General features: G+C 68.9%; 102 protein-coding genes and 13 pseudogenes (1 of these 115 only partly in view). 64 read left to right on the top strand and 51 right to left on the bottom strand.

The features are described 5' to 3' along the window. A pseudogene (locus tag ABZ915_RS33600) lies at positions 1-521 on the top strand (hypothetical protein); the annotation flags it as partial. A gap of 387 nt (positions 522-908) precedes the next feature. Here ABZ915_RS33600 and ABZ915_RS33605 read toward each other — a convergent pair. From ABZ915_RS33605 to ABZ915_RS33635, 7 genes are all read right to left on the bottom strand, one after another. After that, positions 909-4,085 carry an amidohydrolase family protein gene (locus ABZ915_RS33605; protein ID WP_361811074.1) on the bottom strand — a complete coding sequence of 1,059 codons (3,177 nt, stop codon included), beginning with the start codon at positions 4,083-4,085 and terminating at the stop codon, positions 909-911. Between the two features lie 181 nt (positions 4,086-4,266). Further along, complete coding sequence (locus ABZ915_RS33610; protein WP_361811076.1) at positions 4,267-5,262, bottom strand: histidinol-phosphate transaminase; 996 nt, start codon at positions 5,260-5,262, stop codon at positions 4,267-4,269. 3 nt (positions 5,263-5,265) lie between these two features. After that, complete coding sequence (locus ABZ915_RS33615) at positions 5,266-6,285, bottom strand: ketoacyl-ACP synthase III family protein (protein ID WP_361811078.1); 1,020 nt, start codon at positions 6,283-6,285, stop codon at positions 5,266-5,268. Next, positions 6,282-6,935 carry an SRPBCC family protein gene (locus ABZ915_RS33620; RefSeq protein ID WP_361811080.1) on the bottom strand — a complete coding sequence of 218 codons (654 nt, stop codon included), beginning with the start codon at positions 6,933-6,935 and terminating at the stop codon, positions 6,282-6,284. Before ABZ915_RS33620 ends, ABZ915_RS33615 begins: the two co-directional genes overlap by 4 nt. Continuing rightward, positions 6,907-8,658: a thiamine pyrophosphate-binding protein gene (locus ABZ915_RS33625; RefSeq protein WP_361811082.1), complete on the bottom strand. Its 1,752-nt coding sequence runs from the start codon at positions 8,656-8,658 to the stop codon at positions 6,907-6,909. The genes ABZ915_RS33620 and ABZ915_RS33625 overlap by 29 nt, the downstream gene beginning before the upstream one ends. Further along, positions 8,655-9,734 (bottom strand): GlxA family transcriptional regulator, encoded by a 1,080-nt coding sequence (locus ABZ915_RS33630; protein ID WP_361811084.1) that lies wholly within the window; start codon positions 9,732-9,734, stop codon positions 8,655-8,657. The genes ABZ915_RS33625 and ABZ915_RS33630 overlap by 4 nt, the downstream gene beginning before the upstream one ends. A gap of 541 nt (positions 9,735-10,275) precedes the next feature. Continuing rightward, positions 10,276-11,142 carry an AraC family transcriptional regulator gene (locus ABZ915_RS33635; RefSeq protein WP_361811086.1) on the bottom strand — a complete coding sequence of 289 codons (867 nt, stop codon included), beginning with the start codon at positions 11,140-11,142 and terminating at the stop codon, positions 10,276-10,278. Positions 11,143-11,274: 132 nt separating this feature from the next. On the opposite strand from ABZ915_RS33635, the gene ABZ915_RS33640 reads away from it, so the two are divergent. From ABZ915_RS33640 to ABZ915_RS33650, 3 genes are all read left to right on the top strand, one after another. Continuing rightward, a complete protein-coding gene (locus ABZ915_RS33640) occupies positions 11,275-11,439 on the top strand; it encodes a VOC family protein (protein ID WP_361811087.1) in 165 nt (54 codons plus the stop codon). Positions 11,440-11,485: 46 nt separating this feature from the next. Further along, positions 11,486-11,911 carry an SRPBCC family protein gene (locus ABZ915_RS33645; protein ID WP_361811089.1) on the top strand — a complete coding sequence of 142 codons (426 nt, stop codon included), beginning with the start codon at positions 11,486-11,488 and terminating at the stop codon, positions 11,909-11,911. Positions 11,912-12,289: 378 nt separating this feature from the next. Beyond that, positions 12,290-12,712, top strand: a complete 423-nt coding sequence (locus tag ABZ915_RS33650) for a hypothetical protein (protein ID WP_361811091.1) — start codon at positions 12,290-12,292, stop codon at positions 12,710-12,712. A 915-nt stretch (positions 12,713-13,627) separates the two neighbouring features. Here ABZ915_RS33650 and ABZ915_RS33655 read toward each other — a convergent pair. Beyond that, complete coding sequence (locus ABZ915_RS33655) at positions 13,628-14,236, bottom strand: DUF2269 domain-containing protein (RefSeq protein WP_361811093.1); 609 nt, start codon at positions 14,234-14,236, stop codon at positions 13,628-13,630. Between the two features lie 465 nt (positions 14,237-14,701). Between ABZ915_RS33655 and ABZ915_RS33660 the strand changes: the two genes are divergently transcribed. Together ABZ915_RS33660 and ABZ915_RS33665 are read left to right on the top strand one after the other, a co-directional pair. Next, positions 14,702-14,881 (top strand): hypothetical protein, encoded by a 180-nt coding sequence (locus ABZ915_RS33660; RefSeq protein ID WP_361811095.1) that lies wholly within the window; start codon positions 14,702-14,704, stop codon positions 14,879-14,881. Between the two features lie 132 nt (positions 14,882-15,013). Next, on the top strand, positions 15,014-15,214 hold the full coding sequence (locus ABZ915_RS33665) for a hypothetical protein (RefSeq protein ID WP_361811097.1): 201 nt from the start codon (positions 15,014-15,016) through the stop codon (positions 15,212-15,214). Positions 15,215-15,247: 33 nt separating this feature from the next. On the opposite strand, the gene ABZ915_RS33670 is transcribed toward ABZ915_RS33665, so the two are convergent. Then, positions 15,248-15,583: a peptidase inhibitor family I36 protein gene (locus ABZ915_RS33670; RefSeq protein WP_361811099.1), complete on the bottom strand. Its 336-nt coding sequence runs from the start codon at positions 15,581-15,583 to the stop codon at positions 15,248-15,250. A gap of 435 nt (positions 15,584-16,018) precedes the next feature. On the opposite strand from ABZ915_RS33670, the gene ABZ915_RS33675 reads away from it, so the two are divergent. Both ABZ915_RS33675 and ABZ915_RS33680 read left to right on the top strand, forming a co-directional pair. After that, positions 16,019-18,220, top strand: coding sequence for a WD40 repeat domain-containing protein (locus ABZ915_RS33675; protein ID WP_361811101.1), 2,202 nt, complete (start codon positions 16,019-16,021; stop codon positions 18,218-18,220). A gap of 419 nt (positions 18,221-18,639) precedes the next feature. Next, on the top strand, positions 18,640-19,317 hold the full coding sequence (locus ABZ915_RS33680; protein WP_361811103.1) for a hypothetical protein: 678 nt from the start codon (positions 18,640-18,642) through the stop codon (positions 19,315-19,317). Here ABZ915_RS33680 and ABZ915_RS33685 read toward each other — a convergent pair. Beyond that, positions 19,295-19,966: a TetR/AcrR family transcriptional regulator gene (locus ABZ915_RS33685; protein ID WP_361811105.1), complete on the bottom strand. Its 672-nt coding sequence runs from the start codon at positions 19,964-19,966 to the stop codon at positions 19,295-19,297. The two genes, ABZ915_RS33680 and ABZ915_RS33685, sit on opposite strands and share 23 nt — an antisense overlap. A 233-nt stretch (positions 19,967-20,199) precedes the next feature. Between ABZ915_RS33685 and ABZ915_RS33690 the strand changes: the two are divergent. The 4 genes and pseudogenes from ABZ915_RS33690 to ABZ915_RS33705 all read left to right on the top strand — a co-directional run. Then, a pseudogene (locus ABZ915_RS33690) lies at positions 20,200-20,490 on the top strand (MFS transporter); the annotation flags it as partial. Between the two features lie 25 nt (positions 20,491-20,515). After that, positions 20,516-21,538 (top strand): annotated as a pseudogene (locus ABZ915_RS33695) (MFS transporter); the annotation flags it as partial. Continuing rightward, positions 21,535-23,100 carry an MFS transporter gene (locus ABZ915_RS33700; protein ID WP_361811107.1) on the top strand — a complete coding sequence of 522 codons (1,566 nt, stop codon included), beginning with the start codon at positions 21,535-21,537 and terminating at the stop codon, positions 23,098-23,100. The pseudogene ABZ915_RS33695 and the gene ABZ915_RS33700, both read left to right, overlap by 4 nt. Before the next feature lie 246 nt (positions 23,101-23,346). Next, complete coding sequence (locus tag ABZ915_RS33705) at positions 23,347-23,832, top strand: DUF2269 family protein (protein ID WP_361811109.1); 486 nt, start codon at positions 23,347-23,349, stop codon at positions 23,830-23,832. Positions 23,833-24,550: 718 nt separating this feature from the next. Here the strand turns inward: ABZ915_RS33705 and ABZ915_RS33710 are convergent. From ABZ915_RS33710 to ABZ915_RS33725, 4 genes are all read right to left on the bottom strand, one after another. Next, positions 24,551-26,047 (bottom strand): family 43 glycosylhydrolase, encoded by a 1,497-nt coding sequence (locus ABZ915_RS33710; RefSeq protein ID WP_361811111.1) that lies wholly within the window; start codon positions 26,045-26,047, stop codon positions 24,551-24,553. A 12-nt stretch (positions 26,048-26,059) separates the two neighbouring features. Then, positions 26,060-29,335 (bottom strand): discoidin domain-containing protein, encoded by a 3,276-nt coding sequence (locus tag ABZ915_RS33715; protein WP_361811113.1) that lies wholly within the window; start codon positions 29,333-29,335, stop codon positions 26,060-26,062. Further along, on the bottom strand, positions 29,332-29,493 hold the full coding sequence (locus ABZ915_RS33720) for a hypothetical protein (RefSeq protein WP_361811115.1): 162 nt from the start codon (positions 29,491-29,493) through the stop codon (positions 29,332-29,334). The genes ABZ915_RS33715 and ABZ915_RS33720 overlap by 4 nt, the downstream gene beginning before the upstream one ends. 267 nt (positions 29,494-29,760) lie before the next feature. Next, positions 29,761-30,789, bottom strand: a complete 1,029-nt coding sequence (locus tag ABZ915_RS33725) for a LacI family DNA-binding transcriptional regulator (RefSeq protein ID WP_361811117.1) — start codon at positions 30,787-30,789, stop codon at positions 29,761-29,763. Positions 30,790-31,071: 282 nt separating this feature from the next. On the opposite strand from ABZ915_RS33725, the gene ABZ915_RS33730 reads away from it, so the two are divergent. The 7 genes from ABZ915_RS33730 (at position 31,072) to ABZ915_RS33760 (ending at position 39,536) form a co-directional block, all read left to right on the top strand. Further along, positions 31,072-32,385 carry a sugar ABC transporter substrate-binding protein gene (locus ABZ915_RS33730; RefSeq protein ID WP_361811119.1) on the top strand — a complete coding sequence of 438 codons (1,314 nt, stop codon included), beginning with the start codon at positions 31,072-31,074 and terminating at the stop codon, positions 32,383-32,385. Positions 32,386-32,438: 53 nt separating this feature from the next. Further along, positions 32,439-33,401, top strand: coding sequence for a sugar ABC transporter permease (locus ABZ915_RS33735; RefSeq protein ID WP_361811121.1), 963 nt, complete (start codon positions 32,439-32,441; stop codon positions 33,399-33,401). Between the two features lie 28 nt (positions 33,402-33,429). Then, positions 33,430-34,251, top strand: coding sequence for a carbohydrate ABC transporter permease (locus ABZ915_RS33740; RefSeq protein ID WP_361811543.1), 822 nt, complete (start codon positions 33,430-33,432; stop codon positions 34,249-34,251). Positions 34,252-34,357: 106 nt separating this feature from the next. Next, on the top strand, positions 34,358-36,337 hold the full coding sequence (locus ABZ915_RS33745) for a beta-L-arabinofuranosidase domain-containing protein (protein ID WP_361811123.1): 1,980 nt from the start codon (positions 34,358-34,360) through the stop codon (positions 36,335-36,337). Between the two features lie 366 nt (positions 36,338-36,703). Beyond that, a complete protein-coding gene (locus tag ABZ915_RS33750; RefSeq protein WP_361811125.1) occupies positions 36,704-36,910 on the top strand; it encodes a beta-L-arabinofuranosidase domain-containing protein in 207 nt (68 codons plus the stop codon). A 186-nt stretch (positions 36,911-37,096) separates the two neighbouring features. Next, complete coding sequence (locus tag ABZ915_RS33755) at positions 37,097-38,209, top strand: IS110 family transposase (protein WP_361811127.1); 1,113 nt, start codon at positions 37,097-37,099, stop codon at positions 38,207-38,209. 22 nt (positions 38,210-38,231) lie between these two features. Then, positions 38,232-39,536: a beta-L-arabinofuranosidase domain-containing protein gene (locus ABZ915_RS33760; RefSeq protein ID WP_361811129.1), complete on the top strand. Its 1,305-nt coding sequence runs from the start codon at positions 38,232-38,234 to the stop codon at positions 39,534-39,536. A gap of 199 nt (positions 39,537-39,735) precedes the next feature. On the opposite strand, the pseudogene ABZ915_RS33765 reads toward ABZ915_RS33760, so the two are convergent. After that, positions 39,736-39,828: pseudogene (locus tag ABZ915_RS33765) on the bottom strand (IS5/IS1182 family transposase); the annotation flags it as partial. A 939-nt stretch (positions 39,829-40,767) separates the two neighbouring features. Between ABZ915_RS33765 and ABZ915_RS33770 the strand changes: the two are divergent. After that, positions 40,768-41,910, top strand: coding sequence for a globin domain-containing protein (locus ABZ915_RS33770; protein ID WP_361811131.1), 1,143 nt, complete (start codon positions 40,768-40,770; stop codon positions 41,908-41,910). Positions 41,911-42,017: 107 nt separating this feature from the next. Then, positions 42,018-43,172, top strand: a complete 1,155-nt coding sequence (locus ABZ915_RS33775; RefSeq protein ID WP_361811133.1) for a nitric oxide synthase oxygenase — start codon at positions 42,018-42,020, stop codon at positions 43,170-43,172. Here ABZ915_RS33775 and ABZ915_RS33780 read toward each other — a convergent pair. Together ABZ915_RS33780 and ABZ915_RS33785 are read right to left on the bottom strand one after the other, a co-directional pair. Further along, positions 43,064-43,450, bottom strand: a complete 387-nt coding sequence (locus tag ABZ915_RS33780) for a DUF4240 domain-containing protein (protein ID WP_361811546.1) — start codon at positions 43,448-43,450, stop codon at positions 43,064-43,066. The genes ABZ915_RS33775 and ABZ915_RS33780 overlap by 109 nt on opposite strands. Before the next feature lie 359 nt (positions 43,451-43,809). Then, positions 43,810-46,917, bottom strand: a complete 3,108-nt coding sequence (locus tag ABZ915_RS33785; protein WP_361811135.1) for a tetratricopeptide repeat protein — start codon at positions 46,915-46,917, stop codon at positions 43,810-43,812. A 316-nt stretch (positions 46,918-47,233) separates the two neighbouring features. On the opposite strand from ABZ915_RS33785, the gene ABZ915_RS33790 reads away from it, so the two are divergent. After that, positions 47,234-47,713: a hypothetical protein gene (locus ABZ915_RS33790; protein WP_361811137.1), complete on the top strand. Its 480-nt coding sequence runs from the start codon at positions 47,234-47,236 to the stop codon at positions 47,711-47,713. A 404-nt stretch (positions 47,714-48,117) separates the two neighbouring features. Here ABZ915_RS33790 and ABZ915_RS33795 read toward each other — a convergent pair whose 3' ends face one another. Beyond that, the gene (locus tag ABZ915_RS33795; protein ID WP_361811139.1) at positions 48,118-48,543 is read right to left on the bottom strand and encodes a hypothetical protein; all 426 of its coding nucleotides are present in this window, start codon (positions 48,541-48,543) and stop codon (positions 48,118-48,120) included. Positions 48,544-48,746: 203 nt separating this feature from the next. Next, positions 48,747-49,433 carry a hypothetical protein gene (locus ABZ915_RS33800; protein WP_361811141.1) on the bottom strand — a complete coding sequence of 229 codons (687 nt, stop codon included), beginning with the start codon at positions 49,431-49,433 and terminating at the stop codon, positions 48,747-48,749. A gap of 103 nt (positions 49,434-49,536) precedes the next feature. Here ABZ915_RS33800 and ABZ915_RS33805 point away from each other — a divergent pair, with 103 nt between their 5' ends. Both ABZ915_RS33805 and ABZ915_RS33810 read left to right on the top strand, forming a co-directional pair. Next, positions 49,537-49,779, top strand: coding sequence for a DUF6207 family protein (locus ABZ915_RS33805; RefSeq protein ID WP_361811143.1), 243 nt, complete (start codon positions 49,537-49,539; stop codon positions 49,777-49,779). Beyond that, positions 49,713-50,451: pseudogene (locus ABZ915_RS33810) on the top strand (phosphotransferase). The gene ABZ915_RS33805 and the pseudogene ABZ915_RS33810 overlap by 67 nt, the downstream one beginning before the upstream one ends. Positions 50,452-50,849: 398 nt before the next feature. Here ABZ915_RS33810 and ABZ915_RS33815 read toward each other — a convergent pair. Both ABZ915_RS33815 and ABZ915_RS33820 read right to left on the bottom strand, forming a co-directional pair. After that, complete coding sequence (locus ABZ915_RS33815) at positions 50,850-51,611, bottom strand: hypothetical protein (RefSeq protein ID WP_361811145.1); 762 nt, start codon at positions 51,609-51,611, stop codon at positions 50,850-50,852. Beyond that, positions 51,608-51,919, bottom strand: a complete 312-nt coding sequence (locus ABZ915_RS33820) for a helix-turn-helix transcriptional regulator (protein ID WP_361811147.1) — start codon at positions 51,917-51,919, stop codon at positions 51,608-51,610. Before ABZ915_RS33820 ends, ABZ915_RS33815 begins: the two co-directional genes overlap by 4 nt. 81 nt (positions 51,920-52,000) lie before the next feature. On the opposite strand from ABZ915_RS33820, the gene ABZ915_RS33825 reads away from it, so the two are divergent. The 3 genes from ABZ915_RS33825 to ABZ915_RS33835 all read left to right on the top strand — a co-directional run bounded on the left by ABZ915_RS33825 (position 52,001) and on the right by ABZ915_RS33835 (position 53,852). Next, on the top strand, positions 52,001-53,020 hold the full coding sequence (locus ABZ915_RS33825; RefSeq protein ID WP_361811149.1) for a hypothetical protein: 1,020 nt from the start codon (positions 52,001-52,003) through the stop codon (positions 53,018-53,020). Positions 53,021-53,031: 11 nt separating this feature from the next. After that, positions 53,032-53,466: an ATP-binding cassette domain-containing protein gene (locus tag ABZ915_RS33830; RefSeq protein WP_361811151.1), complete on the top strand. Its 435-nt coding sequence runs from the start codon at positions 53,032-53,034 to the stop codon at positions 53,464-53,466. Between the two features lie 146 nt (positions 53,467-53,612). After that, the gene (locus ABZ915_RS33835) at positions 53,613-53,852 is read left to right on the top strand and encodes a hypothetical protein (protein ID WP_361811153.1); all 240 of its coding nucleotides are present in this window, start codon (positions 53,613-53,615) and stop codon (positions 53,850-53,852) included. A 97-nt stretch (positions 53,853-53,949) separates the two neighbouring features. Here ABZ915_RS33835 and ABZ915_RS33840 read toward each other — a convergent pair whose 3' ends face one another. Then, positions 53,950-54,138, bottom strand: a complete 189-nt coding sequence (locus tag ABZ915_RS33840) for a hypothetical protein (RefSeq protein WP_361811155.1) — start codon at positions 54,136-54,138, stop codon at positions 53,950-53,952. A gap of 192 nt (positions 54,139-54,330) precedes the next feature. Here ABZ915_RS33840 and ABZ915_RS33845 point away from each other — a divergent pair, with 192 nt between their 5' ends. From ABZ915_RS33845 to ABZ915_RS33855, 3 genes are all read left to right on the top strand, one after another. Continuing rightward, complete coding sequence (locus tag ABZ915_RS33845) at positions 54,331-54,771, top strand: VOC family protein (protein ID WP_361811157.1); 441 nt, start codon at positions 54,331-54,333, stop codon at positions 54,769-54,771. 487 nt (positions 54,772-55,258) lie between these two features. Continuing rightward, on the top strand, positions 55,259-55,831 hold the full coding sequence (locus ABZ915_RS33850) for a dihydrofolate reductase family protein (RefSeq protein WP_361811159.1): 573 nt from the start codon (positions 55,259-55,261) through the stop codon (positions 55,829-55,831). A gap of 261 nt (positions 55,832-56,092) precedes the next feature. Beyond that, positions 56,093-56,620 (top strand): STM3941 family protein, encoded by a 528-nt coding sequence (locus ABZ915_RS33855; RefSeq protein WP_361811161.1) that lies wholly within the window; start codon positions 56,093-56,095, stop codon positions 56,618-56,620. Positions 56,621-56,923: 303 nt separating this feature from the next. Here ABZ915_RS33855 and ABZ915_RS33860 read toward each other — a convergent pair whose 3' ends face one another. The 4 genes from ABZ915_RS33860 to ABZ915_RS33875 form a co-directional block, all read right to left on the bottom strand. Next, positions 56,924-57,136 carry a cold-shock protein gene (locus ABZ915_RS33860; RefSeq protein WP_361811163.1) on the bottom strand — a complete coding sequence of 71 codons (213 nt, stop codon included), beginning with the start codon at positions 57,134-57,136 and terminating at the stop codon, positions 56,924-56,926. A gap of 269 nt (positions 57,137-57,405) precedes the next feature. Further along, positions 57,406-59,754 carry an FtsX-like permease family protein gene (locus tag ABZ915_RS33865; protein ID WP_361811165.1) on the bottom strand — a complete coding sequence of 783 codons (2,349 nt, stop codon included), beginning with the start codon at positions 59,752-59,754 and terminating at the stop codon, positions 57,406-57,408. Next, entirely contained in the window at positions 59,751-60,443 is a 693-nt protein-coding gene (locus tag ABZ915_RS33870; RefSeq protein WP_361811167.1) for an ABC transporter ATP-binding protein, read from the bottom strand. Before ABZ915_RS33870 ends, ABZ915_RS33865 begins: the two co-directional genes overlap by 4 nt. Further along, positions 60,440-60,964, bottom strand: a complete 525-nt coding sequence (locus tag ABZ915_RS33875; RefSeq protein ID WP_361811169.1) for a PadR family transcriptional regulator — start codon at positions 60,962-60,964, stop codon at positions 60,440-60,442. The genes ABZ915_RS33870 and ABZ915_RS33875 overlap by 4 nt, the downstream gene beginning before the upstream one ends. A 95-nt stretch (positions 60,965-61,059) precedes the next feature. On the opposite strand from ABZ915_RS33875, the gene ABZ915_RS33880 reads away from it, so the two are divergent. The 3 genes and pseudogenes from ABZ915_RS33880 to ABZ915_RS33890 all read left to right on the top strand — a co-directional run bounded on the left by ABZ915_RS33880 (position 61,060) and on the right by ABZ915_RS33890 (position 62,988). Then, positions 61,060-61,221, top strand: a complete 162-nt coding sequence (locus ABZ915_RS33880; protein WP_361811171.1) for a hypothetical protein — start codon at positions 61,060-61,062, stop codon at positions 61,219-61,221. Between the two features lie 69 nt (positions 61,222-61,290). Then, positions 61,291-61,635, top strand: a complete 345-nt coding sequence (locus ABZ915_RS33885; RefSeq protein ID WP_361811173.1) for a cupin domain-containing protein — start codon at positions 61,291-61,293, stop codon at positions 61,633-61,635. A 104-nt stretch (positions 61,636-61,739) separates the two neighbouring features. Beyond that, positions 61,740-62,988, top strand: a pseudogene (locus ABZ915_RS33890) (MFS transporter). Between the two features lie 341 nt (positions 62,989-63,329). Here ABZ915_RS33890 and ABZ915_RS33895 read toward each other — a convergent pair. After that, complete coding sequence (locus ABZ915_RS33895) at positions 63,330-65,684, bottom strand: MMPL family transporter (RefSeq protein WP_361811175.1); 2,355 nt, start codon at positions 65,682-65,684, stop codon at positions 63,330-63,332. Between the two features lie 152 nt (positions 65,685-65,836). Between ABZ915_RS33895 and ABZ915_RS33900 the strand changes: the two genes are divergently transcribed. The 8 genes and pseudogenes from ABZ915_RS33900 to ABZ915_RS33935 form a co-directional block, all read left to right on the top strand. Beyond that, the gene (locus ABZ915_RS33900) at positions 65,837-66,475 is read left to right on the top strand and encodes a TetR/AcrR family transcriptional regulator (protein WP_361811177.1); all 639 of its coding nucleotides are present in this window, start codon (positions 65,837-65,839) and stop codon (positions 66,473-66,475) included. A gap of 642 nt (positions 66,476-67,117) precedes the next feature. After that, positions 67,118-67,626 (top strand): annotated as a pseudogene (locus ABZ915_RS33905) (sugar-binding domain-containing protein). 1,211 nt (positions 67,627-68,837) lie between these two features. Beyond that, on the top strand, positions 68,838-69,884 hold the full coding sequence (locus ABZ915_RS33910) for a glycosyl hydrolase 53 family protein (RefSeq protein ID WP_361811179.1): 1,047 nt from the start codon (positions 68,838-68,840) through the stop codon (positions 69,882-69,884). A 107-nt stretch (positions 69,885-69,991) separates the two neighbouring features. After that, positions 69,992-71,323, top strand: coding sequence for a right-handed parallel beta-helix repeat-containing protein (locus ABZ915_RS33915; RefSeq protein ID WP_361811181.1), 1,332 nt, complete (start codon positions 69,992-69,994; stop codon positions 71,321-71,323). A 50-nt stretch (positions 71,324-71,373) separates the two neighbouring features. Continuing rightward, complete coding sequence (locus ABZ915_RS33920) at positions 71,374-71,721, top strand: hypothetical protein (RefSeq protein WP_361811183.1); 348 nt, start codon at positions 71,374-71,376, stop codon at positions 71,719-71,721. Between the two features lie 1,370 nt (positions 71,722-73,091). Beyond that, positions 73,092-73,780: pseudogene (locus tag ABZ915_RS33925) on the top strand (universal stress protein). 690 nt (positions 73,781-74,470) lie between these two features. Next, positions 74,471-74,962: a DUF4396 domain-containing protein gene (locus ABZ915_RS33930; protein ID WP_361811185.1), complete on the top strand. Its 492-nt coding sequence runs from the start codon at positions 74,471-74,473 to the stop codon at positions 74,960-74,962. Positions 74,963-75,086: 124 nt separating this feature from the next. Then, positions 75,087-75,215 (top strand): annotated as a pseudogene (locus tag ABZ915_RS33935) (four-helix bundle copper-binding protein); the annotation flags it as partial. A gap of 56 nt (positions 75,216-75,271) precedes the next feature. Here the strand turns inward: ABZ915_RS33935 and ABZ915_RS33940 are convergent. From ABZ915_RS33940 to ABZ915_RS33960, 5 genes are all read right to left on the bottom strand, one after another. Beyond that, the gene (locus tag ABZ915_RS33940; protein WP_361811187.1) at positions 75,272-75,913 is read right to left on the bottom strand and encodes a class I SAM-dependent methyltransferase; all 642 of its coding nucleotides are present in this window, start codon (positions 75,911-75,913) and stop codon (positions 75,272-75,274) included. Between the two features lie 171 nt (positions 75,914-76,084). Further along, the gene (locus ABZ915_RS33945; RefSeq protein ID WP_361811189.1) at positions 76,085-77,707 is read right to left on the bottom strand and encodes a multicopper oxidase family protein; all 1,623 of its coding nucleotides are present in this window, start codon (positions 77,705-77,707) and stop codon (positions 76,085-76,087) included. Between the two features lie 559 nt (positions 77,708-78,266). Further along, on the bottom strand, positions 78,267-78,554 hold the full coding sequence (locus ABZ915_RS33950) for a hypothetical protein (RefSeq protein WP_361811191.1): 288 nt from the start codon (positions 78,552-78,554) through the stop codon (positions 78,267-78,269). Then, entirely contained in the window at positions 78,551-78,772 is a 222-nt protein-coding gene (locus tag ABZ915_RS33955; protein ID WP_361811193.1) for a cytochrome b N-terminal domain-containing protein, read from the bottom strand. The genes ABZ915_RS33950 and ABZ915_RS33955 overlap by 4 nt, the downstream gene beginning before the upstream one ends. Before the next feature lie 319 nt (positions 78,773-79,091). Next, entirely contained in the window at positions 79,092-80,084 is a 993-nt protein-coding gene (locus ABZ915_RS33960; RefSeq protein WP_361811195.1) for a 4,5-dihydroxyphthalate decarboxylase, read from the bottom strand. Between the two features lie 123 nt (positions 80,085-80,207). Between ABZ915_RS33960 and ABZ915_RS33965 the strand changes: the two genes are divergently transcribed. The 5 genes from ABZ915_RS33965 to ABZ915_RS33985 all read left to right on the top strand — a co-directional run bounded on the left by ABZ915_RS33965 (position 80,208) and on the right by ABZ915_RS33985 (position 83,901). Next, entirely contained in the window at positions 80,208-80,825 is a 618-nt protein-coding gene (locus ABZ915_RS33965) for a helix-turn-helix domain-containing protein (RefSeq protein ID WP_361811197.1), read from the top strand. Between the two features lie 404 nt (positions 80,826-81,229). Continuing rightward, a complete protein-coding gene (locus ABZ915_RS33970; RefSeq protein WP_361811199.1) occupies positions 81,230-82,180 on the top strand; it encodes a BtrH N-terminal domain-containing protein in 951 nt (316 codons plus the stop codon). A 138-nt stretch (positions 82,181-82,318) separates the two neighbouring features. Then, positions 82,319-82,468 (top strand): hypothetical protein, encoded by a 150-nt coding sequence (locus tag ABZ915_RS33975; protein ID WP_361811201.1) that lies wholly within the window; start codon positions 82,319-82,321, stop codon positions 82,466-82,468. Positions 82,469-83,194: 726 nt separating this feature from the next. Beyond that, on the top strand, positions 83,195-83,680 hold the full coding sequence (locus ABZ915_RS33980) for a DUF2975 domain-containing protein (protein ID WP_361811203.1): 486 nt from the start codon (positions 83,195-83,197) through the stop codon (positions 83,678-83,680). After that, positions 83,680-83,901, top strand: a complete 222-nt coding sequence (locus ABZ915_RS33985; RefSeq protein ID WP_361811205.1) for a helix-turn-helix transcriptional regulator — start codon at positions 83,680-83,682, stop codon at positions 83,899-83,901. The genes ABZ915_RS33980 and ABZ915_RS33985 overlap by 1 nt, the downstream gene beginning before the upstream one ends. Positions 83,902-84,201: 300 nt before the next feature. On the opposite strand, the gene ABZ915_RS33990 is transcribed toward ABZ915_RS33985, so the two are convergent. From ABZ915_RS33990 to ABZ915_RS34010, 5 genes and pseudogenes are all read right to left on the bottom strand, one after another. Beyond that, positions 84,202-84,597 carry a hypothetical protein gene (locus ABZ915_RS33990; RefSeq protein ID WP_361811207.1) on the bottom strand — a complete coding sequence of 132 codons (396 nt, stop codon included), beginning with the start codon at positions 84,595-84,597 and terminating at the stop codon, positions 84,202-84,204. Between the two features lie 73 nt (positions 84,598-84,670). Continuing rightward, a complete protein-coding gene (locus ABZ915_RS33995) occupies positions 84,671-85,666 on the bottom strand; it encodes an RNA polymerase subunit sigma-70 (protein WP_361811209.1) in 996 nt (331 codons plus the stop codon). A 9-nt stretch (positions 85,667-85,675) separates the two neighbouring features. Then, positions 85,676-86,062 carry an EthD family reductase gene (locus ABZ915_RS34000; protein WP_361811211.1) on the bottom strand — a complete coding sequence of 129 codons (387 nt, stop codon included), beginning with the start codon at positions 86,060-86,062 and terminating at the stop codon, positions 85,676-85,678. A gap of 67 nt (positions 86,063-86,129) precedes the next feature. After that, positions 86,130-87,122, bottom strand: a complete 993-nt coding sequence (locus ABZ915_RS34005; protein WP_361811213.1) for a zinc-binding dehydrogenase — start codon at positions 87,120-87,122, stop codon at positions 86,130-86,132. Between the two features lie 127 nt (positions 87,123-87,249). After that, a pseudogene (locus tag ABZ915_RS34010) lies at positions 87,250-87,354 on the bottom strand (IS30 family transposase); the annotation flags it as partial. Between the two features lie 47 nt (positions 87,355-87,401). On the opposite strand from ABZ915_RS34010, the gene ABZ915_RS34015 reads away from it, so the two are divergent. Beyond that, the gene (locus tag ABZ915_RS34015; RefSeq protein WP_361811215.1) at positions 87,402-87,551 is read left to right on the top strand and encodes a hypothetical protein; all 150 of its coding nucleotides are present in this window, start codon (positions 87,402-87,404) and stop codon (positions 87,549-87,551) included. A gap of 320 nt (positions 87,552-87,871) precedes the next feature. Here ABZ915_RS34015 and ABZ915_RS34020 read toward each other — a convergent pair. Then, positions 87,872-87,967 (bottom strand): annotated as a pseudogene (locus ABZ915_RS34020) (IS5/IS1182 family transposase); the annotation flags it as partial. 152 nt (positions 87,968-88,119) lie between these two features. Continuing rightward, positions 88,120-88,698: a TetR/AcrR family transcriptional regulator gene (locus tag ABZ915_RS34025; RefSeq protein ID WP_361811217.1), complete on the bottom strand. Its 579-nt coding sequence runs from the start codon at positions 88,696-88,698 to the stop codon at positions 88,120-88,122. Between the two features lie 91 nt (positions 88,699-88,789). Here ABZ915_RS34025 and ABZ915_RS34030 point away from each other — a divergent pair, with 91 nt between their 5' ends. The 3 genes from ABZ915_RS34030 to ABZ915_RS34040 all read left to right on the top strand — a co-directional run bounded on the left by ABZ915_RS34030 (position 88,790) and on the right by ABZ915_RS34040 (position 90,925). Then, positions 88,790-89,233, top strand: a complete 444-nt coding sequence (locus ABZ915_RS34030; protein WP_361811219.1) for a DUF1772 domain-containing protein — start codon at positions 88,790-88,792, stop codon at positions 89,231-89,233. Positions 89,234-89,495: 262 nt separating this feature from the next. Continuing rightward, positions 89,496-89,921, top strand: coding sequence for a DUF4267 domain-containing protein (locus ABZ915_RS34035; protein WP_361811221.1), 426 nt, complete (start codon positions 89,496-89,498; stop codon positions 89,919-89,921). 170 nt (positions 89,922-90,091) lie between these two features. After that, positions 90,092-90,925 (top strand): hypothetical protein, encoded by an 834-nt coding sequence (locus ABZ915_RS34040; protein ID WP_361811223.1) that lies wholly within the window; start codon positions 90,092-90,094, stop codon positions 90,923-90,925. A gap of 281 nt (positions 90,926-91,206) precedes the next feature. Here ABZ915_RS34040 and ABZ915_RS34045 read toward each other — a convergent pair. After that, positions 91,207-91,434 (bottom strand): annotated as a pseudogene (locus ABZ915_RS34045) (winged helix-turn-helix transcriptional regulator); the annotation flags it as partial. Between the two features lie 340 nt (positions 91,435-91,774). On the opposite strand from ABZ915_RS34045, the gene ABZ915_RS34050 reads away from it, so the two are divergent. The 3 genes from ABZ915_RS34050 to ABZ915_RS34060 are packed head-to-tail and all read left to right on the top strand — an operon-like array spanning position 91,775 to position 93,437. Next, on the top strand, positions 91,775-92,068 hold the full coding sequence (locus ABZ915_RS34050; RefSeq protein ID WP_361811549.1) for a hypothetical protein: 294 nt from the start codon (positions 91,775-91,777) through the stop codon (positions 92,066-92,068). Continuing rightward, positions 92,068-92,445 carry a PaaI family thioesterase gene (locus ABZ915_RS34055; protein ID WP_361811552.1) on the top strand — a complete coding sequence of 126 codons (378 nt, stop codon included), beginning with the start codon at positions 92,068-92,070 and terminating at the stop codon, positions 92,443-92,445. Before ABZ915_RS34050 ends, ABZ915_RS34055 begins: the two co-directional genes overlap by 1 nt. Further along, positions 92,442-93,437: an MBL fold metallo-hydrolase gene (locus tag ABZ915_RS34060; protein ID WP_361811225.1), complete on the top strand. Its 996-nt coding sequence runs from the start codon at positions 92,442-92,444 to the stop codon at positions 93,435-93,437. Before ABZ915_RS34055 ends, ABZ915_RS34060 begins: the two co-directional genes overlap by 4 nt. 35 nt (positions 93,438-93,472) lie before the next feature. Here the strand turns inward: ABZ915_RS34060 and ABZ915_RS34065 are convergent, their stop codons facing one another. Continuing rightward, positions 93,473-93,949 (bottom strand): Lrp/AsnC family transcriptional regulator, encoded by a 477-nt coding sequence (locus ABZ915_RS34065; RefSeq protein WP_361811227.1) that lies wholly within the window; start codon positions 93,947-93,949, stop codon positions 93,473-93,475. A 79-nt stretch (positions 93,950-94,028) separates the two neighbouring features. Between ABZ915_RS34065 and ABZ915_RS34070 the strand changes: the two genes are divergently transcribed. Together ABZ915_RS34070 and ABZ915_RS34075 are read left to right on the top strand one after the other, a co-directional pair. Continuing rightward, positions 94,029-95,090: a Glu/Leu/Phe/Val dehydrogenase dimerization domain-containing protein gene (locus ABZ915_RS34070; protein ID WP_361811229.1), complete on the top strand. Its 1,062-nt coding sequence runs from the start codon at positions 94,029-94,031 to the stop codon at positions 95,088-95,090. Further along, positions 95,087-96,706 carry an acetolactate synthase large subunit gene (locus ABZ915_RS34075; protein WP_361811231.1) on the top strand — a complete coding sequence of 540 codons (1,620 nt, stop codon included), beginning with the start codon at positions 95,087-95,089 and terminating at the stop codon, positions 96,704-96,706. The genes ABZ915_RS34070 and ABZ915_RS34075 overlap by 4 nt, the downstream gene beginning before the upstream one ends. A gap of 69 nt (positions 96,707-96,775) precedes the next feature. Here the strand turns inward: ABZ915_RS34075 and ABZ915_RS34080 are convergent, their stop codons facing one another. Continuing rightward, complete coding sequence (locus ABZ915_RS34080; protein ID WP_361811232.1) at positions 96,776-97,642, bottom strand: PhzF family phenazine biosynthesis protein; 867 nt, start codon at positions 97,640-97,642, stop codon at positions 96,776-96,778. Positions 97,643-98,177: 535 nt separating this feature from the next. Further along, positions 98,178-98,963: a hypothetical protein gene (locus ABZ915_RS34085; protein WP_361811234.1), complete on the bottom strand. Its 786-nt coding sequence runs from the start codon at positions 98,961-98,963 to the stop codon at positions 98,178-98,180. A gap of 137 nt (positions 98,964-99,100) precedes the next feature. On the opposite strand from ABZ915_RS34085, the gene ABZ915_RS34090 reads away from it, so the two are divergent. Together ABZ915_RS34090 and ABZ915_RS34095 are read left to right on the top strand one after the other, a co-directional pair. Continuing rightward, positions 99,101-99,382 carry a hypothetical protein gene (locus tag ABZ915_RS34090; RefSeq protein WP_361811236.1) on the top strand — a complete coding sequence of 94 codons (282 nt, stop codon included), beginning with the start codon at positions 99,101-99,103 and terminating at the stop codon, positions 99,380-99,382. A 339-nt stretch (positions 99,383-99,721) separates the two neighbouring features. Next, entirely contained in the window at positions 99,722-100,366 is a 645-nt protein-coding gene (locus ABZ915_RS34095; protein ID WP_361811238.1) for a hypothetical protein, read from the top strand. Between the two features lie 61 nt (positions 100,367-100,427). Here the strand turns inward: ABZ915_RS34095 and ABZ915_RS34100 are convergent, their stop codons facing one another. From ABZ915_RS34100 to ABZ915_RS34110, 3 genes are all read right to left on the bottom strand, one after another. Continuing rightward, complete coding sequence (locus ABZ915_RS34100) at positions 100,428-100,568, bottom strand: hypothetical protein (protein WP_361811240.1); 141 nt, start codon at positions 100,566-100,568, stop codon at positions 100,428-100,430. Positions 100,569-100,989: 421 nt separating this feature from the next. Next, on the bottom strand, positions 100,990-101,955 hold the full coding sequence (locus tag ABZ915_RS34105) for a hypothetical protein (RefSeq protein WP_361811242.1): 966 nt from the start codon (positions 101,953-101,955) through the stop codon (positions 100,990-100,992). Positions 101,956-102,128: 173 nt separating this feature from the next. Then, entirely contained in the window at positions 102,129-103,043 is a 915-nt protein-coding gene (locus tag ABZ915_RS34110; protein ID WP_361811244.1) for a helix-turn-helix transcriptional regulator, read from the bottom strand. Positions 103,044-103,184: 141 nt separating this feature from the next. Here ABZ915_RS34110 and ABZ915_RS34115 point away from each other — a divergent pair, with 141 nt between their 5' ends. Beyond that, positions 103,185-103,688 (top strand): SRPBCC family protein, encoded by a 504-nt coding sequence (locus ABZ915_RS34115; protein WP_361811246.1) that lies wholly within the window; start codon positions 103,185-103,187, stop codon positions 103,686-103,688. Positions 103,689-104,107: 419 nt separating this feature from the next. Here ABZ915_RS34115 and ABZ915_RS34120 read toward each other — a convergent pair. Next, positions 104,108-104,524: pseudogene (locus tag ABZ915_RS34120) on the bottom strand (LuxR family transcriptional regulator); the annotation flags it as partial. 175 nt (positions 104,525-104,699) lie between these two features. On the opposite strand from ABZ915_RS34120, the gene ABZ915_RS34125 reads away from it, so the two are divergent. Beyond that, on the top strand, positions 104,700-105,533 hold the full coding sequence (locus ABZ915_RS34125) for a PIG-L family deacetylase (protein WP_361811248.1): 834 nt from the start codon (positions 104,700-104,702) through the stop codon (positions 105,531-105,533). Positions 105,534-105,676: 143 nt separating this feature from the next. Here the strand turns inward: ABZ915_RS34125 and ABZ915_RS34130 are convergent, their stop codons facing one another. Next, positions 105,677-106,879 (bottom strand): Ig-like domain-containing protein, encoded by a 1,203-nt coding sequence (locus ABZ915_RS34130; RefSeq protein ID WP_361811250.1) that lies wholly within the window; start codon positions 106,877-106,879, stop codon positions 105,677-105,679. Positions 106,880-107,465: 586 nt separating this feature from the next. On the opposite strand from ABZ915_RS34130, the gene ABZ915_RS34135 reads away from it, so the two are divergent. Next, the gene (locus ABZ915_RS34135; protein WP_361811252.1) at positions 107,466-108,095 is read left to right on the top strand and encodes a hypothetical protein; all 630 of its coding nucleotides are present in this window, start codon (positions 107,466-107,468) and stop codon (positions 108,093-108,095) included. Here ABZ915_RS34135 and ABZ915_RS34140 read toward each other — a convergent pair whose 3' ends face one another. Next, positions 108,096-108,254: a hypothetical protein gene (locus ABZ915_RS34140; RefSeq protein WP_361811254.1), complete on the bottom strand. Its 159-nt coding sequence runs from the start codon at positions 108,252-108,254 to the stop codon at positions 108,096-108,098. Positions 108,255-108,274: 20 nt separating this feature from the next. On the opposite strand from ABZ915_RS34140, the gene ABZ915_RS34145 reads away from it, so the two are divergent. Continuing rightward, positions 108,275-109,124 (top strand): IS5 family transposase gene (locus tag ABZ915_RS34145; RefSeq protein WP_361811256.1). Its coding sequence is split into 2 segments (ribosomal slippage): positions 108,275-108,627 and positions 108,626-109,124, totalling 852 coding nucleotides; the frame shifts between segments, so codons are not numbered across the junction. A 20-nt stretch (positions 109,125-109,144) separates the two neighbouring features. Here the strand turns inward: ABZ915_RS34145 and ABZ915_RS34150 are convergent. Further along, the gene (locus tag ABZ915_RS34150; RefSeq protein WP_361811258.1) at positions 109,145-109,558 is read right to left on the bottom strand and encodes a helix-turn-helix domain-containing protein; all 414 of its coding nucleotides are present in this window, start codon (positions 109,556-109,558) and stop codon (positions 109,145-109,147) included. A gap of 103 nt (positions 109,559-109,661) precedes the next feature. Between ABZ915_RS34150 and ABZ915_RS34155 the strand changes: the two genes are divergently transcribed. Beyond that, complete coding sequence (locus ABZ915_RS34155; RefSeq protein ID WP_361811260.1) at positions 109,662-110,513, top strand: alpha/beta hydrolase; 852 nt, start codon at positions 109,662-109,664, stop codon at positions 110,511-110,513. A 24-nt stretch (positions 110,514-110,537) separates the two neighbouring features. Here the strand turns inward: ABZ915_RS34155 and ABZ915_RS34160 are convergent, their stop codons facing one another. Continuing rightward, positions 110,538-111,119, bottom strand: coding sequence for a helix-turn-helix domain-containing protein (locus ABZ915_RS34160; RefSeq protein ID WP_361811262.1), 582 nt, complete (start codon positions 111,117-111,119; stop codon positions 110,538-110,540). Positions 111,120-111,155: 36 nt separating this feature from the next. On the opposite strand from ABZ915_RS34160, the gene ABZ915_RS34165 reads away from it, so the two are divergent. Next, positions 111,156-112,418: an alpha/beta fold hydrolase gene (locus ABZ915_RS34165; RefSeq protein WP_361811263.1), complete on the top strand. Its 1,263-nt coding sequence runs from the start codon at positions 111,156-111,158 to the stop codon at positions 112,416-112,418. Positions 112,419-112,742: 324 nt separating this feature from the next. Then, a protein-coding gene (locus tag ABZ915_RS34170; protein ID WP_361811265.1) for an inositol monophosphatase family protein crosses the window boundary here: on the top strand, positions 112,743-113,175 show its 5' portion. The gene runs 416 nt beyond the window's last position; 433 of the gene's 849 nt are visible here — the first part of the coding sequence; its start codon is at positions 112,743-112,745; its stop codon lies beyond the right edge, outside the window.

The raw sequence follows: 113,175 nt of genomic DNA on the forward strand, positions 1-113,175 counted from the left end.
CCACCGGAGGTGAGCTGATCTGGATCACCGGTGAGTACCGCGGCCGTCGCTACCTGCCCGCGGACGCCACCCACCTGAGCGTCACCACCGACTACGGCCGCAACGACCACCGTTGGTCGATCCGGGTTGCCCCGCTGTCGGCCGCGACCGCTCTCACCCCCGAACACCGTGGCCACGGTGACGAGGTGCTCCGCTACAACGGCGGCCCGGCGGTACTCACCGTCCAGTTCCAGACCGCCATCAAGTGGCAGGTCCGCTACGTATGCGGCCAGTGCCTGCGGTCCTGGCCCGACTGCGATTGCCGCCCACCCACCTGGCCCAGGAACACCCCCGGTAACGACTGGAGCGATCTCAAGTTCGGCGTGGGCGAGGGGCGCCATACACTGCGTCTGCCCCGCCCTGGCTTCCTGATCATCCAAGAAGACCGCGGCGGCGGCTCCTGGAACCTGACCACCCAGCCGGTGGACATCCCGCCGTCCGCGCTGTTCTGGCTGCTCGGACGGTTCGGGCGGCGCCGGTGACCCGGCACGGCCAGAGCGGCGCAGCGGGAGTCCGCCCCGGCGTGGCAACCGTCGGAAAAGCGGGGAACACGCGGACGCGGTCGAAGAAGCCTTATCTCCCTCGCGCATCGGCGGCTGCCCCACGGCACGCCTGGCGGGGGGGTGTTCAGTGGTCATGCGCGCCGTGCGGGCTGACTTGGCACATCAACGGTTCGTCGTGAGCACTGGTGCGGCGAGCACGAGGGCCGGGGTGATCCGGCGGGACAGGACGGCCTGTGCCGCCAGCGCCCCGGCCAGCGACAGCGCGCCGCCGGCCGCGATCGCCGCAGCGAACCCGTCGGTGAAGGCGGCCGGTCCCGCGTAGCTCTTGGTCCAAGACCGCCGAACCGGCGAACCATCTCGGCAGCACTAGTGACCGTCGCAGCAACCGTCCCTGCGCATCAGCCGCCCTACCCTGAGCCAGTCCTTCCCGGCCGTGGTCGTGCGCTGGGTTGTGGGTTCGAAGGCTGCCGTCAATTCCTCGGTGGTGTACGGCACTCCGCCCCTGAGCACCGCCTCGGTACGCACCAGGGTGGCGAAGTCGGTGAACGGGTCGCCGTCCACAACGGTCAGGTCGGCGAGCTTGCCCTCCTCGAGGGTGCCGAGGTCGCGGTCGGCACCGAAGAGGCGGGCGGGCAGAACGGTGGCGGTGCGCAGGGCTTGAGCCGGGGACAGGCCGCCTTGGTGCAGGGCGCGCAGGCCGAGGTGGAGGGAGAGGCCGACGGGGACGAGCGGCTGGTCCGTGCCGAGTGCGAGGAGTCCGCCCGCGGCCAGGATTCGCCGGTATATGTCGGTCTCCGTTCGCAGGGTGGCCAGTTGGGCCGGAGTGGGCGGCGTGCCGGCCGCCTGCCGGACGGTGGCCGTGTCCCACGGGGGCATCACCACGGTGACCCGGGGGTCGTCGGCGAGGTCCGGGTCCGCGCCGAGGAGGGGCAGGGCGGTGAAGGGGGTGGCGATCAGCGAGAAGCGCATACCGCGCGCGGTATAGATCTCCACGAGGTCCTGGTAGGCGCGGCCCGTTGCGGTGACGGAGTGACCGAACTCGGCCCGCTGAGTGGCCTGTAGATGGGTCGTCAGGTCCTGACCGAGCTGGACGCCGGGCGAGAGCAGATGGCCTCCGGTGCGCACACCGAGGCAGTCGTGGGCGAAACGGGCGGCCTCCTCCATCACCCAGCCGGGCGCTCGGACATACGTCTTGACGAAGTCCCAGTCCAGCGCCGCACCTCGCTCCAGTGAGCGGCGCAGGCCCTGCCTGGTTCGGTGCGCGCGGCCCATGCTGTAGGCGACGCGGGCCCCGTCGAGGAGTTCGCCGGTGGTCAGCAGCCGGGGCCCGGCGAGCTGTCCGGTGTCCGCCGCCTCGCGAATGCGGGCCTGTTCGTAAGCGAATCCGCCCAGGGAGACGGTTGTGGTGATGCCGTAGGTGAGCTGGCCGACGGTCTGGCGCCCGCCGTAGGTGCTCTGCCAGGGGTGGGTGTGGGTGTCCCACAGACCTGGGATCACGGTGCGTCTGGAGGCATCGATACGGCGCAGGGCCTCCCGCCGCCCGGAGCGGTGAGGTTCGATCGCCGTGACGCGTCCGTCCCGTACGACGATGTCGGCGTCGTCACGGGTCGTCTCGCCGGTGCCGTCCCACAGGCGTCCGGCGTGCACCACCAGGTCGGCGGGCGTGGGTCTCGGGGCGTCGAGGGGGACGCGGACCGTGCGGACAGAGCCGCCGTCGACGCCGATGAGGCGCAGTCGGCCGGCGCAGAGGTAGAGCAAGGTCGTGGAGTCGGCGGACCACGAGGGGTGGTCGGCCGGTTCATCGGTGAGGGGGCGCAGGTCGCCACGCGGGGTGCCGTCGGCGTCGACCGGCAGCAGGCACAGCGTCGACTCGACGACCACCGCCATCCAGCGGCCGTCGGGCGACCAGACGGGTCCGGAGTCGTAGCGGTCGGCGATCGAGGTGTGGGGCGCCACGGCGTGCAGGCGGGCGGTGCCGGTCGTGGTGTCCACGATGCGGATGAGGTTGTAGCCCTCTCGGAAACGGGAGTTGAGACGGTTGCGGTCGCACAGGGCGAGGTGGCGGCCGTCGGGTGACCAGCTGGGACGGCCCGGCAGTCCGCCACCGCCGAGAGGCGCGGCCAGGACGTGTTCCTCCGAGGAAGCCAGGTCGCGGACGAGGAGCCGGCCGGTCAGGTCGAGGCAGGCGAGCCGCTGCCCGTCGGGTGACAGCCCCGGATGCACTCGCCCGCCGGTCGCGAGCGCGGTCTCCGCGCCGGTGGCGAGATCGTGCCGGTACACGCCGAGGAGCCCGTCGCGGTCGTCGGCGTAGACGAGGGACCGCCCGTCGGGTGCCCAGGTGGGGGCGAGTAGATAGCGGGTGGGCGCGGCCTTGTGCAGCCGCCGCGGCGGACGTCCACCCGAACTTGGGGCGAGCCACAGCGAGTTGAGGGCAGCGAACGCGATCTGTCGGCCGTCCGGCGAGAGCGCGGGCAGATGGATCCCGCGCACCGGACGGGTGCGGGCCTGCCCCAGGTCGTACTTCTTGGTCCGGTACCGGGGCCGCTCCACCGGAAGCACGCCCTCGAAGGGGATGGTCTCCGGCTGCTCCGGACTCTCCGGTCGTACGAGGGTGAAGGCGCCGTCGAGCGTCAGCAGGAGCTGCCCGGCCGGTGTCCAGCGCGGGGGCACCGGCGCGATGTCGCCGGTGACCGGAACGGGGCGGCCGTCGACGACGAGGGCGCAGGAGCCGTTCGGGGCGGCGGTGGTGCGCAGGTGGGCCAGGCGGCCGTCGGGGGCGACGGCGGGGGTCATGACCTGCGCGGCCTCGGTCTCGGTGTGCCGGACGGTGACCGGGCCGGTGCCGTCGGCGGGCACCGATGCGATCGTACGGGCCTCCACACTCAGGCCCAGGGCGGTGCTGACCGCCTTCGCGCGGACGAACAGGATGTGCGCGCCGTCCGGTGACCAGGTGGGGTCGAAGTCCTCCCACGGGCCGTCCTGTAGGGGGCCGTCCTGGCCGGGCAGGCCGGTGACGCAGGTGATACGGCAGGTGCGCAGGTCCAGGACGTGGACGCGGTACGGGCTGCCGTCGACGCCGTCGCCGCCGCGTTCGGAGGAGAAGGCGAGCCGGGTGCCGTCGGGTGCCCATGCCGGGCCGCGGTCGTCCCAGGGTCCCTCGGTGCGTCGCCGCAGGCCGGAGCCGTCGGGGCGCACTGTCCAGAGGTGGAAGCCGCCGTCCCGGTAGGCACAGAAGGCGATGAGCTCGCCGTCCGGGGAGTACGTGGGGCGGTTGGGCTCGAGGTCGGCCGGGGTCAGGGGGCGGGCCGCTCCGCCGGTGCGGCGCAGGGACCACAGGGTGCCCTGCACCTCGGCGACCAGGCGGTCACCGACCGGGGCGAGGCTGGCGGAGCCGTTGGTGGCACGGGTGAAGGCCAGGGAGAGAGCGCTGGTGCGGGCCGACGCCGCCACCGCGGGGGCAACGCCCACGAGGGGAACGGCGCCGGCTACGGCGAGGAGTTGCCGGCGGGTCGGCCAAGAGGTGCTGCTCCGGTCGCGGTCCATGGCCGTACACACTGGCGCACCAGCAGTCCCTTGCTCAACGACATCCACCCTCGATCGGTACGGATTCAGCCACAGAGGGTGACCGAGAAATTTGGGGAGTGGGCGAGCAGTACGACGTGGTCCAGCCCCAGGTGGTCCAAGAGGGCCACGATGTCGACGCATGACGGCCGGACGCCTCCTGTCAGCCCACTCCCGCCAGCGCGGCAAGCACGGCGTCATTGGCCTGTCTGCTGCCGACGGTGAGCCGGAGTCCCTCGCCGGGGTAGTGGCGCGCTTGGACACCGGCGTCAGTGAGTGCCGCGGCGCCTTCATCGATCGGATCGGGCGCGGCGAGCCAGACCGAATTGGCGTGGCCCGGGCGTACGTGCCAGCCGAGGCCGAGGAGTTCATGTCGGAGCCGCTCGCGTTCGGCGACGACGGTGTCGACGCGTGAGCGCAGCTCGCCGTCGGCTCGCAATGAGGCCTTCACGGCCGCCGCTGCCACCGCGTTGATCCCGAAAGGCAGCTGGTTCCGGCGGATCCGCGCCACCAGGTCGGAGCCGCCCAGTCCGTAGCCGACCCGTAGGGCGGCGAGGCCATAGGCTTTGGAGAAGGTGCGCAGGACCAGCAGGTTGGGGTGTGCGCCCAGGAGCATGGACGTATCCGGCAGGCTGGTGCTGCGGGCGAACTCCACATACGCCTCGTCGAGAAGCACGGTGACGTGTCGGGGGACCTGGTGCAGGAACGCCGACAGGGCGTCGGCGGTGACCAGACTTCCGGTGGGATTGTGCGGGCTGCACAGCACCACGACACGTGTGCGGTGGTCGAGCATGGCCAGCAGGGCGCCCAGGTCCTGGTGACCCTCCGGCGACAGAGGTACGGGAACGGGGCGAGCGCCCACCATGTCGGCCAGCAGGGGATACGCGTCGAAGGTGCGCCAGGAGTAGGCCATGGCGTCGCCGCGCTCGACGACCGCCCGAAGCAACTGCAGTGCCACGCCCACCGATCCATTGCCCACCACGACGTGGTCGGGAGGCACCCGGCACCACGCTGCGATCCGCTCGGTGAGGTCGTCGGGGTAGAACTGCGGGTACCGGTGAGCCTCGGCGACGGCCCGTTGCATCGCCTTGCGCACCGAGGGCAGTGGCGGGTACGGGCTTTCGTTCAGGGCCAGTCGGTGCAGCACGGGAATGCTCATCGGTCATCCCCGCCCGCTGTGCCACCGGACGGCGACGGCACCGGCGAAGTCGCCGGCGTGGGCGAACCCTCCGAGGACCACCAGATCGCCGTCCTCCACCTGCCGTGAGCGAACGGCCCGGTCCAGGGTGACCGGGATCGCCGCTCCGAACAGGTTCCCGCACTCTTCGAAGGTGTTCAGGTGCCGTTCGGCCGGCAGTTGCAGCGCCTCTCGCCAGTTCCGCAGGAAGGTGCGGTTGGGCTGATTGGTGATGAGGACGTCGATGGCGGTGGTCGCCACGCCGAGCCGTCGGCACAGGTCCGTGACCACTTCGGGGACGAGGCGGTTCCCGCGCGCCAGAACCTTGGCGATGCTGGAATCGGTGAACCCGATCCGCAACTGGGACTCTCCCGGCTCCCAGTACTTGCGTCCGTCGTCGACCGCCACGGTCATGTCCCCGGCGTACTCGCCGATGTGCCGGGTCTCCACGTCAAGGACCGGCGCGTCGGCCGACGTCGTCACATATCCCACGCCGCAGCCGTCGCCCGGGATCGCCGCCTGGGCGAGCCTGCGCACCTCGGACTGGGTGAAGCACTGACCCGCGGCACTCTGGGCGTTGCAGATCAGCGCCGTCCTCGCATCGGTGGTGGTGAGGATCTGCCGGGCCATCTTGAGCATGTACACGAAGGATGCACAGCCCGCATTGGCCACGTCGACGAGCCACTCCGGGTTCAGCCCCAGCCGGCGCGCCACCTCTGTGCCGGCGCCCGTGAACGGCAGGTCCGGCAGTTGGCTGTGCACCAACAGCACGTCGACGCCTCGTATCTCGTCCCTGCCGTGCCGCTCGATCAAGGGCTGCACGGCGCGTTCGACCATGTCCGCGTTGGTCTCGTTCGGGGCCACGTGGTGCCGTGACCGGGGGACCTTGAACATCGGGTGGTTGCGGAGCTTGTCCTCGGCGCCGGGGTACTCGGTGTAGAACTCGGCGGGGACCGGCTCGCCGGGGAGGTAGCTCGCGACGTCGGTGAGGCTGACCGTGGTCACCGCGCCACCGCCTTCGCCGGGACCACGCCGACCGGCCGGCCATTGCGGTGGCGGTGCTCCAGGATCGCCTTGAGGTTGTTCATCTCGACGGTGTGCCCCGCGTAAAAGAGTTCCCAGTAGTCGCCCACCCAGGGCCGGTCCGGGCGGGGAGCCGTGTCGGGGTGCGGGTTGGCGTCGTAGTAGGGGTGTCGGCAGTTGGTCCAGGTGATCACCGATCCCGGCTTGTCGAGCACCACGCGGGCCGGCACGATGCGCATCAGGTAGATCATCCACAGCTTCTCGCCCTGGTCCCAGGAGCAGTGGTAGTCCACGGTCATGGCTTCGGGGTTGGCGACGACCTTGCAGTAGATCCTGGTGTCCTCCTCGAGCCGGTCGTACCCGACCCACACCCCAGGCGTGCCGGCGGGCGCGAAGTCCCGCAGGCTGCAGGTCCACTCCTCCAGGTGGTGTCCCTGGCGCAGGTAGTCGTAGGCCTGCTCAGGGGGGCAGTCGACGTACTCGTGGATGGTGCAGTACTGCCCGTAGACCTGATGGTGGGGGTAGACGGCGTGGGTGAGCTCCATGCAGTGGGCGGTCAGCTCCTCCTTGCCGGGGTTCTCGACCCGCATCAGTCCGGGGATGTCAGCCAGCGTGGACGATTCCTCGTTCATCTGCGTTCTCCTTGCTGTAGGGGCGTTCGGTGCTTGCGGTGGCTTCGGCGAAGGACTGGAAGGGAAGGAAGGGAGGGATCTCCCCCGGCTCGCAGTCCAGCGCGACGAAGGCCGGGGCGCCGCTCGTGTTGCTGCGCAGCAGCGCCTTGCGCAACTGCGCCGCGTCCTCGGCTCCGGTGACGTCGAGGGACGGGAAGGCAGCGGCCACCCCGGCGGCGAGGTCGGTCCGGCCGAACAGGTCGTTGCTGCGGACGCCGCCCTGGAGGAACTCCTCGCGCAGCGCGCACATGGCGTGGGCGTTGTTGTTGAAGACGACGAAGGTCACGGGTGCGGCGTACTCCACGGAGGTGTGCACTTCCATCCCGTGCATGAAGAAGGCCCCATCGCCGGCGAGTACGTAGGTGCGTCGCCCGGTGGCGAGCGCGGCGCCGATGCCGGCGCCGAAGGTGTAGCCCATGCCGCCCATGCCGACCGCCACCACGAAGCGGCCGTGGCGTGGTGCCGGGAGGAGATGGATCGCGCTGGCACCTGCGTTGCCGGCGTCCACGAAGACGTGTGCGTCCTGGGGGAGTGCCGCCTCCACCGCGGCAACCGCCTGGGTGTAGGGGACGGTTCGCCCGCCGGCCCGGGAAACCGGGCCCGGCATCGGTGCGGGGCGGGGACCGGCGTGCTGGGGGCAGTGATGGGGGCGCCGCGGGAGCCGGCCGGTCACCGCGCGCAGTGCGTCGCGCAGGCCTCCGCCCAATGCGGTGGCCTTCACGAACGGTGGTTCGGGACCGATGCACACGATTTCCGTGGTGGCGAGGGCCTGGTCAAGGCCGCCGCGTGCCAGTAGCGGAAGCCGGGTGCCGACCAGCAGGCACACGTCGGCCCGCCATAGACAGTCCTCGACGTTGGCATGGCCCATCACCCCGGCTACTCCGGCGAACCGGGGGTCACGGTTGTCGAAGACATCCTTGGCGTCGGGGGTGACCGCTACCCACGCCCCGAGTTTCCTGGCCAGTTCGGCCAGCTCTGCACGGGCGTCCGCGGCGGCGACGTCTTCACCGGCGATGACGAGGACGTGGCCGGCCCCGCGGAGGGTGTCCGTCACGGCGGTGAGGGCCGCGCTGTCGAGCCGTGCCACCGACGCCGTCGGCGCCGCGCCGCGGCCGGGTAGCCGGACAGGTGCCTGCTGGACGTCCTTGGGCAGCAGCAGCACCGCCGGCCCTCGTGGATCGGCCTGCGCCGCCGACACCGCCCGGGGCAGCACCTCGACGAGTTGGTCGGCGTTCTCGACCCGGGCGCAGAACCGGGAGACCGGTGTGAAGAGCGCCTCGGCGTCGAAGGAGCCCCCCTTGCCGCTGGAGTCCTGGAACGCTCCGTGGCCCTCCTGTCCGGTGGGCGGCTGGCCCACCAGGGCCAGCACGGGTACCCGGGAGGCGTAGGCCTCCGCCAGACCCGGTATCAGATTCATCGCACCTCCGCCCGAGGTGGCGGCAACAACGCCGAGGCGTCCCGTCGTTCGGGCGTATCCGTCGGCCATCGTGACCGCGGAGAACTCGTGCTTGGCGACGACGCCGCGGATGGCGCTTCCACGGTGAACGGCGTCGTACAGATCCTCGATGTTCGCGCCGCCGACACCGAAGACGTGACTGACGCCGGACCTGGCCAGTTCCCCGGCCAGGTAGTCGACCAGGCGTAACGCTCCTGCCTCGGGTGCGTCCGAGGTCGTGATGGTCATGCGGGGCTCCTGTCCGTCTCGTGGTGCCGGTCGATGAGGCCGGATGGTGAGATGACCTGAAAGCGGTGCCGGTACTCCCTCGGAGTGAGTCCCAGGGTTCGTCCGAAGGAGCGGAAGAAGGTCTCGGGGGCGGCGAATCCGCAGCGGCCCGCTATCTGGCTGATCGTCAGTTCGGTGGTTTCCAGCAGCTCGCGCGCGCGGGCAATGCGCGTTCGTTCGACGTACTGGCCGGGGGTCGTGCCCACTTCGCGCCTGAAGACCCGGGCGAAGTTGCGCAGACTCATGTTGGCTCGCCGGGCTATCTCGGCCACGGGCAACGGGTTGTGCAGGTTGTCCAGAATCCACTCCTGCGCGGCCCGGATCGGCGGATGGTCGGCCAACTGGGCGTCAAGGACGGCGCTGAACTGGGACTGCCCTCCGTGCCGCTTGAGGAAGAGCACCAGAAACCGTGCCGTCTCCAGGGCCAGCGCCGCACCGTGATCGGCCTCCACCAGGGCGAGTGCCATGTCGATGCCGGTCGACACACCCGCCGAGGTCACGAAGGGCCCGTCCCAGACGAAGATCGGCTCGGCGTCCACCGTCACGTCCGGATAGCGGCAGGCCATCGCCTCGCTGTACGCCCAGTGAGTGGTGGCGCGTCTGCCGTCCAGAAGACCCGCCTCGGCCAGCAGAAAGGATCCGCCGCATACGGAGGCGATCCTGCGTGACCGGGCCGCTGCCCGGCCGATCCAGGACACCAGCGGCCGGTCCCGGAGCGCGTTGCTGAGACTCCATCCACCCGGCACGAGGAGCGTGTCGATCGGTCCCTGCCCCGCCTCCAGTGGCGAGGCCTCCACGCTCACGCCGGAACTCGTGCGCACCAGTGGTGCGTCGGCGGAGACCAACTCGATCCGGTAGGGGGAACTCGACGGCCCAAGCAGCCGGTTGGCGGTATCGAAGACTTCGATCGGTCCGGTGATGTCCAGCGCCATCGCGCCCGCGTACACCACAACCACAACACGTCGCTCTAACACGGTCACAGCCTGTATCGAGGATCGCACTGGCTGCAATGACAGATTACTGACGCATCCGGCCAACAGGCAGGCGGCGATTGAGGTAGACAGGTACTGACCAGGCGGTTTGTACGCCGGAACTGGCAGCGATGGGTGAGGCAGCTCACAGGGAGTGGGCTCGTCTCCGGCGCGATCGAGGGTCCGGGTTGTCTCGGGCTTTCTCACTGGGCGCCGATGAGGCAGACCGCGCTGGGCTCATAACCCAGGGACCAAGGGTTCAGATCCCGCCTCGCCACGAACAGCAGGCCGTCGCGCGATGGGAAGAGCTCGAATCGTCAGACGCGGATGTTGCTTCGGCCGCTGTCAGGTACCAGAAGCTTCCTCGGCCCGCTTTCAAGCGGGGAGTTGTACGGGATCCGGCGGGCACAGGCCGAGGTGCTTCGCGCGCTGGGGTGGAGACGATCGGGCAACCGGCCGTGCTGCCGGGTGCCACGGTCCTGCGGATCCTGGGTCGGCAGGGCCCCGTGCTCCAGGAACGTGCGTGGGGAGTCGAGCGCCGCACGGTCACGACCGGCCGCGCAACGGAGACGGTCAGCGTCCGTACGGATTTTTCAACGGACGTGCTTCATGGCGGCGAGGCCCAGGCCACGGCCTGCTGCTGTTCCTGGGTATGTGTCAGGCAGGCCCCGGCAAGGAGTCGGCGCAGCGCAGTGGGTGTGTGTCCGAGGTGGTCGCGCACGGTGCGGGTGAGGTGTGCCTGGTCGGCGAAGCCGAGGTCGGCGGCGAGTGCCCCGAGGCGGATTTCGCCGGCCTCCAGCCGGTCGAGTGCGTGGGTGACGCGAACCCGGTTGCGGTATCGCGTCAGTGAGACACCGAGTTCTCGGGTGAACGCCCGGCTCAGCCGGTACGGCGACACGTCGAGGTGCACGGCGAGCGGAAGCAGCCCGGTCGCAGCCGGATGGGCGTCGCGGATCAGGTCACGTGCCGCGGCGACGAGCGCCCGGTCGCCGGGGCTGGCGGATGCGCCGGCGGAGGTCGGCGCCGCGATGACCTGGTCGACGATGTGGCGGACCAGACCGGTCAGCTGTTCCGCGCCGGCGTAGTCGACGTCCGGGGCTCGGGTGGTGGCGAGCAGCCGTCGGTGGGCGAGGTCGAGCCGTGCGTCGACGTACACAGTCGACTTGGTGAGCCAGGGAGTGTCTCCGGCAAGGGTGCGCCACAGCGCTGGGGTGAGGCTGATCGAGGTGCACACGTCGCCCCCGGCGGGATGAGCGAACTGCTCCTCCTCGCCGGGCATGCCGATGTAGCCGACGGTCGGGTCAACGTCCATGTCGATGCCGCGGACTCGTCTGCGGAACCGTCCCTGTCGCACGAGCACGACCTGTACGTGCCGGTGCGTCTCCATCGCCGACCAGTTCGTGTGGTCATTGCGGCAGGTCGCCGCCATGACAGCGAACTCCGGCCGGGTGGCGAGGTCGACAAACGAGAGCACCGGCCCAGGGTAGGCGGGGGGTCTGACAGTCCCGCAAGAATCTTCAAGACGGACCCAGCGCAGTGAGGCAGGCTCTGTGGCGGCACACCTGAGACGAAGGAGCCGACACCATGTCCCCGCTGGTCCAGTCCGGTGGAACAGGCTCATCTCGACTTCAAGATCACCTACGTCGAACGGACGGTCAAAGAGCTCATCGCGCTCGGCGCAACCCAGCCCGAGTTCCAGCCGGGCGGCGACGAGTGGGTGGTGCTCGCCGCCCCGGAGGGGCACCTGTTCTGCCTGGCCGCAGCCGACTGACCGCCCAACAGGTCTGTCCAGCCAAGCCGATTCATGAGGAGGAGCAATGGCTTCCATCAGCAAGGAAATCACGATCGGGTGCAGTGCCGACGAGGTGTGGAAGGTCATCGGCGACTTCGCCACGGGACCGTCACGTATGGCACCTGGATACGTAGTGGACACCCGCATCGAGGCCGACACCAGGGTTGTCACGTTCATCGACGGCGCTGTGGCAAGGGAGCGACTCGTCGCTCTCGACCACGAAGTTCGCCGTATCGTCTACGCCGTCGTAGGCGACAGCTTGCAGCCAGCCCACGACAACGCGTCCATGCAAGTACTCGCCGACGGTGAGGATCACTGCCGGCTCATCTGGATCCACGATGTGCTGCCCGACGACCTCGCCCCCACCCTCGACGCGGCGATGACCCATGGCGGCACGGTCATCAAACGAACCTTCGAGGAGCGTCACAGTCAGCAAGCCGCGGCCTCCTGATTCGGTGCCACTGACTACCATGCCGCCGACCGTGCCCCTCAGCAGGAAGAAGGTGGGTGGGGTGGGGCAGGTCGGCCTGGCGGCGGGCGAGGGGATCGGGTGGCCTGCCCCTGGGTGCCCTCGCGCGCGGCGGCGGGGCCGCGCGCGTGGCCGGGCAGACCAAGCTGCCCGGGCTTCGGGTGGGGGTCTTCGCCGGGTGGCCGTTGGTGGGATCAGGCCTGGGCGGTGGGTTTTGTCGTGGATTCGTAACGGCGCCGGGCGGGTGACAACGGGCGGCAAGGCCTGCTCCTCTGAATGATCAGCGGGGGCGCAACCGGGCGCCGTCGCAAACAGGGTGCGGGTCTCACCATGTGGGGGAGATTCGCGGGAGGGAAGTCCATGACCAGGACGAAAAAGCCCGGGATGAGGGCGCGGGGCGGCCGTGTGGCCGTGATCGGTGTGCTGGGGCTGGCCTCAGTGACTCTGGCAGCCGTGCCGGCGTTCGCCAAGGGCAATGTGGACATCACGGCGCCCCGCACGGCGCAGGCCGGCAAGACCATCACGGTCACGGCGCACGGCGGTGACGACAGCGCCGGCTACCTGCATCAGCTGTGCCTGGAGGAGAACGGCTTCGGTGAGGGATGGCACCAGGAGACCTGTAGCGCCGCGGTCGAGGGCGACGCGCGGGTCACTGCACAGGGCACGGCCGCGCGCCGCGGCGACCTGGAATTCCGGGCGGTGCTGTACGGCTTGACCAGCCGGAACGACCAGCACCCCGTGCGCTTGCACGCCTCTGACGTGGCGACGGTGCACGTCCGCTGATCCAGCAACTCGGCCGCGAACGGTCGGCACAACCACTGCCCGCGGCCGTACGACCTCGAAGTGCTGCCGGTCAGTAGCCGGGAACTTGACCGGGCGGTACCTGCCGCAGAACCAGCAATCGCGGCCGCCCGCCCGGAAGACGACGGTGCACCTGGCGGCCACGGTGCACGTGCCGGCAGCCGATGCCGGGGTGAAGGACTCAGAGGCCGCCGCCCTGCCCGTGGCGGGGCGCAGTGTCTACAGCGAAAACCAGGGAGTGTAACGAATGTCCATCTTGCGTAAATTCAGTGCGGCTGGTTTGCTCACCGTCGCATTGATCGGTGCCCTCGTGTCCACTGCTGGCCCGGCCAACGCCGGGACGGTGTCCAGTGCCACAGCGGCAAGCGGCCACGTGGTGATCGCGTGCAATTGCGAGCAGAGTTGGTAAGCGTGGCCGGCCCTCGATCAACCAGTTCCGGGAGCCGGCGTCCTGAGCTGTTACACGCCGAATCCGCCCGCAGCAACGGCTTGTTGACCGGCGCGGTCCTGCCGCCCACGAGCGAACATGTGATCGCCCCAACCGTGGCAGCGATCGCCGCTACGCGGCTGGGCATTCTGCGCGCCTGACCCGCCGCTCGCGCACCGTGTGCGGGGCCGGTCATCCCGACCCCGCACCCGAACACGCCGACTGCGGCGCAGCTACCAGCGCATACCGAGGGCATCGAGGCCGGCGCGGCGTTCCTGGCTCAACTTCGCGACCTTCCTGCACTACTTGTTCGTCTGGCGGCCCTTTCGCCGTCCTTCAGCGCTCGGCATGCGCTTGTTCCGGCTCGCGGGTCTGCGGAAGATCGCGCTCGCGGCGCATCGGGCTTGTGGCAAGGATGAGCCAGCTGGGCGCGACGACACCTGTCATGATCCACATGGCCGGCCGGTACCCTACGGCGTCGCCGAGTACGCCGCCGAACAGAGACCCGGGTGGGCGGCCGACCGTCGACCCCATGGCTTGAAGACGGACAGGATGACGTTGGCGAGATACAGCAGAAGCGCGACGGCCGGGACGATCACCATGTTGTAGCGGATGAATCCCAGATCCATGGCTGAGATGGGGCCCACCGGATGCCGGGTCACCGCGCCCACCGCGTCGTGCAGTCTGGCAGGGAGGGCGAAAACCGAAGCCACCGTGGCCGCCAGGGTCGACCAGAACTTGGCACTGACCCAGTAGTAACGAAACAGGCCCCACGGCGTGCCGAGGGCCAGCACCACTCCGCTGACCAGCGTGAGCAGACTCAGCGGGATGATCAGAACGTCCCCCAGCATCCCCATCGCCCGGTAGGCGGTCCGCAGGGTGTCGGCATTGTTCGTCGCCAGCGCCGTCGTCCCGAGGGTCAGCAGGCAGAGCATCAGCGCCAACCAGCTGACAGAGACGACCACATGCACGACGACCATGCTCTTACGGGCCCTCTGGGACAACCGGGGGCCTGAGTGCCGTCGCGCGCCATCGCCGGCGGGCGTCGTCAGCGTCGACGATTCGGCGGAGGGGAGCATGCGTACCTCCATCAGGTCGGGGTCATGGGTACGCGGACAGGCTCTCCCTCCCGCCCGTCCGGGGCGTCCGCCGACGGAAGTAACTCCCTCTGCTCCGAGGCGAGTACGGTCGACGATCCGATCAGTGCAGCGGATGGATCCGTACGCCCCTGGGAGCACGCCCATGGCCTTTGCCCGCGGGACGTGTGGCAGGAACCGCCCTGCGATGGTGAAGACACCGGGGTTGGATTTCCGCTCCGCCGTCCACTCGTCCGCAGGTATACGGCAGCGACGCCCGGGCGGGCGTGGTCCGCGCGCTGGCCGCCGTGGCCGGAGCACTCCTCCTGCTCTGCGCCAGTACCAGCTGGGTTCCGGCCCAGATCGGCTCCAGGGCGGAACTAACCGGCTGTCGCCGACCCTTGGCGTGGCGGTCTTCCTGGTCGCCGTGACGGCACGCGCCCCGCCTGGGTCGTCCGGAGCGGCCTGGTGATCGGGGTGGCCAGCGTGTTGTCGATGAGCTCGCTCGTCGCCGAGGACGGTTCGGTGTTCATCCCGGTCGGCCGCTTCCTCGACTTCGTCTGGTTCGTCGCGCTCAGCGTGCTGCTGTGGGGGCGGGGCGGGCGAACGGATGATCTCACCGGTTCCGGTTTGCCGCGGCATCCCTGAGGCCAATGCCGAGCAGGAGGCGGAAACCGGATTTGCGATCACCGTCCGCGGTCGCCGTTCCCACGGGGAATGGTGACCGCGGAGGTGGGGAATTTCGGAGCGGTTCCCGCCCTCGCAGCAGCGATGGGAGCGGTGGCACCCAGACTCCGCAGCGGCTGGGGCGTTGAGGACACCCGCACCCGCACCCGCACCCGCACCCGCACCCGCACCGTCTGGTCCGGCCTGGTCCGCGTCGGCGCCGTCCAGCTGGCCGATCGTCTCAACGCCCCCGGCGCCCTAGCCGGCTCCCGCAGTCCACGCGCTGCGGTCTGCGCCTGCCGGGGCGGCGGATGAGGCGCCCCCGCGCTCCGTGCGGCGGTTGCGGCGTCAGGAGCCCGACGTGTGGTCCTCGAAGTAGAACCAGTTGTCACCGTTCTCCGCGGAGAAGATGTATGAGCCGTCGTCCTCCCACTCGTCCGTCTGGCCGACGACGATCGAGGACACCTTGTCGTGGAGGGCGCCGTCCACCCTCCGGGTGTCCGCGTCCAGGGTGATCTTCTCCCCGGTGAAGTCCGCGTGCTCGTAGAGCGTCACCTTCCACCCGGACGGCACGCGGACGGAGGAGATGCAGTCGTTCATGGACGGGTCGAGCTTGTGGCGCCCGTGGTCGAGCGTGGCGCTCTTGCCCTTGTAGTCGACGTCGGCGTAAACGGTCACCGGCATGGGAGACGGTCCTTTCTCGCACAGTGTTACTAATTGAACACTGTAAGTAGCTAAGTGGCGCGTCGCTCGTCGAGACCGCCGGCCGTCCCGTCCCTCCGAGATACGGGCCGCGGTGATGTCCGGGGAGGAATCCGACTCGACATCGGAGACCCACATTGGGGTGCCGTCCGGCGCGGCCATGAACTGAATGTTGCCGCCGAAGCTCTTGTAATTCTGGGAGAACCACAGGTTGTTGCCCTTCTCCCGGACCCCGGACCCCGGCCATCCGGTCGCAGGCGATCAGCCACGGCGGAGATCAGCAGCCCCTGCCGCCCGGGTACTCGGCCTGGGGCTGGTCGCGAGGGCACGTGGAAGCAGTTGTCCTGCTACTGGAGTCCGTATTGGCGTGTGCGCAAGACCGGTTGGCCCAGTTGGAGGACGGCTAGGGTGCTGGTCATGCCTGGTGATCTCCAAAGCAATGGCCCGGCCCGTGAGGCTGTGACGGTCGGTGGGCGGCTGACGGATCCCGGGTGGCTGGTGAACGGCGATCCTGAGCGGGTCCTGGCGGTGCTGGGCGATGCTGCCGGGCGGGAGGAGGCGTTGGCGGCTGCGGTCTACCGGGCATCGGCACATCTGCACCATGACGCCGGTGCCGGCGTGCGGCGGCAGTTGCTGGCGCTGGACGCAGCCCGGTACGGGGACCGGGAGCTGGCGGCACGGATCACCGGAGCAGCGGTGGACGGCGGAGCTGATGCCCGGTGGGGGGTGGAGTGGGCGACCGGTGGCACGGTCGACCACCGCCTCCGGTGCACTCTGACCGGTCACTTCGGCGAGGTGTGGGCGGTGGCGACGGGCGTGCTGGAGGGCCGTCCGATCGTCGTCATCGGCAGCGGGAAAGGGACGGTGTGGGTGTGGGACCTGGCCGCCGGCCGGCCCATCGGTGAACCCCTCACCGGCCACACCGGCCCCGTGCTGGCGGTGACGACGGGCGTGGTGGAGGGCCGTCCGGTCGCCGTCACCGGCAGCTGGGACGGGACGGCGCGGGTGTGGGACCTCGCCACCCGCCGGCCCATCGGCGGCCCCCTGACGGCTACCGTCGGCGAGGTGGGGGCGGTGGCGACGGGCGTGCTGGAGGGTCGCCCGGTCGCCATCACCGGCGAGAAGCACGGGACGGTGCGGGTGTGGGACCTGGCCGCCCGAGAGCCTGTCGGCGAACCCCTGACCGGCCACGCCGGTCCTATACGAGGGGTGGCGACGAGTGTGCTGGAGGGTCGTCCGGTCGTCATGGCCAGCGGCGGGAAGGGGACGGTGCGGGTGTGGGACCTGGCCACCCGAGAGCCCGTCGGCGAACCCCTCACCGACCCCACCGGCCCGATTCGAGGGGTGACGACGAGTGTGGTGGAGGGCCGTCCGGTCGCCGTCACCGGCAGTGAGACGGGGACGGTGCGGGTGTGGGACCTGGCCACCGGCCAGACCGGTGAGCCCTTCAGCAGCCCCAGTGGTGGGGTGAACGCGGTGGCGACGGGCGTGGTGGAGGACCGTCCGGTCGCCGTCACCAGCAGCTGGGACGGGACGGCGCGGGTATGGGACCTGAGTACCGGCCGGCCCGTCGGTGAGCCCCTGACCGGGCACTTCGGCGAGGTGTGGGCGGTGGCTGCGGGTGTGGTGGAGGGCTGTCCGGTCGCCGTCACCGGCAGCCACGACGGGACGGTGCGGGTGTGGAACCTGGTCACTAGCGCGTCCGTCGGTGAGCCCCTGACGGGCCACGCCGGCCCGATACGAGCGATGGCGACGAATGTGGTGGAGGGCCGTCCGGTCGCCGTCACCGGCAGCCGGGACGGGGCGGCGCGGGTGTGGGACCTGGCCACCCGCCGGCCTATCGGCGGCCCCCTGACGGCTACCGTCGGCAAGGTGGTGGCGGTGGCGACGGGCGTGCTGGAGGGCCGTCCGGTCGCTGTCACCGGCAGTTGGGACGGGACGGTGCGGGTATGGGACCTGGCCACCGGCCAGCCCGTCGGTGAACCCCTCACTGCCCGCACCGGCAGGCGGGAAGTGGCGTTGGGTGTGGTGGAGGGTCGCCCGGTCGCCATCACCAGCGAGGAGTACGGGACGGTGCGGGTGTGGGACCTGGCCACCCGAGAGCCCGTCGGAGAACCCCTCACCGCCCCCACCGACCCGGTGGGGGCGGTGGCGACGGACGTGTTGGACGGCCGTCCGGTCATCATCGGCATCGGGAATGGGACGGTGCGGGTATGGGACCTTGCTACCCGCCGACCCGTCGGTGAGCCCCTGACCGGTTACTTCGGCGAGGTAGGGGCGGTGGCGACGGGCATGGTGGAGGGCCGTCCGCTCACCGTCACCGGTAAGGAGGACGGGGCGGTGTGGGTATGGGACCTGGCCACCCGCCAGCCCATCGGCGAACCCCTCACCGGCCACGAGGACCGCGTGTCGGCGGTGGCGACGGGCGTGGTGGAGGGTCGTCCGGTCGCCGTCACCGGCAGTAGCGATCGTACGGTGCGGGTGTGGGACCTGACCACCGGCCGACAGGTCGGAGCGGAGCTGGTGTTTCCTGCGGCGGTATATACGCTGGCCGTCACTTCGGATGGTCGGCTGATGGTGGGATTCGGCCGGGATGTGGCAGTACTGGCCCCCTGCTGACCAGGCTGGGCGGCACTGGCGCAGTGAGGTCGTCCGTCAGGCCGTCAGTCGACCAGCGCGCTGGCTGGCTGAAGATGTTCGCCGTTCTTCGACCGCTTGACGATCACCGGCTCCAGATGGAGCGTTCCCGGTGCCGAAGTCATGCCCATCCTCCGCCCCGTCATCGCCACCGGCGACTTCGACGACTACTGGGCCCCCGCGTAGGAGGCAGGGCACGGTGGGTCCGGTGGAAGCAATCCTGGCGGCTCGCTCTCGCTTCCGGCGGACTCCCCGCCCACCACGGCCGGCAGCTCGCTCATGATCTCCTGCCCGGGACGACGACGGCTCGACCGGCCGGGCCAGACAGGGGCAGCCCGTGCAACGATGTCCTTCATCGGCGTGAAGTGGGCTTTGTGTGCTCCTGCTTGGGAAGGCGGCCCGTGACATCTGTACGGAATTGGATCACGCGGGTCGCGTGGGCCGTACTGGCCGTGCCCGCCAGCGCGATCGTGACCGCGGGGGCATGGGGCATCGCCTACGGTGTGGCGAACACTCCCAACTGGTGGAACCCGCTGGTAGTGGGGTTCGGTGCAATGCTCGCCCTGGCCGGGCTGCTCGCACTGGTAGGCCTCCTGATGATTCTCCTGGAGGACTGGCACGACAGGGAGTACGGGAAACTCGAAATCGTGGCAGCCGTCTGCGTCGCGCTGACCACGTGGACGTTCTGCTCCGCGGTGCACCAGCAGGCCTTGCACGACCGCGGCCGGGCCGTACAGGCAGTCGTCGCCTCCCTGCACCCGACCGAGGACGAGTTCGGCGGGGACACAGGGAATGCGGCTGTGCTGAAGGACTCCTCGGGCCGCACCCTGTCCGGTCAGATCGACGCCGGCCGACTCGCCGTCGGGGACACGGTCACCGCGACCGTGGATCCCCGGGGTAAATACGGCGTCCAAGTCGGCTCTCCGCCTCAGGCTCCCGAACGTCTCTGGGAATTGGCCGCCGTACTCGCCGCTCTCCAGGCGCTGCTGTGCGCGGCGATCGGCTTCTCCGCGGTCCCACTGCGGTCCCCACGGCCGAAGCAGACCAACCAGCGTCCTACGGTGTCACCGGCCTCGTAGGAGCTGACGCCGGACTCGGGAGACCGTGCGCCGAACCCGCCTGCTGGGACCGGGCCCGCGCCGTAAGCGGGAGTCCTTCGAATGCTTGATCGGCGACGCGCTCCAGCGCGACCGCGTCGAACCCGGCCTTGGCCAGCACTTCCATGCCCCGGTTGATCGCCATGAGTAGTTGGCTGATTCCGGGGACGTCTGCCTCGGGATCGAGGTCGCCATGTCGCTGCGCAGCCTGAACGCACTCGGTCAGCGAACCCTCAATTCTCATGAGGGCCTGCCTGACACGCGCACCGGCCTGCGGATCGTGGTCGACACCCTCGACGACGAAGCCGGTCACCATGCAGCCGAGCCGGTCGGGGTCCTCGTGCACACATCGCGCTGACTTCACGAGATATGTGTGCAGCCGTTCCAGGGCGGTGTCATCGGGGCCTTCGAGTACGGCCGCCCAGGCGGCCTCATTGCGGTCGCAGTACGCCTCCAGGGTCCGCAGGTACAGCTTGCTCTTGTCGCCGAAGGCGGCGTAGAGGCTGCCCCGGCCCAGCCCGCCGGCCTTGGCGATGTCGTCAACGCTGGTGCCGGCGTATCCGGTACGGCGGAACTGCCGCTCGACGGCCTGTACGACCGTGTCCTTGTCGAATCCTGGTGGGCGCCCCATGAGGGCCAGCCTACAGGCCGAACGAGCATTCTTGACATTCCGTTCCACAACTTTCCACGGTTCCTGACAGAACGGTCCAGAACTCTGGAGTCCGTCGCTCACGGCATCCCGCGAATCCCGCAGAACGGATGAGACGCATGTCTTCGCAAGATCAGATGACCCGTCCACGAACGCAGAGAGCAGGCGGAGGCTCCTCGGACGCCCGTCCGGCTCTCATACTCGCCGTGCTGGCCATGGCGAGTTTCCTCGGCCAACTCGACGTGTGGATCACCAACGTCGGCCTGCCGGACATCGGGCAGGGCGTGGGCGCGGCGTCTCTGTCGGATCTGAGCTGGGTGCTCAACGGCTACGCGATCGTCTACGCCGCCCTTCTCGTCCCCGCGGGGCGGCTTGCCGACCGCTTCGGACGCAAGGCCGGCTTCCTTCTTGGCATGGCTGTCTTCGTAGCGGCGAGTGTGGGGGCGGGGCTGTCCGGCAACGTATGGATGCTGGTCGTCTTCCGTGCCGTTCAGGCGCTGGGCGCCGCCCTGCTGAACCCCGGCCAGCCTCGGCCTGGTGCTGACGAGTGCTCCTGCGGAGAAGGTGGAGCGGTACGTCAAGATCTGGTTCACCGCAGGCTCGCTGTCCGGAGTGTGCGGGCCGATTTTCGGCGGGCTGCTGGTCCAGATCTCCTGGCGGTGGCTGTTCCTCGTGAACATTCCGGTCGGGCTGCTCGCGATCGCACTGGCCGCCCGACTCGTGGCCAACGTCAAGCACGAACAGGACGCCCGCATCCCCGATCTGCTCGGCGGTGTCCTGCTGATCATCGTGGTCGGCGCACTGTCTCTCGGCGTGGTCAAGGCGCCGGACTGGGGCTGGTCGGACACCCGCGTCGTTTCGTCACTGGTCGTGGCCGCGGCCGGGGTGATGGTCTTCCTGCTCCGCTCGTCACGTCACCAGGTACCCGTAGTGGACCTCTCCCTCTTCCGTGACCGGATCTTCGCCTCGGCGAACCTCGCTGCCACCCTGCAACTGGCCTCGTTCGCCGGCCTCCTGCTGTCGACGATCCTCTGGCTGCAGAGCCACTGGCACTATTCCGCCATCAAGACCGGATGCGCCAGCCTTCCCGGCCCGGTGGGCTTCGCACTGGCTGCCACTCTCGGTGAAGCCCTCCAACGCCGATTCCGGGTGCCGGCCGGCCTCATCGCCGCGGTCGGCTGCACCATCGCCGCGGCAGGCGCCCTTCTCTTCGTCGTTCTGCTGCACAACGACCCGAACTACGCTTCCGGAATCCTCCCGTGCTGGCTGATCTTCGGAGCCGGCGCAGGGCTGGCGCTTCCGACCGTCGTCTCTTCCGCGACCGTCAGCCTGCCTCCCGAGCAGGCGGCCACCGGCAGCGCCATCGTGACCATGGCGACTCAGATCGGTTCGGTCGTCGGCATCAGCATCCTGGTCGCCATGCTCGGCACCGCCTCCGGTGGAGCCTCTCTCCAGACCTACCGGCACGCATGGTTTGTCGCGATGGGACTCATGGCTGCCGCGGCCGCGGTGTCGCTGGGCGTATCGCAGAAGAAGGCGGTGGCAGTCCGATGACGGCGTCCGTTCCGGCTCAGGCTTCCCGCGCCGCGGCCCCCGGCAGCGGGCGGGCCCGCTGGCTTGGCCTCCTGGTGGTCTGTCTCGGCGTCATGATGGCCTTCGTCGACGTCACCTCCACCATCTCGGCCCTGGGTGATATACAGGGTGACCTGCACGTCACTGCGAGCACGCTGGTATGGATCACCAGCGCGTACAGCCTTGCTGTCGTGAGCTTCGTGATGTCCGCCGGAACCTTCGGCGACCTCGTGGGGCGTCGACGCGTGTTCAGCCTCGGTGCCGCCGTCTTCCTGGCCGGCAGCGTACTCGCCGTTTTCGCCGACAGCGCCGGAACGCTCATCACCGCGCAGGCGATCGCGGGCCTCGGCGGCTCAGCCGTGTTGCCGACGAGCCTGGCGATCGTCAGTGCCACCTTCACCGACCCGCACGAGCCCACCGCCGCGATCGGCGTCTGGGCCGCGTGCTCCGGAGTGGGCCTGGCCATCGGCCCGATCCTCGCCGGAGCCCTGCTCGAACATTTCTCCTGGCACGCCGTCTACATCGCCAACATCGTCATCGCCGGTACGGCCCTCCTCCTGGCCCCGGTCTTCGTGGCCGAGTCCAGGCTCCCCACGCGCAAGCCCGATCTTGCGGGCCTCGTCCTGGGCACGGTGATGACGGCCTCGGCCACCTACGCGATCATTCAGGGCGGTGCGACGGGATACACCGAGGCACCGATCATCACCATGTACGTGGTCTTCGCTGTGTCTTTGTTCATGTTCGTACGCGTAGAACTCCGGCACCCCGACCCCATGCTGGACCTGAGGCTCTTTCGGAGCGCGTCCTTCTCGGCCGTCATGGGCGTGGCCGCTGTCAGCGTTTTCGGACTGGTCGGTGTCGCCCTGCTCAGCGTGCTCTACATGGAACGTGTGGGACAGACCAGTCCCCTCGACGCCGGCGTGCGCCTGCTGCCGCTGTTCGGAACATTTCTCCTGGTCACAGTAGTAGCCGCCCGGGTACTGGTACACCGGATCGGCTTCACCCCCTTGATCACTGCGGGCCTGGTCCTCATCGGAGCCGGATCTCTCGTGCTGCTCGCGACCGATGCCTCGGGAGGTTACGGGGCGATGTGGCCCGGGCTGCTCGTGGCGGGCATCGGAGCGGGTCTGCTGACGGCGCCTTCGACGGCTGCCGCAGTCAACAGTGTCTCGCCGCAGCAGGAGGGCATGGCGGCAGCAGCGGTGAACATGGCTCGTCAGCTGGGAACGGTGCTCGGCCCCAGTGTGCTCGGAACTGTCGTCACCAGTCGCTTCCCGCGGAACCTGCACGACCGTCTCGTCGAGGCGGGCATTCCCTCGCCGCAGGCGGACAGGATCGTGGCGGGTGCCCCACACGGCGGCGGCGCGACAGACCTTCCCGCATCCATCGCTCGCGTGGTGGGAACGGCGGTACCGAGGGCGTTCACCGACGCCGTGCACCTGGGCAACGTCATAGGCGGAGTTGTACTGATCGTCATGGCCGTGCCTACGGCGCTGTTCATCCGCCACAAGGTGCACGCCCCCCGGACGCCCGCCGAGGCGTAAGCGGTACGTCAACGGGACGGTGCGAGGCGCCCACAGGACTTCTGGCCGGACAACGTCCCCCGAACAGCCGGTGTTGATCGCTGAGTACAACCGTCAGCACCGGCACCGCCCGCCAACTGAGCACCGGTCGAACGAGGGCCGAACCTCCGGGCGACACCGTGATCAATCGTCGGCCCAGTTCGAACCAGATTGAAACCGTGCGCCTGACGCCCCGCGTCAGCGTGCGCGCGAAAGGGAGACACCAGCATGGCCAAATTCCTGCTCAGCGTCCACGTGCTGGCAGCGATCCTGCTCATCGGACCCGTCACCATTGCGGCGAGCATGTTCCCGCGTTACGCGCGCCAGGCACTGGCCGACGGACCCGAGCAGCAGTCGGCCGAGGGATCGGTCCGAATGCTGCACCGGATCTGCCGGGTCTACGCCGTGGCCGGCATCTCCGTCCCGGTCTTCGGTGTCGGCACCGCCGAGGTGATGGGCGTGATGGGCAGCACCTGGCTCATCGCCTCCATGGCTCTGACAGCGGTGGCCTGCGTCCTGCTGGGCATCGCGGTGCTCGGTACCCAGGACGTCGTGGTGACCCAGCTCGACATGCCCGAACACGCGTCGACCGCTGCGGAGTCCCTGCTCGCCCGGCTGCCCCGCCTGTCGATGATCACCGGCCTGTTCGCCCTCGCCTGGCTGATCGTGGTGGTCCTGATGATCGTCCGCCCTGGCTCGACGACAGGCGCATAACGTCCGTGTGGAAGACGGCCGGGTGGGCAGGCGCCTACAGCTGATCTCGCCACCAGGGGACGTGGGGAGAATCGGCACGGACGACCTTGGCTCTCTTAAGGATCTTGCCGTCAAGATGCCATACAAGCTCCCGCAACTCTCGTGCCGACTTCTTGGGCAAGGCGTGCATGATCTCTTCGAGGTGATCGCGTGAATAGCCCGGATCGCAGCCGCACTCGGGGATGCCGCACCTGGTGGAGGTGAAGGGATCAGCTATCCGCTTCAGCGGACCGTGAGCCAGGGCGGCCCAGTGCCAGAAGGCTTCGGCAGTGGCGCCCGGTGAGAAACGCGCGTGTTCCAGTCTGCGGATATCGGCTTGGCACGCCCCCGACAGACGGTTGATCGTCGGGTAGGGGTGGCGGAAGAAGTGCCTCGGGGTCCGTACGGGAAGAGTGCTCCGTACAGCGGATGGGCGCCTACGCGGCATTGCCCTTTCGGTTGTGAGTCATGACGGCAGGGTACCGCCGACAGTGCAAATGATCTAGAGACCCGCGGCCAGTGGCCCGTAGTAGACCGCTCGGCGCTCACTCTGGCCGGCAGCTGGTTGACCGCGGTGGAGGTGAACGCCGTGGCGGCGTGGACGGGCGGTGCGATCGCGACGGTGCCCAGGACCGAACCGATCATCACGGTGAGCACGATCGCCCAGAGGGACAGGAAGCGAGATCGTCGTCTCATCGGGCTACTCCCCTGAAGGCGCGGGCAGTGTGACGCCGAGGGCGGCCGGCGTGCCGAAGTTCGGTGTGCCGTCGGCGTTCCAGGTGAACTTCTGCGCTCTGGTGCTGCGGTTCATGTCGCAGCCGCCGGAGGCGGAACTGTTGGCGTGGTAGACCATCCAGTCCTCGGTCCCGTCGGGCGACTTGAAGAAGCCGTTGTGGCCGGGGCCGTACACGCCGTTGGCGTTGGACCTCTGGAAGACCGGGTTGGGCGACTTGACCCAGGAGGCGGAGTTCAGCGGATCGCCACCGTTGTAGGTGAGCATCCCCAGCTTGTAGTCGGGCGTGGAGCAGTGGCTGGCGGAGTAGACGATGAACGTCCTGCCGCCCCGCTGGAGGACTTCGGCGCCCTCGTTGACCGCGCCTCCCACCGTCTCCCAACTGTACGTGGGGGTGGACAGCACATGGCGGGTTCCGCCGGCGGTCCACGGATTGGAGAGCGGCCGGATGAACATCGGCTGCGACCCGTTGTAGAAGGTGCCGAGGAGGTAGAGCTTGCCGTCCAGTTGCAGAATGCTCGGGTCCAGCTCCCAGGTGTTGTCCTGGGTCGGGTCGAGGAGGTCGGCCTTGAAGGTGTAGGGCCCCATCGGGTCCAGGCCGGTGCTCTCCAGCACGTGGATCCGTTGGGTGCCCAGGTCGTACGGCTCCCGTCCGGCCGTGTAGTAGAAGTACCACCGCTTTCCGTCGGGGCCGTCGAGCAGGTGGAACTCCGGGGCCCACATCGTGCCGGCGCCGTTGGGCCGGGTGAGGTTGAAGATCACCTGGTCGGTGGCGGTGGCGAGCCCCGCGAGGGTGCTGGCCTTGCGCATGGTGATCGTCGAGTTCCAGGTGGTGGTGGCGAGGTAGTAGTACCCGTCGTAGTAGGTCAGCCAGGGGTCGGGCCCGTGCTGGGAGAGCGGGTTGGTGAAGGTGTGCGGGCTCGTGGAGCCGCCGGTGAAGCCGGCCAGCCGCCACACCCTGCCGTTCGCGGTGGCGCATGGCAGCTGCACCAGGCTGGTGTTCGAGGCCGACGAACCACCGCTCGGCGTCACACACTTGCCGGAGCTGATGGAGACCAGGTCGAAGGTCTTGTCGGTGCCGCTCACCGACACCGGCGTGAGCCGCCACTGCTGGTTCGTCCCGCCGTGGCAGGGCCACTGGATGATCGCGGCGTCGTCCGCCGTGGACGCGCCGTAGACGTCGACGCACTGACCCGACTGGGTGGTGATCGTGTAGGTGTCGCTCGACCCCGGGACGGGAGTGAAGCCGAGGTTCTGATTCGCTCCGGAACCGCATGTGAACGCGCGCAGCTGCGTTCCGTCGGTCGATGAACTGTCCGGCAGGTCAAGGCAGTTGGCGCCCTTCTGGTTCACCGCGGTTGAGGTGAACGTGACGGCCGCGGCAGCCGGTGGAGGCGCCACCAGGAAGGCGACCACCATGGCGAGCACGGCGGTGAGCACGGCCAGGCATCTGGAACGGGTCACTGGGCACCCCCTTCATCGCTTGGAGTTTGTGGCGGGGCCGTACACCTTTGCCTCGAGGAGCCCCACGGAATTGGTGCCGTTGCCGGTGAGCAGCACCCTCAGTCGCGTGGTGCTCGTCGCGGTGAACGTGACGGTGTTGTACTGGTCCTTGGCCAGGGGGTAGCCGCTCGCCCCGGGTACGTCGACGTAGGCGCTGCCGTTCCAGCACTGGAGCTTCCAGGAGGCCGGCATGTCGATGCCCTGGTCGTCGTCGAAGAAGTAGACCTCGGCCTTGTTGATCGTCTGGGCCGACGGCCAGGTCAGTTCGGCCCATTGCTGTCCGGTCTCCGGCCAGGTGCCCCACCGCGGGTTCACGGTGTCGTTGGACGAGGGCGGGTCGATGCCGTCGTTGACGGCGTTGACGCTCTCCCAGGAGGAGGTGTACGACGCGGACGCGGTCGCGGACGTCGCCAGGTTGGTCGGAGCCGGTGGCTGGACGCCACCCCGGTTGAAGATCTTCACCTCGGTGAGGCCCGTCTTGGCCCCGGAGGCGTTGGTGGCCAGGACCCTTACGCGTTGGGCGTCGACCGCGGGGAACTGCACCAGGTTGTAGTTGGCCCGCGGTGCCGCCGGGCTCTTGGTCTGGCCGGGCACGTTCACCCACGTACTGCCGTTGTAGTACTGGATGCTGTACGAGGACGGGGCTCGGTAGGTGGTGCTCGCCGGGCGGCTGTCCTTGAAGTACAGGCGCACCTCGTTGATCGTACGAGCGGTGCCGAGGTTCAGCTCGTACCAGTCCTGGCTGTTGGGGGAGCCGCCGGCGCCCCAGAACGGCTCGTTGGTGGGATAGCCGTCGACCGCGCCGGAAAGGGTGCTGCCCGAGCCGGTGTAGGAGGCGGTCGCCGTCGCCCCGGCCGCGAGGTTGGTCAGGTCGGCGGTCAGGTCGACGCCGGCCTTGGCGAACATGTCGACCAGCCGGGGACTGTCCTGTACGACCTGGTTGGGGGCCTTGAGGCCGGGAACGGCCGAGTGGTAGGTGACCGTGCCGCTCGTGGTGACGTCACCGGTGGCCGGATCCCAGGTGAAGGGAACCAGCGAGTTGACGGTGGCGACCCGGTTGCCGTTGACGTAGATGGAGTACCCCTCCGGGACGCCCGGATAGCGCACCACGCCGTCGGCCGGGTCGTCCCAGACGATGGACAGGTCGGCGCCTCGGTAGCGGAGGTTGTTGACGGTGAAGTGGTCCCAGCCGATGTCGATCGGGGAGAGCTCGACCTTGGCGTCGTTGCGGGGCCGCAGCCCGGCGACGTCCTCGATCACGGTCCAGTTGCTGCTGCCCAGGATGTTGTGGTGGATCCAGGACCGGTAGTCGATGCTGCTGCCGTTCCAGTCGGCCCAGAACTCGTTGGCGTCGGGCCACTGGGTGTTGCCGCCGATGTACTGCGCCCAAGCGTTCCAGTAGAGCAGCTTCTTGTAGTCGGTCGCGTTCATCCAGGAGTTGGGATAGTTCCGCAGCACCGAGGAGTACAGCCGGAACTGGACGGTGGAGTTGATGGTGGAGAAGTTGTTCGAGCCCGGGCTCCCGGCGTCCGCCGCCGCCTTCTTGTCGACCTGGTTGGCCGTGTAGAAGGGGAAGACGGGGTACTGGGCCGGGTCGTCGAACAGGCGCAGGGCCTGCTTGTAGGTCGCGGTGTTGGGGACGGCTCCGACCGAGAACGGGTAGTAGTTGTTGATCTCCTTCCAGGGCACCCATTCGTTGGTCGACTTCAGCCGGTGCTCGAACAGTTGGTGGTTCGGGTTCCACAGCACGTTGAGGATCGCGTCCTTGATCTGCTGCGCGAGCGTGCGCATCTCGGTGGCCTTGGCCGTGTTGCCGGTCGCCTCGTAGGCCTGGGCGGCGGCGAGCGCGCCGCTGTACTGGTAGGCGGACTCGGCGCGGTCCATGTTGCCGGGCTTCCAGTGGAAGGAGACCGCGTCGGCGTCGTTGCCCGTCAGGGCGCCCCAGTCGTACTCGATGAGCTTGTTGTTGTCGTGGTCGTAGTAGGCGAGTTGGCCCTTGACGTCGCCCTCCGCGTAGTGGGCCAGGTTGCCGGCGATGGCCGGCTGGCCGCCGTGGATCTGGTAGCTCCTCCACGCGGCCTCGGCGATGTACTGGGTGTAGCTGTTGGACCAGTTCTCCGGGTCGCCGGGGTTGTCGAGGAAGCGGCCGTTCTTGGAGATCTGGCCGACGTTCAGCCAGTCCCCGTACGCGTAGGCCGGGTTGCGCAGGTACTTCAGGTCGTCGATGTGCATGGGCTGGGTGAGCGCGATGGCGTTGTTGTAGCCGAGGGCGCCCTCGACGGAGGTCGGGAACTGGAAGGTCTGGCCGGGGATGTCGGCGTCGAGGCTGTTGAAGCGCATCAGCCACCAGCGGTAGTAGATGCTCTTCTTGATCGCGGGCTCGGGCACGTCGATGTAGGGCACGTTCTGCGCCCACCACAGGTTGTAGGCCCTGACGTGGGTCGCGAACGCGGTCGCGGGGGAGTAGCCCGCGTAGGCGTTGTACTCCGTGAGGGACTCGGGGATCTCGTCGGTGACGAAGCCCATGACCACCTTCGTGGTCACCGTGGCTCCGGCCGCGATCGTGACCGACCGGTTGAGGCCGCCGTTGGAGACGGCGAAGCCGTCGCCGGTGAGCCGGGGGCGGACGGTCGTGAGGTTGTTGTAGGCGTTCACCTGCCCGGTCAGCTCGCTGCCGGTGCCCGTGGTGGCGTACGGGGAGGTTGCCCGTAACTGCAGTGTGGTGGAGCTCGTGCCGTTGTTCTTGATGGACAGGTTGGTCACGGCGACGTTGTTGTCGGTGATGAACTTGGTCTGGTTGACCGTGATCGAACCGCTGGTGTGCACGCTCTTCCAGTAACTGGGAGCCTGCCAACGCTGGGAGACCTGCTCCGTGAAGGTCCCCGGGGTGATCGCGACGGTGTAGGCGCTGTTGTCGCTGATGCTCTCCCAGTAGGCGACCTTGCCGGCGAACCCGAGCTTGGAGGGGTCGTGTTCCTTCATGAAGACGGCGCGGCCACGGCTCATCAGCCAGGGGCCGGACGGGTCGTCGCCGGAGCGGGCCAGCAGGCGGTCCATCCAGAAATCGGTTCCCGAACTCTCCGCGTCGTAGATGCTCCGCATCATGTCGCCCGGTGTGTAGGCGACAGGCGGGGAGAGGATCGCGGGTCCGCTGAAGGTGGGGAACCCTATGGTCTGCGCCGCGTGGGCCGGGGTCGCGGTGAAGACGGAGCAGACGATGAGCACCAGCGCGAGGAGGAGGCGCTTCATGCCAGGGCCTGCCGTTCCTGGATGCCGTACAAGCGATGGGGCTTCGAGGCCGCGCCCGGCCGGAGCCGGGTCATGCTGCCGCCTGCTCGTGCGCCGTCGTCGTGGCGGTGGGACGCGCTGCCGGCCCCGCCGGGGGCGGCCGTCCGTCTTCTTCTCATCGGATGCTCCCTGTCCGGTCGACAGCAAGGGCCTGCACCCGGGCGCGCATGGTGACGGGGCATCGATTGCCGTCGCTCATGTAGTGCTCATGACATAAAACTGTGCACATGGAAGCGCTGAAGTGCGAGGAAGGGGACCGGTCGGGGAGTGTTCCCCCGCGTCCCCGAGAGGTGCTGAAACGAACCTAAAAGGTTTTCGCAACGTAGGTGTGGGCCCTGGAAGTGTCAAGAGGGCTGCGAGACGCCCCAGGGTGCCGGTCGCGGGGATCAGGACAGCGGCGCGGTGGACCCCCTGATCACCACGCGGCAGGGCAGGGTCTCGACGCCCGAGAGCCGGGCCCCGGCGATCGCGCTGAACAGGGCGCGCGCGGCTGCCCGTCCGACCTGTTCGAGGTTCATGTCGACGCTGGTCAGCGGCGGGCGGGAGGCGGAGGTGAGGATCTGCCAGTTGTCGAAGCCCATGACCGCCACGTCCTCCGGCACCCGGTGGCCCCGCTCGCGCAGTACCTCCATGACGCCGCGGGCGATCTGGTCGCTGCCGCACAGGACGGCGTCGACGTCCGCGTGCTGGTCGAGCAGCATCGCCGTGGCTGCCCGCCCCCAGCCCTCCGACCACGCCCCGAACCGTGGTTCGCCGACCAGGGCGAGGCCGACGTCGGCGAGCGCGGACCGGGCGCCCTCGGCCCGCTCCTGTGCCGCGAGATACCCGGGGTCGCCGGTGATGTGAGCGATCCGGCGACGGCCGCAGGCGAGCAGATGGTCCACGGCGATCCGGCCGGCGCCCACGCTGTCGGGGACGATGGACAGATCCGCCGGATCCTCCGACGGCGCGTACGCGTAGACGACGGGAACGGGCAACTCGCGGCCCAGGGACGGGCGCGGGTCGGTCCGGCTGCCCACCACGATGAGGCCGTCGACCCGGCGGCCCAGCAGCGCGCGGACATGGTGCTGCTCGCGGATGGCGTCGCCACGGGCGTCACAGAGGAACACCGCGACCTCGCCCGCTCCGAAGGCGTCTTCGGCGCCCATGAGGATCGGGATGCTGAACCGGCCCTCCAGGTCGCTGGTGAGCAGACCGACGGTGCCCGTACGCCCGGCGAGCAGACCGCGGGCCAGCTGGTTGGGCCGGAACGACAGCCGCTCGGCCGCGTCGATCACCCGCTGCCGGGTCTCGGCGCGTACCTGGCTGCGGCCGTTGAGCGCCTTGGACGCGGTGGCGATGGACACGCCTGCCAACCGGGCGACGTCGCTGAGCGTGGCGGGCTGCGAACGAGAGGGGTCGGTGGCCTGTGCCATGGGTGCTCCTGTCTCGTGTCGCGTGCCGAGGCCGTCGGGCTGACACGTCGGGCGTAAAACAGTACGCGAAAGGTTTCGGAGGCGGATCCGCCCAGCCTTACGATGATCCGTCGACACTCGCTCGCTGCAAGGGGATTGACGAGTACCAGGTCGGGTTCTAGCGTCTCAGAAAACCTTTTCGGCCCTTTCCCGCCGCACCGTCCAGCGCCACCACCGCCATCGGCATCCATCGCACCGACGGCAGGCCGCGCACGGCCCGCCGCGACAAGAGGGGGAGCGAACATGGGGAGCACGGTCGGACCAGGTGGACGCGTACGCCGCCTCGTCACCGGCGCCGTTGCCCTGCTCGCCGCGGCGAGTCTGGTCACGGCGTGCGGGTCGGGGGGAGGCGGCTCGGGCGGTGGGGGAGGCGGGGCGGCGGGTCCCGACGGCGTCGACGACGGTACGACGCTGACGATGTGGACGCGTGCGGCGACCCGGCCGCAGAGCGAGGCCCTGGTCAAGGCGTACAACCAGAGTCACAAGAACAAGATCGAGCTGACCGTCGTCCCCACTGACGACTACCAGGCCAAGGTCGGTGCGGCCGCCGGGTCCAAGGACCTGCCCGACCTCTTCGCCTCCGATGTGGTGTTCGTCCCGAACTACACCTCCAGCGGGCTGTTCGCCGACCTCACCGAACGCATCGACGCCCTGCCTTTCGCCGAGCACCTCGCCCGGTCGCACATCAAGGCCGGCACGTACGAGGGCAAGAAGTACGTCGTGCCGCACACTCTTGACGTGTCGGTGCTCTTCTACAACAAGGACCTCTATCGCAAGGCCAAGCTCGACCCCGACAAGCCGCCCACCAGCCTGAGTGAGTGGGACCGGCAGGCTCGGGCGGTGGACGCGCTGGGCGGAGGCGTCAACGGCACCTTCTTCGGCGGCAACTGCGGCGGCTGCGGCGTCTTCACCTGGTGGCCGTCCGTCTGGGCCGCGGGGGAAGAGGTGCTCAACAAGGACGGAACCGCGGCTTCCCTCGCCTCCGACACCGCGAAGAAGGTGTACGACACCTACCGGGGGTGGGTGAAGGACGGCATCGTGGCCCCCGGCGCACGCGACGAGACGGGCGCGACCTGGACCGCGGTCTTCCCGAAGGGCAAGGTCGGTGTCATGCCCATGCCGTCGACCACCCTGGGGCTGATGCCCAAAAACCTCGACCTCGGCGTCGCACCCATCCCCGGACCCGACGGCGGCAGGTCCACATTCGTCGGCGGTGACGCCATCGGCATCTCCGCCACCAGCAAGTCCGCCGACCAGGCCTGGAACTTCCTCGCCTGGTCACTGGGCGACAAGGCGCAGGTCGAGGTGGTCGCCGCGCACAAGGACGTGGTGGCGCGCACCGACCTCGCGTCCAACAAGTACTCCAAGGCGGACCCGCGACTGGTGACGATCAACGAACTCGTGGCCGACGGTCGTACCCCGTACGCGCTGAAGTTCGGCCAGACCTTCAACGACCCCAACGGGCCCTGGCTGAAGCTGATGCGCGACGCCGTCTTCGGCGACGGGTCGTCCGTCGACAAGGACAACCAAGCGGTCAGCGCCTCACTGGCCGACTGAACGGCACCCGGCTCCCGCAGCATCCCTCCCACGTCACACGGCAGAGGAGAGTCATGCAGGTGAAGGCAGCCGACCCAGCGGCGGCCGAACCCCGGACCCGGCCGGAACGCCGGGTCCGTCCGTCCCGCGCGACCCCGCCCCGGTGGCGGTCCCGCAAAGTGAAGGGTCTCGCCTACGCGGCCCCCACGGCCGTGTTCGTCGCGGTGTTCTTCCTGCTGCCGCTGCTGCTCGTCGGGCAGATGTCGCTCAGTGACTGGCCGCTCCTCGCGGGCGACCGGGGCTTCAACGCCCCCGAGAACTACACCGATGCTACCGACAGCGCCCTGTTCTGGCCCGCGGTCCGCTTCACCGTCCTCTACACCGTGATCGTCACGGTCGTACTCCTCGGCCTCGCCCTCCTCCTCGCCCTGCTGGTGCAGGAGTCCCGGCCCGGGGCGGGCTTCTTCCGTACGGTCTACTTCCTGCCCGGCGCCCTGGGACTGGCCTCGGCGTCCCTGCTGTTCTGGGGCCTGTACAGTCCCAGCACCGGCCCGCTCAGCCGCATCCTGGGCAAACTCGGCCTCGTCGACGACCCGGTGTCCTTCCTCGGCACACCGACCTCCGCCCTGCTGTCGACGGTCTTCCTCATCGTCTGGAAGTTCGCCGGCTTCTACATGCTGATCCTCCTGGTGGGCCTCCAGCGCATCCCCCAGGAGGTGTTCGAGGCCGCCCGCATGGACGGCGCGAGCCGCGGCCAGATCTTCCGCTCCATCACGGTGCCGCTGCTGCGGCCGTCCCTCGCCCTGACACTGCTGCTGTGCGTGACCGGATCGCTGCTCGCCTTCGACCAGTTCTTCATCCTCACCAAGGGCGGACCCGACAACAGCACCGTCACCATAGTCCAGTTGATCTACCGCGAGGCCTTCCAACGGCTGAACCTGGGCACCGCGGCGGCCCTGTCGATCACCGTGCTGGGCGCCCTGCTCCTGCTCAACGCCCTCCAGTTCCGCGGCCTGCGCCGCGCCGACGAGTCATGAGCCGCAGCTCATGAGAAGGGACACCACGGTGCTGACCCGCGCCCTCGGCCGGACGCCCCACTACGTCGTCGCCGGAGGTCTGGCCGTCGTCTTCCTCTTTCCGCTGCTGTGGAACGCCTGGGCCTCCGTCAGCGGACAGCCCGGCACCGCACAGGAGTCCGGTTACGGCCTCGGCAACTACCGGACGCTGCTCCACTACGACGCGGGCCTGTGGCGATACCTGTTCAACAGCACCGTCGTCTCCGCCCTGACCGTCGCCCTGACCCTCGGGGTGTCGCTGCTGGGCGGTTACGCCTTCGCCCGCTTCGACTTCCCCGGCAAGAACCTGTTGTTCCTGGTGACCCTGGCCATCCTCATGGTCCCTTACGCCACCCTCCTCATCCCTCTCTACGTACTGCTCGGCAGACTCCACCTGCAGAACTCGCTGATCGGGCTGAGCCTGGTGCTGGCCATGTTCCAACTGCCGTTCGCCACCTTCATGATGCGGATCTCCTTCGAGGCGGTGCCTCGCGAACTCGAGGAGTCGGCGCTGGTCGACGGCTGCGGCACGGCGGGCGCGCTGCGGCGGGTCCTCCTCCCGGCGGTGCGACCGGGACTGATCACCGTCGGTCTCTTCGCGTTCCTCGCGGCCTGGAACGACTTCATCGCACCGCTGATCCTCATCTCCGACAGCGCGAAGGCGCCGCTGCCCCTGGCCGTCGCGAACCTGCGGCAGCAGAGCATGGGCGCCGTCGACTACGGCGCCACCGAGGCGGGCGTGGTGGTCCTCGCCGTGCCCTGCCTCCTCCTCTTCCTGCTGCTGCAACGGCACTACATACGGGGCTTCATGTCCGGCGCGCTCAAGGGCTGATGACTGATGGCTGACGCGCGGACGACTTGGCCGGACTACTGGGCCAGACGACCTGGCCAGACGACCTGGCCGGACAACCGAAGGGACGAACCGAAGGCATGAAGTGGTGAAGGAGAACACAGCGGGATCACTCGTCCTGCCCGTGGCACCGACCCGCGGCAGGCTGCGACCGCTCGGTCTCGACGAGGTCAGGATCACCGGGGGATTCTGGGCCCGCCGCCGGCACACCAACGAGAGCGCCACCCTCGGCCACTGCCGCGACTGGATGGAACGCGTCGGCTGGACCGGCAACTTCCGGGCCGCCGCGCAGGGCCGGGCCCACCGGGACCGACGCGGCCGGGAGTTCGCCGACTCCGAGCTCTACAAGCTCCTCGAAGCCATGGCCTGGCAGACCGGCGCCGCGCGCACGCTCGACGCGGACATCGCCGCACTCACCGAGACCGTCGCACCCGCCCAGGAACCGGACGGCTACCTGAACACCGCCTTCGGCCACCCCGGACAGCAGCCCCGCTACAGCGACCTCGAATGGGGCCACGAGCTCTACTGCCACGGACACTTGATCCAGGCGGGCGTGGCCCAGGCCCGGGCCCGGGGCGAGGGCGAACTGACGAAGATCGCCCGACGGGCCGCCGACCACGTCTGCGCGACCTTCGGACGGGGCGGCATCGAGGGCGTCTGCGGCCACCCCGAGATCGAGACAGCCCTGGTGGAACTCGCCCGGCTGACGGGGGAACAGCGCTACCTCGACCAGGCCGCGCTCTTCGTCGACCGCCGTGGCCACGGCACGCTCGCCGACAACGAGTTCGGCCGCGCCTACTACCAGGACGACTGGCCCGTACGACGGGCCGCGGTGCTGCGCGGCCACGCCGTGCGCGCCCTCTACCTCGCGGCCGGTGCCGTCGACGTGGCCGTGGAGACCGGGGACGACGACCTGCTCGACGCGGTCGTCCGGCAGTGGGAGGCGGCGGTCGCCCGACGGACCCATCTGACGGGCGGCATGGGCTCGCACCACCGGGACGAGTCCTTCGGCGACGACTTCGTCCTCCCGCCGGACCGCTCCTACTCGGAGACCTGCGCCGGCGTCGCCTCCGTGATGCTCAGCTGGCGGCTCCTGCTGGCCACCGGCGAGCCGCGTTTCGCCGACCTCGCCGAGCGGACCCTGTTCAACGTGGTCGCGACGTCCCCGGCGGAGGACGGCCGGGCCTTCTTCTACGCCAACACCCTGCACCGACGTCACCGGGGCGCCGTGCCCGCCGTGGACGCGGTGAGCCCGCGCGCCGAGTCGAGCCTGCGCGCGCCCTGGTTCGCCGTGTCCTGCTGTCCGACCAATGTGGCACGGACGCTGGCCCAGCTGCCCGCATACCTTGCGACGGCCGACGACCACGGCGTGCAACTGCACCAGTACGCCGACGCGGAGATCGCCACCTCACTCGAAGGCGGTCACGGGGTCGCGCTACGCGTCCGTACCGACTATCCGTCGGGCGGAAGCGTGACCGTGCGGATCGACCGGTCGTCCGCGGACCGCCCGTGGACCGTGTCGCTGCGCGTCCCCGCGTGGACGGCGGGCGCCACGACATGGCTGGTCGACCCGGACGGGACCCGCCGTACCGTGACCCCGGGCATGACCGAGGTGACCCGCGGGTTCCGGCCCGGTGATGAGATCCGGCTCGAACTGCCCGTACGGCCGCGCTGGATCAGGGCCGACCCGCGCGTCGACGCCGTCCGGGGCACGGTGGCCGTCCAGCGCGGTCCGCTGGTGTACTGCGCCGAGTCCGTGGACCTGCCGGAAGGACACGACGTCGACGTGATTCGGGTGGACGCGTCCGTCCCGCCGGAGGACGGGACGGACGGCACGGTGGTCACCGCCGGGCAGATCAGCGCGTACGACGTACAGCGCGATGAGACCTGGCCGTACCGGCCGCTCGACGCGACCGCCGCCGCGCCGTCCGCCGACCGCACGGGGATCGTCCTGGTCCCTTACCACTCCTGGGCGAACCGCGGGCCTTCGACGATGCGGGTGTGGCTGCCGGCCGTGGAACAGGACGGCGCCGGAACCCGCCGACGACCGACGACCGACGACCGATGACCGATGACCGATGACCGATGACCGATGACCGATGACCGGAGTCCGACGATGTCCCAACCCCCCACCCGACGCCGTTTGTTGAAACTCGCGGCCGGGACCGTGGCCGCGACCGCGCCCCGTTCGAGTACGCCACCCCGTCGGCGTACGCCGACACGACCGGCCCGGTCCCGCCCGCAGTGCCCGTCCGGCCCGCCGCGGCTCCGGTGCCCGCCCCGCCCACCTGGGCTGTGCGCCCCTTCCCACTGGACCAGGTGACGCTCAGTGACGGCGTGTTCCGCCGCAAGCGCGACCTGATGCTCGACTACGCCAGGGCGTACCCGGCCGACCGCATCCGGGAACGCTCAGGCCCTGACCATCGCCTCGAAAATGGGCGACTGGGTGCACAGCCGGCTCGGCCGTCTGCCGAAGGCTCAAGTGGAGCGGATGTGGTCGATCTACATCGCGGGGGAGTACGGCGGGATGAACGAGGTGCTGGCGGACCTGTACGCCCTCACCGGACGGGAGGAGCACCTCGCTGCCGCTCGCTGTTTCGACTGTGAGGATGGTCGGGTGCCGCTTCGGGCGGTGGCCTGACCCGTGTTTCGACTGGCGTTGCTGCCTTGGCGTTGATCTGTCGGCCACTGCCTGGAGCGGTACTCGCTGCCGCCGGGCAGGGGACGTGTCCCGATAGGGGCCTTCGCGACAGGCACCGTCACAGTCTTGACCGCCCCGGCCCGGCGACGGCCACCCGTACCCGAGGCGATCAGGAGACAGGCGACCTTGCCCAGCATCACGCAGTCCGCTGCCCCGTGTCACATCCCGGCCGACGCCGCCGAAGAAGTCCTGCTCGGCGTGGACACCCACAAAGACGTCCACGCCGCAGCCGTCATCACCACGCTCGGCGGCGCCCTGGACGGACGCAGCTTCCCGGCGACCGCAGAGGGCTATCACCAACTCGTCGCCTGGGCACGCTCGTTCGGCGTGCTGCGACGGGCCGGAGTCGAGTGCACCGGCTCCTACGGGGCAGCCCTGACGCGGCATCTGCGAGCCGAGGGCATCGAGGTGACCGAGGTCAATCAGCCCGACAAGGCCGCCCGCCGACGTCACGGCAAGACCGACGCCATCGACGCCGAGGCCGCCGCCCGCGCCGTGCTGTCCGGCCGGGCCACTGCCACAGCCAAGACGGGCGACGGCCCGGTGGAGATGCTGCGGCTGTTCAAGCTGGCCAAGAGCTCCGCGATCAAGTCCCGCACCCAGGCCATCAACCAGCTCAAGAGCGTCCTGATCTGCGCTGACGCCGAACTCCGCGAGTCCCTGGCCGGGCTGAGCAACCCGAAGCTGTTCCAACAGTGTGCCGCCTTCGCGGAATCGGAGATCTCCCGGCCGGCAGACGCCGCGCGGCACACCCTGAGACTGCTGGCCCGCCGCATCCAGAGCCTGACTGAGGAGATCAACGACCTCACCAAGCGGATAGCCGAAGCTGTCACTGCGAGCGCCCCTGCCCTGCTCGAGGTGAACGGCGTCGGCCCGGACAGTGCCGCAACCCTGCTCATCGCCGCTGGTGACAACCCCGGGCGCCTCGGCAGCGAGACGTCCTTCGCGGCCTTGTGCGGCACCAGCCCGGTCGAGGCATCATCCGGCAAGACCCAGCGTCGCAGACTCAACCGAGGCGGCGACCGCCAGGCCAACGCAGCAATCTTCCGCATCGTCCTCAGCCGCCTGCGCTGGGAGGAACGTTCCCAGGAGTACATGCGGCGGCGCCTCGCGGAGGGCAAGACGCGTCGCGAGATCATCCGCTGCCTCAAGCGGTACGTCGCACGCGAGATCTACCAAATCATCGTCCCCAAGACCACCGTGGCAGACCGCACGGGACCAGCCCAAGACGCCGCTTGACATCCATAGGGGCATCAACACGGTGTTGCTGGATGCCTGCGCCGAGAAGCGCGACATCCTGGAGGGCAGGCACGCCAACCAGCACATCCCGCAGTTCACCGGGTACTTGCGGCTGTTCGATGCAACGGGCGAGGAGGAGTACGCCGACGCCGCCCGCAATTTCTGGGGCATGGTCGCAGGCCCCCGGACGTACAGCCTGGGCGGTACGGGTCAGGGCGAGATGTTCCGCGCCCGGGGTGCCATCGCGGCCACCCTGGGCGACAACAACGCCGAGACCTGCGCGACGTACAACATGCTCAAGCTGAGCCGGCAGTTGTTCTTCCACCGGCAAGACCCCGTTTACATGGACTACTACGAGCGGCGCCTGACCAACCACATCCTCGCTTCCCGCCGGGACGCCCCCAGCACGGACAGCCCGGAGGTCACCTACTTCGTCGGGATGGGCCCAGGGGCGCAGCGCGAGTACGACAACACCGGCACCTGCTGCGGCGGCACCGGCATGGAGAACCACACCAAGTACCAGGACTCGGTCTACTTCTGTTCCGCCGACGGCAACACCCTGTACGTCAACCTCTATCTCGCCTCGACGCTGCGATGGCCGGAGCGGGGCTTCGTCGTCGAGCAGACCAGCACGTACCCGGCCGGAGGCGTACGCACCCTGACGATCCGTGAAGGCAGCGGCAGCCTCGACGTCAGACTCCGCGTTCCGTCCTGGGCCACAGGAGGGTTCACCGTCACGGTCAACGGGGTCCGGCAACGTGCCGAGGCGGTGCCCGGCAGCTACCTCACCCTGAGCAGAAACTGGAGGCGTGGCGACCGGATCCGGATCTCCACTCCCTACCGCCTCCGCATCGAAAGGGCCCTGGACGACCCCACCGTCCAGTCGGTGTTCTACGGGCCGGTCCTGCTGGTCGCGGGGAGCCAGGAACGGCAATTCCGCGTGTTGTCCTTCTACAAGGACTTCACACTCCGGGGCGATCTCGCCGACTCGATCCGACCCGAGGGCCGCCCCATGCACTTCACCACGCACGGTCTGACCCTCGCACCGTTCCACGTGGCGGACGACACCCGCTACCACGCCTACTTCAAGCGCTCAGAACCCGTCGTCGTGTTCGGCACGACCGGCTCGGGCGTGCCCAACCGCGTCCGCGGTGACGGTCTGACCTTCCTCGACGTGCTCTGGGAGCAGGCTCCCTTTGCCACCTCCGGCCGCTTCGCGCGGGCGGTACGCGCCCTCGCGGACGGATGGCTGTCCGAGGGACTGTTCACGCGCACCGAGCGGGATCGTGTCGTCGCGGCCGCGGGCCGCGCGGACCTGAGGCACTGAGGCTGGCGGTACGGCGGGATCCGACCACAGGCAGACCAAGAGTCGTAAGCGCCACCGACTTCTCGATGGCGGCCCGGGTGAACAGGAACGACCCGGCGTCATGGAGGCGCTGACCAGGGAGCCTTTGGTGACCCTCGAGACGCCGACGAGGAGCGGCAGTCGAGGGCAACGCGGGTGACGTCGATCAAGTTGGCGTTTGGGCGGTCGCCTTGAAGATGCCGAAGCAGGGCGGTAACACCTGCCTGACGCACCCGCTGACCAGCACATGGATGATGGCTGTGAACAACGTTTCCGCGTTCGCCGCCGTACACCTGGTCAATGTCCGCCTTGCCACGCAGGACGCGGTCAAAAATGGTCGAGATCCAGGTAATCAATGTCGTTGATTTCCACGTCCGACAGTTCCATGGTGCGACCACCGACGTCCTGGATATAGAAGTCCCTTGAGTCTTTCGGCGATGACTCCGAGCATCTCGGCATCTCTTGGTCGCTGGCTCCGGGGTCGCGGGCGCCGTTCGTGCAGACGGGCGCGGTGTAGCTGAACCGGGCCCTGCCTCCGCCGTGATCCGGCCGCCGACGAAGCGCAGGATGTCGTTGCGCACGGCGAGAGAGATGTGACTGCTTCTTGTGAGTCGTGTGTCGATGTAGTGGCGTTGTGCCTGTTTGTTGTGAACCGTGTGCTGGTGTGGTGGCGCGTTGATGCGGTCGGTGGCCTAAAACCACTCCCCAACTTGGGAAAATGATCCCCTCATGGGGTGATTTTTCGCATTTCATCTGATTACTCGGAATAGATGCATACCTGGAGTGAGCGTGTACATGCACATGGCGAGGACGATGATCTTCTCTGGTCAGTGTCGGCAGCTCCCCATTGCTGCCGGCAACGCCTGCGGAAACGCGTGGGGCCGTTACAGCATCCACCTCGACCAGCGGTCGTATCTCGGTACGGCTACCCCCGAGCGGGGCGGGCGGCAGCCACCTCCCATGGTCCCGGGGCACGCCCGCCGACGGCGTTGCTGCCGTCGTTCGTCACGGAACGGCAGGACGTGATGATGATTCAGTCCGAAGCGGGTGGCACCTGGTGATATTCACCCGTGCGTCGCGAGGAGACAGGGGACGCCGTGACGCAGCGGATGCCGCGGTGCAGCCATCGCAAACCGCAGCGCCTCCTCCGACTGCCCCGGCGCCGGGTCCGCTGCCGGACCTTGTGCCGCTGACCGCGGAGGAAATCGCGTTGATGCGTGCGAGCGTGACCGCGGTCGGCCCGTCCGCCGCGGACATGACGGTGTATTTCTACGCCATTCTGTTCATGCGCCACCCCGAGGTACGCGGGCTCTTCCCAGACAACCTGGACGTCCAGCGCGACCGGTTGCTGCGCGGGCTGCTGCGGATCGTCGACCTCGTCGACGACCCGGAGAACCTGATCCGGTTCTGCGGCCGGCTCGGTCGCGATCACCGTAAGTTCGGGGCGCTGGACGGCCACTACCCCGCGGTGGGCGAGTGCCTGCTCGCAGCCCTGGCCCGCTACGCGGGTCCGGCGTGGAGCCCGGAGGCGGCGGCCGCATGGATGCACGGATACGGCGTCGTCGCGCAGGTGATGACGCACGCCGCGGGGGAGGACGCCCGCACGGCGCCCGCGGTGTGGGAGGCGGAGATCGTCCACCATGTGTACCGCGGCCACGGCATCGCGGAGATCACGGTGCGGCCCGATGGGCCCTACCCGTACACGGCAGGCCAGTACGCGAGTGTGGAGACGCCCTGGCAGCCCAAGGCGTGGCGCTACTACTCGCCCGCGCACGCGCCACGACGGGACAACACCGTGACCTTCCACGTGCGCGCGGTCGCCCGGGGCCAGGTCAGCCAGGGCCTGGTCTACAGAGCCAAGCCCGGGGACGTGGTGCGGCTCGGACCCACTCAGGGCGACATGACGCTCGACCCGCGCAGCGACCGGGATCTGGTGTGCGTGGCGGGCGGGACCGGCATAGCCCCTATCAGGGCCCTGGTCGAGGAGGCGGCCCGCACCGGTATCGAGCGCTACGTCGACGTCTTCGTCGGCGCGCGGACCGCCGAGGAGCTCTATGGCCTGGACGACATGCTCAGGATGTCCCAGCGACACCACTGGCTCTCGGTGCGGGCAGCGGTGTCGCACGAGCGCATCGCGGGGCTGGAGGGCACCCTGCCGCGGGTGCTGAACGAGTTCGGGCCGTGGGACTGGCACGAGGCGTTCCTTTCCGGGCCGGTGGACATGGTCACGCAGGCCAGTGCCACCCTTGCCCAGCAGGGCATCCCGGAGAAGCGGATCCATTTCGACCCCTTCGACGTGCCCGCCCTCGAGGCCGCGCTGCTGCCCCCGCAGTTGCGGGAATCGCCCGAGGACTGAGCGTCCGGCCCGAACCTCACGCCTCGGCCCCAGCCCAGCTACCCGCTCACCGCACCCGCCCGCCGGGCCCGTGTGAGCACCAGACACCGAGCAGGAGAGACTCCGCGATGCAGCTCCCCCCTTCCTCCGCCTCAGCATGGCGCCGCCTGTCGACGCAGGGGGCCGTCCTGGAGGCCGCTGAGGTGTTCATCCGCCAGTACGCCGCCGAGAACCCGGACGACGGCGATCCACGCCGGCGGCTCGCGGAGGTCACCGCAGAGGTGGAGCGCTTTGGCACATACGAACACACCCCGGCGGAGCTGGCGTTCGGCGCGCGGGTGGCTTGGCGCAACGCGGCGCGCTGCATAGGCCGGCTCTACTGGAACAACCTGATCGTGCGGGACCTGCGGTACGTCACACATCCCGATGACATCGCCAGCGAGTGCTTCGAACATCTGCGAATCGCCACCAACGGAGGCCGTATCCGGCCTGTCGTCAGCGTCTTCGCCCCCGATCGCCCTGGCCGTCCAGCCGCCTCGCTGCTGGGCGAGCAGTTGGTGCGCTACGCGGACGACCCACGCAGCGCCCACAGAGTAGCGCTGGCCAGGGACTTGGGCTGGAAGGGCGGCGAAACCCCCTTCGAGGTGCTGCCGTTGCTGGTGCAGCCCGGTCCTGGCCTGGCCCCGGAGTTGTACGAGGTGCCCGAGGACGCCGTGCTGGAGGTGCCGTTGACGCATCCGCGCCATCCCGGCTTCGCCGACCTCGGCCTGCGCTGGTACGCGGTGCCGGCCGTCAGCGACATGCTGCTGGAGATCGGTGGGGTCACCTACCCGGCCGCGCCCTTCAACGGCTGGTACATGGGCACCGAGATCGGCTCGCGCAACCTCGCCGACACCGACCGCTATGATCTGCTGCCCACCGTCGCCGAGCTGTTCGGCCTCGACACTCGCAACGAGCGCACCCTGTGGCGGGACCGCGCTCTGGTCGAGCTGAACCTGGCGGTCCTGCACTCCTACGAGCAGGCGGGGGTGACCATGGCCGACCACCATACGGAGTCGCGGCGGTTCCTCGCGCACGTTGACCGCGAGGGGCGGCACGGGCGCCCGGTGCCGACGGACTGGAGCTGGATCGTCCCGCCCCTGTCCGGAGGGACGACCGCGGTGTTCCACCGCTATTACGACCCCGAGGACCCCGACCTGCGGCCGGCCTTCGTGCACCGGACCGCAGCGTGGCCGCACCGAGACCACGCGTGGCGGGACTGCCCAACGCACTCGGCCCAGTAGCGGTGTTTGAGGCTGTCTGGAGAGGCCAGGACCTGGTCATACCTGGTCTGTCCCAACGCGATGACGCCCGCCCGAAAGTCCAGGAAAGCGTCATCGGAACAACCTCCGCCGATCAGGTACGCAGCCGCCCATACATCCCATCGATACAGCGCCGATCCCACCTGCTCGAATGTCCGCTCATACGCAACGATCTCCTGCCGCGAGCGTGCTGCCAGCAGGTCGGCGAGCGCGTCGGCAAACGGCCGGTCCGTCCTGGTTTCCGCACGCGCGGCATCAATGAGCTACCAGAAGCAGTTGAGTGGCATGGCCCGGGAGACCCCATCGGTCGTCATGCTGTCACTGTGGCAGAGACATCTGACACTCATCCCCGCGCTGCCCGAGAGCGGATGCCACGGCCAAGGTGCAGCAGCCTCGTCAGCGTCAGCCCTACGTGGTGATGCTTCCTTCCACGGACACCGCCGGGTTGTCGCCGATCAGGAACTGGCCGCGATCCCACGCCGCAGGCCTGGCCTTCAGCCAGTACTGGTGCACGCTCCAAGGGGCGGCGGGGCGGCGGGGCGGCGGGGCGGCGGGGCGGCGGGGCGGCGGGGCGCGGGGTCGTCGTCGGGTGACTCATAGGTCTGTGCCCGTGGACGGGTTACCGGGCGGTCAGGGAGAGGAGGGTGTTGCGTACTTCTTCTGCGCGTGGGGAGTCCAGGGCGGTGTAGAGGGACAGCGCTTGGTGGAGGTGGTCCACGGCCAGAGCGTGTTCCCCTCTGTTCTGCTGGATGTGGGCTATGCCGGTGTGGGCGCGGGCCTGTTCTTCCTGTTCTGTGATTTCACGGGCTACTTCCAGCGCCGATGTGTGGGCTTGGAGGGCTTGGGTGTGTTGTCCTGTGCCGTGCAGGGCCTCGCCCAGGCCGTTGAGGGCGCCCGCTTCTCCGTAGCGTTCTCCGGTCCGCCGGAAGTTGGCCAGGGCCTGATGCTGGTGCTCGGCGGCCTCTTCGTACCGGCCCTGACGGCACAGCGCGTTGCCCAGGTTGGACAACGCGTGCGCCTCTCCGCCGGTGTGTCCGAGCCGGCGGAAGAGCGCGAGCGCCCGCTCGAAGTGTCCGGCCGCGGCGGAGTGCTCGCCCAGCCGCGCCAGTACGATCCCCAGGTTCCCTAGGGCGCTGGCCTCCCCGAACGTATGGCCCGTTTGCCGGTACAGTGCCAGCGCCTGCCGGTACCGCTCGGTCGACGCCTGGTAGTCCTCCAGCAACTCCTGCACGATGCCGAGGTTGTTCAGCACATCGGCCTCACCGTGGGCGTCACCGACCACGCGAAACAGTTCGACCGCCCTCTCGTGGTGCTCGGCGGCCTCCCGGTACCGGCCCTGCAACTCGTGCAGCACGCCCACATTGGTGAGATGACGTGCCTCCCCGGCCCGATACCCGACCTGACGGCACAGCGACAGCGCATCCGCGTGGTGCTGGTGGGCACTCTCGTAGTCCCCGAGCCGCCGGTGGACCGCGCCGACACAGGCGAGGACATCGACCTCACCACGGGTGTCTCCCACCGTACGGGCCGCCCGTATGGCGTGCGTGTGAACGGTCAGCGCGTCGGCGAAATGCCCCGAGCGCTCGTAGTGGCGGTGGAGCGTGGTGGCGATCCGCACGGTGTGCCGGGACGGCCCGGGCTCCTCGGTCCTGGAGCACAGCGCCACCAGTGTGGGCTGCGCGGTGCGCAGCCACGCGCGGCACTCGTCGGCCGTACGCAGCGGCGGCAGACCGGTGCCGGACACCTCGACGGCGGGACGCAGATGCCGTTCGGCGGGATACAGCACGTCCATGGCCACCGCCGACGCCGCCAGGCAGTGGTCCAGCAGACGGGTTACGGCGGCGTCGCGCTCCACCGCCTCGTCATGCCGGTTCGCGAGCTCCGCGGCGTAGACGCGCAGCAGGTCGTGCATGCCGTGGCGGCCGGGACCGCTCCGGTGCACCAGGTGCGCACGGGCCAGGACGTCCAGGTACCGCCGCGTCCGCTCCACGGTCTCGTCGGCCAGGGCGGCGGCCGAGTGCACGTCCGCATCGGGCCCCGGGTGCAGGCCCAGCAGCCTGAACAGGCGTGCCTCATGCTCGGGGAGGCGGTCGTAGGACCAAGAGAAGACGGCCCGAACGGCAGCCCGAGGATCTCCGTCGCCGGAGTCCAGCAGATCAAGACGCCGCCGGTGATCCCGCAGTTCCTCCACGAGGTGGGCCAGGGGTTCCAGGGGACGTGACAGCACCAGTTCGGCCGCCACCCGCAGCGCCAAGGGCAGCCGGCCGCACTGCTCGGCCAGGGTGGTGGCGGCCGCGTGGTCCGTGTCGACGCGCGGTCCGATCAGGGTGCGCAGCAGGGCGAGCGCCTCGTGCGGGGAAAGGACGTCGACGACCACGCGCCGCGCCCCGTGCACCGACACCAGGGACGACAGCGAGTCCCGGCTCGTGATCAGTACCTTGCACGTCGGGCTCCCGGGCAACAGCGGGCGCACCTGCGCCGCGGAGGCGGCATTGTCGAGGAGGACGAGCAGACGCCGTCCGTCGACCGCGGTGCGGTAGCGCGCGGCACGGTCGTTGAGCCGCAGTGGTATCTCCGGGCCGGGCACGCCCAGGGCGGTGAGGAACCCGGCGAGGGCCTGAGCGGCGGAGACCGGCTCGTCCGGATCGTAGCCTCGCAGATCGACGTAGAGCTGTCCGTCGGGGAAGGCCTCACGCACCTGGTGCGCCCAGCGCACGGCCAGCGCGGTCTTGCCGACGCCCGCGGTGCCGAAGACGGCGGAGACGACCACCGCCGCCCCACGCTCCGCACCGTCCGGGCCGTCCGCGGCGACCAGGCACCGCGTGAGCTCGGCCAGCTGATCCTCTCGCCCGCTGAAGGGGCGTACGTCCATGGGGAGTTGAGCGGGAACCGGGACTGGGGCCGGGGCGGGCGTACGGACAGCGACCGCGTCGGACCCCGCACCCGTCGACTCCTCCCGTCCGGTGCCCCGCAGCATCTCCTCGTACAGCGCCTGTAGTTCGGCACCCGGAGCCACGCCCAGCTCAGCGTGGAGCTGTCGACGGATCCCGGTGTACGTGTGCACTGCCTCGGCCGTTCGCCCAGCGGCGGCCAGGCTCCGCATCACCGCCACGGCGAGCGGCTCGCACAGCGGGTGCTCCGTCAGCAAGGGCTGCAGGACGGTGGGCACTTCCTTGGGCCTTCCCTGCCGCACCAGGATGCGGGCCCAAGCGAGCGCCGCTTCGACACGCTCCTGCGTCCAGGCGATCCGCGTACGCTCCGCCCACGCCCCCGGCAGCCCCGCCAGCGGCACACCGCACCACAGCCGCAGTGCCTCCTCCAGGAGGTGCGCGCGGCGTGTGTCGGACAGGTGCGGCTCGTGCCCTTGCACGACGAGCGAGCGGAAGCGGAGCAGGTCGACGGCGTGCTCGTCCGCCTCCAGGACATATCCACCGGAAGCCCTGCCGATGTGGAGCGATGGCGGGAGAACCTCCGCCTCGCCGCCGCCTGACGCCGATGCCGCGCCGTTGAGGAGCCGCCGCAGACGGCTGATGTGCGAGTAGAGGACCGACCGAGCACCATCGGGCGCGGCGGTGTCCCAGACACGGTCCACCAACGTGGTCACAGGGACCGGCCGACCGGTGTCGGCTGCCAGCGCCGCGAGGACCGCTCGACGACGCGGCTGCCCCAGGTCGACCACGCACCCCGCGACGCGCAGTTCCAAAGGGCCGAGTAGGTGCAGGTTCATCGTGCCTCACCCGGAACAGGCGGTGGAACGACCGGCCGGCTGCGGGGCTCTTCGTCCGCCGAGCAGGAGCCGGGGTTCCAACGGCCCTCCGTCATTCGCTCTGGGGCCGTCGCGGAACGGCCGTCACAAGGTTTTCGCAAGGTTCACCATAGATCCTCGCCTCACGGGCCGTCAGGTGGATCGCGGCAGACGCCGCGTGCCGGAGAGAACCCCGACGGTGGCTCGCGCGGAGCTCCCGGAGAGCGGCGTTGCCACCTGCCCTGCCGGTAGCCGCGCGAGGCGTGGCCGCGCCGACGCAACGAGAGAATGGAACTGCATGCGCAAGATGATGTCCCGAGCGAACCGGACGGCCGTCGCCGTCGTCGCCACTGCCTTCATGGCGTCCGGAGCGGTCGTCGCGGGGGCGACGACCGCCTCCGCGGACGGGTGCGTAGGTCCTCTGTGCGGCGCGGTGAAGAACAGGACCGGCGGCACGATGCACTACACGACGAGTCTCGGCGAGGGCCCGCACTTCTGCGACGTGTGGAACTGGGGTGGCGGCACCGGGAGCGAGTTCAAGCACGCCAAGTGCAAACAGGATTCGTTCGGCAACGGCACGCGGGGCGGTAACGGCACCGGCGTGGACGTCGACGCCTTCACGTTCGCCTCCCGCGGGTACCACGAGCGGTTCTCGCGGGTCGGTACCTGGCACTGGCGGCAGAAGGGTGTCTGGACGAAAATCCGCAGCGGAGAGATCGCCGACTGCGGCATCGGCGACAAGAACGAGGTCTGGTGCACCGTGCTCGTGCAGGCCTGAGGCAGCCCCGGAAGGCGGCGGCACACCCGTGCCGCCGCCTTCCGGCGTGACCACGTGCCATCGCCGGGCTGTGCATCTTCGTCCGTGCCGGCCGAGGATCGGGACAAGCTGGGCCGTGTTGCGTGTAGGCCGGGTCGGCCGCGCTGCGTCGCGCTCAGTGCGCCGGCAACATCCCTTTCAGGTCAACGGGCGGCGGCGCCTCGGCCGGCGCCGACGCGGTCGGCGGCGGTCCGAAGACGTGCGTGTGCGTCGCGACCTCACCGCCGCCGGGTCACGCACGGCTCGCCGGCGCGCGCCTCAACGGCGATTGGTGCGCGACAGCACGCGATCAATCTCAGTAACTCCTCTGCCACCGCGGCATTGTCGTCCTCCGGGGCGCGTAACTCAGTCGTACTGGGCGACACTCAGCAGTTGGGGTTCGACGAGATGCGGATTCCGTCCACGAAGCGCTGCGGTTCGTCGTTGACGAAGGACTTGTGGCTGTTGTTCTCGACGCAGTACACCTTGCCGTCGGTCATGTGCAGGTAGACCACGTCGTCGTTGCGCGTGTTGCGGACGAAATCGCTCCCCTTGGACCCGGTCAGCCACTGCCAGCCACTCGTGACCTCCCGGAACCTGCCACTGATGGTGGCGTTGGGATAGTCGGCGGGGTCCCTCTGGTAGAAGCACACATATGGGTAGGGGCAGGTCTCCTCTGCGGACGCAGAGGGCGCCAGCACGACCGTGCCCGCGGCCATCAGAAGTGCTCCACCCAGCGCTACGGTGACCTTGCTCCGAAGGCCCATCGCCTGCTCCTCCGTATGCGCGTACGAGAACGACAAGTCGGCCATGACACCACATGATCGCGCTGCTGGCCAAGTACCGTGTCCACGCAACTTGCCAGCATCCTAAGTAATTTGACGTTACGTCACCGGTAATAGGACGCAGGACGACGCGGCATCCGGTCCTGCCATCCGCTCCCGAACGCCCGCCCCACTGGCGGAAGCAAGGGCGTCGCTGCGACTGTCCGCTTCCGTACTGCCCCGCGTACACGTCATGAGAAAGGGTCGTCCAGGAGCGCAATCGGAAGATTCCCCTCTTCGACGTCCGTCCGCGGAATGCGGATGCCGAGGCAGTCGCTCACGGCCTGCCACACCACGGCGGGCACACCGCCGTGGTGCTCATCGACGAAACTCACCCAGTCCGGCCTGCGCTCGAACTCGGGTGGCCCGGGATCCACCGCGCCGAACGCCCGCAGGGCCGCGTCCAGGGCCGCCATCCTCCCGGTCGTGTCCACTTGCCGGCTGCTCAAGGGGCTGTCCCCGAACTCGGTGAACCACACGGCGCCGTCGCCGCCCGGAGCGTAGGCGAACCGGCAGGGCTGAACCGCGATGTTCGGATCGAGGCACACCATCTCCTCTCCGGAAAGCGGCTTCACGACGGGATCGTCGTAGAACCAGCGCTCGTACCACGTGGACGAACCCGATCCCTCGAGGACATAACTCCATTCGCCCGACGTCCCATACATACAGGGCCGCAGTGACGCCGTGTCCGCGGTGAAGCCGAAATCCCGGTACCGGACAGGAGCGGCCAGTTCGTCCTCCCGCGCCCTCAGCCGCCTGAGGAGTTCAGCCACGGGGAGCCCGCGCACCGCTGTCAGCGATACGCCGCCGCGCATCCCCGGGCCGCTCATGGGCGGCTCGTAGCAGTGCTCTCCGAGCCATCGCAGACTGTCGCTCATCCTGGACCTCCGGGGCACGAACGATACTCGCCGCCGCGACGGCCTTGGCCAGCCCCACAGGCCTGCTCGAACCTTCTGAGGGTGCCAGGGCGTAATGCCGTGCATGGGCCCGATCAACGAGACGCACGTGAGCGAGCCGGGCCTGATGGTCGTTGATGTCGCGGCCGCCGACGACGTCAACACACTTGCCTTCGGTTGTGGGCTGAGCAGCCAAAGGGGCAGATTCGCCGATTCCGTGGAGACTCATGGCAGCGCTACTGGGAGAGGGGCCAGGCGACGATGCAGGCGTCAGAGGTCCCGCGTGCGGTGGCCGCGGCCATGCGGACCGCTTCATCACTTGACCTGACAGTCGACGACGCGATCGTTCTTCATGACTCGAACAAGCTCACTCTGCGTCTGCTGCCTTGTGGTGTCGTGGCCCAGGTGGCGCCTGTAGCGCATCAGGTCGCACAGTTCGAAGTCGAGCTTGCTCAGCGGCTCGCCGAATCAGAGTGCCCGGTGGCTGCTCTCGAACCTCGAGTGGAGCCACGCGCCTACGAGCGTGACGGCTTCGCGGTCACGCTATGGACCTACTACGAACCCGACCCACCTCGAACTCGTCGCGAACCGCGACCACACTCCGGCGCTCGCCGACGCGGACCGGGAACTGCTCGGCGACACGTTACGAAGCCTGAGGCGAGTGATCAGCGAGCGCGGCACCGAGCAGCTGCTGCACGGCGAGCCGCACCCGGGCAATCTGCTCACCACGAAGAACGGGCTGCTGTTCATGGACCTTGAGACGTGTTGCCGCGGGCCTGTCGAATTCGACCTCGCCCATGCACCCGAAGAAGTCAGCAAGCACTATCCGGGTGTCGATCAAGACTTGGTGCGCGAGTGCCGGATCCTCGTGCTGGCGGTGATCACAACGTGGCGGTGGGACCGAGGCGACCGACTCCCCAACGGGCGCCAGCTGGGAAGAGAGTGGCTCAGCCAGATCCGAGCAGTACTCGATCGCAACGGCCTGGATGGCCGTGGCTGATCGTGGACCTTCGAGGTCGTAGCGGGCCGGCTGTCGATATCGGGAGAGCACGCCCTCCATCCCGACTGACGTCCACGCCGGCCACTCGCGGACGGTGTGCGGGTCGGTGGTCGACGGGCACAGCACCCACGGGGCGGACAACCGACGGGCGGTGAGCACGGAGTCGAGTGCGGCCTGCGTCGCCGATTCGGCTAGCTGGTCGTGTCGGTCCCGGACAGCCACAGCAGATCGAACGCGACGAAGTGGGTCGGCCACGCGCCGCCTCCCGTACCGCCCCGGCGTGATGCTGCCCTGCCCGCACGACGACGAATGCACCGTCGCGCTCACATTGACGGCTTCGGGCCAGACGTTCCGGGATGAATCGACGGTCGGGCTCGACCCTGTGTTTGCGCTGGAGGCTATGCCCTCTTGCGCCGCAGATCATGGCCGGCGCTGATGGCCACGGCGGCCAGGAGGCCGAGTGCCAGGGTCTCGGTGAGGGAGCCCAGGTGGGGGCCGGTGTGGACGGCGATGAGGTTCTGGCTTGCCGCGAGGGCCAGTCCTGTTCCGATGTGCAGCAGGGCCGCGGAGAGCCGGCGTGTGGACGGCAGGGGTGCCGTTCGGGCGATGTGGGCGACGAGGGTGCACAGGCGGAGTGCGACGAATCCGAGAGTGAGCCAGTAGTAGGCGACCGCGGCGGTGTCGGCGAACCCGGTGAGGTGGTCGGCCATGCCGCTCCATGCCGTCAGGCACAGGGTCACGACCGCAGCGGTCGGAGCTGCCAGGGTGCGGACCGCTGCGACGGCCAGGTGGCGGCGTGTTTGGCCGCGCAGCGGTGGGAGTGGCATGGCGAGGGCGATGCCGAGCAGGAGAGGGGCGAGCCAGACGCTGGTGGCGGGGTGGCGGATGTCGGCCGTGAACGCGGTGGAGGGTTCGGCTGAGCGCAGCAGCAGCGCGGCGGTCGCAGTGAGCGTGAACAGGACGACGGTCAGGACGCGGCGGGTCTGGCCGGTGACCGTTTCGGGCCAGTCGCCGGGGTGGAGCCAGAGTCGTGCGGCCCCTGCCAGGGTGTCGGGCCAGGAGCGGATGCCCGATACGGAGACCTCGTGGCTGATGTCCTCGCCCCAGCGTTCGCGAACGGCTGGCGGGTAGAGGCGGGTCAGGAGCGTGGCCGCGTTCATGCCGGGGTGATCCCGAGAGCGCGCAGGCCGGCGGCGGAGATACGGGCCATCTGCTGGAGTTCGGCGCGCAGTTGGTTGCGGCCCGCATCAGTGATCTGCATGGTGCGGTGGCGTTCCTGGGTCTCGGCGGCCTCGTCCGCGGGCTGGACCAGCTCGCGTGCCTCCAGCCGGGACAGTGCTCCGTAGAGGCTGCCGGGGCCGAGTTTGCGGCCGGCGAGTTCTTCGATCGCGGTGTTGATGGCGTATCCGTGCAGCGGACCGTCCGCGAGGACGGTGAGCACGAGCATCTGGGCGTCGTTGCTGTGCATGGGCCTCCTTGCCTCAGCTTCACATGGTACGAGGCGCGATACTACTTGTCACGTAGTACGAGACGCGTACTATGACGGCTCATGGAACATACGAAGGAAAACGGCCGGGCCGCATTGGTCGTGGTGTCGGCGAGTCTCGGCACGGCCGGCGTCTTCGAGGCGCTGACGCTGTTGGCGACCCAGGACAAGACGGTCAGGGCGGCCAGTCCCTGGCAGGACGACCCGTATGACGTGGTGGTGTCCCTGGCCCAGTTCACGGTGCCCATGCTCGCCTTGGTGATCGCCTTGCGGCTGCTGGCGTGGCGGGTGCCAGGTGGTGCGGATCGGGCACGGCAGACGGTGCGTGCGGCCGGGGCGATGACCACGCTGATCGGGCTCACGGTGGTGTCCGAGTGGGCCGCGGTCATCGCCAAGACGCTTGCCCCGGGAACCTGGCCGTCAGTGCTCATCAGCGGGCTGGTCGCCTGCTCGTTACTCACCGCGGTATCAGCGGTGCTGCTCGTGCGATCGCGCCGCAGGCGGGACCCCTCCGGCAGGTGGCGGTACGACTGGCTCGGCGACGCCGTCTTCGTCTGCCGGCGGATTCCCGTACTGCGGCGCTGGGCCGGTCCGGATGCCGCAGCCTGGGTACGCCGCCGCGCGATGACCGTGTTCGTCACGCTGAGCACGCTGGCCGCGGCGGCCATCACCGGTGCACAGGCTGTCGGTGAACGCTGGACGGATCCGCTGCTCACCGCCTGGTTTCTGATCGTCGTGGCGACCTCCAATCTCGCGTTCTGTGTGATCAGCAACGCGGCCGCGGGATTCATCGCCCGGCCGCCGTGCAGCCGGCGCCGCCGCATCGCCGAGGCATCGCTGGTAGCCGGGTGCATCGCGATCAGTGTGGCGACGGCGTTCCGCGACGCACTGTGGCCTGCGTTCGGAACGGGATCGCTGACGTCCGTTCCGGCCGTGGCCGCCCTCACGCTCGGCGCTGGTCTGGCCACGTCCATGGTCACGGCGCTCCTGCTCGCGTGCTTCCCTCGCGACTCCTCCCGATCCGGCCGCCGCCGCTCCGCAGCGGCCGCCATCTCCTTGCGACGACCGGGTGCACACCGGTGAAAGGCGTGACGATGGAACCGTCCACCGCAACCGAAGCAGCAGCACCGATGATCTGCGCCAACGAGCTGTCCAAACGGTACGGACGCAGACAGGCCGTCAGCAGGCTCGGCTTCACCGTGCAAGCCGGTCAGATCTGCGCGCTGCTCGGTCCGAACGGAGCGGGCAAGACCTCCACCATGCGGATGCTGGTCGGCCTGTCGTCCCCGGACACCGGCAGCGCGAACATCCTGGGCGAACCGATCGGCCTCGGCGCGAGTGTGCTGCGCCGCGTCGGCGTCCTCATCGACGGCCCGGCGTTCGTGCCGCACCTCACGGGCCGAGCCAACCTGCGGCTCCTGTGGTCGGCGACAGGCCAGGCCTGGCCGCCCCCCGCACTGGGCGACGCCTTGGACCTCGCCGGGCTCGGGGAGGCGCTCGACCGGAAGGTCAGGGGTTATTCGTCATGAACGCCAGGCTATCCACGGACCACATCGGGAGGAGACGCAGCTGGTGCTGACGCCTCGCAACCCCATGGAGAGGAACTCGCAGAACCAGTGACTCCGGCCGATGGTTGAAGCACGCCGTTCTTCCTCTCGATCACACTGCTGATCGGTTGGAGTGCCACGTCCTGGCCGAAGCGCTCCGGCACCTGTTGGAGACGCTGCGCGGCCACGCGTTCCCGCCCCGCCTGGGCGACTACATCGCCGACCAGGCACTGGCCCGGCACTCCCGCCAGATCACTGTCCCCAGCCCGACCGGCCGGTGGCGCTCGGCAGCGGTCAGTTTCAAGGGCACGGCGGAGCACACGGGCATGGAAGGAGGGCGGCCCATCTATCCGTGGTGGAGAACGTAGTTGTGGGGCCGGCTTCCCGCACGGGCCGTCGGCTCATCAGGGCCACAGCCTGAGCATCGGACCCGGTGAACCTTCCAGGTCAGAGCCAAATTACGCGTCAGGCGTTGGCGTGAACGCCGATGCCGCCGGAGACGGTGAGGTTGTCGCCGGTGATGTAGCCGGCTGCGTCTGTCAGCGCGTATCCCGGCGACGAGGTTCGGCTGGACGGTGACGTACCGGAGCTTGTTCCCAGAGCCCATCGAGCGCTGATCTGCAGGGACGGCCCGCTGCGGCTGATCGTCTTCATGGGAGCGGCCACCTGCGCCACACTCACCCTCGGTGGTGACGCCTGGCTCGCGGAGCTGCTGTAGCGGTGCTGAGGCGCGATCCAGACTTTTCGGAGTTCGGCGGTCTGAGGATGTCGAGAAGGTGTCACCGGCACCGTCCCAGGGGCATTAGCGGCCATCACCGGCCGCACGAGGAAGAAGGAGAAACCAGCATGGCGATCCAGCGGATGGACAACGTCGGCATCGTCGTCGAGGACATGGATGCCGCCATTGCGTTCTTCGTGGAACTCGGTATGGAGCTGGAGGGCAGGGCTGAGGTCGAGGGCCTCTTCGCCGACCAGTGCACCGGACTCGACGGCGTGCGCTGTGACATCGCGATGGTCCGGACCCCGGACGGTCACAGCCGGCTCGAGCTGGCGAAGTACCGTAGCCCCGCGGTGATCAGCGCCGGACCGCGCAACCGGCCGCACAACATTCTGGGCACGCACCGCGTCATGTTCGCCGTCGACGACATCGAGGACACCGTTGCCCGCCTGCGCCCTCACGGCGCCGAACTCGTCGGCGAGATCGCCCGGTTCCAGGACAGCCATCTGCTCTGCTACCTCCGGGGCCCGGAGGGCATCATCGTCGGATTGGCCGAGCAACTGCACTGAGAGGGAGGAACCGAACCATGCAGCCGAACGAGATCATCGAGGTTCTGAACCGCCCGATCAGCCAGGAGCTGCTAGGCCGTGACGTGACCCGCCTGGCCTACGTCGCCAAGGGCGGAACCCCGCGCAACGTCAGGAAGCAGGGGCCTGGCGACGATCCTCCAGTCACTTGGCAGCCGGCCCTGAGCCAGACCGTTTCGTCTAGAGCACTGAGCCCGGCTGCATCAAGATCCCGCATCACCGGTTGGGGCGGGTCATTCACCGCAAGTCGCTGTTGCGCTGCTGGTAGGTGCCGCAGCCAGAGGCGCGTAGGGGCCCTCGAAGCTGATTCGGTCGTCGAGAGCGCCGGAAAGATCGGGCGCGGACCGATGAGTTTCTTCATGATCAGCAGTCATAGACCATGGTTGATGCGCCGCAGCCGCAAGTATGGTCGAAGCGTGCATCGATCTGACCTGCTGAGAACCAGTTACGAGACACCGAGGAACCATAGATGCGTACCCTGATCAGCACTGCCTTCATCTCGCTCGACGGCGTCGTGGAGGCCCCGGGCGGCGAGCCCGGCTACCGGAACTCCGGCTGGACCTTCAAGGACATCGAGTTCCTCCCCGAGGCGTTCGAAATCAAGGGCCGCGAGCAGAAGGAAGCCACGGCGATGCTGATGGGCCGGACCAGCTACGAGGCGTTCAGCCCGGTGTGGCCGGGCATGGCGGACTTCGCCGACTACAAGGTGATGCCGAAGTACGTCGTCTCCACCACCCTCACCGAGGACGACCTGGTGACAAATTGGGGCGAGACGACGATCCTGCGCTCTCTCGACGAGGTCGCCGCCCTGAAGGAGACCGAGGGCGGCCCGATCATCGTCCACGGCAGCGCCGCCCTGAACCAGAGCCTCTCGGACGCCGGCCTGATCGACCGCTACCACCTGCTCGTCTTCCCGCTCCTGCTCGGCGCGGGCAAGCGCCTGTTCAGCGCAACGGACAAGGACACCCAGAAGCTGAAGCTGGTTGAGCACGAGGCATACGCCAACGGCCTGCAGAAAAACGTGTTCGACGTCGTCCGCTGACATCGGGGCCCCGTGCGGACCAAAGGCAGATGCCCGCGATAGATGGTTGCGGTCCTGCCGACGTCCAAGGCGAAGCCGAGCAGACTCGCCCCGCCCCTCGGCGTCCAGGTCGTACGTCCAACAGGACGCTCCACCTGGACGTAAGGGAACGGGCCCGCTCCACAACCGTGTGGGACGACGGCAGACGGCCACGGCCACGGCACCAGACGGCCTGCGAAAAGGCTTCCGCTGATGAGGGCTCTGGTCCTATCGTCTGAGCCCGTGATCAGAAACGGCGTTCCACTGCCCCCGACGATCTACCCGCTCGCCAAGGGACGTGTGTGGGCCATGCTGGCCGGCTCTCTGGTCTTCGTCGCTCTGGGGATTGTTTTCCTGGTCGCCCACAGCACCGTGAAGATGACTGTGGCGGGGGCGCTGGCCGTGCCCTTCTTCGGGTTCTGCACGGTGATCATCATCCAGCGCCTGCTCCGCGGCCGACCGGAGTTGGTGCTGGACGACGCGGGAGTGGACCACGTGAGGCTGGGCCGGTTCGGCTGGGACGAGATAGCCGCCGTGCGGATACGCGAGCAGCGGGTGCGTAACACCTCGCAGTGGTTCATCGAGCTGGTGCTGCACGATCCGGACGCCTATCTGGCTCGAGCACCCAAGCTCGTCCGCAGCACCGCGTCCATGAACGCGCGACTCGGCTTTGGTCCGGCCAACATGGCCACAAACACCTTGCCGGTGCCGCCTGGGGCGGTCCTGGACGCGATGCGGCGTCACTGCCCCGGACTGGCAGTACAGCACTGAGTGCGTCCGTCGGCCGACCGGCTGGTTCCGTCTCCTTTTCGACCTTGTTGAGCCCGTACTGGATCAGCCACACGCGTGGGTCCAGTGCGGGCGCATCTGCTCGCCGCGGCGGCGTTCCGCTTCCCGTCGTTCCTCGGCTGCGATCCAGGAGCCGAGTTGGGCGAGGGCTGCCGTCGCCGGCTGGGCCACGACGCGGCGGGCGAAGTGGAGCGCGGATCCGGCACACACCTACCGGCACGCCGGTCCGGAGCCGAGTCGGCTCCGGACCGAGGCCCTGTTACGCGACGATACCGGGTCGGTGGCTCATTCCTCCGCGATGACCTCGTCCGCCTGCATGCCCTTCTGGCCCTGCACCGCGATGAAGGTCACCTTCTGGCCTTCCTTGAGGCTCTTGAAGCCGCTGCCCTGGATCGCCCTGAAGTGCACGAAGAGGTCGGGGCCGCTTTCTGGGGTGATGAAGCCGAACCCCTTCTCCTCGTTGAACCACTTGACGGTGCCGCTCTGCCGCTCAGGCATGTCCACTCCTTCGGTTCATATTCACCGGTTGGGCGCAGAGGGGCACCCAACGAGTTGATCACCATTCTGAAGGGACGCTGACGATGGAACCTGGAACGGCTGGCTGGTAGTCGTCAGCCTCTGTCAGGAACCGATTCCGAAGCGCGAACCGCATGACGAGGCGTTGGTCAACCATTGGTGACACAGCCGTGATGCCGACCGGGCTTGCCTGCGTGCAGGGGTGGGCTCCTCCTGGCGGGAGGAGCCCACTTCGGGGGATGGGAGGCGGGTTACTCCGTGCGCAGGCCTTCCGGGCGCATCATCCGCAGCAGCGGCGGCAGGCTGAGCAGCGTGACCACGCCGACCACGGCCGCGCCCACGCCGGTCATGGTCAGGACGCTCGCCCAGTCCATGGCCACCGGTGTACGGGTCATCTTCAGCAGCACCGAGCCGAGGGTGACACCCACCGTTGTGGCCAGTACGAGGCCGAGTCCGACCGGGAGGGCCGTCTGCCAGAGCACCGACAGGCTCAGCGTGCGGCGCCGGGTGCCGAAGGCGACCAGCGCGGAGAGCAGGTTCCTGCGCTCGCGCAACTGCTCCAGCTGGGAGACCAGCAGACTCGCGCCGATCAGTGCCAACACGAAGACGGAGCCGACGAACAGGCCGGTGCGGATGGAGGTGTACTTGGCGTCCTCCTGGGTCGCCGACCAAGCGTAGGAGCGTGCCAGGGGGTCGACCCGGGCGACGACGTTGCGTATGTACTCCCGTGAGTCCGGCACCGACGGGTCCAGACGCAGGTAGACCCCGTCCGAGAACAACGCGGGCGCGGCCTTGGCGGGCAGGGCGGCGCGGGTGACCAGCAGACCGTTGGCGTCGTCTAGTGAGTCCTTGCGCGCGTCCACCACCCGCACGGTCGCCGGCACGGTCCAGGGCACCTCGATGCCGCGTTCGGTGGCGTCTCCGTATGTCGGGTCGATGTAGAGCTGCCGACCGGGCTTCACCACGGCGATTTCGTCGGCGTTGCTGGGGGAGGTGTAGTGGCTCCTCGTTCGCGTTACGAACACGTCGCCGTCCTTGCAGGAGGGAAGCGTGGCGAGTTCGCGCAGGGCGGTGCAGTTGCCCACGGTCAGGCCGTTGCTGTTCTTCGGGTCGCGACGCGCGTCTCCGTACTGCGTGCCGGCCAGGGCCACTGCGGCCCGTACCCCCTTGGTGCCGGTGAATTCGCGCTCGACACCGGACAGCGGCTTGCGGTCGCTGAAGTCGACCTGCATCTGGACCCGGCCGGGGTCCTCGCCGGTGGCCTTGGTGTACTGGCTCTGCGTTCCCGTGAACAGCATCTGAAGGGCGATGGCTCCGGCCACGGCGACAGCGATGCCGTTGACCATGCGTGCGGCCGTTCCGCTGCTCAGCTGTAGCCGTCGTACCGCGAGCTGCCAGGACAGCGCGCCCTTGCCGAGGCGGACGACGACCGCCTCCACGACCCAGGGGAGCAGCGCGGTGATGCCGATCAGCAGCAGCAGCACGCCGCCGATGACGAGGTACTGGTTGAAGTCGCCGTTCTTGCGGCCCTTGCCGATCATCGGGTAGAGCATCGCGAGGCCGGCCAGCGGGGGCAGCAGCCGCCACCACAGCCGGCGGCGGCGCTGCTTGGCCGCGCGCACGACGCCAAGCGGTTCCACCACCACGCCGCGCATCGCGAGCAGCGTGACGAGTACGGCGGCGACCGGGACCGCCACCGCGACCAGCGCGGCGAGCACGGGGGAGGGATCGAGGTAGCTGGGCCAGACGCTCACGCCCAGCACCTCGGTGGTGCCCAGCGTCTGACGGCCGAGGAGGAAGAAGCCGGTGCCGATGACCAGGCCGAGCAGGGCTCCGGCGAGTGCTTCGCCCGCCGCGATCCGCCGGGTCATGTGGCTGTCCGAGCCGACCAGGCGCAGCGCGGCCAGCCGGCGGTCGCGGCGCTCGCCGCCGAAGCGGACGGCGGCGGCGATGAACACGGCGACCGGGGTCAGCAGGACCACGAACACGACCAGGACCATGAGCAGCAGCACCGGGTCGGTCTTCCCGGGGGTCGCATCCGGATTGCCGTACTCGGTCAGCCGGTGCACCGGGGAGACGGCCGTGAGTTTCAGCCCCGAGGCGCCCGCGTAGTAGGCCAGTTCGTGGGAGCCGATGAGTCCGCTCTCACCGATCGTGCCGGTGATCTTGTAGGGCAGCCGCTCCCGAAGCAGCTTGGCGCCGTCCGAGGCGAGCAGGTCCTTGAGCGCGGGGGAGACCACCATCTCGCCCTTGCCCGGGAAGCTGTCGACCCCCGGGGGCAGCGGCGCCCGCTTGCCCTCGGGCTCGACGAGCCGGCCGCGGATGTCGTCGTCGTGCCAGGTGGTGTCGGTGTCGGCGATCAGGAAGGTGTTGTCGGCCTTCGGCGGGGTCTTGGCGGAGTACGTGTAGTCGAAGCGGGCGTCCTCCACTTTCTGGCGGGCGGCGAACACGTTGGGCAGGGCGGTGCACAGCAGGAGCAGTGCCACGCCGAGGCCGACGCCGACGGCGGTGAGCGTCATCCGTACCCAGCCCTCGCGTCCGCCGGTGACGGCGAAGCGGGCCCCCATGGCCAGGTCTCTGGCCCACTGGCGAGGACTCATACGGCGCGCTCCATGTCGCGGGACTTTCCGTCGCGGACGACGATCTCGCGGTCGGAGTAGGCGGCCACGCGTGTCTCGTGGGTGACGAGGACGACGGCGGCGTTGGTCGAGCGGGCCGCTTCGGTCAGAAGTTCCATCACGCGTTCGCCGTTGAAGGAGTCGAGCGCACCGGTGGGTTCGTCGGCGAACAGCAGGCGCGGTCCGGTGACCAGCGCGCGGGCCACGGCGACGCGCTGGCCCTGGCCGCCGGAGACCTCGCCGGGCCGCTTGCCCTTGAGGTCGTCGACCTCCAGGCGTTCCATCCAGCCGAGCGCGGTCCGCTCGGCGTCCTTGCGGGAGGAGCCGTTCAACCGCAGCGGCAGGGCGACGTTCTCCACGCAGGTCAGCTCGGGCACCAGCTGGCCGAACTGGAACACGAACCCGAACTCGCTGCGCCTGAGCGCACTGCGCTGGGCGTCGCTCATCGTGGCGAGTTCCCGCCCGTCATAGGTGATCGAGCCCGAGTCGGGCGGCACGATGCCGGCGAGGCAGTGCAGCAGCGTGGACTTGCCGGACCCGGAGGGGCCCATGATGGCGACGACCTCGCCGGGGTGGATGGAGAACTCGGCGCCGTCCAGCGCGTGGGTCGGGCCGTACGCCTTGCGCAGGTCGTGCGCGGTGAGCAGGTAACCGGGGGGAGAAGTGGTCATCGGGTCACAGCCTCACGGAGTTTGTCGAGTCGGGCGGCCGTCAGCTCCAGCCACCGCAGGTCGGCTTCCAGGTGGAACAGGGCGTGGTCGCAGATCAGTTGATCCGCCAGGTCGCCCTTGCGCTTGCGGTCGGTGAGGATCCGCATGCTGCGCAGATGCTCGGAGCGCTGGGTGTCGAGGATCTCGGCGGCGTCGCGCCGGGTGAGCAGGGCGAGGACGACCTTGGTGTAGAGGGTCGACTGGAGGTGTTCCTCCGGCTTCTCCGGGGTCGCCAGCCACCGCTGTACGTCGGTGATGCCGGCGTCGGTGATCGCGTAGCGCTTGCGCTCGGGACCGCCGCCCGCCTCGATCCCGTCGATCTCGACGAGACCGTTCTTCAACAGCCGGGACATCGTCGAGTAGACCTGGCCGTAGTGCAGCGGCCGGTCGTGACCGAATTTCTCGTCGAAGGCCCGCTTGAGGTCGTAGCCGTGGCGCGGGCCGGTCTCCAGGAGCCCCAAAAGGGTGTGACCGATGGACATGATCCGCACTCTACACACCATGTATACGCGACGTGTATACATCGAGTGTGTAGGTCGTGGCAGGGCGTACGACAGTGCAGGTGAGGGAGCCGGGAATGCCGATCGTCACGGTTCGGAAACGGGTGGCCGCCGTGATGACGGTCCTCGAAGGTGCGAACCGCTGGGCTATGTGGGACGCCAAGCCGCGGTCGCTCGCACCGCTGGCCGAGAAGGCGAACAGGGTGACTCTCGCCCTGCTGGAACTCGCGAAGGACTGATGGACCGGGTCGCTCGTAGGGGCGTCGCGGCCGGCGCGCCGATCCGTTCAGATATGGAAGGGATTAACGATGGCACCCCAGAAGTACCCCTCCAGTCCGCTCGTCCGCCGGGAAGGGCGGCCCAAAGGTCACGCCTTCGTGCCGCCGGGTGAGGGCCGTCGGCCGGGAGTCGCCCTCATGGAGTGGGAACTGCGGGGTGAATCCTGGACGGACGAGCATCCGCACGACGAGTTCAACTACGTCCTGGAGGGCCACCTGTTCGTCGCATGCGACGGAGAAACTGTCGAGGCTGCCACGGGTGACGTCGTCCGGGTACCGGCAGGAAGCGTCGGCCGCTGCTGGGCGCCGGAGTACGCCCGCGTGGTCGCGGTCTACGCCCCGAACCCGCAAGGGCACTGCTGCGTATCGATGTGAAAGCGCTCTCTATCGTGGTCACATGGCATGTACATTTATGCGAGCGGGGTGGGGCGCCGAGGCCCGGCCGGGAGCCGCTCCACTGCGGACGGAGAAGTGTTCTCATGGACCAGGCCGTGCGTCGGCGGCGTCACGCGCTGTTCCTGCTCTTCTCAGTGGCTGGGATCGCGATGTCCTCCTGGGTGACACGCACGCCCGCGATCCGGGACCGGCTGGAACTCTCCACCGCGCACATGGGGGCTGGTGCTGTTCGGGCTGTCGATCGGCTCGATGGCGGGTATCTCCTGCTCAGCACGGCTGGTGTCCAGGTTCGGGACACGGCCCGTCATCGTCTGGGGGACATGGCTCCTCATCGCGGGGATGGCCACGATCTCCTGGGGGAGCGTCCTGGCGTCGGTGCCGATGGTGACCGCGGGCCTGTGCGCCTTCGGCGCCGGGCTGGGCGTCGGCGACGTGGCGGTGAACGTCGACGGCACGGACGTCGAGCGGGTCGGTGGCAAGACCACCTTGCCCGCGCTGCACGGCTGCTTCAGCCTGGGCACGGTGGTCGGCGCCGGAGCGGGCATGGCGGCGACGGCGGTCGGCGTACCGGTGCACTGGCACCTCGCGGCGGTCGATCTGCTCGCCGTCGGACTCCTCCTCTACTCGGTGCGCGCCATCCCGGAGGAGACCGGCCGCGCCGCCCCCGAAGAGCCGCACGAGGCCGGCGCCGGCAAGCGCCGCCCGGCGGTGTGGAAGGACGGGCGGCTCCTGCTCATCGGCGCGATCGTGCTGGCCATGGCGTTGGCCGAGGGGTCGGCCAACGACTGGTTGCCCCTGCTGATGGTCGACGGACACGGCATGGACGCCACAGCAGGCTCCCTCGTGTACGCCGGTTTCGCCGCCGCGATGACGCTGGGCCGCTTTGCCGGCACCTTCTTCCTCGACCGCTTCGGCCGTACCGTCGTCGTACGCGCCAGTGCGCTCTCCGGTGCGCTCGGTCTGCTCATCGTCATCGTTTCCGACAACGCTGTCCTGGCCGGAGCCGCCGTACTGTTGTGGGGCCTGGGCGCCTCGCTCGGCTTCCCCCTCGCGCTCTCGGCCGCCGGGGAGTCCGGCCCGGACCAGACGGCCCGGGTCAGTCTGGTCGCGGTGATCGGCTACGTCGCCTTTCTCGTCGGGCCGCCGGGCCTCGGCTTTCTCGGTGGCCATGTCGGCCTGCGTCCCGCCATGTTCGTCGTCCTGGCCTGTGTCGTGTCCGCCGCCTTCCTGGCCCCCGCGGTGGAGACCGGGGCACGCACCGGAGGGCCGGCAGCGAGGCGCATCACCGATGCCGACGTACCCGCCACCGCCGACGACGCGGGCTCGGCGTAGACCGCACCCAACGCCATCCGCACCGCACATCACCCGACGTTCGTTCACGTCGCTCAAGGCCTGCAGGCCGGCCTCACGACGCGTACGCGCCTGTGCTCGCGGGCCGGTGTTCGTCCCCGAGGGCCCGTGAAATGACCCGGCCGCTACGCCTGCTCGTCGTGTCGCAGCCGACGCGGGGTGCCGATGTCGTGGCACAGGAAGTGACGCGGCAGGCCGCCTCAAGGACGGATGCGCCGACGGTCGGACGGCACGCTGCCGATGCTGCAAGACGCCCCTCGGATCGCCTGCCGGGATCCGAGGGGCAGCCTGCGGGCAGTTCGGGAAGGGGTGCCTGACTTCGGTCAGCCGGTGGTTCCGGCTTGTCGTGCTGCGGTGCGCGGCTGCGCGGCTGCGGGGTGGGGCGGAGAGATCTTCTGTGCGAGCTTGTCGCCTTCGACGTCGAGGTCGGGCAGCAGTCGGTCCAGCCAGGTGGGGATCCACCAGGCCTTTTCCTGCGCGAGTGCCATGGTGGCCGGGATGAGTGTCATGCGGATGACGAAGGCGTCGATGAGGATTCCCGCCGCCAGCGCGAAGCCAGCCTGCTTGATCATGGGCTGGGCGTTGAAGACGAACCCGGCGAAGACGGAGACCATGATGGTGGCCGCCGCCAGGACGACGGAACTCGCGCGCGCGAAGCCGGTGACGGTGGCGTCCCGCGCGGTTGCCCCGTGGACGTGTGCTTCGCGTATGGAGGTCACCAGGAACATCTGGTAATCCATGGCGAGCCCGTAGAGGACGCCGGTCACGATGATGGGCAGCAGGCTCACGACGGGGGCGGTGGCGTCGAGTCCGATCAGGTCCTGCAGCCATCCCCATTGGAATACGGCCGTGGTGAGGCCGAAGGTGGCCGCGATGCTCAACAGGAAGCCGAGGGTGGCCAGCACGGGGACCAGAAGGGAGCGGAAGACCAGGAGCAGGACGATCAGGGAGAGGCCGAGGACGGTCGCCAGGTAGACGGGCAGGGCGTCGGCGAGCCGGCCGGAGACATCGACCGCGAGAGCGGTGAAGCCGGTGACGCCGATGACCGCACCGTGGGCCTTGCTGATCGGTGCACTCCTGTCCCGTATCGCGGTGACGAGGTCCTTCGTCGCGTCGTCGTTGGGGCCGCTGTCGGGAACGAGGCTGAGTATGGCCGTGGTGCCGGTCCTGTTCATCCCGGCCAGCGAGATCGACGTGGCCCCCTTGACAGCTCGCAGGTTCGAGGTCGCCGCGGCGAGGGCGGCGGGGGCGAGGGGCGCTCCGCTCCTGGTGGAGCGGACGGCGACCAGGAGGGGACCGTTGTAGCCGGGTCCGTAGGCGTCGCTGACCAGATCGTAGCTGCGGCGTTGCCCGGTGTCGGGGTTGTAGCTGGCGCCGGAGGGCAGGCCCAGTTTCATGTCGGCGGCAGGCACCGCCAGGATCACGGGAACCAGGACCGCGGCCGCGAGGGCGGCGTACTTGTGGTGGGTCAGCCGCATTCCCCAACGGACGGCTCGGCCATGGCCGGTGCCGGATTGCTGCGGCGTGACCCGGCGCCGGGTCCGGGTGGGGCAGACGCGTTCCTTGACCAGGCCCAGCAGTGCCGGCAGCAGGGTCAGGGCGAGCAGGACGGAGATCGCGATCGTGGCGGCCGCGACGAGGGCCATGGTGGAGAGCAGGGTGATCCTGATGACCAGGAGCCCCGCCAGGGCGATGATGACGGTGCTGCCGGCGAAGAAGACCGCACTGCCGGCGGTGCCGATGGCGCGGCCGGTCGCTTCGTGTGCGTCCAGGCCGTCGTCCAGGATCAGCCGGCGTTCCCGGTTCACGATGAACAGGGCGTAGTCGATGCCGACGGCCAGTCCCAGCATCAGCGCCAGTACCGCGGCGAGCGAGTGGATCTCGAAGACGGTGGAGAGGGTGAAGGCACCGCCGACTCCCACCGTGACCCCGACCAGGGCGATGACCAGGGGCAGGCCCGCCGCCACGACCGACCCCAGAGTGATCAGCAGGACCACTGCCGCGACGGCCACGCCGACGATCTCTCCGACGCCGATGATCTCGGGGATCTCCATCATCGCCGCCGACGGCAGGACCTCCAGGCCGCCGCGTGCGGCTCGCTGCTCGGCGGCCTTGATGGTGTTGTCGATCGTCCCGGAGGGAAGCTCGAAGGTCTGCTCGTCGAACTGGAACTGCATCAACGCCGTCGAGCCGTCGGCGGAGACGACCACCCCCGGCACCGGCTGACCATCCGCCTGCAACGGGACGGGCGTCCGGCCGGAGGACTGCGGGCCGGCCGCACGGGCCACCGTCGCCTGGGCGCGCAGCAGCGGACTCTTCTCGCCCTTCGCGGCTTCCTGGGCCAGGACCTTGCGCGTGTCGACGACGTGGTCGTGGCGGTAGACGGCGTCCACCGCCGCCAGCAGGGCGGTCCGACTCCTCTCGCCGTCGATCCGGGTGCCGTGCGGAGCCTTGAAGAGCAGCATGCCCTGGCCTCCGGACGCCTCCGGCAGGGATGTGGCCAGATCGTCGATGACCTTCTGTGCCGGGGTGCCGTCGATGCGCACCTCGTTGCTGAGCTTCACGGGAGCGACCGCAAGCAGCGTCACGACGGACGCCAGGACGGCCAGCCAGCCGCCGATGACGTACCAGGGTTTGCCGTAGGCGAAGCGTCCCAGCCGGTACAGCAGAACGGACACAGATCTCTCCCCATCTCACTTTGGCCTGGCAGCCGTGGTCACACAACGAACTGAGAGGGTTCTATCAAAACGATAGGAGACTATCAATGCGGTAGAGTGCTATCGGAGGGGGAGGGGTGACGCCCTCATCGCAGGACAGGGAAGAGTCACGGATGGCAACCACGAAGGACCGCGGTTCCCGGCGCCGGGTCGATGCCCGCTCGAGCGTGGAGCGCATCATCGCCGCGGGACGGACCGTGCTGGGCAAGGGAGAAGCCTCGCTGGAGCAGATCGCGGCGGAGGCCGGTGTGGGCATCGCCACGCTCTACCGCCACTTCCCCAACCGGGAGGCCATCGTCCGGGCCGTCCTCGAGGACATCCTCGAGACCGACCTGCTCCCGCTCATCGAGCGTGCCACTGATGCTCCCGACTCCCGTCAGGCGCTTCAGGACGTCGCCACACAGCTGCTCGACCTGATCACACAGGAACGTGGACTGGTCACCTTCGCCAGCAACTTCGCCGACGTCGCCGTGGACGTCCTCCAACGCTTCAGCGCCTCACTCCACCCGCTCCTGGAGCGCGGGCAGCAGGCCGGGGAGATCCGCTCGGACCTCACCGCCGAGGACATCCCGCGCTTTCTCGTCATGGCCGTTGCCGGCCTCGCGCTCCCCGGCACCGCCCCCTCACTGCGCGCCCGCTTCATCGCCCTGCTCTTCGACTCGCTCAACCCCGACAACGCAACCCCCCTGCCCCCGCTGCGTCCCGGAGAGGACGACCTGCGCACCGCGCTCGGCAATGTCACGCGCACCTGACCTCGCGAACGTCCGTCCTGAGTCGCCGTCGGCGCGGCCCGCCGAGACATCCGCGCAGCGCGGTCCGGCCGCCCGGGACACCGGCTGCTCGTCGGCCCAGTCGATCCACTTCTGGCTGCCGCCGCCATGGGGTGGCGGCGCGGCCTGAGGAGCGAGATCCTGCTCCATGGTCAGCCAGGAAACACGCCACCGGATCGACCGGCCGCGGATCATCCCCAGCAGCGTCCACGACTCCGTCAGCGACCCGGACGTCAGCACTCCCTGTACGCGCATCACATCGTCGCCCCTTCCGGACTGGACGGCGGTAGACGGCCGCATCCAGCAAGGGAGTTGCGGGAATTGCAGAGCGCTTCGGGCACTTGAAGGGCACGCCCTCGCGGGCTCAAGACAACGGCCGATGAGTTCCTTGGCCGGGTCGACGCCGTGGTCGGCGAGCGGACGGACCGGGCCACACGGCCGAGGCGTCGTCCCGGTGAGGGTTGGGCAGGCGGACGGGACGGGCGGGGACGGTGCGGCTTCGTCCGTCAGTGGTCACCGACCATCGGGCGGGTTGGCCGCTGTAGGAGGGGACCGTCAAGACGAAGACCCCGTCGGCGTAGACCTCGACGGTGAGGATGCGCAGGGCGGAGACGGTCTCGGTCAGTGGAAGTTCAACTCCACGCCACTCGCCTCACCAGCCGCTTGGCCGAACTCACCGGAGCGCGCCCGGTATTCGCCCCTTCGGTTGCCCTGGTCGGCAGCCGCGAGCTGTGCGACCTACTGTCGCAGGAGCCGGCTGTGGCAGCCGTGATGAAGGCATGGTCCCGCGTCACCCTGGCACTGGTCGGCATCGGAACACTGGAGCCTTCCCCGTTGCTGCGCCGTTCCGGGAACGCGATCGCGGCCGAGGAGCAGCGCCAGCTTGAAGAGCTGGGAGCTGTCGGGGACGTCTGTACTCGATACTTCGACGCAGAGGGCCGCGCCGTCGACGCCCCTTCAATGATCGAATCATCGGCATCGCTCCGGAGGAACTGCGTAGGGTGGATCGCCGAATCGGCGTCGCCGGCGGAATGTCGAAACTGGCAGCCATTCGAGGGGCCGTTCGCGGTGGCTGGATCAATATCCTCATCACGGACATCGAGGTGGCCAGGGCCCTCCTCGACCGCCACTGACTCATTTTCGATGCGTCAGCGAAGCTTGATCATTCTGGCGTGTTCTCACCAGTGAGACGGCGGGCCATGAGATCGGTCATAGCGAGGTGAATCATGGCTTCGGAGCGAGTCAGACCGTGCTCCGTCGTGTCGGCATGCTTCCGGCGTATCTCCGCGGATCGAGTGCGCCCGGGCACAAAGCAGCCACATCCCGCCCCACCGGTCAGCCCACCCAGCCCACAGCGTCCGCCGACACCCGCTACCTCTGTTGGACCGGCTGTAGTGTGACGAGGACTTCGCTGGCTGGTGCCGCGCGACGGGCGTCCCGGTCGCTCGCCCGCCCAACTAGCCATCATCTGCGTGCTGCAGTTTCTGCCGTCTCCCAGGACTGCTACTGGTACGGCGGCAACTTCGTCACGTCGGCAGGCGACTTACAGGCGGACATCCTGATGGCTCCTGCTCCGATCATCGGCGGCGAACGGGTCGGCCCGTGCCAGGGCCGGGCAGGGAGCGTGGATTCCGGCCAAGTCGAAGAACGAGGACGCGGTGTGGAAGCTCACGGAGTACTTTATGGCCGGGCCGTCGGCCGGGGAACGGGCCACTAGCGGCTGGGGCCTGCCCGCCCTGAAAGCGCTGTTGCCGAAACTCCCGCAGCAACTGCCGTACCAGAAGGAGGCGTTCAAGACCTCCCGGACCGAGCTGGTCCGTCAGTTGCCGATGGCTGCCTCACCGTGCATTACCGCCGCCAACTGGTCAGCACGCTCAACCAGTACATCGACCAGTGGCGCGCGGGAAGACCACCGTCGACAACGCGGCCCGGAAGATCAGCGAGGGCATCAACAAGCTGCTCGAGCAGGGCAAGGACCGGATCGGATAGGTGGCCGACGTGGTGGTCCATGAGGCAAGTGGTACGGCTCCAACGGCTCCGGCACGGTCCATGTCCTCCCTCCCCGGACCGATCGTGGCCACGGCGGCGATGGTCGCGGTACTCCGGCCGAACCCGCCTATTGGCCGTGGGTGCTGTGGGGCATTGCCTCCTCGCCGTACGTGGTGTTCCTGCTCCCGCTCACCCAGCTCGTTTTCCCGTTCGCCAGCGGTACTTCGTGCGCGGTGTTGTGACCTCGGGGATGAAGAGGTGAGCCGGTCCGGCAAAAAATTTTCGCACAGTAAGCGCTTACGCCCCGAACCGTGACGAGTTCGGGACGGGCAACCTCCAACGAAGGGAACCCGCAATGCCCGACGGCAAACAATGCGAACCTCCAGGCATACGGCGACGCAACGTGCTGCTCGGCGCGGCCGCCGGCGCAGGCGCGCTCGCCCTGGGTGCCGGCCCGCTGGCCATCCCCGCGCAGGCGGCGTCCTTCGTCAAGGGCGCGGATGTCAGCTGGCTGCCGCAGATGGAGGCGCAGGGCTACTACTGGAACAACAGCGCCGGGACGCGGCAGGACCTGTTCACCATCCTCAAGGGGTACGGCATCACCGCGATCAGCCTGCGGACCTGGGTCAACCCCTCCAGCGATCCGGCCAACGGACATTGCGGCATCGAGGAGACCGCGCAGCTGGCGAAGCGGGCCAAGGACGCCGGCATGCAGGTGCTCATCGGCTTCCATTTCGGCGACACCTGGAACTCGGTCGGCGTGCAGAACCCACCAGCGGCCTGGGCCCCCATGAACTACAGTCAGATGCTCGACGCCATGAACGACTACGTCTACCACTCGTGCAATGTCATCAAGTACTACGGGGTGACGCCGGCCTGGGTGAAGATCGGCAACGAGACCAACTCCGGTATCTGCAAGCCGATCGGCAGCGTCGGGCACCCGACGCAGATGACGGGCCTGCTGAACGCCGCGTACGACATGTCCAAGCATGTCTTCCCGAACACCCCGGTGCTGGTGCACCTGGCCCAGCCGCAGAAGCTGGACAGCGTCCAGAACTTCCTCAACGCCTACCGGGACAACGGCGGGAAGTGGGACATCACCGGCCTGTCCTCGTACGCGCAGGGCGGCAACGTGGCGGGCGTGCTGACCAACATGCAGACCATCCAGTCCAGCTACGGCAAGCCGGTCATGCAGGTGGAGTACGGCGGGCCGGTGGGCAAGCCCACCCAGGTACGCGACTCGCTGAAGGCGTTCATCGCCGGGCTGAAGGGCTTCGGCGGCCTGGGCACCTTCTACTGGGAGCCCGAGGGCTACCCCTCGTTCAACAGCTACAACAGCTCAGCCTGGGACGACAGTACCCGGCGGCCCACGGCGGCGATGGACGGTTTCCTCGCCGCGTGAACTAACGCGCGGGCGCAGCACCGACGCGCCCGCGCCCCTTTCGAGCGGAGCAACAAGACCTGGAGTGAGTGATGAGACCTGTCAGGATCGTCGGACGTGCCCTGCTGATGTCGATGGTCGGGGTGACCCCCTTCGCTGTTCCCGCCGGTTCTACGGCCGCGAGCAACGCCGCGGCGAACGTCTATTACGTCGCCCCGAACGGCAGCGACAGCGCCACGGGGACTCAGGCCGCCCCCTGGGCGACGATGGCCCACGCGCAGGCCGTCGCCCAGGCGGGCGACACGGTGTACTTACGGGGCGGCACCTACAGCTACACCCATGCGAACACGAGTTGCGCGAGCCAGACGGCCAGAGTCGACGCCATCACCCTGAACAAGAGCGGCAGTTCGGGTAGTCCGATCCGATACTGGGCCTACCCGGGGGAGAGGCCCGTCTTCGACTTCTCCGGCATGAAGGACGACTGCCGGATCAAAGGCTTCGACGTCACCGGCAGCTGGATCCATCTCAAGGGCCTGCAAGTCACCGGGGTGCCGCAGAACAACGACCTGAACCACGAGTCATGGGGGATCTGGGTCTCGGGGAGCAACAATACCTTCGAGCAGGTCAACACCCACCACAATATGGGGCCAGGTCTGTTCATCCAGAACGGAGGCGGCAACCTGGTCCTCAACACGGACTCGCACGACAACTACGACCCGCACAGCTCCAGCGGCGCCGGGGAGAACGCCGACGGATTCGGTGCGCACATCTCGGCAGGCAATCCCGGGAACGTGTTCCGCGGCTGCCGCGCGTGGTGGAACTCCGACGACGGGTTCGACCTGATCAATGCCTATTCGTCCGTGACCATCGAGAACTCCTGGTCGTGGCGCAACGGGTACCTACCGGAAACGACCACGGCATCCGGCAACGGCAACGGCTTCAAAGCGGGCGGCTACGGTGGCGACTACGACGCCGCCGCCGTGAAGCACACCGTCCGTACCTCGGTGGCATTCGCTAACAGGGCGGCGGGCTTCTACGCCAACCACCACCCGCTCGCCAACGACTACTTCAACAACACCAGCTACGGAAACCACCCCGACTTCAACATGCTCGGAGTCGACTCGAGCGGTGCCGCCGTCGGCCGGGGCAATCTGCGCAACAACATCGCCTACACCGGTACTCTCACATCGAACATGAGCGGCACGAGTGCCGCGAACAACTCCTGGAACCTAGGCATCGCACTGTCGGACTCGCAGTTCCAGAGCGTGTCGACATCCGGATGGGACGCGTCCCGCGGGGCCGATGGCAGCCTGCCCGTGCTGCCCAACCTCCGCCTCGCCGCGAACAGTGCTTTGATCGACAAGGGGGTCAATGTGGGCCTGCCGTACAAGGGGGCCGCGCCGGATCTCGGTGCCTTCGAATCATCCGGCAGCACCGTCCGTGGCTCGTCCCGTCGCTGATTCCTCAAAAGCAGCGCGCCGCCCGGGCGTTGTGCTGGCTGTTGGCCGCCATGGCGGTCACGCTCGTGGCGCTGGTCATCTGGGGACTCCCGACCGACGCGTCGAAGCCGCAGCTCAACGGCCGCCAGTCAGGAGCCGACATCACCCTCACCGCCACTACCCCCGATCCGGTCAACCCCGAAGGTCCATGGCGCCACCGGATGACCAGCGAGAGGTTCGAGCAATCGCTCCGCGTGGTGATCAACACGGTGGTCTTTCGTTCTTCCGGCCAGGACCTCACCAGCATCGACACCTACACCGAGATGGCCTCCCGTCTGGCCGAACCCGTCCTCCTCGGCCTGGTCGCCCTCGGGGTCCGCAACCGCGTGAAACGTCAGACGAGTGATCGGCAGCGCTGACGGTGCGTCCGGGAAGGTGCGGAGGGTGTCCGCGACCGTCAACCGCGGCAAGCGGCCTGGACATCCTGTTCACCGGACAGCACGTGAAGATCGACGACGTGCTCGGAGACACCCTACGGCTGAGCCGCTCGCCGCGGTTGACGGACTCCGGGCTCTTCTCTCTCCGTTACGGAGGCAATGCCGGCTTCGGGTCGGAGGCCAAGTGGTTGCGGTTCGTTCGCTTCCGTCCGTAGCCAAATTCCTCACGTACCGAAGCAGCAGAGCCGGAGCAAGCCGCTGGGGGCCGCGCTGCCTGGCTGCGGTGGAGTTGCCGCCGGAGATGGTCAGCTAGTTCTGCGCGGCGGAGCGCCGTCGCCTCCCGCCGAGTCGCGGTAGTCACTGGCCCGGCGGCGCACCTCGAACCTCGGCCCCGGATCAATTCGCCAGCGGCGCGTCGCTCAGCACGTCGAAGCGGAGGGCCTCCTGTGGGATGGCATGGCCGGTAACGAGCAGGTCGCCGGCCCGGTCGCGCACACGCGTTGGCCGAGTGCGTGACCTGCGCGGGCGGTGGTCGTTGAGTACAACATCGCGCCATGGACATCCGACCCCCCGCGGATGCGCGAACCCTTGTGAGGGTCCGGATCATCGCCTGGCCCGGGCCCTCACTGTCGGGCACCGAAAAGACGTGGTGGTAATTGCCCGGCTGCCGGTGGAGGAGCGCGCCCTCGCGGCCGCTCATCGTCGACCATGCGTTCTGGGACGGCCTCGCCGTGGCCGACGTCCTGCGACCCCTCACGCGCTCAAGCGTCACCGCGAGCAGAAGACGGCCGACGAACTTGGCTCAACTCATCGCGCGGCACGAGCACGCCGGGCATGTCACACCTCTTCACCAGCCCCATGGCCGCGGCCGCGGCGGATCCAGCGGGGCTGTCCGTCCTGAGACTGACGGCAGCGGAGACGGCCGCCGCCCCTGAGCCGGCGGGGGCGACGGCCGTGCCGCGAGAACCGTGCCCCCCAACACGAGACTCGCGCGGATGTCCTCCAGGCTCCTGGGGGGCGTGGGAGACCGCCCCACTTTGACCGAGCCGTAAGGACGTGGCACTGGCGACCGGTTGACATCGTCTTGACGGCCGGCGGCAGCTCCTGCCCTCGATTGTGGAGCCCGGCATGGTGTCGGAGATGGGGCTGAGCGGACCATGCCGTGGGCCGAACGGACACTGTCCTGGGGCCAGTGGCCATGGGCGACGGGCGAGTTGGGCCGGCCGGGCCTGCGGCGCCGGGACCATCGGCGTGACCCGCGGGCGGTGCGGCCGCTGATGGCGGCCGACCGAAGCGCAGAAGGATCAGTCGCGGATCGAGTCACCCCAGTGACCTGTACAAGGAGCCCAGCCATGCCAAGAACCAAAGGAGACGGAAGGGGGACGGTGCCTACGGCGGCGCTCGGCCTTCCCGCCGCCTCCGCGCTCGTGATCGGCAGCATCATCGGTACCGGAGTCTTCGCGCTGCCGCCCGTCATCGCCGGAGTAGACGGATCGGCCGAGAGCCTCGCCGCCGCCGAGTGGGCCGCCCGCGAGGCCGTGCGGCGTGACCGACCGCTGCGACTGGTGCACGCCTGGAACTGGCATCCCCGCCAGACGGAAGGCGAGCCCGCGAACGCCGCGCAGCGGCATCTGGCGCAACGTGTCCTGCGGCAGGCGGAAGAACTCATCCGCAGCGCCATACCGGCCGTGCACCTCACGGACGAGCAGGTCGAAGGCCCGGCGACCCAGCCCTGTTGCAGGCCGCCGAACAGGCAGACCTGCTGGTCCTGGGCTCACGCGGCCTGAGTGGCTTCACCGGGCTTCTCGTCGGCTCCGTCGCCCAAGGGGTGGTCGCGAAGGCCACCCGCCCCGTGGTCCTCGTAAGGACAGGGGAAAAGGCCGAGGACGAACACTTCCCGGCCGACGATGGCAGCCCGTCCATCCGGACCGGCTACCGTGATGTGGTCCTCGGCATCGACCTCGCCGATGCCTGTGACGAGGTGATCGAGTTCGCGTTCGAGGAAGCCCGGTTGCGGCGAGCCCGGCTGCGTGTCGTGTAGGCCTGGCAACCGCCTTCCGCGATCAGCCTCGGGCCCGGAGACATCGGTCTGGTCAAGGATCCCGCCCGGTCAGGGGAGTGGCAGGGGTTCCTGTCCGCCGTGCTGGCGGTGTGGCGTGACAAGTATCCCGAGATCGCGTCCGGACAACAGTGATTCACCTGGAACTCCTATCGGATGCGCCGGCGGGCCGGATGGGCGGTGTTCAGCGGGTATTCCAGAAGCCCGAACGGGGATCGGAGGTCCAGCCGGTGGGGCCCGGCCGTCGCCGATGCGGTCGCCCTCCGTCAGAGCGCACGGCTATGGCACGGCGGGCGGCTGCCTGCGGCTGAGGAGCCTGTACTTCACGGGTGAAGGGTTCACCGTCCAGGCCGCCGACTTTTCCGACACCGGTCTCGAGCGGCTGCGCGCCGCTGCCGCGCGGAGGGACGCCGACGGGCCACGCTGCTGTGCATGGCCCTGTCCATGAAGGAGATCCGCGCGCTGGTGGGCTACGCGCGCCGCGTGCTGCGGCCGGGCGAGGTCTTCCTCTGCACCCTCCGGCACCGCCGGGGACGCCCACTGTGGTGCCGGCATGCCGTACGGGGATGGCATCTTCGGGCAATTCATGTTGGCGTTCTTCGCTGTGCTGGAATACCCCCAGGGGGTATGTTGTTGGTGCGGGTGACCCGATCCGGCAAGGGGAGGCTGAAGATGGACCACACTGCACATCAGCAGCACGAGCACGTCGACCATGCTCACCATGGGGCCGGTGTTTCCTGGCGCACCGCCGCGCAGGCGACACTGCACTGCCTGACGGGCTGCGCCATCGGCGAAGTCCTCGGCATGGTGATCGGCACCGCCGCCGGGCTGCACAATGCGGCCACCGTCGTCGTCTCGATCGCGCTGGCCTTCGTCTTCGGTTACGCGCTGACCATGCGGGGCGTGCTGCGCGCCGGACTGCCGGTCCGCCAGGCACTGAAGGTTGCTCTGGCCGCGGACACGGTGTCCATCGTTGTGATGGAACTGATCGACAACACCGTCATGGTGGGGGTTCCTGGTGCCATGGATGCGGGTCTGTCCCAGGCTCTGTTCTGGGTCTCGCTTGCAGGATCGCTTGCTTTGGCCTTCGTGCTGACCACTCCGGTGAACCGGTGGATGATCGGCCGCGGCAAGGGGCATGCCGTCGTGCACGCCTACCACTGACGGCCGCAGTGCTCCCACCCCGGCCCGGGCCCCATGGCCCGGGCCGGTCCTGTTTGGCTTGGTGGTGGAGGGCGAGTGGACAAGGGCCGTGGGGCTCAGCGGGCGCGGCCGGCCACGACCGCACCGCCACACCGGCTACGACACCAACGTCACTCGCGCGATCCTCACCGCCTGCGCCACGGCCTGCAAGGCCTGCGGCGACGAATGCGCCTCCCGCGCCGACCAGCACGTTCACTGCCGCATCTGCGCCGAAGGAGGACTGCGGTCGAGAGGCCGCGCTCGCGCCCCGTGGTGCGGGAACCTCCCGGCTCAGTTGATGCGGCGCAGGACGGCCCAGCTGCCCCAGCCCGCCTCGGACTCCGTGGCCTGCCAGGTGCCGGGCAGAGCTGTGGCGACGGTGGCTGCGGGAAGGTAGAGCGGCCCGTCGCCGCCGAGCTGGTTGATCCACAGCAGTACTCCGCCGGGTGCCAGGACACGGGCGGTCTCGGCAGGGAACAGGAGCATGTCGATCGCCGCGAGGGCCGCGACGGAGGCGTCCGGCAGCGGCAGCCTGCTCGCGTCGGCGCGCACCCGCCACGGGGAGCGGCCGTGGGCCTGCTGCAGCATGCGCATCGACAGGTCCACGCTGATCACCTGCGGGAAGAGGGCCGTCAGTGCGGGGGTGAACAGACCAGTGCCGGAGCCGAGTTCAAGACACGGCCCCTGCGGCATCGGTCCGCCGCGGGTGAGGGCATCGCGTAGGGGGTCGTCGCGGCCGGTGGCGCGGGTGGTGTCCCAGTCGGCGGCGAGCTGGTCGAACAGGTCTGCGACGAACTGGGCCGCTTCGGCGCTCCAGGGCCGCTGACCGGCAGCCAGGTCCTGGGCGAAGGCCCGGAAAGACTCGGTGGTGCCAGGCGGCGGAACCGGTTTGCCGTCCGGGCTGGGCAGGACGCGCGGCAAGGTGACAGTCACACAAGTACTCCACCATGCGGGCCGTCTTGCACGGATCGGCCCGGGGGCGGAACGGGCCCTCCACCCGCGGGTGGAGGGCCACCGCGATTCTTGGGTCTGATGCCAATACCCGCTCGGGTAAGGATGCCCAGCGTGAAGGCCTGGTGCGGAACGGGAGCTGGGCGCAGGGGATCAGGATTGGTAGGCGACCAGCGCCATCATGCCCGCCTCTCCGTGGTAGGCGTTGTGGCAGTGCAGCATCCACTGGCCCGGGTTGTCGGCGTCGAAGTACACCGACACGGTCTTCTTCGGCAGGACGACGGTGGTGTCCTTGCGCGGTCCGCTGCTGCCGAGCTGGTAGGTGTGGCCGTGCAGGTGCATCGGGTGCCACATGGTGGTGGTGTTGACGAAGTCGAGCCGGACTCGCTGGCCCTCCTCGACGATGATCGGGTGGGCGGTCGGGTGGTTCATGTCGAACCGCCGGCCGTTGACGGCCCAGTTGTAGGTCATCATGCCGCCGGTCAGCTCGATGCGGTGGACCCGGTCGGCCTTCTTCGCCGCCAGCCGGACGTCGTCCGCCGCGCGGAGCTGTGATGCGGCCATGAGCATGCCGTCCAGTTCCGTCGGGCGGACGGCCGTCTGGGGCGTGCTGCCGGGGCCGGTGCGGATGACGGCCATGCCGGTGGCGTTCTTGCCCTCGGCCAGCGCCACCAGGGGGAAGACGCCGTCGTCCAGGGTGACGAGGACGTCGTAGCGTTCGCCCATGCCGATCAGCAGGGCGTCGACCTGCTGGTGTCGGACGGGGAAGCCGTCGGTGTGAGTGATGGTGAGCTTGTGGCCGCCGAGGGCGACGCGGTAGGCGGTGTCACCGCCGGCGTTGATCAGACGCAGCCGGACGCGCTTACCGGGCTTGCTGCGGAAGACCGCCGGGTCAGCCGGTACACGGCCGTTGACCAGGTGGTAGGGATACTTCACGTCACCGGCGTCGCCACCGAGCAGTCGGCTCTGAGCGCCCATCAGCATGAACTTCCCGCCCATGTCTTCGCCGGAGGGCGAGGCGGACGGGGAACCGCTCATGCCGTCCATGCCGCCGCTCATGTTCATGCCACCCATGTCTCCCATGTCGTGGCCGGAGGAGTTGGACGGGCTGCCGGAGTCGTTGCCCATGTGCATCCCGCCCATGCCCTGCCGCAGCTCGGCGAAGACGTCGTCCGGGGTGCCGGTGACGCCGTCGAGCCAGTCGTCGAGGACGACCACCCACTCCTCGTCGTACGACAGCGGCTCCCTGGGGTCCTCCACGATCAACGGCGCGTACAGGGCCCGGTCGAGCTGGACACCGACATGCGGGTGGAAGAAGTAGGTGCCGGGCGCGTCCGCGGTGAACCGGTAGGTGAAGTTCCGTCCTGCCCGCACGCCCGACTGGGTGGCCGGCGGCGCCCCGTCCATGTCGTTGCGCAGCGCAATGCCGTGCCAGTGGATGGAAGTGGTGGCCTGGTTCGGCAGCTGGTTGGACAGCGTTGCGGCCAGCGTGTCACCGGCCGTCACGCGCAGTTCCTTGCCCGGGACCTGGCCGCTGAAGGCCCAGGTCCTGGCCGTGATCCCGGCGCCCAGATCGGCCCTGGCCTGCGTGGCAGTCAAGGTCACTTCGTGTGTCCTGCCGGTCTTGGTGCGCTTCTTGTCTGCGGCGGCGACGGCGGACCCGGAGGGGCTGACCAGAGCAGGCGCACTGCTGGAGCTGCTGCAGGCGGCGAGCGCGCCCGCGCCCGCGAAGCCGAGCCCGGCCAGTAGGACGGAGCGGCGGTTCATGCTGTTCACAGGGGGTGTCCTTCTTCTCGATATCGCTGTTGTTCGGTCGCGTGCGGACACGGCTGAGCGCACGCGTGAGCGCGCAGCCGCGAGCGCGGCCTACAGCAGCAATCGAGAGAGGACCGACAGATCGGGTGGTGCCCGGCTCGTGGTGCCCGGGACGTCGCGGCCGACGGCTCCTCCGGGAGGGAGAACCGGAGCACAGCCGGTGCAGAACCGGTGGGGAGGCACCAATTTCAGGCTGTCGACGCCGGCTGCCGAGCAGTGCTGCATCACTGTGCCCGAGCACGCCCCGTCATCGTGGTGGGCCGCGGTCGGGGCGGTGACGCCCGGCCGTACGGCGTGTCCGCTCGGGGGTCCGGGCTTCGCTGGCGTGGCCGTGTGGTGCATGCTCGCCATGCCGCTCGTCTCGGGGGCCCCTGCGGGTGGCACGTGCGTGATGACAGCGGCCGTTTCGTGGTGGATGAGAACGGCAAGCGTCGCCACCAGAGCGATGACGGCAGCGTGTGTCCACCGGAGCGCGGCGCCGTGCGTGGCGCCTCGTCGGTGGCCGGCTGTCGTCATACTTCTATTCCACGTCAGGGAGTGAGCGGATCAGGTGCCGCCAATATACCCCGAGGGGGTAATGGGTGGTCTGTGCGGGAGGTGGACGGCGGACGCGGCCGGCACGAGGTCGTTCCTCCATCGGGCCGAGCAGGATGAGTCCGAAGGCGGCCACGAGCCTGAGATGGGCGGTGAACGGCTTGGACGGCTCAAATGCGGATGCCTGGATCTCGGGACATGAGGAGATCATGTGCCGCTTGATCAGCAGGGCGTGCCAGACGAAGAGCAGCAGAACGAGGCCGGGGACGATCACCGCCTGGGCGTTCCGGTGAAGACCGCCAGGAACGTGAGCAGCAACATCGCGGCACCGAGGACCCAGTTGCCCTCGCGGGGTTTCTTGTACGAGGCGTGGAAGAACCCGCGGGCACGCTGGCTCCCGTCAGCCGTTTCCCAGGCGGTGACGTCATGAGGCTGACGCGGTCGGGGCTTGGTCCAGCCGAGGGGCGCTGGACCGGCTGCATGGGTGATCACCGGCTTGGCTCCGTGTGCTGGTGTGCCGATCCGGCAATCACACTGTGTGCTGGGGCGAGTTTCTTCGACTTGGCGCCTCGGCTGTGGGTGGTGCCGTGGCCGGTTGCCGAGCCGGCTGCGGCCCACCGTGATCCCGCCTACGTGCTCGAGCCGAGGATCGTTTCTCGGGTGAAGCTGTGCTTGGCGCTCGTGTCAGCTTGTGACGCGGCGGGCCGGGACGGAGTTTCTTCGACTTGGCGCCTCGGCTGCACGTCGCCTTCTGGGTCGGTGAGGCGCCTGCTCCGGGCTTCGGCGGCACCGAATTCCGTTGCTGTTCGGCTCAGGTGTCGAGGAGTTCCGGTACGAAGATGTCCTCGCATGTCAGCCGGCGCTTCGACAGGCCCTGCTCGTGGTGGTAGCGCAGGAAGGTGTCGATGGCCTTGCGGTTCGCGCCGATTCCGTAGGGCCACCAGTCGTCGCCGAGCAGCCGACGGTTCTCCTCGAACAATGCGCTGTACCACGGCGTGATGAGGCCCATGTGCTGCTTCGCGGCGTCGTCGAGGTACTTCCGCTCGGCGAGCTTCTTGGCTTCCGTGAAAGCGTTGTAGACGGCCCGTGTGAGGCCCCGTCGGTGTGCCAGTTCCCTGCGGATCGCGACGATGTGCATCGGGGGGAAGATCCCGGTGCGGCGGTAGTAGTCGCGCTCCACCGCCTCGTAGTCGGGGAACAGGCGGGCGACCTTCGGCGAGCCGTCCAGCACCGCCTGTGGCAGGTCGACGGAGATCAGTGCGTCGATCTCGCCGGATTCGAGCATGGCACCCAGGGTCTGGCCGTCCTCCGCGTGGCGCACGTCGACGCCGTCCGGGACGGGCTGAGGGACCCAGTCGAAGGCGGGGACGGGGTGGTTGGTGCCGCCGATGACCCAGCGGCACTGGTCAGGGGTCATGCCGTATTCGTCGGCCAGGATGCCCTTCGGCCAGATCCCGGCGTCGTGGCCGTAGAGCGCGAACTCGCCGACGGTCCTGCCGACGAGGTCCTGCGGCTTCTCGATGCCGCTGGCGGTGTTCACGAAGATTGCCGAGTGGCGGAAGTTGCGGTTGGGCAGGACCGGCAGCGCCAGGAACGGTGCATCGTCGAGGTCGAAGGTGCGCAGGAAGTAGGTGAGACCGAACTCGGCGAGGTCGTAGTGCCCCTCGATGGTGCGGCGGAAGATGTCCGATACGAGGGGTGCCGTCTCGAATACCGCGTCCACCCCGTCGACCGCGACCCGGCCGTCGAACAGTGCCTCAGTGTGCTCGTAGGCGTAGACGCCGATGCTCAGCTTCGTGCTCATCAGGGATCTCTCTCTGGGAGTTCGTGGGCGGCTCGCTTCCGTAAATGACCGTTCACTTTTATGATGGCTCCGCAGTAGCCGAGCCGTCAAGGTGAATGTTCATTCACGATGAGAGGTGCCGCCATGCCGCGCATCACAGCCGAGCGTCGCGAGGCCAAGCGCGCCGAGGTCGTCGCGGCGGCCCGCCGCTGCTTCGCCCGCGACGGGTTCCACCAGACGTCGATGCCGGACATCGCCACGGAGGCGGGCGTCTCGGCCGGCGCGCCCTACCGCTACTTCACGAGCAAGGAGGAGATCATCCTCGCTATTGCGGGCGACGCGTTCCGGCTGATCTTCGAACCGGTCGAGCGGCTGGCCGAGAGTACGGACGCCCCAGCCGTCGCGGAACTGGTGGCCGCGGCGCTCGACACGATCAGCGGCGAGACGGTGCAGGACACGGCGGGGCACACGGTCGCGGTCGACGAACTGCTGCGCTGCGTCGTGCAGGCATGGTCGGAGGTGCTGCGCAACGACGAGGTGCGTGGCCCGGCTGCGGAGGGCTTCGAGAAGGTCCGCGCCAGTATCGCCGACGCGCTGCGCCGCGGCCGGGCCGCGGGCACGGTGCCCGCCACCGTGGACCCGGACCGCGGAGCCCGCGTGGTGTTGGGGCTCTTGCACGGATTCCTGCTCCAGCGCGTGGCCTTCGGACTCACGGACACGGCAGGCTTCGCAGACGACCTGCACGCCGGACTGATCTTGTGATGGGCAACGACTGCGCCAACGCGATAGTCCGGCGGCCTCGCCCGACTCAGCCCCAGCACTCGGGTGACGGCGGTTTTCAAGATGCATGCCCCTCTCGGACCGGGGCGACGGTGAGGGCGACGACTCAGCGATGGGGCGAGATCGGTCAGGTCCGAGTGAAGCCGTGGTTCTCGAAGACGGTCATCGGGCCGGTGTGCGGGAACGAGCCTGACACCGAGCGGTCGTCGGTATCCTCGGGGTAGCCCTCGACCGTGCCGCCGCCCTTGTCGGCGATCTCGGCTAGGGCCTGTCCGGCGGATCATGCCTGGGATGCCGTGGTCTGGCGCGCCCTTCTGCGGCGTTGTCGGCAGGTGAGGGGGAGAATGAGCGGCGCGGCCATAGTGGAAGACGTCGATGCTCGCGGCATGCAGCACTGCGAGACGACGGCGCTGGGTGTGCTGCTGCGGCATGAGGGACTCGACTTGTCCGAGCCCATGCTGTTCGGACTCGGCTCTGGGCTGTCCTTCGTCTACTGGGACAGCAAAGCCATGGGTTTTCCCTTCCTGGGAGGTCGGGTCAAGCCGTTCGAGCTCACCAGGAACCTGGCCGCCGCCCTCGGGCTTGAGCTGCTGATCGCGGAGACCACCTCCCCGCGCAAGGCATGGCAGAACGTGGCGGCACCCATCGACGCCGGTCGGCCGGTCGGCCTGCAACTCGACAGCTACCACCTGGACTACTTCAGCACCAAGGTGCACTTCGGTGGGCACGTCGTGGCCATGTACGGCTACGACGAACAGGACGCCTACCTGGTGGACACCGACCCGCAAGGGGGAGCCGTCTCCACCAGTCTCGCCGGCCTGGCCAGAGCCAGGGCCGAGCGCGGCCCCATGACCGCCAAGCACCGCTCCTTCACCATCACGGCGCCCGACAGCCCGACGCCACCGCAGGACCGGATCATCCCCGCGATCAAGACCTGCGCCGACGCCTTCCTGAACCCGCCCATCGCGAACCTGGGCCACCGGGGCATCGAGAAGACCGCCAAGCAAGTGCCGAAGTGGCTGCAGCGCAGCGACAATCCGCGGGAAGACCTACCACGGATCGCCCTCCTCATGGAGAAGGCCGGCACCGGCGGCGCCCTGTTCCGCAATCTCTACCGGGACTTCCTCGCCGAGTGCGCCCAGCTGATCGACAGCAGCCACCTGCGCACCGGCCACGCCCTGTACACCGAGGCCGCCGCCCTCTGGACACAGGTGGCCGCACTCGTCGCGACGGCAGGCGAATCCGGCGACGCGAAGAACCTCATGCAGGCCGGCTCCATCCTCCACGAGCTCTCGCGCATCGAACGCGATGCGATGCGGGCGCTCAGCCTGCTCTAGGTTCTGTCCGATGGTTCGTGTGACGGGGTGGTGGCCTAGTGTTTGATGCCGGACGGCGGGATTGCTCGTCGAGGTACACGGCCGAAGCAGAAGCAGGGATGAGAGGGATCACCTTTCCTGCCTGGCAAGGATCCCAGGATGTGCCCCTGGCTGAACTGCTGGTTCGCCGAGAGCGTGCTGGTCGTCGTCCTGAGCGAAGTGGACAGTTCGTTTTGGTACGTCAGGGCCGCTGACGAGCGCGTGCTCAGCGGACTTCGCCACCACTACCCGGGCGCCACCAAGCTCTGAGCGGCGTCTCATCCAGTGTGGAGCCACAGGCGGATGGCAGCGACCGTCGCTGTGCCATGAAAGACGTATGCACGGACGGTAAGTCAGACCGCCGCGAGCCCGGCCTGCGCCGACCCTCGCATCGCAGCAGGACCCGGGCGGGGCGACGGTGCGTGTGAGCGGCCGCGTGTGTGCCTGTGCGGGCCGGATGAGCTGGTCGGCTGGGCGCGTACGCCGGTGGTAGACAGGCCGGTGTGGGTGCGCTGCCCCGTTCGGCCTGCGTGAGGTGTGGGCGCTTCTTTCGGACTGCGGCAAGCGCCTGTTCCTGCGGCCCGTTCTGACCGCAGCCCAGCTGCCGCCGCGGCCCACTTCCGTTGGGGTCGCGGCGGTGCGCATCTGCTCCGGGTCACCCGACAGTGTCCCCGGGCCTCACCTATTGCCTGCCGGGAAGATCGTTCGGCCGAAGCCCTGCAGAGCCTTTCGCCGCGTAGGCGACCGCCCTTCACGACCGCGTCCTGTGTGGGCAGCCCCGACCAATGTCTTGGTCGGGGCTGTCTGCGTTGCGACCGCCGGCCGGATGTATCGGGGCCACTCTGCCTCGGCTTCCGTGTCGGCCCGGAGCGCATGGATGTTGGAGGGGGGCGACGGTATTTCGCCACAGTGCGAAACGACCTCTCCGTCCCGACGCTTGCTCCACCTATCGAAACTCGATAGATTTCCATCGAAACTCGTTGGGATGGGTGGGTCATGGGAAAGCTGACAGTGCATGCGCTGCGTGCCGTGCTCGTGGTGGTGCTCGCCGGCACCGTGTTCGTACAGGCATCGATGGTGTGGGCGTTGGTCACCGACCCCGAGGACGGCTCCCTCCCGCTGACCCCGCTGCGCGTGATCACGATCCTGGGCATGGTGTCGGCCCAGGTCGCCCTGGTCTGCGTATGGCGACTGGTGGCGATGGTGCGACGCGGAACCGTGTTCTCCCACGCCGCCTTCCGGTACGTGGACGGGATGATCGGCGCGATCGTGGCGGCCGCCCTCCTGTGGTTCGCGGTCACGGCCCTCAATGCGCCGGGCCAGCGGGCCGACCCAGGCGTCACCCTCATTATGGGCGGGGTCGGCGTGGCCATCCTGGGGGTCGCGCTCATCGTGCTCGTGCTGCGGATGCTGCTCGCCCAGGCCGTCGCGCGTGACGTCGAAGCGGCGCGGATGCAGGCCGAGTTGAACGAGGTGATCTGATGCCGATCGCCATCGACATCGATGTGATGCTGGCCAGGCGGAAGATGTCCGTGGGCGAGCTCGCGGACCGCGTGGGGATCACGCCGGCCAACCTGGCGGTACTCAAGAACGGCCGCGCCAAGGCGGTGCGCTTCGCGACGCTTGCCGCGCTCTGCGAGGTGCTCAAGTGTCAGCCGGGCGACCTGCTGCGCTGGGAGGCCGAGGACGTCGCGGGCGAATGAACCGTGCCTGCCGACGCGCATTGCCGATCCCACCCGTCTTTGACCAACTCGGCGAGCTGTGGCTGGTGTATCCGTCGCTGGCGCGGCAGCCGCCAGGCTTCCGCGCTGCCTGAGCAGCGTGCGCAGCCGGGTACGGAGCGCCAGACGGTCCCCCGGCACACGCTGCTGTGCGCGGCTGGCTGGGAGGGAAAGCCGAACGCGTGCGCTCGTGCTCCTCAGGCTGGGGTCCGCGAGCTGTCCGCCATCGTGTGCTCATCCCGTGGGAGGAGCGACGCGAGCGCTTCGAGCAGTACCGGGCTATCAGCAAGCATATCCGCGCTGCCAGCCGCTCCGATGTTCTTTCATGATCGGCCAGGATCCTGTACTGACAACGTGCTCCACGATCCTGAAAGCCTCACCGACGGGCACGGTGTCCTCGTCCCGGTACTCGTCGTGCTGCCCGTTGGAGAGAACGAACCCCGCGCTCGATCCTTCGGCTCCTGGGGTCACGGCATTCTCGCCGGGATCGACCTCTCCGTCGAGCAGCATCACCATGGCCCGTTCGGTGTTCGTCACGAAGGCCAGCGATCGTCCCGACGAACTGGTCAGCCACGTCTGCAGCTGACCTCTGTCGACTCTCGCCCGAAGAGTCTCCCGTACCGCCTCGGGCGATACAGGGACGGGACTGCCGCTATCGATCGCCCAGGACTCGATCATGGGCACGACGATCTCATGGCCGGATCCGGTCTCGGATGCGGCGCGTGGCGTCAGGGCCGTACCCGTTGGCGGGTCAGTGCGCGAGCACGTCGGGGAAGCCGAACGTCGCGACCAGAGCGGGATCGTGGAACTTGACCACGCGGGAGACGCCGGTGGTGGTGAGGGCCAGCACCACGGCGCCGGCGGCTTGGAGCGCGCCGTCCCCCTCTCGGTGGTACACGACGGCGGCGGATTGGCCGTTGGCCGTGGTGGGGAACATCCGCCAGTCGCCCGGTGTGCCCAGCACGTACGCGTCGAGCATGTGGGTGCACCTCGCCCGGCCCGCCTGCCAATCGCGGAACGGCGTCGCCTCCAGCGTGGCGTCCGTGCGCAGCACCTGTTCCAGCAGGCCGGCGTCGGAGCGTTCGAAGGCTGCGATGTAACCGTCGAGAAGAGCCCGTGCCCGTTGGTCGGTCGGTTCGAGCAGTTCCTCGGGCTCCGGCTCCAGTTCGTCCAGCCGGGCGCGGGCGCGCTGCAGACCGCTCTTGACCGCCGCCGTGGTGGTGTCGAGGATCTCTGCGGTCTCGGCCGTCGAGAACGCCAGCACCTCGCGCAGGATGAGGATCGCACGTTGGCGGGCGGGCAGGTACTGGAGGCTGGCGATGAGCGCCAGCCGCAGCGACTCGCGTTCGACCACCACCGCAGCCGGATCGTCGGCGGGCGGGGCGATCCATGCGTCCGGCAGCGGTTCCAGCCACGAGACCTCGCCCGGTGCAACGGGACTCGGCGGGCGATCTGGTCCGTCGTACGGGCCTGCCAGCCCTGAGGGGAGCACCCGGATCGGGCGCGGCTTCATCGCCGTCAGACAGACGTTGGTGGCGATCTTGTAGAGCCAGGAACGAATCGATGCCCGGCCCTCGAATCCGGAGTAGGACCGCCACGCCCGCAGATAGGTCTCCTGCACCAGGTCCTCGGCATCGTGCGCCGAGCCGATCATGCGGTAACAGTGCGCCAACAGCTCCCGGCGAAACCGCTCGGTCTCGTCGGTGAACCGGTCTTGATTCGGTGCCGGCCGCAGATCCGATGTCACGCCGTGAGCCTAGTACTGCACCACGTCTGGGCGTGGCCCACGTACCGACGCGACCTCATCGAGTTGCACGATCATGCCGCGGAAGGTCGCGTAGCGGGCCAGGTTCGCCGCGGCATCCTCGGCGGTGCGCCGGCCGATCTCGGACCTGAGCGCGGCTTCCAGCGCGGCCATGTCGTCCCAGTCCAGCATCACAACCATGTAGCACGGCTCACCGATCACGGCTGCCGGCTCATGACTGCGCGTGTAACGACGCAGGCCCGGATACTGTTTCGCCAACGGAACGTGGACTTCGTTGTAGTGACGTTCGAACGCCTCGACGTCGGTGGGGGTGTCGTACATCACGACGAATCGCGCCGTCTGCTCGGCCTTGGCGGCCGCGTCCACGGTTGCGGTCATCTGTTTCAACTCCTGTCATGGAAACCTCCGGTGTGCGACGCCACCGGCTCGGTACAAGGGGGGTTTCTCAGGGGAGCAGGGCCAGCTTGCCGACGGTGGCCCTGGCTTCCAGTTCCGTCAGCGCTTTCGGGCCGTCGGCCAGTTCGTACAGGGTGGGCAGGCTTGGGGCGAGCACGCCGGCCGCGATGAGCGCGGACAGCTCACCCATCAGCTCGCCGAACATCTGCGGTGCGGCCTGGATCAGCACGCCGATATTGAGACCGATGATGTGGACCTGGTGCTTGTACACCAGCTCCCAGTTGGTGATCGGGGCTTCACCGCCTGCCATGCCGTAGACGATGACACGGCCGGTGACCCGCTTGGCCGCGGCCAGGCTGGCGGCGAAGGTGGCGCCGCCGGCCGACTCCAGAACCACATCGACGCCACGACCGCCGGTCAGCTCCATCACCTCGGCGGCGAGGTCGCCACCGACAGAGTCCAGGACGTGGTCTGCTCCCAGTGCCAGCACTGTCTCGTGCTTGGCGGGCGAGGCGGCGGCGATGACCGTCGCACCGTAGTGCCTGGCCATTCTCACCGCAGCCTGGCCGGTCCCGCCCGCCGCGGCATGGATCAGCACAACGTGCCCGGCAGCGATGCCGCCCAGAGGCTTGAGCGCAGCGAGCGCGGTGGGCCAATTCACGACCAGCCCCAGCGCCTGCTGCTGCGTCCAGCCCGAAGGCACCGGCACCGCCGCAGCCGCGCGCAGGACCATGTACTCGGCGAAAGCGCCGGTTCCGACGCCGACGACGCGGGTCCCCGGTTGCGGGCCGGTCACTGCCTCGCCCACCGCGACGACCTCACCGGCGGCCTCGAAACCCGCCAGGTACGGTGGCTGCGGGCCGTCCAGGAACGTGCCGTGGGCCTTCGAGATGTCGGCGAAGTTGACCCCGGCGGCGGTGACGCGGATCAGGACCTCGCCCCGGTCGGGGCTCGGCACCGGCGCGTCGGTGATCAGGCGCATGTCCTGCGGGCCATCGAGAGAAGTCTGCTGTAGCGCGCGCATGGTCGCGGGAATGCTCATCGGCGATCAGCCTTTCTTTCTCGGCGTACATGAGAGAGACCGACCGGCCCGTCGTGCGGGCCGCGCCTCTCACCATGTAGACCTCGGGCATCACAGAAAGGAATCGACCGCTCCCGAACCGCCTGCCGCGGCGGGGCTTGCGCCGCGCTCGGCCGGCGAGCAGCGCCCTGGCCGGCTCGCGGCGCAGTTCACCGCGGCCCTGGACGTAGCGGGTCTGGTAGGCCGTCTCGTGGACCGCGTGCCGTCGTCGTCGGCTCCAACCTCGGCACAACCTTCACGGTGGTCTTCGCGGCGTTCGCAGGCGTCGGACACGACGCGAAGATCGGCCTGCAGGCAGCCTTCGTGCATCTGAACATGGTGTGCGCCGCGTCGCTGCCCAGCCCCGCAAATCCGCGACTGATGATGCTCACGGCACAGATCAGCAGGTAGATCAGCCCGGCGACACCGCACCAGCCGAGGGCTTTGGCCCATGCGGGGAGCTGGATGGCTCCGGCGCCGCTCTCGGCCGCGGGGGTCGTGAGCGCCGTGCCACCGGCAGGTGTTCGCCCGGAAACGTCACCCTCTTCGTGGCTGTTGTCCGGCCCGCTGTCGGATGCGGCTTCCGCCATGAACCAAGGCTACGAGCTTCTGACGAGGGGTGCGCGTGGCTGAGCGCCGCATGTGTGCAATGGCTGGCTGGTGCCGTCAGCGACTGCGGTTTCTCCTGGCCCGACGACAGGCGGGCATGGTCGGCAGACCCGCCGGCCAGGGCCTCCTTTGCGGGCTCCGGCCGCATGTTGATGAGCCCGCACGATCGTGGAGTCCACCGACACCGCCCAAGCCAGGTCCCCGTCGGCGTCGGCCTGGGCCATCAGCACGGTGAACACCCGCTCTCACGTGCCGTTGACGGCCCACATCCGAAGCCGGTTCATGTGGGCGCGAGTGACCAGAGGCGATGCCGCGGGCAGGCAGCGGCGGGGCCCGGGGGGTCCGGCCGCGTGCCCGCCGGGGTGGTGTGTCAGAGCACGGCGAGGCGGTCCACCAGCAGTTCCACCCTCTGCTCGGTGTACTCCGGCGGCAGCCGCCCGGCCCGGGTCAGGGTTGCGATCCCGTGCAGGGACGCCCAGAACACCTCTGTGAACAGCCCCGGTTCGACGCCGTCCCCGGCGACCTCGCCCAGGCACTCAAGCAGCGCGGCGAAGGCGTCCTTCAGCGGCTCCGGCGTGTCCTCCTGCGCGTACGCCAGGCCGCCGTCGAGCTGGAACAGGGCGTCGTAGACCGCCGGGTTGTGCTCGGCGAAGTCGAGGTAGGCGCGGGCGAGGGCGGTGACCCGGGCGCGCGGGCCGTCCGCGGCGGCGGTCGCGGCCCGCAGCGCGACGGCCAGCTCGGCGGCACCCTGGAGGGCGACGGCGCCGATGATCTCGCGCTTGCCGCGGAAGTGGCTGTAGAGGACGGGTTGGCTGTATTCGATGCGCTCGGCGAGCCGGCGCGTGGTGACCGCGTCCCAGCCCTGCTGCTCGGCGAGTTCGCGGGCCGTCGCCACGATGAGGCGCTCGCGGTTCGCCCGCTCGCGCTCCTTGCGTTCCTGTACCGACATGATTCGATCCTAGCACCGCTAGACAACCGAGCGGCAGTAGTACTAGCGTTGCCTCATCAGCTAGCAACGCTAGATTTCAGGAGAGGTCGTCATGCTCAGCGCACTCGAAGTCGTCACCACCGTGGTTGTCGGCCTGATGGTGGGGGTGGAGTTCTCCGTCGCCTTCGTCATCAACCCGATCCTCAAGGCCCTTCCCGACGACGCCAGCCAGATGGGCCACAGCCACGGCGGCCGCATGCTCGGCGCCGTCATGCCGTTCTGGTACGTCGGCTCGCTCGTGCTCGCCGCGATCTGGGCCATCGCCGGATGGCACCACGGCACCGGCCTCGTCATCACCGCCGCCGCGCTGCTGATCCTCAGCGTGGTCATGTCGCTCCTGCTGCTCGTCCCGATCAACAACCGGAACAAGACATGGACCCCCGAGAACCGGCCCGAGGACTGGAAAGAGCAGCTGAACCGCTGGGACCGCTGGCACTACGTCCGCGTCGCCGTCATCATCGGCGCCTTCACCCTGCTGGTCGCCGCCCTCACCTGATACCGAAGCCGCCCAGACATGCACTGGTTCGCCCCTGTGTGTCGACAGCTTTCGCCCCGTCGGGGTGAGCCCGACAGGGCTTCGGATTTCTGACCCCACGGGCCGGCCCCGCGCCGGTGTGCCACTCAGATCCCACATACTGCGATCCCGACGAGCTACGCCCCTCGGTCAGCCGCGTCCGCGCGGCCTGATCAGGCCCTACCCGACTCAGCAAGCTCCACGAAGCTCACCAAGTTGGCGAAGACTCGCAAGGAGAAGAACTATGTCGCTGAAGAAGATCAACACCGTCCTGGCCGCCGCCTTCATCCTCTTCATCCTCTGGTTCGGGATGGAGTTCATCCTGAGCCCGGAGACGACGGCGCCGGGCTTCGGCCTGCCGAGCTGGCCGTCCGGCGACGGCGGCGGCTTCCTGATCATCAAGGGAATCCGCGACGTCGTCCTTGCCCTGGTCCTGGGCATCCTGCTGGTGACGGGCCACCGCCGGGCGCTGGGCTGGGTGCTGCTGGTGGAGGCCCTCGCCGCGTACGGCGACATGGCCACCGTACTGGCCCACCACGGCTCCGCGGCCACCGCGCTCGGCGTCCACGGCCTGACCGCGACACTGATGGTGGTCAACGGCCTGCTGATAATGCGCGAGACCCGCAAGGTCGCCGCCGCTCCGGCAACGCCCGCCCCGCAGCCCGCCTGACGCCACCTTGGCGCGTGTCGGTACTCGCCTGCCAGCGCCCGCCGGAAGAGGCGAGGCATACGAAAGCTGTCGCCTGATCGAGCCGTCTGTCTTTTGAAGTCCTGGCGGGCGTGGATGAGTTGCTGGGGCCATGGTCGGCCCCCGCACGCCGTTCGCTAGCATCCCTGGGCATGACAATGCGGGGGTGGCGACTGGGCGTCGTGGTGGTACTGGCGGCGCTCTGTGTCTCCGGTCCAGGACAGCCGGAGGCCATCCGTACGGCCTCGGACCTCGGCCCCCTCCCGGCCGACCGCTACGACTTCACGCCGCAGGACTACCAGCGATCGCAGCGGGCATCGGCGTTGCTGGTCCGGCAGTGCATGGCGGAGCACGGGCACCCGGACTTCCCGCTCGACCCCCGCTACCCCAGCGATCCCGTCGTCGCCACCGCGGTCGGCACCGACTACGGTGTCCTGGATCTCGACGCCGCCCGCCGCTGGGGCTACGGCTGGGACCCGGCGAAGTCCCGGGCTTGGCGGCCGAAGGGCCGCCGCATGACCAACGCCGAGTTTGCGGACTTCCCCGCCTGCAACACGGAGTCGGGCCGGCGGCTGATGCGCGGCATCGACGTCAAGCGGGACTGGCTTTACGCAAGTACACGGGCGATCGAGGTCGGCAAGGCCGTCAAGCGCGACCCGGGCCTCCGTGCGGCGTGGGATGTGTGGTCCCGCTGTGTGGCAGAACATGGATTCACGCGCTATCCCGAACCCGCGGCGGCGTACACGGACACCGCCTGGCAGCGGGGCAGTGACGGCAACACCCGGCATACGCCGCGGGAGCGGGCCACCGCAGTCGCGGACGTCGCCTGCAAACGCCGCCACCATACGGCCGAGCTCTGGCACGCTGTCCGGGCGCGGAAACAGGCCGCGGACATCTCCAGGCACCGTGACCGCTACGCCGCCGGGCTGCAGGCGCTGCGGACGTACCGGACCACCGTTGCCGAGGTGCTGCGGAAGCTCGGCTAGCGGGGTCCCGACGCATCACTGCGAGTCCTGCGGGTCCTGCGAGAGCCGCCTGCTGTCCCAGCATCCGGTCGACTGGAGCCCACCCCACTTCCGACACACCCAGCACACGGCCTCCCGCATCGGCCAATGGCGGAGCTGGTACGAACAAGATCACCTGTCGCTCCAGGACATCGCTGACCACGAAGGAATCAGCCTCGCCACTGTGCGTCTTGCCTTCCTCAAGAACGGGGTCCCCGCTGCGCCCCGCCGGGCTCCTGGAACGCGGTCAGGTAGGTGGTCGCGACTCGCAGGAGGCAGTCGGGTTCGCCGAACAGACGCTGTGCCGGGGCGACGACGGCCCGGTAGCCGCGGATGGCGCCCTCGCGCTCAAGGTCGCGCAGTCTGCGGCGGCAGGGCGAGACGCTGAGCTGCACGCGAGCGGCCAGCTCGGTGATCGTCAGGCGACCGTCGAGCTGAGCGCAGCAAGAATTTTCAGGTTCAAGGCCTCTACGAAGGAGATTCTTCCCCACGTGACGCGATCATGAGGGAGGAACGCAACCACTTTCGAGCCTCTCCGGCCTAGCCTTCCCTCCAGAGCACGACATGTGGGAGGGAACGATCGATGGACACGACGACGCCGGCCGGCTTTCCCGGCTGTGGACCTGCTGCTGGTCTTCACTCCAGGTGCGGACTGGGCCTACGCGATCTCCGCCGGCCTGCGGGGACGCTCGGTCGTCCCTGCCGTCACCGGACTGATCGCCGGCCACCTGGTCCACGCGCTCGTCGCCGTCGCCGGCCTGGCGGTGATCGTGGCGAGCTCCCCCGCAGCGCTCACCGCTGACCGTCGCGGGTGCCGTTCACCTGCTGTGGCTGGGCTGTGCTGGCCTGCGGCAGCCCGCCGTTCCGGCGGCCGCTGAAGACAGAGCGGGCGCCTCCCGACCGCAGGTCATGCTCAAGGGGGCCGGGATCAGTGGCCTGAACCCTGAGGCGCTTGCCGCTGTACTTCTCCATGATGACCGCCATCGGCGCCTTCCTGCTCGTGGAACGCTTGACCGGCTGAAAAGCCTGTCCCACTCCACCCGACACGCACTCGAAGGAGGCAGGAGCAAGCAAGCCCCTCGGTGCACAAGCGCGTCCAGGACAGCTTCGACCTGCAGGGCCTGATGTCCCACCTCGGAGCTCGGATCACCCACATCGGGCCCGGCCGGGTACACATCGTGCTCCCGGCCCGCCCCGAAGTGACACAGCAGCACGGCTACATCCACGCCGGCGCCACCAGCGCCATCGCCGACAGCGCCGGCGGCTACGCCGCTCTCACTCTGTTCGACGAGGACTCCGAGGTCCTCACCGTCGAGTACAAGATCAACCTCCTCGCACCCGCCGCCGGCGACCACCTCGAAGCGATCGGCACCGTCCTCAAGCCCGGCCGCACCCTGACTGTCTGCCGACTGGAGGTCTACGGCGTCCAGGCCGACGGCGCCCGCAAGCTCGTCGCCAACGGCCAGCAGACCCTGATCCGCGTCACCAGGCCCGCCGTATGAGCCCCCATCGGTCCACTCCGCCCCTGCCGTCCTGGCTGACCTGGTGGCAGCGCCCTTTCCCCGACGCCAACACCCTCCTGCTGCCCGGACGGCAACCGGCCCTGATCGACACCGGTTTCGTCGGCCACGCCGACGAAACCGCCGCCTGGGCCCGCGCACACGCCGGGAACATCGACCTGGTCGTCAACACTCACTGGCACTCCGACCACGTCGGTGGCAACGCCCTCCTCCAGGCCCGCGGCGCCGCCATCGCAGCCGGAACCCCGGAGGCCGAGGCAATCACCCGCCAGGACCCCGGCTGCTGCGCCGCCGAGTACCTCGACCAGCCCGTCGCCCCGTATACCGTCGACGTCCCGCTCGACGACGGCCAGGTCCTACGGCTGGGTGACACGGACTGGCAGGTCGTCGGCACGCCCGGCCACACTCCCGGTCATCTGGCGTTGTGGCAGCCGGAGGAGCGGCTGCTCGTGGTCGGGGACTCGCTGTCGGACTACGACGTCGGCTGGGTGAACCTGGCCCTCGACGGCCCCGACGCGTCGGCCACCGCGCTCGCCTCCCTGAAACGGATGGCCGACCTCGGCCCCCGCGTGGTCCTGCCCTCCCACGGCCCGATCCCCGCCGACCCCGCGGTCTCGTTCGCCGCCGCGCTGCGTCGTACCCAACGACTCGTGGACGACCCGGCCGGGGCGGTCTGGTACGGCGCCCGCCGGATCTTCGCCTTTGCCCTGATGATCCGCGACGGGATCCCCGCCGACGAGGTCGAGCCGTACCTCCACGCCCGTGCCTGGCTCACCGACGCCGCACGCCTCCTGAACGTGACCCCCGATGTCCTCGCCGCCGAGCTGGCGACGACCATGCTTCGCAGCGGCGCCTTGGCCCTGCGCGACGGCCGTCTCCACGCCGCTGCCGAGCACACCCCTGTGGCGCCCGGTGCGCTACGCGTGCCCTACCCCCGATTCTGGCCGACGGCCGAACCGCGACCTGTCCCGTAGAGGGTTCGAGGGTGGACCGCCGGACGGGGGGCGTCTCAGGTGTGCTGGTCGGCTGCGGGCGGCAGTGGGTCCAGTACGGGGTTGGTGAGGTGCTGGTAGATGATCGAGGTACGGAAGCCGATGATCTCGCGTCTGTTGGTGAACTGGTCCAGGAGGAACGCGTGCAGGTGGTCGATGTCCTGCGCGGTGACGTGGACGAGGAAGTCGTCGCTGCCGGCCATGGTGTAGACGGAGACGACTTCCGGCAGCTGGGACACCGAGCGTTCGAAGGCCGCGACGACGTCCCGGTTGAGCGGGCGGATCTGGGTGGACACCATCGCCTGCACGGGGCGGTTGAGGGCACGCAGCGAGACCTGGGCCCGGTAGCCCTGGATGATGCCTCGCCGGTGCAGCAGCCGGGTGCGTTCCAGGCAGGTGGACGGTGCGATGCCGAGCTTCTCGGCGAGGGCCCGGTTGGACAGCCGGCCGTCCAGCTGCAGATGGTGCACGATCGCCGAATCTACTTCGTCCATGACTGCCTTCACTCTCCATCCATCGAATTAAATTCGGCACATGCCTGTTTGCTCCGTTCATCACCCTAGCTTCTGACGTATGAGCCAAGCATTTACACATGAGGAAGTCCTCGTCCGGCGAGGCAGGCGCTCCGGTCTGCCGCTCATCGTCGCCGTCCATTCCAGGGCGCTGGGACCGGCGGTCGGCGGGTGCCGGCTGCGCCGCTACGACACGTGGCAGGAGGGGCTGACCGATGCGCTGCGTCTGTCGGAGGCCATGACCTACAAGGCCGCGGTGGCCGGTCTGGACTTCGGGGGCGGAAAGAGCGTGATCGCCCTCGGCAAGGACACCGAACTCACCGAGCAGCTGCGTGAGGCGGCCGTGGAGGATCTCGGCGAGCTGATCGCGTCGTTGGAGGGGTCCTACCGGACCGGCCCCGACGTCGGCACCGGGCCCGACGACATGGTCGTCCTCAAGCGGTTCTCGCCGTACGCGTACTGCGCCCCCGTTGAGCACGGCGGGACCGGGAACTCCGGTGGTCCGACCGCCACCGGTGTGCTGGCCGCCCTGCGTGCCGGCGCACGCCATGTCTTCGGCGATGCCTCCTGTGCCGGACGCACGGTGATCATCAGCGGTTTCGGGTCGGTCGGCAGCGGCATCGCGGCGGGCCTGGCCGCCGACGGGGCGCACGTCCTCGTCTCGGACGTGGACATCTCCCGCAAGGACCTTGCCCTGGCGAGCGGTTACGGATGGATCGAGCCCGATGCGGCACTGTCCGCGCCGGCCGACATCCTCGTTCCGGCTGCCGTCGGTGGCGTCCTGAGCGAGGAGAGCGTGCCGCTGCTGAGCGCGTCGCTGGTCGTCGGCCCGGCCAACAACCAGCTCACCGAGGAATCCGTCGCCGAGGCACTTGCCCGGCACGGTGTCGTCTGGATCCCCGACTACGTCGCCGGTGCCGGCGGCATCGTCTACGCACTCAGCCGGGAATCGGAGAACCACAGCCACGAGAGCGCTCTGCAACGGGTGGAGAGCATCGAGACCACCGTCGCCCATGTTCTCGATCTGGCCCGTGCCACGGGTGTCACTCCTCAGCAGGCTGCCCGGCAGATCGCCAAGGCTCGCCTCGCCTCCGCCAACTCCCCGGCCGGGGTTGTGCGATGACCGACACGATCACATCGCCGCCCCCTGCGGCGCAGGCGGAGGACCGTGCCATGAACGGGGCCCGCAGCGCTGTGGAGACGCTCGCGGCCACCGGTGTCGAGGTGTGCTTCGCCAATCCCGGTACCTCGGAAATGCACTTCGTCAGCGCCCTGGACCCGGGGTCGGGGATCCGGCCGGTGCTGTGCCTGTTCGAGGGCGTGGCCACCGGCGCCGCCGACGGCTACGCACGCATGAAGGGCAAGCCCGCCTCGACCCTGCTGCACCTGGGGCCCGGCCTCGCCAACGGGCTGGCCAACCTGCACAACGCCCGCAAGGCGCAGTCGCCCGTGGTCAACATCGTCGGCGACCACGCCCTGACCCACCAGAGGTTCGAGACCCCGCTGACCTCCGACATCCAGGCCCTGGCCCGGCCGGTCTCCCACTGGGTCCACTCCGCGCGTTCGGCGACCACGGTCGCCGCGGACGTGGCGCGCGCCGTCCAGGCCGCCTGCACCCATCCGGGCCAGATCGCCAGCCTGATCCTGCCCGCCGACACCGCCTGGTCACCCGCCACCGGCGCCGCCGCGCCCCTCCCGGTGCCGCCGGCGCCCGCGGTGGGAGAGCAGGTCCTCACCCGCACCGCCGACCTGCTCCGCTCGGGCCGGCGGATCGCGTTCCTGCTGCGGGGCGACGCGCTGCACGGCCCTGGACTGCAGGCGGCGGGGCGCATCGCGGCCGCGACCGGAGCCCGGCTGATCAGCGACACCTTCACCCCTCGGATCCAGCGCGGCGCCGGCCGCGTGCCGGTGACCCGTCTGCCGTACCGGGCCGACGACGCCACCCTTGTGCTGGCCCGGTTCGAGATCCTGATCACCGTCGGCACCGCGGCACCGGTGGCCTTCTTCGCCTATCCCGGCAAGGCCAGCGAACTGACTCCCGACATCTGCCGCCCCATGGTGCTCGCTCATCCCCACGAGGACGGCGCCGAAGCCCTCATCACACTGGCCGATCTCATCGACGCCCCGCCCGCACGCACGCCCCATCGTGCGTGGAGTGCACCGACGGCCCCCGCCGGCGGGGATCTCACCGCCCTCAACACGTTCCAGGTGCTCGCCCATCTGCTCCCCGAAGGGGCGATCGTCAGCGACGAGAGCGTCACCGCCGGCTTCGCCGGACACTCGGTACTCGTGGACGCGGCACCGCACGACCACCTCAACCTCACCGGAGGCGCCATCGGTCAGGGCATGCCCCTGGCCACCGGTGCGGCCCTCGCCTGCCCCGACCGAAAGGTCATCTCGCTCCAGGGCGACGGCAGCGCCATGTACACGCCTCAGGCCCTGTGGACCCAGGCCAGGGAGAACCTCGACGTCACCACCGTCATCTTCGCCAATCACTCCTACCGTGTACTCAACCAAGAACTGACCCTGCTGGGCGCCAACGCCCCAGGGCCCGAGTCCGCGGGCCTGCTGGAACTGGACCGCCCCCGACTGGACTGGGTCAGCACAGCACAGGGCATGGGCGTCGAGGCCACCCGCGTACGGACCACGAGCGACCTGGCCGGCGCACTGCGCAGCGCCTTCCACCACCGCGGCCCCCGCCTCATCGAAGCAGCCATCAGCGCACCGCCGGCGCCGTGACCACCACGCCCGCGGGCACCGGCAGCCTGTGCTCCGACGATTCGTCTCGGAGCACAGGCTGCCGGCGGGTCACAGGGTGATGCTGCCGCTGATGTGGACGGTGGCGGCGCCACTGACCCAGACGGTGCCGTCACCGTCCGCGGAGATCCCGATACTCCCGGCCCGGCCCAAGCGCGCCCCCTGCGACACCCGATAGCTGGACGGCGCAGCGCCTGTGGAGGTGAGCCACTGGCCTACGGACGCGTTCATGCTGCCGCAGACCGGATCCTCCGCCACACCGCAGCGCGGGGCGAAGGTGCGCATCTCGAAGTCGTACTCAGCCCACTCCGGGTGGGCGCCGATCGCGCCGACCATCGCGTCCGGGATGACCGACAGATCAGGCTCGAGGGCAAGAACCTCATCGGCCGTGGGCAGCTGGATCACGGCCCAGCCCGGACCGTTGTCGACCCACTGATGCGCGACGACACGATCACGACTGATCCCGAGCGCCGCAACGATCTCGTCGAGGTACGCGTCGTCGAGCGCACCTTCACGGATCATCGGCGGCGCAGCGAAGGACAGCACACCCTCACCCCGACGCACCTCGACCAGGCCCGCCGCGCACTCCTGCACGATCCGGCCCTCATCACGCGGCACACCGCCGCCGTCCAGCCATGCACGGGCCGAACCGAGTGTGGGATGGCCGGCGAAGGGAAGCTCCCCCTGAGGCGAGAAGATCCGAACCAAGTAGTCCGCCTCAGGATCTGTCGGCGGAAGCAGGAACGTCGTCTCGGACAGGTTCGTCCAGCGCGCCAGGCGCTGCATCTCCTCGTCCGCCAGGCCCGTCCCGTCAAGGACGACGGCCAACGGATTGCCTGAGTACGGCACAGTGGAGAACACGTCGACCTGAACGAACCGGCGTGGACGCGGCATGCCCATGGACTGCCTTTCGATCACAGCGGAACCCGACCGGGCTACCCGCGAATGGACAGCAACGCGTCCATCCCAACGCAGAGTCACCCGCCAGCACATGGCCACTCACCACACAGTGGACTGCGTCCCGCCGTCCTCTGTGTGGGACTGCCGCTCGCCCTTCGGAGCGATACAGGACTGACATCCACGAGGAATCGGCCACGAAGATGAGACTCACCGGCTGCGCAACAGCACGGGGGCATGAAGATACCCGCAGATCACAGCATCACCCGTGGGCACCGAAACGCGAGAACCTGCACTTCTACGCCACGACCGGCGGTCGGAGGCGGCGGGCGCCTCGCCCGGAGCGCGGCCGGAGGCTCGGAAACCGCGCTCGACGGCAAGGAAGAAGGCGCTGATTCGTAGGCGCCGCCCGCGCGGGCGCCTACGAATCAGCTGTTGCCTGTGGCCTTCGGCCTGCAATTCACACGGTCAGCAGGACGCCCGGGACTGGCTGGCTTGGTCCAGCCGAAGGCCGTTCAGCGCCGGCGGGGACACGCGACGTCAAGCTGACCAGCTGTCACTTCAGTGTCACCGCGTCGCCGGCGGACACGATCCGCGCGGTTGTCGTCGTGCCGGGGAAGTACCAGCGCCAGCTGCCGGCGGAGGTGGCCGTGACCTTGGTGCTGAGCTTCCCGGCGTCGCCCGTTCGAACTGTCTTCACCGTGCGGTAGTGGGCTGCGTCGGCTGCCTTGAACTGCAGCTTGACGTTCTGCCCGGTGAACCCGTGGTACTTCAGGTCCTCCCAGTTCGCCCGGGTCAGTTTGCCGGAGACGGTCAGTTTGGCACCCTTGGCAATGGGCTCGGGTGAGGCGTCAGTGGTGAGCTTGGAGGCGCGCTTCATCTTGAACTCAGCGATGTGGTCGGCGATCCAGTAGTCACCGTCGTTCGCCTTGACGGTGGCATTGACCTGCCAGACGCCCGCGGTGTGGTTGACGTCCTCCGGCAGGCTGCCCGGAAGCCACTGCGGGGCGAGCGACATCGTGGCCGTGCACACCGAGGTGGTGGAGCTCTTCTTCACGCACTTGGTGTCGGTCCAGTCGCTGAAGCCCCAACCGTCGCTCTTGTTGAAGTCGCTGACGTGCGACAGACCCTTCACACCTGAGTTGTCCTTGATGGTGATGGCGATCGGGTAGGTGACCCGCTGGGACGTGCCGACGATGACGTTCTTGCCGCTGTTGACGACGGCGGCCGTGACGCGGATGTCTCCCTTCCCTTCAGCATGGGCGCCCGTGGCCGTCAGCAGCGTCAGAGTCGCGGCCCCACCGGCAACAGCCCACGCCACTCTGGCCGTTCTGTTTTCCATGATCCCTCCCCTTGGGTATGGGAGGAGAGATTACACAGCGAGTGGCTATGGATCGCACAGACGTTCCCGCGAGGCCCGGGTGTCAGAGGTCGGTGGCAGGATCGTCCCGCTGATCCGCTCACAGACGGGGGGACGTTGTGACGAGTAGGTACGAGTGGCCGCGCGGCGCGAGCAGTGGGGACTCCACCGCACTGGAACTGTGGCTTCGCGAGCGCGGGTGGGAAGTCGACCCGACGGTGTACATGGCCGGCTCCCGGGGGCCGGCCGTCCAGATACGACGGATCGGGGGAGCCTGGCAGGACGGGGAGGCGGGACTGCTGATCCTGCCGGGTGAAGTGGTGGAGTACGACCAGGGCCGGATGCGGATCGCGGCCCGCCCGGCCTCTGCCGCTTCGCCCGCCTCAGTCGGGCGTGAGTAGTTGGCCCCGGACTCCTATCTGAGACACCAGCCGCAAACTGCGCGGCGTGTCGCAGGTGGCAGCGACCGGCCGTGGGCTGTCTGACCTCGGAGAACGAGCCGCTCGGCCTTGCGTTCCTGGCCATGGCCGGCAGCGCAAGGCCATGCCTGTGTGTCACAAGTGTGTCCTGGCACAAAGCTGACCCTTGTTCTAGTCCGCCGGGCTGTACCTATGGTGATCGCCGCGCCTGGCGGATCTTGACCAGTCCGTCACCGCGCACGTCATCCAGCGACCGGGGGAACAGTGTCGCTACACGGGGAGGGTGTATCAGTCATGCGAATTTCCATAGGCGGCTCTGCCATGAGCAGACCCGTCGCCGCCGTCCTGGCCGCCGCCGGGATCGCCGCCGGTGTCCTGGCCGGCAGAACCGGTCTCACCACAGTGGTCGGCTGCGCATCCGGCGGTGACGCGTATCCGTCCCAGACCGCCGAGGACTGGATCACCTACGCCGACCACGTCGTGATGGCCACTCCCACACAGGAGCGGGACACCAACCGGCGCGATTTCACGACGGGGTCGATGCGCTACCAGGTCGATCGCGCGGTGACGTTCCGCACGGACAACCTCCTCTGGTCCAGCCGTCACGCCGCGAAAGAGATGGGCAAGGGCTTCGACATGACCGCCCCGGGCTGGCAGGTGTACAGGAGCGGCGGCCGGATCAAGAGGACGGCCACCGACGCTCCACGGCTCGAGACCGGTCGCACCTACCTTCTCGCCCTCCGCTGGACCGACGACGGGTGGGTCACCCTGGGGGAAGGCGCTGCCGTGCCCTTCGACGACCACACAGGTGACCAGGGAGAGTGGTGCGGACGCGTCCTGAGCAAAGAGGATGTCGCACGGGGTGAACGCTTCTCCCGCTCGGACGACAACAGCCTGGAAAAGGCACTTCTCGGCCAGAACGAACAAGCCGTCACCCGCGAACTCGAACGCGCCGACAGGAAGTGACCGCGCCTCACGGATACGTCGGGCCTGTCGCACCAGCCGGTGCGACAGGCCCGGCAGGACCTCACGGCCGGGGGCCCACCGGCCCCGACTCCAGTGCCGGCACGCCGAACACCGCCTCGCGTACCCGCCACAGCGGCTCACCGTCCGCGAACCGGTCCAGGGACTCCAGGCCCAGCGCGTACTCCACCGCTTGTGAAGCCACGGCCGCGCACTCGACGCCACACCGCTGGCACCTTGGCGGCTCCCCGGGGCTCGTTCTCCACCTCAGCTTCAGTGACACCCCGCCCAACCGGAACACGTATCCCCAGTACACGGTCACCTGCGCGGGCGACGCCCGGCATGTGACTGGCACGGCGACCGCATCCCCGGCGACCTCGACTCACGGCTGCTCGACACCGACGCTCCGAGAAACGGCTCCCCGGTCACCGTCGGCGACCCCCAGGCCGAGCGAGGCTGGCTCGGCTGGTACGCCGCGCTCGTCGGCCCCATCCAGCAAGGCGCCGTACTGCGCCGCCCTCGCAGCCCCGAGCAGGCCGGTCCGCACCCTGAGGTGCCGGGCGCTGACCACCACCCCCTGGCCCGGGGCGTGCTTCGCGTGGGGCCAGGGGATGGTGCGCGCTGTCCTATCCGGCCAGGCGGGCGAGCACCAGGTTGGGGTCCTCGGCGGTGTTCCAGGCGGCGCTCAGCACGTAGACGGTGTCGCCGCGCAGGGCGATGGACGTGGGGTTCTGCAGACCGTCCGCCGAGGTGAGCACGGTGGAGCGGCTGCCGTCGCCCTGGACGAGCGCGACCTCGTTCGAGCTGTCCAGGGCGGCCAGGAACTGGTCACCGCAGCCAGTGAAGGCGATGTCGTCGATTCCCGGCATACCGTCGGCCCGCGTCTGCGCCTGGCCGGCGCGTCCGTCGCGGAGGACGGGGATGCGCAGGACGGTGCCCCGGTCGAGGTTGGTGACCCAGACCGCGCCGTTGTGGACCTTCAGCCCGTTGGCACCGAGGAAACCGGAGGGGGCCAGTTCCGGGGCGGTGGACCAAGCCGTCGCGGTGCCGCCGGTGGTGGGCACCTTCCAGATGGTGCCGCGCACGGAGTCGGCGACGTAGAGGGTGTGGGTGCGCCCGTCCAGCGCCAGACCGTTGGGCAGGCCGTCCGCCGGCAGTGCGGCGATCCGCTCCGGCCGGCCGCCGGGACGCATCCGCCATACGCCGGTGAGGTCGGCGGTGCCGGTGGCGTACAGGAAGTACAGGGTTCCGTCGTGGGCCCGGGTGATGCCGACGGTCAGCGGGAAGCCCAGGCCAGGGGTGTGAACACCGCCGTCGGCGGGCTCGGGCAGAGTGGCCAGGATCCGGACCGTGCCCTCGGGGGAGACCTCGGCGATCTGGCGGGCCTTGGCGAAGGTGACGTACGCGCGGCCGCCCGGCGCCAGGGCGACGTTCTCCGGTGTCTGGCCCTGGGCCAGGTCGAAGTGCGCGGCGATCCGCGCACCGCTCAGCGGAGCGGAGACGGCCGAGGCCGGAACGGGGCTGAGCACTGTCGCAGCGGCGGCGACCAGAGCGCCCACTGCCGCAGTGGATATGGAGAGCTTCTTGAACATGGCTTCTTTCTCGCCTTCCGGCTGTTTTCAGGCATGTGGCAGCAACACGCTGCCGTGTGGCCTGGGACATGTGGGTTCTTCTCGCGGGGCGGTGCCCCGCGGCCGACCCGAGGCAGGGCGGGTCAGGACCGGGCGCCGGCTCGTTGCCGCAGCGCCCGGTGATGGTGTGGCGGTCAGCCCTTGCCGACGCGGGGCAGTGTCTGAGCCGGGTCGGAGGAGAGGCCGGCCTGCGAGGTTGCCTCGCCGGTGGCCTGGGTGAGCAGGGCGAGCGCGGCCCGGGACGGCGATCCCGCCTCTGTGGTGGCGACCACTACGAGGGGACCCCGCCCGCTGCTCATGGTCTGCTGGATGACGGTCAGCGGCCCGATCAGCGGATGGCGCATCTCATAGTCGGCGACGGTGCAGGCTTTGACCCGGTGGTCGGCCCACATCGAGGCGAACTCGGCACTCTTCGCCGACAGTTCGCCCAGGAGCGCATGCAGTGCCGCATCCGCCGGGTGCTGGGCCGCCACCAGGCGCAGATTGCCGACCACGGCCCTGGCCTTGCTCGGCCAGTCCGTGTACAGGTCACGGACATGGGGGTCGAGGAAGACCAGCCGGGCCATGTTGGGACGCTGCGCCGCCGGCAGGTCAGGGGCAGCGAAGTCGAGGTGCCCGGCGAACAGCGCATGCCCCAGGCGGTTCCACGCGAGTACGTCGCTGCGCCGGCCGAGCACGATGGCGGGAACGTCGCCCAGCACGTCCAGGAACTGGCGTGTCGCCTCCGGCACCCGTTCCGGCGCCGGCCGCCGGCTCCGGGTGTGCCGCCTGTCCACGCTGGCCAGGTCGTGCAGGTAGCTCCGCTCGGACTCGTCCAGCCGCAGAGCCCCGGCGATCGCGTCCAGAACCTCGGGCGATGCGCTCAGCGACTGTCCTTGCTCCAGCCGGGTGTAGTAAGAGGTGCTCACCCCCGCCAGCAGCGCCAGTTCCTCGCGCCGAAGACCCGGCACACGCCGGTGTTCCCCGTAGGTGGGCACTCCGATGTCCTCCGGGCGCAGCTGGGATCGCCGCGCCTGGAGGAAGTCGCCGAGCTGCGTCTTTCCGTCCATGGTTCCGAGTATGGGTCGCCTCGCGACACCGAGCCTGACCCAGCTGTGGATAGGCAACGGCGGGTCTGGTTCCGCGCCCGCGTCCTCGATGAAGTGGGCGTCAGCCGAATCCGGTACCCCGCGTTCACCCAGGAGGCCACCATGACCACTACCACCACCGGAGACGACCCCATCGAGGCCTTGGACGCGGCCGACTTCGCCTTCACCAGGCGCACCTGGGTCGACGCCGCGCCCGCCCGAGTGTACGAGCTGGTCAGCGAGGTGTCCGCGATCAGCCGCTGGAGCCCCGACGCCGACGACGTCTCTTTCGACCCGGAAGCCGGCCCCTGGGTCGGTGCCTGGATCAGCGGCCGCAACCGCAGGGACGGCAGGGTGTGGACCAGCCGCTCCCAGATCGTGCGAGCCGACCCCGGGACGGCTTTCGGCTATGTCGTCGGCGGCGCGGAGAACGGCATCGTGCACTGGGAATGGACCCTCACTCCCCAGGGACGCGGAACCGTCGTCCAGCAGTCCTGGCGACTGCTCCGCCTCGATCCGGTGCTCGGCACCACCCGCGCCGACCTGGACGCGCTCCGTCGTCACATGACCGTCAGCGTCGAATCCACCCTCACCGCCCTGGCCCAGTGGCTCGCCGAAGAACGCTGAGACGGAGATTGACTCTGCCGGGCCTCTCGGGGCGGCCGAGGTTGGCTCCCGTATCCGCATGGGGCCAGTGACGTACCTGCTCAAGAACTGTCGCGGAGGGTTGCGAGCGCCTGGTCGCAGTACCGCTGGACTTCCTCGATCCCGCCGCGCTCGATCGACGTAACCCGCCGCCGAGCGTCGCCGTAGGCAGCGCGAACCGACTGATGCTCGCGCTGGGGCAGCCGGCCGGCCGTAGACAATCGGTCACGCTGATGGGCAGGTTGACCGCATGGGCAGCCGCTTCCATGACCGCGACGACGACGGGGAACGCAGGATGAGGACGCCACTGGTCGTTGGCGGATCGCTCGGTGCGTCCGCCCGGTTCGCCCGGCAGGAGCCGGGGACGTAACAGGGTTCGGACTCGGCCATGTTGGCTTATCCGAGCGGAACTGTATGAATGCGGTGTCGTAGTCGCCCTCGCCCACGGCCGCCATTCCCAGGGCGCGGCGGGCGAAGACCGCGACCGAGCGGCTCTCCATCGGATCGACGAGAGACAGCGCTCGCTCGGTGAGCCGGCGTGCGGCGGCCCGGTCGCCGAGCGGGCAGACCACCGTGGCGTCGAGTGCCTGAGCACACGCCTCGGCATGGTCGAGTCCGACGGCCGATGCCATGGCCGCGATGTCGGCCGCCACCGAACGGGCCTCGGCCCATCGGCCCTGCTCCAGGCAGGTCCAGCCGGCCGCGCATCCCAGTCCGTCCGGGAGCGGGCCGTGGGCCTGCCACCGGTCGAACGCCTCGTCGAGGGTCCTGGCGGCGAGGGTGGTCTGGGCGAACAGCCAGGCGACGATGGCCGGCGCACCGGCCGGGGGACCGGCGCCGTGGCGGCGGGGAACGGAGAGCCCCCAAGACCGTCCGCCTCGACGCGACGGCCCTCGGGTCCGTGGTACGCCCGGTCACCCGATATCGGGGTGACTCCTCATACGCCTGCCGCAGACTTGGACCGAGGCCACTTCAGCACAGGAGGACTGTTTCATGAATGACCGGCCCTTGACGCTCATGACGGTGCACGCCCACCCAGACGATGAGGCCACCGGAACGGGAGGTGTCCTCGCGCGGTACGCGGCGGAGGGCATCCGCACGGTCCTCGTGACGTGCACCGACGGCAGTTGCGGTGACGGACCGGGGGGTGTCAAGCCAGGCGATGCCGGGCATGATCCGGCAGCCGTCGCCTTGATGCGGCGTCGAGAGCTCGAGGCAAGTTGCGACATCCTGAAGGTCAGTCATCTGGAGATGCTGGACTACGCCGACTCCGGGATGATGGGCTGGCCGACCAACGATGCCCCCGGATCGTTCTGGCAGACACCCGTGGACGAGGGCGCTGCCCGACTCGCGGAACTCTTGCGCCGCCACCAACCCCATGTGGTCGTGACCTACGACGAGAACGGCTTCTACGGTCACCCCGATCACATCCAGGCACACCGCATCACGATGGCGGCGCTGGCGATGACCGTGCCGACACCGAAGGTGTACTGGACGACGGCGCCCCGCTCGATGATGCAGCGGTTCGGGGAGACCATGCGCGAGTTGGGTGCGGACTGGCAGGAGCCGGATCCCGCCGAGGCCGCCGCGCTGGCCGAGATCGGACTCCCCGACGAGGAGATCACGACCTGGGTGGACACCACCGCGTTCGGCGGTCAGAAGTTCGGTGCGCTGGCCGCGCACGCCAGCCAGGGCGAGAACATCTTCTTCCTCAAGATGGGCCAGAAAAGGTTCACCGAGTTGATGGGCGTCGAGACCTTCGTACGTGTCCAGGACACCACCGGCGCGGCCGTGCCCGAGAACGACCTCTTCGCCGGACTGCGCTGATCCGTCGGCCTGTCGGGGCCTGAGAAGGCTCATGGACGGAACGGCTCGATCGAGCTTGCCCGCACTGCTGCAGACCCCTTCGCCCTCGGCGCGACCTCAACGCCCGGCTGGAAACCAGCCGGGCGCGGGAAAGCGGCGTGGCGTCAGTGGGTCGCGCTGCCCGCGACCCACTCGCTCCACGGCATGTTCCAGTCGCTGAGGCCGTTGTCCGGGGCCAGCGCGGTCTGGTCCTCGGAGTTCTTGACGATCACGACGTCACCGATCAGCGAGTTGTCGAAGAACCATGCGGCGGGCTGCGTGCTGTCGCTACCGCCCTTGACGTCCTTCAGGCCCACGCAGCCGTGACTGGTGTTGACGTGGCCGAAGACCGAGTCGGCACCCCAGTAGTTGCCGTGGATGAACGTGCCTGAGGCGGACAGGCGCATGGCGTGCGGTACGGCCTTGATGTCGTACGCGGGCTTGCTGTCCTTCATGAGGCCGACGCTCGCACCGTTCATGTGGATGTGCCTGAACTTCTCGGAGATGACCATCTGACCGTTGTACGTCGGGTGCTCGGGGCTGCCGGACGAGATCGGGATGGTCCTGATCGTCTTGCCGTTCCGTACGACGGCCATCGTCTTCGTCCTGGCGTCGACCGTGCTGATCTGGCTCCGGCCGATGTTGAAAGTGACCGTTTTCTGGACGCCGTAGAGGTTGAGCTTGACGGTGACGGTGGAGCCGGGCTTCCAGTAGTTCTTGGGGCGGAAGTCCAGGCGGGCGTCGTTGAACCAGTGACCGACGGCCTGCTGGCCGCTGCTGGAGCTGACCTGGATGCTCGACTCCACGGCGGCCTTGTTGGTGATCGCCTTGTCGAAGGTGAGCGTCACCGGCATGCCCACGCCGACGGTCGAGCCGTCCTCGGGGGAGAGGTGCCCGATGAAGTCGCCGGCCGGGGAGGCCGTGGTGATGGTGGCGTTCCCGGTGGCGGAGCGGCCCTTGGCGTCCTCGGCCTCTGCGGCGACCTGGTACTTGGTGCCCGGCTCCAGGGGGCCGTTCGGCTTCCAGGACGCGCGGTCCGGGGACAGGGTGCCCGGAATCTCGTGGCCGGTAGCAACGGCTGTCATGGTCACTTGGGTGAGCTTGCCGTTGCTGACGGTGACCTGGACCGGGTCGTTGATCCCGACGTTGTAGGCACCTTGCCGGGGGCTGATGTCTATTCGGGCGTCGGAAGCAGCCTGGGCTGCGGTTTGGTCCGCCTGCGCCTGCGATGTCGGGTGATCCACGGCGTTGCCGCCGTCGGCAGCGTTACTGGTGCCGCCGACCGTGACGGCGAGCACGCCGCCGAGCAGGCCGGCCGCAGCCGCCACGCCTGTGCGTCGTTTACGTACCGTGATCAAACGCTTCTCCCATGTCGCTGGTCTTTGAGTGCCTGGAGCTGGTTGCCGTGCAGTACGACGAGCCCTAAGAGCTACTTATATCCATATTTCTGCTTAGAAACGGACAAACATGATGAAGGTCACGGGCTATTCGTTGCCGCAGCCTGGCGTAAAGGGAAGTGGGTGATGTTGTCGGCGGTCACGCACCGCATCTGCTCGACGTCAGCGGGGTGCGCCTTTCGCGGTTACGAGTAGCGGCCGCTCCCGGTCGATCGCCTCCTCGGTTCTGATCGTTCGCGCGTACGCGGGTGCGCGTCTGGGGCGCGGGCGGACCTGGATCACGGTGTGCAGGTGGAGACGGTCACGCCGGGCGTGCTCACATGCGGCGGTGAGGCACTGCGTTCAGCAGAGCGGAGGCCCTTCCAGATCACTGACAGCAATGAGAAATGACAGTGAGTAGCTGCTTGGGGTGTGGCAGGGATCGGGCTGGGTTTCGGAACGTTTGGACGAGGCGGCCATGCCTCATCGAGTGGGATAGTCGGGGCCGCCGGGTGCGGCCGAAGTCGAATGAGGCAGGGTGAACGGCATGGTGACCTTGGCCAGCCCGTCGCTGGGCACGTCGGTACGCGCAGCCTCCGCGGCACTGCTGGATCCTGCCGCGCTGTCTGTCTCGCTCCAGCTGATGGGCGGCCCGGCGCTGCTGTTCTACCGGCTTGACGAGGAAGAATGCGCACGCCGCGCCCGCATGTCAGCGGCCCGTCTGGACAGTCTTGATGCGCTGCAGACTCTTCTGGAGCTGCCCGTCGACGAGCCCGTCGCACTCGCGTCGCTGCCCGCACGTCTACGTTCGGCGGTACGGCGGCTGCCGGCCGGCGCCGCCGAGGCCGACCGCCGTGAGATCACCCGGCGCGTGGTGCGGCCGCTCACCATCGATCTTGCTGTGGTCCGGGCGAGCGCCGCGGGATGGCGCGGAGGGCTGGAGCAAGCCGGCCGTTTCGCCCCCTTCTGTCGGCGCGCCCTGCTGCTGGACAGTGCTCCACCGTCGGCTGAGGAGACACTGCTGGAAGCCGCCTTCTACGGCATCGGCGTCCTGGTGGCCGACGGCGAGAGCGTGGACATGCTGCTGGAACCTCGGCCCCACACCTCGCGCCGTCACACTCCCGCAGCGTGGTGTTTCACCGAGGAGTTCCACCACCGCATCAGCTAGTCACGGTTCGCTGCGCTCCGCGCCCGCCACCGGGCGTGCCGCGGACGAAGCCTGCGGGGCGACGGGGGCCTGCGCCCACTGCAGCAACTGCTGGGGCACCTTGAAGGCGCTGAACCCGGGATGGTCGAGTTCGGCGTTGAGTGCCGGGTAGCGGTCCACCGCGCGCCCAGGCGGAGCGGATGCAATGGGCGCTGCTGGAGCCGCTGTTGCCGAAGGGCAAGAAGTCCGGCTGGCCGCCGATATGGACTAGGAGACAGCTGATCGACGGCATATGCTTCCGGGTCCGCACCGGTACCCCGTGGCGGGATGTGCCGGAACGGTATGGGCCGTGGGGCCGGGCGTACGACCTGTTCCGCCGCTGGCAGCGGAACGGCACCTGGGAGCGGATCTTCACCGAACTGCAGGCCTGGGCCGACGCGAAGGACCTGATCACCTGGGACCTCAACGTCGACTCCACCATCGTCCGTGCCCACCAGCACGCCGCCGGGGCGCGAAAAGGGGGGTCTGCAGAAGGAGCCGCCCGGCGGCGTCGCCGCCGAGCCGGTCGACCATGGCCTCGGACGCTCGCGCGGTGGCCTGACCACCAAGCTGCACCTGGCCGTCGAGCAGCGGCAAAAGCCCATGTCGATCGTCATCACCGCAGGGCAGCGAGGGGACGCCCCGCAGTTCGAGGTCGTCCTGGGCCGCCTCCGGGTTCCCCGGCTGGGGACGGGCAGGCCCCGCACCCAGCCGCGGCGGGTTCGCGCGGACACGGGGTACGCCTCTCGCAAGAACCGCGTCTACCTGCGACGGTGTGGCATCCGCTGCACCATCCCGGACAAGGCCGACCAGGCCCGAAACCGCAAGAATCGCGGCTCGCTTGGCGGTCGGTCGCCGAAACTCGACCCGACTGACTACCGCGACCGGTACGCGGTCGAGTGCGGTATTAACCGCCTCAAAAGACACTGGGCCGTAGCCACGCGGTATGACAAGTTGACGGTCCGCTACGAGGTGACCGTCCTTGTCGCGGCCATCAACGAGCGGCTGTGACCAGCGCATTCGGTCCACGGCTAATTGGGGGGTGACTCGTCGGCGAGCTGGTTGCTGCGGTCGATCTCCGGCATGTGCGTCTCGGCCCAGACTCGTAGGGCGGAGAGCGGTCCTTCGAGGGACAGGCCGAGCTCGGTAAGCCGGTAGTGGACGGCGGGCGGCACGGTGGGTTCCACGCGGCGAGCGACCAGACCATCGCGGACCAGGCTGTGCAGGGTGACGGACAGCATCTTCTGTGAGATGCCAGGGATACGGCGCCGCAGTTCCGCGAAACGGAGCTCACCCGGAGCCTCCTCGGCCAGCACCTTGACCGCCATCGACGTCCACTTGGTGCCGATACGGTCGAGCAACTGGCGGGTCGGGCAGCGCGGATCCAGCAGGTCCCCGCGCTCACCGGGTCGCTGGTCACGTCCGCCGGGCCTCGACGTGGTCACCTGGGGCTCACCACCTGAAGGGAAAGTGCCGTCTTGGGCAGACCAGGGTAGTTCCCTAGCGTGACCTAGTCACCATCACTCACCAAGCACCTGGAGTCCCTCCATGCCCGAGCTGCGACGCGTCCTCGCCAACGGTGTCGAACTGAACGTCGCCCTCTCCGGATCGGGCCCGGCTGTCCTGCTGCTGCATGGCTTCCCGCACACCTGGGAGCTGTGGACGGACGTCATGGCCGATCTGTCCGGCCGCTACCTCGTTATCGCGCCGGACCTGCGCGGGTTCGGCGCGAGCAGCCGGGCCGCCTCCGGGTACGACGCGGGCACCCTGGCCGAGGACGCCGCGGCGCTTCTCACCACGCTCGGCGTGTCCTCGGCCGCGGCGGTGGGCATCGACGCGGGCACCGCGCCGGCCTTCCTCCTCGCCCTGCGCCGCCCTGGTCTCGTCAGGCGCCTGGTCGTCATGGAGTCCCTTCTGGGCAGGCTGCCTGGCGCCGAGGACTTCCTCGCCGACGGGCCGCCGTGGTGGTTCGGCTTCCACGCCGCCGCGCCCAGCCTTGCCGAGACCGTGTTGGAGGGCCACGAGGCCGCCTACGTCGACTGGTTTCTGAGCGCCGGCACGCTGGGCGACGGTGTGCGCCCCGCCCTCCGGGACGCGTTCGTCCGCGCATACACCGGCCGCCAGGCCTTGAGCTGCGCGTTCTCGTACTACCGGGCCCTGCCCGAGAGCGCAGTACAGATCGAGCAGGCGGTCGCCACTGCCCGCCTGACGGTGCCAACGATGGCGCTGGGCGCCCGGCCCGTGGGTCCTGCGCTGGAACGCCAACTCCGCCCGGTCACCGACGATCTCACCGGACACGTCATCGAAGACTGCGGCCACATCATCCCGCTGCACCGGCCGCACGCCCTGCTCACGCTGCTGCATCCGTTCCTGGCCGGTGAGGACGCGAAAGCAGCGTGACCGGGGTAGGAGCTGTCCGGCCGATCACGTGTCTGTCTCCTGCTCGGCCCCTGTCGTCGGCCGCTCGGGTTCCAGTTGAGGGGCTTCCATCGGGAAGTGGATAGGGCTGAGCAGGTATTGTGCTCGCTCGGGACTCTGCTGGTTGGCGAGTTTCGGCGCGATGGCCGCGCGCAGTTCGCCGATCAGTTCCTCCAGTTCCGCCGGGCTGAGCCAGAGTGCATGCTGCCGGTAACCCACCTGGTCGGCCACGGGGTCGGCTCCGTCGCGGTCGAGATAGGCGTTGAACTCGGCCAGCAGGGCGGTCATTGCGGTGGCGAATGCCTGCCGGTGGTTCTCGGGGGTGAGAGTGCGGACCACGTCAGGGCCGATCACGGCCCGGTCCTGTCGCAGCCGGTAGTGCCGTTGCATCGCGCCACGCACCCTATGCTCCTCGGCCACCTCCAGGATCCCGCCGCCCATCAGTAGATCGATGTGCCGGTAGACGGTGGCTTTGGAGGTTTCTGGGATGCGCGCGCAGAGCTGAGCGGTGGTCAGCAGCCTTCCACCGCCCAGCGCGTGCACGATCCGCAGCCGGATGGGGTGGGCGAGCAGGTCCAGGGAGTCCATGCCCTAACGTTCTCACAACTGCTACCTTTCTCAAGTATGAGAATGAATGAGGGTGGGGTGCTGGAGGTGGCGCGGGGCTTCGCCGCGCTGCTGCAGGCGGAGCGGTTCGGTGAAACCGTGGGGCTGTTCGCGCCCCCGCTGCGGGCCGCGGTCTCCGCCGAGGTGCTGCGGCTCGCGTGGGCGGCCGAGGCTGCCGGACAAGGCGGGGTCACAGTGGTCGAGGAGCCGGTGACCGAGGCCGGCGATGGCGACCTGGTGCGCGTGCGTATCCCGGTGACCTGCGTCAACGGCAGCTTCACCGTGGTCACGTCGGTCGGCGACGACGGTCTGTTGCACGGATTGAGATTCGATACGCACGGCGGCGCCGAGTGGCAGCCGCCGCACTACGCGAATGCGGACCGGTTCACCGAGCGGGACGTCCTGGTCGGCACCGGGCCGCTCGCGGTCCCCGGCACGCTCAGCCTGCCGGCCGGCCACGGACCGTGGCCCGCCGTGGTGCTGCTCAGTGGTGGTGGCGCGTTCGACCGGGACGAAAGCAGCGGCCCGAACAAGCCGCTGAAGGACCTCGCCTGGGGGCTCGCCTCCCGACAGGTGGCCGTACTGCGCTTCGACAAAGTGACCTTCACACACCCGGATCGTCTGCCCTCGGACTTCACCATGGCCGACGAGTACCTGCCCCATGCACTCGCCGCCGTCCAACTGCTCCGACAGCAGCCTGAGGTAGCAACGGACCGGATCCACCTGCTCGGGCACAGCATGGGCGGCAAGGTGGCGCCCCGAATCGCCGCCGCCGACCCGTCGATCGCGGGCCTGGTGCTGCTCGCCGCGGACACGCAGCCGATGCATGAGGCGGCCGTCCGGGTGGCCCGGTATCTCGCGGAGCTCGCTCCCGGTCCAAACGCGGACGAGGCGGTGTCGGCACTGGTCCAGCAGGCCGAGTCGGTGACGGACCCGGAACTCAATCCGGACACGCCGTCAAAGCTGCTGCCACTGGGGTTCTCCGCCGCCTACTGGCTCGATCTGCGTGCCTACGACCCGGTGGCCACGGCAGCCCAACTGGTCTGCCCGATGCTGATCCTCCAGGGCGGGCGGGACTACCAAGTGACCGTCGCCGACGATCTGACAGGCTGGCAGCATGCCCTGGCGCGCCGGCCCGAGGTGACGATCAGGATCCACGAGGACGCCAACCACCTCTTCTTTCCCGGCAGTGGCCAACCCACCCCGGCCGAGTACGTGCGGCCAGGACATGTAGACCCCGCGGTGGTGGACGAGATCGCGACCTGGCTGGTCCGACGGTAGGGGAGGGCGTGCCCTATGGGGCAGTGTGAACGCGGTGATCTCACGGATACCGAGTCGGAACAGCTCCCCCCCGCACCTGCCGGTGAGCAACAGGCGACTGCTCCGCCTCTGGTCTTTTCCCGGTCCCCGCCGGGGCGAAATATCGGGGGACACACCAAGCTCAGGGTTGGGCGGGGCGTGGCATTGCAGGGCTGTCAGGCGCAGGCTAGCTGGCGCGCGGCGCAGTCTGCTGGTTACGCCTCGTGCGGCGGCGGGGGCTGCGCTGGGTTCGGAGTGACGAACACCGACCACCCGGCGGTCAGAGAGCCGTGAAAGGCTGGACGGATGGACTGTGCATTCGATGCTCCTCCCGTTGACCGGGAGCTTCTGGACTTCGCTGTGCTCCTGGCGGCTCGTGCTGGGCAGATGTCCGCGGAAGGCTTCTTCGGCGGTGACTGGCACAGCCGTCGCAAGGAGGATGGCAGCGAGGTCACCGAGATCGACGTGGCGGTTGAGGAGTTGGTCAGGGCCGAGCTGAGTCGCCGGGTGCCAGACGACGGAATCTTTGGCGAAGAGGGAGGTGCGACCAGCGGGTTATCGGGCCGACGATGGATCATCGACCCCATCAATGGCACCACGTACTTCACCCACCGGGTGCCACTGTTCTCGAACGATCTCGCATACGAGGACGAGTACGGACCGGCTATCGGTGTGATCAACATGCCCATGAGACAGCAGATGGTCGTGGCGGGTCGTGGTCTGGGCTGCTGGGTGCTGC

Source organism: Streptomyces sp. NPDC046915, assembly GCF_040644935.1.
Classification (GTDB): domain Bacteria; phylum Actinomycetota; class Actinomycetes; order Streptomycetales; family Streptomycetaceae; genus Streptomyces.

Coding starts and splice junctions, on each gene's coding strand:
- ABZ915_RS33790 (WP_361811137.1), top strand. CDS start 47,234: ATGCGCAAGATGATGTCCCGAGCGAACCGGACGGCCGTCGCCGTCGTC.
- ABZ915_RS33915 (WP_361811181.1), top strand. CDS start 69,992: ATGTCGATGGTCGGGGTGACCCCCTTCGCTGTTCCCGCCGGTTCTACG.
- ABZ915_RS33880 (WP_361811171.1), top strand. CDS start 61,060: ATGCCGATCGTCACGGTTCGGAAACGGGTGGCCGCCGTGATGACGGTC.
- ABZ915_RS33965 (WP_361811197.1), top strand. CDS start 80,208: ATGCCGCGCATCACAGCCGAGCGTCGCGAGGCCAAGCGCGCCGAGGTC.
- ABZ915_RS33670 (WP_361811099.1), bottom strand. CDS start 15,583: ATGCCGGTGACCGTTTACGCCGACGTCGACTACAAGGGCAAGAGCGCC.
- ABZ915_RS33815 (WP_361811145.1), bottom strand. CDS start 51,611: ATGAACGCGGCCACGCTCCTGACCCGCCTCTACCCGCCAGCCGTTCGC.
- ABZ915_RS34055 (WP_361811552.1), top strand. CDS start 92,068: ATGTCCCACCTCGGAGCTCGGATCACCCACATCGGGCCCGGCCGGGTA.
- ABZ915_RS33610 (WP_361811076.1), bottom strand. CDS start 5,262: ATGAGCATTCCCGTGCTGCACCGACTGGCCCTGAACGAAAGCCCGTAC.
- ABZ915_RS33825 (WP_361811149.1), top strand. CDS start 52,001: ATGGAACATACGAAGGAAAACGGCCGGGCCGCATTGGTCGTGGTGTCG.
- ABZ915_RS33725 (WP_361811117.1), bottom strand. CDS start 30,789: ATGGCACAGGCCACCGACCCCTCTCGTTCGCAGCCCGCCACGCTCAGC.
- ABZ915_RS33930 (WP_361811185.1), top strand. CDS start 74,471: ATGGACCACACTGCACATCAGCAGCACGAGCACGTCGACCATGCTCAC.
- ABZ915_RS34025 (WP_361811217.1), bottom strand. CDS start 88,698: ATGTCGGTACAGGAACGCAAGGAGCGCGAGCGGGCGAACCGCGAGCGC.
- ABZ915_RS33920 (WP_361811183.1), top strand. CDS start 71,374: ATGGCGGTCACGCTCGTGGCGCTGGTCATCTGGGGACTCCCGACCGAC.
- ABZ915_RS33910 (WP_361811179.1), top strand. CDS start 68,838: ATGCCCGACGGCAAACAATGCGAACCTCCAGGCATACGGCGACGCAAC.
- ABZ915_RS34030 (WP_361811219.1), top strand. CDS start 88,790: ATGCTCAGCGCACTCGAAGTCGTCACCACCGTGGTTGTCGGCCTGATG.
- ABZ915_RS34065 (WP_361811227.1), bottom strand. CDS start 93,949: ATGGACGAAGTAGATTCGGCGATCGTGCACCATCTGCAGCTGGACGGC.
- ABZ915_RS33775 (WP_361811133.1), top strand. CDS start 42,018: ATGCAGCTCCCCCCTTCCTCCGCCTCAGCATGGCGCCGCCTGTCGACG.
- ABZ915_RS34160 (WP_361811262.1), bottom strand. CDS start 111,119: ATGGACTCCCTGGACCTGCTCGCCCACCCCATCCGGCTGCGGATCGTG.
- ABZ915_RS34070 (WP_361811229.1), top strand. CDS start 94,029: ATGAGCCAAGCATTTACACATGAGGAAGTCCTCGTCCGGCGAGGCAGG.
- ABZ915_RS33620 (WP_361811080.1), bottom strand. CDS start 6,935: ATGAACGAGGAATCGTCCACGCTGGCTGACATCCCCGGACTGATGCGG.
- ABZ915_RS34085 (WP_361811234.1), bottom strand. CDS start 98,963: ATGGAAAACAGAACGGCCAGAGTGGCGTGGGCTGTTGCCGGTGGGGCC.
- ABZ915_RS33605 (WP_361811074.1), bottom strand. CDS start 4,085: ATGGACCGCGACCGGAGCAGCACCTCTTGGCCGACCCGCCGGCAACTC.
- ABZ915_RS33830 (WP_361811151.1), top strand. CDS start 53,032: ATGGAACCGTCCACCGCAACCGAAGCAGCAGCACCGATGATCTGCGCC.
- ABZ915_RS34035 (WP_361811221.1), top strand. CDS start 89,496: ATGTCGCTGAAGAAGATCAACACCGTCCTGGCCGCCGCCTTCATCCTC.
- ABZ915_RS33875 (WP_361811169.1), bottom strand. CDS start 60,964: ATGTCCATCGGTCACACCCTTTTGGGGCTCCTGGAGACCGGCCCGCGC.
- ABZ915_RS33715 (WP_361811113.1), bottom strand. CDS start 29,335: ATGAAGCGCCTCCTCCTCGCGCTGGTGCTCATCGTCTGCTCCGTCTTC.
- ABZ915_RS33770 (WP_361811131.1), top strand. CDS start 40,768: ATGCGTGCGAGCGTGACCGCGGTCGGCCCGTCCGCCGCGGACATGACG.
- ABZ915_RS33685 (WP_361811105.1), bottom strand. CDS start 19,966: ATGGGGCGCCCACCAGGATTCGACAAGGACACGGTCGTACAGGCCGTC.
- ABZ915_RS33990 (WP_361811207.1), bottom strand. CDS start 84,597: ATGATCGAGTCCTGGGCGATCGATAGCGGCAGTCCCGTCCCTGTATCG.
- ABZ915_RS34110 (WP_361811244.1), bottom strand. CDS start 103,043: ATGGACGGAAAGACGCAGCTCGGCGACTTCCTCCAGGCGCGGCGATCC.
- ABZ915_RS33960 (WP_361811195.1), bottom strand. CDS start 80,084: ATGAGCACGAAGCTGAGCATCGGCGTCTACGCCTACGAGCACACTGAG.
- ABZ915_RS33785 (WP_361811135.1), bottom strand. CDS start 46,917: ATGAACCTGCACCTACTCGGCCCTTTGGAACTGCGCGTCGCGGGGTGC.
- ABZ915_RS34155 (WP_361811260.1), top strand. CDS start 109,662: ATGCCCGAGCTGCGACGCGTCCTCGCCAACGGTGTCGAACTGAACGTC.
- ABZ915_RS33735 (WP_361811121.1), top strand. CDS start 32,439: ATGCAGGTGAAGGCAGCCGACCCAGCGGCGGCCGAACCCCGGACCCGG.
- ABZ915_RS33720 (WP_361811115.1), bottom strand. CDS start 29,493: ATGAGAAGAAGACGGACGGCCGCCCCCGGCGGGGCCGGCAGCGCGTCC.
- ABZ915_RS33655 (WP_361811093.1), bottom strand. CDS start 14,236: ATGCTCCCCTCCGCCGAATCGTCGACGCTGACGACGCCCGCCGGCGAT.
- ABZ915_RS34000 (WP_361811211.1), bottom strand. CDS start 86,062: ATGACCGCAACCGTGGACGCGGCCGCCAAGGCCGAGCAGACGGCGCGA.
- ABZ915_RS33870 (WP_361811167.1), bottom strand. CDS start 60,443: ATGACCACTTCTCCCCCCGGTTACCTGCTCACCGCGCACGACCTGCGC.
- ABZ915_RS34060 (WP_361811225.1), top strand. CDS start 92,442: ATGAGCCCCCATCGGTCCACTCCGCCCCTGCCGTCCTGGCTGACCTGG.
- ABZ915_RS33795 (WP_361811139.1), bottom strand. CDS start 48,543: ATGGCCGACTTGTCGTTCTCGTACGCGCATACGGAGGAGCAGGCGATG.
- ABZ915_RS33980 (WP_361811203.1), top strand. CDS start 83,195: ATGGGAAAGCTGACAGTGCATGCGCTGCGTGCCGTGCTCGTGGTGGTG.
- ABZ915_RS34005 (WP_361811213.1), bottom strand. CDS start 87,122: ATGAGCATTCCCGCGACCATGCGCGCGCTACAGCAGACTTCTCTCGAT.
- ABZ915_RS33820 (WP_361811147.1), bottom strand. CDS start 51,919: ATGCACAGCAACGACGCCCAGATGCTCGTGCTCACCGTCCTCGCGGAC.
- ABZ915_RS33675 (WP_361811101.1), top strand. CDS start 16,019: ATGCCTGGTGATCTCCAAAGCAATGGCCCGGCCCGTGAGGCTGTGACG.
- ABZ915_RS34105 (WP_361811242.1), bottom strand. CDS start 101,955: ATGTTCAAGAAGCTCTCCATATCCACTGCGGCAGTGGGCGCTCTGGTC.
- ABZ915_RS33845 (WP_361811157.1), top strand. CDS start 54,331: ATGGCGATCCAGCGGATGGACAACGTCGGCATCGTCGTCGAGGACATG.
- ABZ915_RS34165 (WP_361811263.1), top strand. CDS start 111,156: ATGAGAATGAATGAGGGTGGGGTGCTGGAGGTGGCGCGGGGCTTCGCC.
- ABZ915_RS33705 (WP_361811109.1), top strand. CDS start 23,347: ATGGCCAAATTCCTGCTCAGCGTCCACGTGCTGGCAGCGATCCTGCTC.
- ABZ915_RS33625 (WP_361811082.1), bottom strand. CDS start 8,658: ATGACCATCACGACCTCGGACGCACCCGAGGCAGGAGCGTTACGCCTG.
- ABZ915_RS33800 (WP_361811141.1), bottom strand. CDS start 49,433: ATGAGCGACAGTCTGCGATGGCTCGGAGAGCACTGCTACGAGCCGCCC.
- ABZ915_RS33750 (WP_361811125.1), top strand. CDS start 36,704: ATGGGCGACTGGGTGCACAGCCGGCTCGGCCGTCTGCCGAAGGCTCAA.
- ABZ915_RS33700 (WP_361811107.1), top strand. CDS start 21,535: ATGACGGCGTCCGTTCCGGCTCAGGCTTCCCGCGCCGCGGCCCCCGGC.
- ABZ915_RS33860 (WP_361811163.1), bottom strand. CDS start 57,136: ATGCCTGAGCGGCAGAGCGGCACCGTCAAGTGGTTCAACGAGGAGAAG.
- ABZ915_RS33645 (WP_361811089.1), top strand. CDS start 11,486: ATGGCTTCCATCAGCAAGGAAATCACGATCGGGTGCAGTGCCGACGAG.
- ABZ915_RS33805 (WP_361811143.1), top strand. CDS start 49,537: ATGGGCCCGATCAACGAGACGCACGTGAGCGAGCCGGGCCTGATGGTC.
- ABZ915_RS33865 (WP_361811165.1), bottom strand. CDS start 59,754: ATGAGTCCTCGCCAGTGGGCCAGAGACCTGGCCATGGGGGCCCGCTTC.
- ABZ915_RS33900 (WP_361811177.1), top strand. CDS start 65,837: ATGGCAACCACGAAGGACCGCGGTTCCCGGCGCCGGGTCGATGCCCGC.
- ABZ915_RS33975 (WP_361811201.1), top strand. CDS start 82,319: ATGTGCCCCTGGCTGAACTGCTGGTTCGCCGAGAGCGTGCTGGTCGTC.
- ABZ915_RS33850 (WP_361811159.1), top strand. CDS start 55,259: ATGCGTACCCTGATCAGCACTGCCTTCATCTCGCTCGACGGCGTCGTG.
- ABZ915_RS33650 (WP_361811091.1), top strand. CDS start 12,290: ATGACCAGGACGAAAAAGCCCGGGATGAGGGCGCGGGGCGGCCGTGTG.
- ABZ915_RS33985 (WP_361811205.1), top strand. CDS start 83,680: ATGCCGATCGCCATCGACATCGATGTGATGCTGGCCAGGCGGAAGATG.
- ABZ915_RS33970 (WP_361811199.1), top strand. CDS start 81,230: ATGCAGCACTGCGAGACGACGGCGCTGGGTGTGCTGCTGCGGCATGAG.
- ABZ915_RS34075 (WP_361811231.1), top strand. CDS start 95,087: ATGACCGACACGATCACATCGCCGCCCCCTGCGGCGCAGGCGGAGGAC.
- ABZ915_RS33840 (WP_361811155.1), bottom strand. CDS start 54,138: ATGAAGACGATCAGCCGCAGCGGGCCGTCCCTGCAGATCAGCGCTCGA.
- ABZ915_RS34095 (WP_361811238.1), top strand. CDS start 99,722: ATGAGCAGACCCGTCGCCGCCGTCCTGGCCGCCGCCGGGATCGCCGCC.
- ABZ915_RS34040 (WP_361811223.1), top strand. CDS start 90,092: ATGACAATGCGGGGGTGGCGACTGGGCGTCGTGGTGGTACTGGCGGCG.
- ABZ915_RS34115 (WP_361811246.1), top strand. CDS start 103,185: ATGACCACTACCACCACCGGAGACGACCCCATCGAGGCCTTGGACGCG.
- ABZ915_RS33730 (WP_361811119.1), top strand. CDS start 31,072: ATGGGGAGCACGGTCGGACCAGGTGGACGCGTACGCCGCCTCGTCACC.
- ABZ915_RS33885 (WP_361811173.1), top strand. CDS start 61,291: ATGGCACCCCAGAAGTACCCCTCCAGTCCGCTCGTCCGCCGGGAAGGG.
- ABZ915_RS34125 (WP_361811248.1), top strand. CDS start 104,700: ATGAATGACCGGCCCTTGACGCTCATGACGGTGCACGCCCACCCAGAC.